The 112,223-nt window shown below is 63.8% G+C and carries 105 protein-coding genes; 63 read left to right on the forward strand and 42 right to left on the reverse strand.

Annotated elements, in window-relative coordinates; translation table 11 throughout:
- Positions 1–305: 305 nt before the first annotated feature.
- The 6 genes from B2Z70_RS08685 (at position 306) to msrA (ending at position 9,836) form a co-directional block, all read left to right on the forward strand.
- Positions 306–707, forward strand: coding sequence for a protease inhibitor I9 family protein (locus B2Z70_RS08685; RefSeq protein WP_292982529.1), 402 nt, complete (start codon positions 306–308; stop codon positions 705–707).
- Between the two features lie 5 nt (positions 708–712).
- Positions 713–4,363: a S8 family peptidase gene (locus tag B2Z70_RS08690; RefSeq protein ID WP_292982531.1), complete on the forward strand. Its 3,651-nt coding sequence runs from the start codon at positions 713–715 to the stop codon at positions 4,361–4,363.
- A 284-nt stretch (positions 4,364–4,647) separates the two neighbouring features.
- Complete coding sequence (locus B2Z70_RS08695) at positions 4,648–8,154, forward strand: S8 family peptidase (protein WP_292982533.1); 3,507 nt, start codon at positions 4,648–4,650, stop codon at positions 8,152–8,154.
- A 131-nt stretch (positions 8,155–8,285) separates the two neighbouring features.
- A complete protein-coding gene (locus tag B2Z70_RS08700) occupies positions 8,286–8,726 on the forward strand; it encodes a phosphoribosyltransferase (protein ID WP_292982535.1) in 441 nt (146 codons plus the stop codon).
- Between the two features lie 109 nt (positions 8,727–8,835).
- The gene (gene msrB, locus B2Z70_RS08705) at positions 8,836–9,309 is read left to right on the forward strand and encodes a peptide-methionine (R)-S-oxide reductase MsrB (protein WP_292982537.1); all 474 of its coding nucleotides are present in this window, start codon (positions 8,836–8,838) and stop codon (positions 9,307–9,309) included.
- Entirely contained in the window at positions 9,306–9,836 is a 531-nt protein-coding gene (gene msrA, locus B2Z70_RS08710) for a peptide-methionine (S)-S-oxide reductase MsrA (RefSeq protein WP_292982539.1), read from the forward strand. The genes msrB and msrA overlap by 4 nt, the downstream gene beginning before the upstream one ends.
- 54 nt (positions 9,837–9,890) lie before the next feature.
- Here the strand turns inward: msrA and B2Z70_RS08715 are convergent, their stop codons facing one another.
- From B2Z70_RS08715 to B2Z70_RS08725, 3 genes are read right to left on the reverse strand one after another with little or no spacing between them, the layout of a single operon-like run.
- The gene (locus tag B2Z70_RS08715; protein WP_009800505.1) at positions 9,891–10,205 is read right to left on the reverse strand and encodes a hypothetical protein; all 315 of its coding nucleotides are present in this window, start codon (positions 10,203–10,205) and stop codon (positions 9,891–9,893) included.
- A gap of 18 nt (positions 10,206–10,223) precedes the next feature.
- Positions 10,224–11,528, reverse strand: a complete 1,305-nt coding sequence (locus tag B2Z70_RS08720) for a pyridoxal phosphate-dependent aminotransferase (protein WP_292982541.1) — start codon at positions 11,526–11,528, stop codon at positions 10,224–10,226.
- Positions 11,525–12,136 (reverse strand): TetR/AcrR family transcriptional regulator, encoded by a 612-nt coding sequence (locus B2Z70_RS08725; RefSeq protein WP_292982543.1) that lies wholly within the window; start codon positions 12,134–12,136, stop codon positions 11,525–11,527. Before B2Z70_RS08725 ends, B2Z70_RS08720 begins: the two co-directional genes overlap by 4 nt.
- A 164-nt stretch (positions 12,137–12,300) precedes the next feature.
- Here B2Z70_RS08725 and B2Z70_RS08730 point away from each other — a divergent pair, with 164 nt between their 5' ends.
- The 3 genes from B2Z70_RS08730 to B2Z70_RS08740 all read left to right on the forward strand — a co-directional run bounded on the left by B2Z70_RS08730 (position 12,301) and on the right by B2Z70_RS08740 (position 15,746).
- A complete protein-coding gene (locus B2Z70_RS08730) occupies positions 12,301–13,074 on the forward strand; it encodes an outer membrane protein (RefSeq protein ID WP_009800502.1) in 774 nt (257 codons plus the stop codon).
- A gap of 170 nt (positions 13,075–13,244) precedes the next feature.
- Positions 13,245–14,219, forward strand: a complete 975-nt coding sequence (locus tag B2Z70_RS08735; RefSeq protein ID WP_292982547.1) for an NADPH:quinone oxidoreductase family protein — start codon at positions 13,245–13,247, stop codon at positions 14,217–14,219.
- Between the two features lie 129 nt (positions 14,220–14,348).
- The gene (locus B2Z70_RS08740) at positions 14,349–15,746 is read left to right on the forward strand and encodes a serine hydrolase domain-containing protein (RefSeq protein WP_292982548.1); all 1,398 of its coding nucleotides are present in this window, start codon (positions 14,349–14,351) and stop codon (positions 15,744–15,746) included.
- Here the strand turns inward: B2Z70_RS08740 and B2Z70_RS08745 are convergent.
- The gene (locus tag B2Z70_RS08745; RefSeq protein ID WP_009800499.1) at positions 15,743–16,732 is read right to left on the reverse strand and encodes a LysR family transcriptional regulator; all 990 of its coding nucleotides are present in this window, start codon (positions 16,730–16,732) and stop codon (positions 15,743–15,745) included. The genes B2Z70_RS08740 and B2Z70_RS08745 overlap by 4 nt on opposite strands.
- Positions 16,733–16,833: 101 nt before the next feature.
- Between B2Z70_RS08745 and B2Z70_RS08750 the strand changes: the two genes are divergently transcribed.
- From B2Z70_RS08750 to B2Z70_RS08785, 8 genes are all read left to right on the forward strand, one after another.
- On the forward strand, positions 16,834–17,418 hold the full coding sequence (locus B2Z70_RS08750) for a hypothetical protein (protein ID WP_009800498.1): 585 nt from the start codon (positions 16,834–16,836) through the stop codon (positions 17,416–17,418).
- A 14-nt stretch (positions 17,419–17,432) separates the two neighbouring features.
- Positions 17,433–18,086, forward strand: coding sequence for a GNAT family N-acetyltransferase (locus B2Z70_RS08755; RefSeq protein WP_292982550.1), 654 nt, complete (start codon positions 17,433–17,435; stop codon positions 18,084–18,086).
- Complete coding sequence (locus tag B2Z70_RS08760) at positions 18,083–18,667, forward strand: isochorismatase family protein (RefSeq protein ID WP_292982552.1); 585 nt, start codon at positions 18,083–18,085, stop codon at positions 18,665–18,667. Before B2Z70_RS08755 ends, B2Z70_RS08760 begins: the two co-directional genes overlap by 4 nt.
- Positions 18,668–18,809: 142 nt before the next feature.
- On the forward strand, positions 18,810–19,859 hold the full coding sequence (locus B2Z70_RS08765; protein ID WP_040612324.1) for an isoaspartyl peptidase/L-asparaginase family protein: 1,050 nt from the start codon (positions 18,810–18,812) through the stop codon (positions 19,857–19,859).
- 5 nt (positions 19,860–19,864) lie between these two features.
- The gene (locus B2Z70_RS08770; protein WP_292982555.1) at positions 19,865–20,266 is read left to right on the forward strand and encodes a hypothetical protein; all 402 of its coding nucleotides are present in this window, start codon (positions 19,865–19,867) and stop codon (positions 20,264–20,266) included.
- Positions 20,267–20,322: 56 nt separating this feature from the next.
- Positions 20,323–21,462 (forward strand): homogentisate 1,2-dioxygenase, encoded by a 1,140-nt coding sequence (locus B2Z70_RS08775; RefSeq protein WP_009800493.1) that lies wholly within the window; start codon positions 20,323–20,325, stop codon positions 21,460–21,462.
- Between the two features lie 82 nt (positions 21,463–21,544).
- On the forward strand, positions 21,545–22,558 hold the full coding sequence (locus B2Z70_RS08780) for a fumarylacetoacetate hydrolase family protein (protein WP_292982558.1): 1,014 nt from the start codon (positions 21,545–21,547) through the stop codon (positions 22,556–22,558).
- A gap of 308 nt (positions 22,559–22,866) precedes the next feature.
- On the forward strand, positions 22,867–26,148 hold the full coding sequence (locus B2Z70_RS08785) for a S41 family peptidase (RefSeq protein WP_292982560.1): 3,282 nt from the start codon (positions 22,867–22,869) through the stop codon (positions 26,146–26,148).
- A gap of 89 nt (positions 26,149–26,237) precedes the next feature.
- Here B2Z70_RS08785 and hspQ read toward each other — a convergent pair whose 3' ends face one another.
- Complete coding sequence (hspQ, locus tag B2Z70_RS08790; protein ID WP_009800490.1) at positions 26,238–26,567, reverse strand: heat shock protein HspQ; 330 nt, start codon at positions 26,565–26,567, stop codon at positions 26,238–26,240.
- A gap of 213 nt (positions 26,568–26,780) precedes the next feature.
- On the opposite strand from hspQ, the gene B2Z70_RS08795 reads away from it, so the two are divergent.
- The 3 genes from B2Z70_RS08795 to B2Z70_RS08805 all read left to right on the forward strand — a co-directional run bounded on the left by B2Z70_RS08795 (position 26,781) and on the right by B2Z70_RS08805 (position 29,536).
- Positions 26,781–27,929, forward strand: a complete 1,149-nt coding sequence (locus B2Z70_RS08795) for a Ppx/GppA phosphatase family protein (RefSeq protein WP_292982562.1) — start codon at positions 26,781–26,783, stop codon at positions 27,927–27,929.
- Complete coding sequence (locus B2Z70_RS08800; RefSeq protein WP_292982564.1) at positions 27,916–28,677, forward strand: RlmE family RNA methyltransferase; 762 nt, start codon at positions 27,916–27,918, stop codon at positions 28,675–28,677. The genes B2Z70_RS08795 and B2Z70_RS08800 overlap by 14 nt, the downstream gene beginning before the upstream one ends.
- Before the next feature lie 88 nt (positions 28,678–28,765).
- A complete protein-coding gene (locus B2Z70_RS08805; RefSeq protein ID WP_292982566.1) occupies positions 28,766–29,536 on the forward strand; it encodes a Coq4 family protein in 771 nt (256 codons plus the stop codon).
- A gap of 1 nt (position 29,537) precedes the next feature.
- On the opposite strand, the gene B2Z70_RS08810 is transcribed toward B2Z70_RS08805, so the two are convergent.
- Entirely contained in the window at positions 29,538–29,915 is a 378-nt protein-coding gene (locus tag B2Z70_RS08810; RefSeq protein WP_009800486.1) for a response regulator, read from the reverse strand.
- 169 nt (positions 29,916–30,084) lie between these two features.
- On the opposite strand from B2Z70_RS08810, the gene guaB reads away from it, so the two are divergent.
- On the forward strand, positions 30,085–31,557 hold the full coding sequence (gene guaB / locus B2Z70_RS08815; protein WP_292982568.1) for an IMP dehydrogenase: 1,473 nt from the start codon (positions 30,085–30,087) through the stop codon (positions 31,555–31,557).
- A gap of 61 nt (positions 31,558–31,618) precedes the next feature.
- Here the strand turns inward: guaB and B2Z70_RS08820 are convergent, their stop codons facing one another.
- Complete coding sequence (locus tag B2Z70_RS08820; protein ID WP_292982570.1) at positions 31,619–32,374, reverse strand: isocitrate lyase/PEP mutase family protein; 756 nt, start codon at positions 32,372–32,374, stop codon at positions 31,619–31,621.
- A 288-nt stretch (positions 32,375–32,662) separates the two neighbouring features.
- Here B2Z70_RS08820 and B2Z70_RS08825 point away from each other — a divergent pair, with 288 nt between their 5' ends.
- On the forward strand, positions 32,663–33,979 hold the full coding sequence (locus B2Z70_RS08825; RefSeq protein ID WP_292982571.1) for an RsmB/NOP family class I SAM-dependent RNA methyltransferase: 1,317 nt from the start codon (positions 32,663–32,665) through the stop codon (positions 33,977–33,979).
- A 51-nt stretch (positions 33,980–34,030) separates the two neighbouring features.
- On the opposite strand, the gene B2Z70_RS08830 is transcribed toward B2Z70_RS08825, so the two are convergent.
- The 3 genes from B2Z70_RS08830 to B2Z70_RS08840 form a co-directional block, all read right to left on the reverse strand.
- Entirely contained in the window at positions 34,031–34,828 is a 798-nt protein-coding gene (locus B2Z70_RS08830; RefSeq protein ID WP_292982573.1) for a copper resistance protein B, read from the reverse strand.
- Entirely contained in the window at positions 34,825–36,813 is a 1,989-nt protein-coding gene (locus B2Z70_RS08835; protein WP_292982575.1) for a copper resistance system multicopper oxidase, read from the reverse strand. Before B2Z70_RS08835 ends, B2Z70_RS08830 begins: the two co-directional genes overlap by 4 nt.
- Before the next feature lie 73 nt (positions 36,814–36,886).
- The gene (locus B2Z70_RS08840) at positions 36,887–37,282 is read right to left on the reverse strand and encodes a hypothetical protein (protein WP_292982577.1); all 396 of its coding nucleotides are present in this window, start codon (positions 37,280–37,282) and stop codon (positions 36,887–36,889) included.
- Positions 37,283–37,442: 160 nt separating this feature from the next.
- On the opposite strand from B2Z70_RS08840, the gene B2Z70_RS08845 reads away from it, so the two are divergent.
- From B2Z70_RS08845 to B2Z70_RS08860, 4 genes are read left to right on the forward strand one after another with little or no spacing between them, the layout of a single operon-like run.
- Positions 37,443–38,195 carry an abortive infection family protein gene (locus tag B2Z70_RS08845; protein ID WP_292982579.1) on the forward strand — a complete coding sequence of 251 codons (753 nt, stop codon included), beginning with the start codon at positions 37,443–37,445 and terminating at the stop codon, positions 38,193–38,195.
- A gap of 59 nt (positions 38,196–38,254) precedes the next feature.
- A complete protein-coding gene (guaA, locus tag B2Z70_RS08850; RefSeq protein WP_292982581.1) occupies positions 38,255–39,823 on the forward strand; it encodes a glutamine-hydrolyzing GMP synthase in 1,569 nt (522 codons plus the stop codon).
- 27 nt (positions 39,824–39,850) lie between these two features.
- Complete coding sequence (locus tag B2Z70_RS08855) at positions 39,851–40,846, forward strand: TIR domain-containing protein (protein ID WP_292982583.1); 996 nt, start codon at positions 39,851–39,853, stop codon at positions 40,844–40,846.
- 42 nt (positions 40,847–40,888) lie between these two features.
- The gene (locus B2Z70_RS08860) at positions 40,889–41,089 is read left to right on the forward strand and encodes a SlyX family protein (protein WP_292982585.1); all 201 of its coding nucleotides are present in this window, start codon (positions 40,889–40,891) and stop codon (positions 41,087–41,089) included.
- Positions 41,090–41,145: 56 nt separating this feature from the next.
- On the opposite strand, the gene B2Z70_RS08865 is transcribed toward B2Z70_RS08860, so the two are convergent.
- The 4 genes from B2Z70_RS08865 to B2Z70_RS08880 form a co-directional block, all read right to left on the reverse strand.
- Entirely contained in the window at positions 41,146–41,649 is a 504-nt protein-coding gene (locus B2Z70_RS08865; RefSeq protein WP_292982587.1) for a hypothetical protein, read from the reverse strand.
- A gap of 108 nt (positions 41,650–41,757) precedes the next feature.
- Positions 41,758–42,441: a type 1 glutamine amidotransferase domain-containing protein gene (locus tag B2Z70_RS08870; protein ID WP_292982589.1), complete on the reverse strand. Its 684-nt coding sequence runs from the start codon at positions 42,439–42,441 to the stop codon at positions 41,758–41,760.
- A gap of 78 nt (positions 42,442–42,519) precedes the next feature.
- A complete protein-coding gene (locus tag B2Z70_RS08875; RefSeq protein ID WP_009800474.1) occupies positions 42,520–42,966 on the reverse strand; it encodes a hypothetical protein in 447 nt (148 codons plus the stop codon).
- A 71-nt stretch (positions 42,967–43,037) separates the two neighbouring features.
- On the reverse strand, positions 43,038–44,582 hold the full coding sequence (locus B2Z70_RS08880; RefSeq protein WP_292982591.1) for a LytTR family DNA-binding domain-containing protein: 1,545 nt from the start codon (positions 44,580–44,582) through the stop codon (positions 43,038–43,040).
- A 137-nt stretch (positions 44,583–44,719) separates the two neighbouring features.
- Here B2Z70_RS08880 and B2Z70_RS08885 point away from each other — a divergent pair, with 137 nt between their 5' ends.
- From B2Z70_RS08885 to B2Z70_RS08900, 4 genes are all read left to right on the forward strand, one after another.
- Positions 44,720–46,156, forward strand: a complete 1,437-nt coding sequence (locus tag B2Z70_RS08885; RefSeq protein WP_009800472.1) for an alpha/beta fold hydrolase — start codon at positions 44,720–44,722, stop codon at positions 46,154–46,156.
- 119 nt (positions 46,157–46,275) lie between these two features.
- Positions 46,276–47,421 carry a helix-turn-helix domain-containing protein gene (locus tag B2Z70_RS08890; protein ID WP_292982594.1) on the forward strand — a complete coding sequence of 382 codons (1,146 nt, stop codon included), beginning with the start codon at positions 46,276–46,278 and terminating at the stop codon, positions 47,419–47,421.
- Between the two features lie 121 nt (positions 47,422–47,542).
- The gene (locus B2Z70_RS08895) at positions 47,543–48,331 is read left to right on the forward strand and encodes a MipA/OmpV family protein (protein WP_009800470.1); all 789 of its coding nucleotides are present in this window, start codon (positions 47,543–47,545) and stop codon (positions 48,329–48,331) included.
- A 2-nt stretch (positions 48,332–48,333) separates the two neighbouring features.
- Positions 48,334–49,155: a CPBP family glutamic-type intramembrane protease gene (locus B2Z70_RS08900; protein ID WP_292982597.1), complete on the forward strand. Its 822-nt coding sequence runs from the start codon at positions 48,334–48,336 to the stop codon at positions 49,153–49,155.
- 65 nt (positions 49,156–49,220) lie between these two features.
- Here the strand turns inward: B2Z70_RS08900 and B2Z70_RS08905 are convergent, their stop codons facing one another.
- On the reverse strand, positions 49,221–51,434 hold the full coding sequence (locus tag B2Z70_RS08905; RefSeq protein WP_292982599.1) for a M3 family metallopeptidase: 2,214 nt from the start codon (positions 51,432–51,434) through the stop codon (positions 49,221–49,223).
- Positions 51,435–51,553: 119 nt separating this feature from the next.
- A complete protein-coding gene (locus B2Z70_RS08910; protein WP_292982601.1) occupies positions 51,554–51,820 on the reverse strand; it encodes a hypothetical protein in 267 nt (88 codons plus the stop codon).
- Between the two features lie 135 nt (positions 51,821–51,955).
- Between B2Z70_RS08910 and B2Z70_RS08915 the strand changes: the two genes are divergently transcribed.
- From B2Z70_RS08915 to der, 8 genes are all read left to right on the forward strand, one after another.
- On the forward strand, positions 51,956–52,540 hold the full coding sequence (locus tag B2Z70_RS08915) for an NnrU family protein (protein WP_292982603.1): 585 nt from the start codon (positions 51,956–51,958) through the stop codon (positions 52,538–52,540).
- A gap of 45 nt (positions 52,541–52,585) precedes the next feature.
- Positions 52,586–52,963, forward strand: coding sequence for a DUF6249 domain-containing protein (locus B2Z70_RS08920; RefSeq protein ID WP_009800465.1), 378 nt, complete (start codon positions 52,586–52,588; stop codon positions 52,961–52,963).
- 27 nt (positions 52,964–52,990) lie between these two features.
- On the forward strand, positions 52,991–53,533 hold the full coding sequence (locus B2Z70_RS08925) for an RNA polymerase sigma factor (protein ID WP_009800464.1): 543 nt from the start codon (positions 52,991–52,993) through the stop codon (positions 53,531–53,533).
- Entirely contained in the window at positions 53,530–53,886 is a 357-nt protein-coding gene (locus B2Z70_RS08930; RefSeq protein WP_009800463.1) for a hypothetical protein, read from the forward strand. Before B2Z70_RS08925 ends, B2Z70_RS08930 begins: the two co-directional genes overlap by 4 nt.
- An 88-nt stretch (positions 53,887–53,974) precedes the next feature.
- Positions 53,975–54,802 carry a 3-methyl-2-oxobutanoate hydroxymethyltransferase gene (gene panB / locus B2Z70_RS08935; protein ID WP_292982608.1) on the forward strand — a complete coding sequence of 276 codons (828 nt, stop codon included), beginning with the start codon at positions 53,975–53,977 and terminating at the stop codon, positions 54,800–54,802.
- A gap of 83 nt (positions 54,803–54,885) precedes the next feature.
- Complete coding sequence (locus B2Z70_RS08940) at positions 54,886–55,647, forward strand: tetratricopeptide repeat protein (protein ID WP_009800461.1); 762 nt, start codon at positions 54,886–54,888, stop codon at positions 55,645–55,647.
- Positions 55,644–57,047, forward strand: coding sequence for an outer membrane protein assembly factor BamB family protein (locus B2Z70_RS08945; protein ID WP_292982610.1), 1,404 nt, complete (start codon positions 55,644–55,646; stop codon positions 57,045–57,047). Before B2Z70_RS08940 ends, B2Z70_RS08945 begins: the two co-directional genes overlap by 4 nt.
- A 26-nt stretch (positions 57,048–57,073) precedes the next feature.
- The gene (der, locus tag B2Z70_RS08950) at positions 57,074–58,453 is read left to right on the forward strand and encodes a ribosome biogenesis GTPase Der (RefSeq protein ID WP_009800459.1); all 1,380 of its coding nucleotides are present in this window, start codon (positions 57,074–57,076) and stop codon (positions 58,451–58,453) included.
- A gap of 46 nt (positions 58,454–58,499) precedes the next feature.
- On the opposite strand, the gene B2Z70_RS08955 is transcribed toward der, so the two are convergent.
- The 8 genes from B2Z70_RS08955 to B2Z70_RS08990 form a co-directional block, all read right to left on the reverse strand.
- Positions 58,500–59,219, reverse strand: coding sequence for an SDR family NAD(P)-dependent oxidoreductase (locus B2Z70_RS08955; protein WP_292982612.1), 720 nt, complete (start codon positions 59,217–59,219; stop codon positions 58,500–58,502).
- Complete coding sequence (gene purF / locus B2Z70_RS08960) at positions 59,216–60,688, reverse strand: amidophosphoribosyltransferase (RefSeq protein ID WP_009800457.1); 1,473 nt, start codon at positions 60,686–60,688, stop codon at positions 59,216–59,218. The genes B2Z70_RS08955 and purF overlap by 4 nt, the downstream gene beginning before the upstream one ends.
- Positions 60,685–61,272 (reverse strand): CvpA family protein, encoded by a 588-nt coding sequence (locus B2Z70_RS08965; RefSeq protein ID WP_009800456.1) that lies wholly within the window; start codon positions 61,270–61,272, stop codon positions 60,685–60,687. Before B2Z70_RS08965 ends, purF begins: the two co-directional genes overlap by 4 nt.
- Before the next feature lie 21 nt (positions 61,273–61,293).
- Positions 61,294–62,664 carry a DNA repair protein RadA gene (gene radA, locus B2Z70_RS08970; RefSeq protein ID WP_292982615.1) on the reverse strand — a complete coding sequence of 457 codons (1,371 nt, stop codon included), beginning with the start codon at positions 62,662–62,664 and terminating at the stop codon, positions 61,294–61,296.
- 78 nt (positions 62,665–62,742) lie between these two features.
- Positions 62,743–63,492, reverse strand: coding sequence for an ABC transporter ATP-binding protein (locus tag B2Z70_RS08975; RefSeq protein WP_292982617.1), 750 nt, complete (start codon positions 63,490–63,492; stop codon positions 62,743–62,745).
- A 5-nt stretch (positions 63,493–63,497) separates the two neighbouring features.
- On the reverse strand, positions 63,498–64,265 hold the full coding sequence (locus B2Z70_RS08980; protein ID WP_009800453.1) for an MlaE family ABC transporter permease: 768 nt from the start codon (positions 64,263–64,265) through the stop codon (positions 63,498–63,500).
- On the reverse strand, positions 64,262–65,353 hold the full coding sequence (gene alr, locus B2Z70_RS08985) for an alanine racemase (protein ID WP_292982620.1): 1,092 nt from the start codon (positions 65,351–65,353) through the stop codon (positions 64,262–64,264). The genes B2Z70_RS08980 and alr overlap by 4 nt, the downstream gene beginning before the upstream one ends.
- 61 nt (positions 65,354–65,414) lie before the next feature.
- Complete coding sequence (locus tag B2Z70_RS08990; RefSeq protein WP_009800451.1) at positions 65,415–66,896, reverse strand: replicative DNA helicase; 1,482 nt, start codon at positions 66,894–66,896, stop codon at positions 65,415–65,417.
- A 229-nt stretch (positions 66,897–67,125) separates the two neighbouring features.
- On the opposite strand from B2Z70_RS08990, the gene B2Z70_RS08995 reads away from it, so the two are divergent.
- The 3 genes from B2Z70_RS08995 to B2Z70_RS09005 are packed head-to-tail and all read left to right on the forward strand — an operon-like array spanning position 67,126 to position 68,489.
- A complete protein-coding gene (locus B2Z70_RS08995; RefSeq protein WP_292982623.1) occupies positions 67,126–67,677 on the forward strand; it encodes an RNA polymerase sigma factor in 552 nt (183 codons plus the stop codon).
- Positions 67,670–68,041 (forward strand): DUF6768 family protein, encoded by a 372-nt coding sequence (locus B2Z70_RS09000; RefSeq protein WP_009800449.1) that lies wholly within the window; start codon positions 67,670–67,672, stop codon positions 68,039–68,041. The genes B2Z70_RS08995 and B2Z70_RS09000 overlap by 8 nt, the downstream gene beginning before the upstream one ends.
- A gap of 16 nt (positions 68,042–68,057) precedes the next feature.
- Positions 68,058–68,489, forward strand: a complete 432-nt coding sequence (locus tag B2Z70_RS09005; RefSeq protein WP_292982626.1) for a hypothetical protein — start codon at positions 68,058–68,060, stop codon at positions 68,487–68,489.
- Between the two features lie 24 nt (positions 68,490–68,513).
- Here B2Z70_RS09005 and B2Z70_RS09010 read toward each other — a convergent pair whose 3' ends face one another.
- The 4 genes from B2Z70_RS09010 to rpsF all read right to left on the reverse strand — a co-directional run bounded on the left by B2Z70_RS09010 (position 68,514) and on the right by rpsF (position 70,328).
- Positions 68,514–68,999, reverse strand: coding sequence for a GNAT family N-acetyltransferase (locus B2Z70_RS09010; protein WP_292982628.1), 486 nt, complete (start codon positions 68,997–68,999; stop codon positions 68,514–68,516).
- 74 nt (positions 69,000–69,073) lie between these two features.
- Entirely contained in the window at positions 69,074–69,694 is a 621-nt protein-coding gene (gene rplI, locus B2Z70_RS09015; RefSeq protein WP_292982630.1) for a 50S ribosomal protein L9, read from the reverse strand.
- 14 nt (positions 69,695–69,708) lie between these two features.
- Positions 69,709–69,963 (reverse strand): 30S ribosomal protein S18, encoded by a 255-nt coding sequence (gene rpsR, locus B2Z70_RS09020; protein ID WP_009800445.1) that lies wholly within the window; start codon positions 69,961–69,963, stop codon positions 69,709–69,711.
- A gap of 14 nt (positions 69,964–69,977) precedes the next feature.
- Positions 69,978–70,328, reverse strand: coding sequence for a 30S ribosomal protein S6 (gene rpsF / locus B2Z70_RS09025; RefSeq protein WP_009800444.1), 351 nt, complete (start codon positions 70,326–70,328; stop codon positions 69,978–69,980).
- A 246-nt stretch (positions 70,329–70,574) separates the two neighbouring features.
- Here rpsF and fabD point away from each other — a divergent pair, with 246 nt between their 5' ends.
- The 9 genes from fabD (at position 70,575) to B2Z70_RS09070 (ending at position 80,005) form a co-directional block, all read left to right on the forward strand.
- The gene (fabD, locus tag B2Z70_RS09030) at positions 70,575–71,516 is read left to right on the forward strand and encodes an ACP S-malonyltransferase (RefSeq protein WP_292982633.1); all 942 of its coding nucleotides are present in this window, start codon (positions 70,575–70,577) and stop codon (positions 71,514–71,516) included.
- A 6-nt stretch (positions 71,517–71,522) separates the two neighbouring features.
- The gene (gene fabG / locus B2Z70_RS09035) at positions 71,523–72,260 is read left to right on the forward strand and encodes a 3-oxoacyl-[acyl-carrier-protein] reductase (protein WP_009800442.1); all 738 of its coding nucleotides are present in this window, start codon (positions 71,523–71,525) and stop codon (positions 72,258–72,260) included.
- Between the two features lie 185 nt (positions 72,261–72,445).
- Entirely contained in the window at positions 72,446–72,682 is a 237-nt protein-coding gene (locus B2Z70_RS09040) for an acyl carrier protein (protein WP_009800441.1), read from the forward strand.
- Between the two features lie 16 nt (positions 72,683–72,698).
- Positions 72,699–73,988 (forward strand): beta-ketoacyl-ACP synthase II, encoded by a 1,290-nt coding sequence (gene fabF, locus B2Z70_RS09045; RefSeq protein ID WP_009800440.1) that lies wholly within the window; start codon positions 72,699–72,701, stop codon positions 73,986–73,988.
- A gap of 14 nt (positions 73,989–74,002) precedes the next feature.
- Positions 74,003–75,055 carry an endolytic transglycosylase MltG gene (gene mltG, locus B2Z70_RS09050; RefSeq protein ID WP_009800439.1) on the forward strand — a complete coding sequence of 351 codons (1,053 nt, stop codon included), beginning with the start codon at positions 74,003–74,005 and terminating at the stop codon, positions 75,053–75,055.
- 15 nt (positions 75,056–75,070) lie between these two features.
- Positions 75,071–75,952 (forward strand): YicC/YloC family endoribonuclease, encoded by an 882-nt coding sequence (locus B2Z70_RS09055; RefSeq protein ID WP_292982637.1) that lies wholly within the window; start codon positions 75,071–75,073, stop codon positions 75,950–75,952.
- A gap of 5 nt (positions 75,953–75,957) precedes the next feature.
- Entirely contained in the window at positions 75,958–76,614 is a 657-nt protein-coding gene (gene gmk / locus B2Z70_RS09060) for a guanylate kinase (protein ID WP_009800437.1), read from the forward strand.
- A gap of 62 nt (positions 76,615–76,676) precedes the next feature.
- A complete protein-coding gene (locus tag B2Z70_RS09065) occupies positions 76,677–77,936 on the forward strand; it encodes a DUF2254 domain-containing protein (protein ID WP_292982638.1) in 1,260 nt (419 codons plus the stop codon).
- A gap of 89 nt (positions 77,937–78,025) precedes the next feature.
- Complete coding sequence (locus B2Z70_RS09070) at positions 78,026–80,005, forward strand: S9 family peptidase (RefSeq protein WP_292982640.1); 1,980 nt, start codon at positions 78,026–78,028, stop codon at positions 80,003–80,005.
- A gap of 19 nt (positions 80,006–80,024) precedes the next feature.
- Here B2Z70_RS09070 and rsmA read toward each other — a convergent pair whose 3' ends face one another.
- The 6 genes from rsmA to B2Z70_RS09100 all read right to left on the reverse strand — a co-directional run bounded on the left by rsmA (position 80,025) and on the right by B2Z70_RS09100 (position 87,654).
- Positions 80,025–80,879: a 16S rRNA (adenine(1518)-N(6)/adenine(1519)-N(6))-dimethyltransferase RsmA gene (gene rsmA / locus B2Z70_RS09075; RefSeq protein WP_009800434.1), complete on the reverse strand. Its 855-nt coding sequence runs from the start codon at positions 80,877–80,879 to the stop codon at positions 80,025–80,027.
- Positions 80,876–81,865 carry a 4-hydroxythreonine-4-phosphate dehydrogenase PdxA gene (pdxA, locus tag B2Z70_RS09080; protein ID WP_292982642.1) on the reverse strand — a complete coding sequence of 330 codons (990 nt, stop codon included), beginning with the start codon at positions 81,863–81,865 and terminating at the stop codon, positions 80,876–80,878. The genes rsmA and pdxA overlap by 4 nt, the downstream gene beginning before the upstream one ends.
- A complete protein-coding gene (locus tag B2Z70_RS09085; RefSeq protein ID WP_292982644.1) occupies positions 81,862–83,097 on the reverse strand; it encodes a peptidylprolyl isomerase in 1,236 nt (411 codons plus the stop codon). Before B2Z70_RS09085 ends, pdxA begins: the two co-directional genes overlap by 4 nt.
- 81 nt (positions 83,098–83,178) lie before the next feature.
- Complete coding sequence (locus B2Z70_RS09090; protein ID WP_292982646.1) at positions 83,179–85,356, reverse strand: LPS-assembly protein LptD; 2,178 nt, start codon at positions 85,354–85,356, stop codon at positions 83,179–83,181.
- A 70-nt stretch (positions 85,357–85,426) separates the two neighbouring features.
- Positions 85,427–86,530 carry an LptF/LptG family permease gene (locus B2Z70_RS09095; RefSeq protein WP_009800430.1) on the reverse strand — a complete coding sequence of 368 codons (1,104 nt, stop codon included), beginning with the start codon at positions 86,528–86,530 and terminating at the stop codon, positions 85,427–85,429.
- The gene (locus B2Z70_RS09100) at positions 86,527–87,654 is read right to left on the reverse strand and encodes an LptF/LptG family permease (RefSeq protein ID WP_292982649.1); all 1,128 of its coding nucleotides are present in this window, start codon (positions 87,652–87,654) and stop codon (positions 86,527–86,529) included. Before B2Z70_RS09100 ends, B2Z70_RS09095 begins: the two co-directional genes overlap by 4 nt.
- Positions 87,655–87,810: 156 nt before the next feature.
- Here B2Z70_RS09100 and B2Z70_RS09105 point away from each other — a divergent pair, with 156 nt between their 5' ends.
- The 3 genes from B2Z70_RS09105 to B2Z70_RS09115 are packed head-to-tail and all read left to right on the forward strand — an operon-like array spanning position 87,811 to position 90,087.
- Entirely contained in the window at positions 87,811–89,280 is a 1,470-nt protein-coding gene (locus B2Z70_RS09105) for a leucyl aminopeptidase (protein ID WP_009800428.1), read from the forward strand.
- A 58-nt stretch (positions 89,281–89,338) separates the two neighbouring features.
- Positions 89,339–89,788 (forward strand): DNA polymerase III subunit chi, encoded by a 450-nt coding sequence (locus B2Z70_RS09110; protein WP_292982651.1) that lies wholly within the window; start codon positions 89,339–89,341, stop codon positions 89,786–89,788.
- Positions 89,785–90,087, forward strand: coding sequence for an I78 family peptidase inhibitor (locus tag B2Z70_RS09115; RefSeq protein WP_292982653.1), 303 nt, complete (start codon positions 89,785–89,787; stop codon positions 90,085–90,087). Before B2Z70_RS09110 ends, B2Z70_RS09115 begins: the two co-directional genes overlap by 4 nt.
- A gap of 823 nt (positions 90,088–90,910) precedes the next feature.
- Here B2Z70_RS09115 and B2Z70_RS09120 read toward each other — a convergent pair.
- Entirely contained in the window at positions 90,911–92,527 is a 1,617-nt protein-coding gene (locus tag B2Z70_RS09120; RefSeq protein ID WP_292982740.1) for an acyl-CoA synthetase, read from the reverse strand.
- Positions 92,528–92,654: 127 nt separating this feature from the next.
- The gene (locus B2Z70_RS09125) at positions 92,655–94,535 is read right to left on the reverse strand and encodes an ABC-F family ATP-binding cassette domain-containing protein (protein WP_009800422.1); all 1,881 of its coding nucleotides are present in this window, start codon (positions 94,533–94,535) and stop codon (positions 92,655–92,657) included.
- Positions 94,536–94,691: 156 nt separating this feature from the next.
- Here B2Z70_RS09125 and B2Z70_RS09130 point away from each other — a divergent pair, with 156 nt between their 5' ends.
- The 3 genes from B2Z70_RS09130 to B2Z70_RS09140 all read left to right on the forward strand — a co-directional run bounded on the left by B2Z70_RS09130 (position 94,692) and on the right by B2Z70_RS09140 (position 98,060).
- Positions 94,692–95,447: a DUF2268 domain-containing putative Zn-dependent protease gene (locus B2Z70_RS09130; RefSeq protein ID WP_292982655.1), complete on the forward strand. Its 756-nt coding sequence runs from the start codon at positions 94,692–94,694 to the stop codon at positions 95,445–95,447.
- Positions 95,448–95,566: 119 nt separating this feature from the next.
- Positions 95,567–95,989, forward strand: a complete 423-nt coding sequence (gene ndk, locus B2Z70_RS09135; protein ID WP_009800610.1) for a nucleoside-diphosphate kinase — start codon at positions 95,567–95,569, stop codon at positions 95,987–95,989.
- Positions 95,990–96,215: 226 nt separating this feature from the next.
- Positions 96,216–98,060 carry a Gfo/Idh/MocA family oxidoreductase gene (locus B2Z70_RS09140; protein WP_292982658.1) on the forward strand — a complete coding sequence of 615 codons (1,845 nt, stop codon included), beginning with the start codon at positions 96,216–96,218 and terminating at the stop codon, positions 98,058–98,060.
- A gap of 71 nt (positions 98,061–98,131) precedes the next feature.
- On the opposite strand, the gene B2Z70_RS09145 is transcribed toward B2Z70_RS09140, so the two are convergent.
- Positions 98,132–99,580 carry a S41 family peptidase gene (locus B2Z70_RS09145; RefSeq protein WP_292982660.1) on the reverse strand — a complete coding sequence of 483 codons (1,449 nt, stop codon included), beginning with the start codon at positions 99,578–99,580 and terminating at the stop codon, positions 98,132–98,134.
- Between the two features lie 133 nt (positions 99,581–99,713).
- On the opposite strand from B2Z70_RS09145, the gene B2Z70_RS09150 reads away from it, so the two are divergent.
- Positions 99,714–100,964, forward strand: a complete 1,251-nt coding sequence (locus tag B2Z70_RS09150) for a winged helix-turn-helix domain-containing protein (protein ID WP_292982662.1) — start codon at positions 99,714–99,716, stop codon at positions 100,962–100,964.
- Here the strand turns inward: B2Z70_RS09150 and B2Z70_RS09155 are convergent.
- The 5 genes from B2Z70_RS09155 to purM all read right to left on the reverse strand — a co-directional run bounded on the left by B2Z70_RS09155 (position 100,946) and on the right by purM (position 105,108).
- Positions 100,946–101,566 (reverse strand): hypothetical protein, encoded by a 621-nt coding sequence (locus B2Z70_RS09155; RefSeq protein WP_292982664.1) that lies wholly within the window; start codon positions 101,564–101,566, stop codon positions 100,946–100,948. The genes B2Z70_RS09150 and B2Z70_RS09155 overlap by 19 nt on opposite strands.
- A gap of 78 nt (positions 101,567–101,644) precedes the next feature.
- On the reverse strand, positions 101,645–102,058 hold the full coding sequence (gene arfB / locus B2Z70_RS09160; protein ID WP_009800615.1) for an alternative ribosome rescue aminoacyl-tRNA hydrolase ArfB: 414 nt from the start codon (positions 102,056–102,058) through the stop codon (positions 101,645–101,647).
- 1 nt (position 102,059) lies between these two features.
- Positions 102,060–103,376 (reverse strand): MFS transporter, encoded by a 1,317-nt coding sequence (locus tag B2Z70_RS09165; protein WP_292982667.1) that lies wholly within the window; start codon positions 103,374–103,376, stop codon positions 102,060–102,062.
- Between the two features lie 35 nt (positions 103,377–103,411).
- Positions 103,412–104,068: a phosphoribosylglycinamide formyltransferase gene (purN, locus tag B2Z70_RS09170; RefSeq protein ID WP_009800617.1), complete on the reverse strand. Its 657-nt coding sequence runs from the start codon at positions 104,066–104,068 to the stop codon at positions 103,412–103,414.
- Positions 104,069–104,070: 2 nt separating this feature from the next.
- A complete protein-coding gene (gene purM / locus B2Z70_RS09175; RefSeq protein ID WP_292982669.1) occupies positions 104,071–105,108 on the reverse strand; it encodes a phosphoribosylformylglycinamidine cyclo-ligase in 1,038 nt (345 codons plus the stop codon).
- A gap of 146 nt (positions 105,109–105,254) precedes the next feature.
- Between purM and B2Z70_RS09180 the strand changes: the two genes are divergently transcribed.
- The 6 genes from B2Z70_RS09180 to B2Z70_RS09205 form a co-directional block, all read left to right on the forward strand.
- Complete coding sequence (locus B2Z70_RS09180) at positions 105,255–106,307, forward strand: DUF2066 domain-containing protein (RefSeq protein WP_009800619.1); 1,053 nt, start codon at positions 105,255–105,257, stop codon at positions 106,305–106,307.
- The gene (locus B2Z70_RS09185) at positions 106,307–106,975 is read left to right on the forward strand and encodes a P-loop NTPase family protein (RefSeq protein WP_292982671.1); all 669 of its coding nucleotides are present in this window, start codon (positions 106,307–106,309) and stop codon (positions 106,973–106,975) included. Before B2Z70_RS09180 ends, B2Z70_RS09185 begins: the two co-directional genes overlap by 1 nt.
- Before the next feature lie 34 nt (positions 106,976–107,009).
- Entirely contained in the window at positions 107,010–109,202 is a 2,193-nt protein-coding gene (locus tag B2Z70_RS09190; RefSeq protein WP_083783157.1) for an RNA degradosome polyphosphate kinase, read from the forward strand.
- Between the two features lie 5 nt (positions 109,203–109,207).
- Complete coding sequence (locus B2Z70_RS09195; RefSeq protein WP_292982674.1) at positions 109,208–110,725, forward strand: Ppx/GppA family phosphatase; 1,518 nt, start codon at positions 109,208–109,210, stop codon at positions 110,723–110,725.
- Between the two features lie 33 nt (positions 110,726–110,758).
- Positions 110,759–111,265, forward strand: a complete 507-nt coding sequence (locus B2Z70_RS09200) for a potassium channel family protein (RefSeq protein ID WP_009800623.1) — start codon at positions 110,759–110,761, stop codon at positions 111,263–111,265.
- A gap of 85 nt (positions 111,266–111,350) precedes the next feature.
- Positions 111,351–112,223, forward strand: an 873-nt coding sequence (locus B2Z70_RS09205; RefSeq protein ID WP_292982676.1) for an acetyl-CoA carboxylase biotin carboxylase subunit, incomplete at its 3' end; no start/stop codon positions are given.

Below are 112,223 nucleotides of genomic sequence, written 5' to 3' on the forward strand. Positions count from 1 at the left end.
AAAATCCGCGTGTCGGTGGTTCGAATCCGCCCCCGGGCACCATTTTCCCCGTTCTTGCTGGTTCGCTCGCGCTCAACTTGGTCGATCCTCGCTGATGCTGCGTGTCCATCCTTGCGACCTCTTCGGGGGCGGGGGTGAAGGGCGAAAACGGTGTCGCCGAGGCTTTCTGCATGCGCCCCGAATTCACAGTGCTCCGGACATGACCGGGCCCGGGAGTCACTCGCCTTTTGAGGGCGTTTAAGGAATACTCCATCTGACGCGGCGAGACTGCAGACCGGGTTCCGATCGCCTTTCGAGGAGCGCATATGACTGGCTGGACATCGTATCCGGGACTGCGGCCCCTTCTGGGGCTTCTGGCGCTGGTCCTGGCGGCGTGCGCGCCCGCGCAAACCCTCAACGGTCTGGACCGATCGAACTATATCGTATCCCTGGTTTGTGTGGACGCGACGGATGATGCGCGCAACCGACTGGAGTCGCAGCGTGATCGCGTGCTGGCGGACGTCTTTGGCCGTAATGGGTTTGGCGCCCTGTCCGACGGGACGTCGGCGCGGCCTGTCTACGGCGCGAGTTTCGTCATGACCCATGCGTTTGAAATCCGGCTGACCGCAGAGGAAGCGACGCGCCTGGCGCGCCATCCCGAGGTGGTCAGCGTCAGTGCGGACACGCTGCACCGACCGACCCGCGCCGCCGCCGAGAGCCGAGGCTGAGCATGATGACCCTGAAACCTTTCCTGATCGCCGCAGCGGCCCTGAGCCTGACGGTGGGACACGCTGCACCGGTGCTGGCCCAGTCCCGCCCCGGCCCGGAGATGGCCTCCGGCCTCGCAGGGCTTCAGGGCCCTGTATCGGGGCGCGTGCAGCAACAGCTTGATTCGGGCGAACGGGTTCCGGTCATCGTCACGCTGGACATTCCCGTGGACCTGGCGGTGCAGAGAGCCGATCACGGCCCGGCCGGAGACGCCATGCGGCGCCGGATCGCGGACCTGCAGAATGCGCTCCTGACCGAGGTCTACGGAGCAAGCGCGCGCGCATCTGAACAGTCCCGACAGGGCCTGGGCTATCAGCCCTTCCGGGTGACGCCGGGTTTCGCCATTCTCGCCAATCAGGCGGAGATCGTCCGTCTGGCGTCCGATCCTCGGGTGCTCAGAGTGCGTGAGGACCGCATTATGCGCCCGGCCACGGACACTTCGATGGGCCAGATTGGCGCGGATAACGTCTGGGCGCGGGGCGTGGAGGGCGCCAATGTCTCCGTCGCCATCCTCGATACCGGCATTGAGAGCCGTCACACCATGGTGCGCGACAACATCGCCGCCAGCGCCTGTTTCAACAGCACTCTGAGCACGGCGAACCTGACGGCCACAACGACATGTCCGAACGGGCTGGATCAACAGCTGGCGGAGAGCTCGGCGGACGCTGCGACGGCGTGTCTGGACGCTGATTACTTTGATGTCGCCTCCGCGGTTGACGGCTGCGTACACGGCACGCACGTCGCCTCGACCGCCGCCGGCAGCACCGTCACGCTCAAGAGCGGCGCTGGCGTGTCGGGCGTGGCCCCGTCGAGCGAGATCATCGCAGTCAATGTCTTCAGCCGGTTTGACCGGGACACCTGTACCGTGGATGGCGAGCCGCGTGCAGAGCATGAATGCGTGCAATCGTTCAGCTCGGACCAGATCGCCGCGCTGGAATGGCTCCTGGACAACCGCGATCGCTATAATCTGGCGGCCGTGAACATGAGCCTGGGCAGCGATGGCTTTACGGAGCCATGCCTTGGCACCGACTATGAAGTCATCATGCAGGAGCTCACCGATGCAGGCGTGGCGGTGGTCGTCGCCGCCGGCAATGACGGGTTCGCCAACAAGATCAGTGAACCCGCCTGCGTCCCGTCCGCCATTTCTGTCGGCGCCGTGAATGACAATGACGTCGTGGCCGGCTTTTCCAATGATGCAGACTTCCTGGATCTTCTGGCGCCGGGTGTCGACATTCTCGCGGCCCTTCTGACCGAGGAGCCGCCGCAGAACCAGAATTGCCAGCTGGTGCCTGATACCGAGCCCAATGAGGACGGGGTGTGCCACTGGTATGGCGAGCTGCAGGGCACCTCCATGGCGGCGCCCCATGTGGCGGGCGCCTTCGCCCTCTTGTATCAGGGCTTTCCCTCAACCAGCGTCGCGCAAAGGCTGACGGCCCTGCAGGTGACGGGCGAGCCGGTCATGGACGGGTATACGCAGCGCGTGCACGCCCGCATCCAGGTTGACGCCGCCTATGACTTCCTGGCGAACGGCGCGGGGGTGGTGCGGTCAGTCTCGCTCGACAGTCTGACCCGGTTTGACGCCCGCAACACTTCCAGCGATGTGGCGTCCTTCAATTCGACGACGCGCGCGATCCGCAATGCCAGCGGCCAGTCCAGAACGGTGCGCGTGGTCAGCAAGCCCGACTGGTTGACGACAGAGTTCTATGAAGGCGACGGCGCGCCCAGCGGAGCGCCTGTGTCCCAGACCGCACTGACGCTGATCTCTGATGGACAGCTGCGCCTGCGGGTGAACGGGATCGGCCTGTCTGACGGTTTCAACAAGGGTGAGCTGGTGCTCTCCGTGGACGGGTCCTCCACCCGTATCCGGCTCAAGGTCACGGCTCTCGTCACCACGCCGGTCGAGCTCGACTATGAGACCGTCCGGTTCGGCCCGTTTGAATGGGTGGGCGACGCGGATGAGAGTGTGGGCAGCATCTTCCGTCTCGTGGGTCTGGATTCAGGCCTGCCAGTGGCTCTGAGCGCGGACATCGAGCGCTGGGGCGCACGGGACGGCCGCACGGTGACGGATGCGTCCATCCAGTGTGACTTCGTGGTTCGTCCCGAGCGTTTTTCAGGAAACGAGTACATTATCGGCGCCGCGGATTTCACCGATTGCCCGCGCTTTGACCGCGCCGATGTGTTCATCGATGCGCGCGTGGCCCGGGCCGACGCCGCCGGTTTGCGCATGCGCCGTTTCCTGTTCAACCGGTCTGGCGGCATCACCGACGCGGCCTATGACCCGTCGGGCGGCGCCGGCATGGCGCAAAGCCTGATGGCACGCGCGCCCGTTCGCGAAGCGGATGCGGGGAGACCGGCGCTTTACGCCGAGATGGGGCCGGGTTCCGTGTTGGCCCCCGAGGCGCTGACGCAGGCCGAGTTCGGTGTTTTTGAATGGACCCATGACGGAACAGGCGCCTTGCTCAGCGAATTCCGGCTGGGCCCTGTGATCAGCGGCGATGACATCACGATCGATGTGGCGCTCATCAACGCCTCTTCATCCGGATATGACGGCGCCTTCACCGATTGCCGCCTGACCATCCGCCCGGCGCGACGCGGTGAGAATGACCTTTTGATCACCTCCCAGGACCTGACCGAGGATTGCGGCGCGTTCGGCCGCGCTGATGTGCTCTTCCGGGTGACCGCGGATTCCTCCCGGGTCAATTATGCACTGGGCGATATCGACAATATGCGCATGCAGCGCCAGATCCGTCAGGACACAGGCGCGCTCACCGACTTTCATCTGGATGGCGCGGTGTCCACGGGCGTGACGGCCACCAATCTTGGCAATGGCTCGGGGCAGGTGATTGCGGGACCGTTCGAGTGGACCGGCGACAGCTCGGCGCCCACCTCCAACCAGTTCCGCATCGCCGGCGTGACGAATGGCGCGGTCAGCCGCATCGACGTCTCCATCGCGAACGCGACGGCGAGCGGATATGCGGGCGATTTCAACGATTGCTCGCTGACCATCCGCCCGCAGCGGGCAGGCGCGCGCGATTACATCATCCTGCGTGAGGACCTTGCCGATTGCGGGGCCTTCGGGCGCGGCGATCTGAGTTTCCGCATCCAGGCGCCGCTCAGCGCGTTTCCTGCCGCAGTGAAGGTGCGTCGTCTGGCGTTTGGCGCGGACGGCGACATCACCGATTTCGGCTTTGACGCCGAGGCCGGCGCAGGACAGACCCCGACCGCCATTTCGGGGGGGCGCGAGGAGGTTGTCTTCGGGCCGTTCGAATGGGTTGGCGACGCTCAGGCCGGCACGCGGGGCGTATTCCGCATAACCGGTATCGTCGGCGGACTTCCCGATTCCATCGACATCGCCATCGCCAACGCCACAGCCGGCAATGGACAGTTTACAGGCGCCTACAGCGATTGTTCCCTGACCTTGCGCCCTGGCCGGGCCGGGCTGAACGAGTTTGTCATCGGAGCGGCCGACTTCATCGATTGCGGCGGTTTCGGGCGCGGGGATCTGAGTTTCCGAATCCGAGCAGACGCGGCCGTGCTTGCCGATACAGTCCGCATGCGCCGCTTCGCCGTCACCACTGCGGGCGGGCTGACCGACTTCGGGTTTGACAACGACTAGGCCTGGCTCTCTCTCCCTTTCCCGGGACAATCAGAGCGCCCTTCGCAGATCTGCGGAGTGCGCTTTCATGTTGTAATACTATATTAACTCTTCGAGTTTCCCCCAGAACGGGTATTGTGAGGCCGTTAGTCGTCTTCCGGGGGGAAGGAATGCGCACATCATTCCTGATTGCAGGTCTCTGTTTTCTTCTGTCTGGCCTCCTGGAGGATGCGGCGCAAGCGCAGTCCGAACGACCGTCTGCGGGGCTAGTGCGGGACATATCCGGACCTGTCTCAGAGCGGTCCGTGGACCGTCTAGCCGAAGGCGAGCGCATCGGCGTCATCATCATGCTGCGCGATGACCCGCACCAAAGGGCCTTGCGGGAATCAGGGGACGTGCGCGGCGCGGCCGCGCGCGCCAGCTTTGAAGACCGCATGCGCGAGGTCATCCGCGACGTGAGGAGTCGTGAGGGCCAGTTGCGCGCCAGCGCCGGGACTTTGGCGGAGCTCTCACAGCCCTATGCCCGGTTTCCGTTGAGCGCCGGCTTCGCCCTGCGCGCCACAGCTGAGGAGATCGGGAGATTCGCCAGTCACCCCGAGGTCGAGCGGGTTTTCGAGGATGCCCTGAGTGCGCCGCAACTGGACCAGTCCACGCACCGCATTGGCGCGTGGAGCGCCTGGGCGCAGGGCTTTGAAGGACAAGGCAGCACAGTCGCGGTGCTCGATACCGGCGTCGACGCTTTCCACGTCATGTTCCAGGATGTGATTAAGGCCAGCGCCTGCTTCAGCTCGAGTGTCGAGGGTGAAAGTTCGTCCCTGTGCGAGAACGGCGTGTCCCGTCAAACCTCCCTGACATCGGCGACCCTGGCCCTGCCGTGCCTGGATGCGAAAGCGGATGCCGAGAACGGGACGGAGGGCTGCCTTCACGGGACTCACGTGGCCAGCATTGCAGCCGGGCGCAGGTTTCATGACCGCTCCTTCATTCGGGGCGTCGCGCCCTCAGCGAAGCTGGTGGCCGTGCAGGTCTTCTCCCGGTTCAATTCAGAGGCGTGCGAGGACTTCTATCCCGGACGGGACGCGGAGTGTGTGTTGAGCCCGACCAGCCGCCAGATCGAGGCTCTGGAATGGCTGTATTCGGTGAAGGACGAGCTCGGTCTCACGGTTATCAATATGAGCCTGGGCGGCGGTGAGTTCAGCCAGCCCTGCACGACTGATCCCCGGCGCAGCATCATCCAGTCACTCACGCAGGTCGGCGTGTTCACGGTAGCGGCAAGCGGGAATGATGGCTTCAGAAATGCGCTGTCAGCGCCGGCCTGCATTCCGGAGGTCGTCTCTGTGGGCTCGACCGGCACAGGCACGACTCCGAATGGTTTCTCCAATCAATCACAGGATCTGGACTTCTTTGCTCCGGGTGAGGCGATCGAGGCCGCTGCCTTCACGGAGGCGCCCTCTGAAACGGGAGACTGTGTGTCTTCGGCTGTCGGAGCCTATGTCGGAACCTATCCGGATATCCGCTTCCTCTGCTCGCGACTGACCTATCTGAGCGGCACATCCATGGCCGCTCCGCACGTGACCGGGGCGTTGGCGATCATTCGGGACGCCCTGCCTGAGGCCTCGTTTGACGAGATTCTGGACGCCTTGCGGTTTACCGCTCGGCGACCGCCTCAAGCCCTCGACCATGTCCCGGCGGGGGAGATTTCCATCAACAAGGCGATTTCCTATCTGCAGGAGGGCGGCGTGATTGTCGGCGGGGTGATCTTGATCCGCCCGCGGACCTATGTCGCGCGCAATGCATCGCGCGACAGAGACAGCTTCAACACCGAAACGTACAGATTCTACGAGAACTCGATAACAAGCCGAAGGCTGCAGGTGCTGAGCCGCCCTGACTGGGTGAGTATATCTGAAGCATCGAGGCCTCTGGCCGGGCCTTCCGATTCATTCCTCCTGGATATCGAGAGACCGCTGGACCTCCTGTTTTCAGTCAACATCCAGGAAGAGCTGGCGGATGGCCTGACCGGCGTGGTGCGTCTGAGGCCGGAGCATTCCGATGCGGTGATCGAGATTCCGGTGTCTCTGCATATCGAGGGTGAGCTGGATCAGATCCGCAAGGTGGTGACGGCAGGCCCCTGGTCCATGGTGGGTGATTCCGCCAACCCCGAGGCCAGCATCTTCCGGATTGTGGGTCTGGACCGATCAATGCCCCATCGGATCAATGTTGCGATCTCGGGCGCGGCCTCAGGCGACTACCAGAACGCCTTTACCGATTGCTCGCTGCCTGTCCGGCCCGAGCGGTATTCCGGGTCAGAGTACCTGATTGTCCGTGGCGATCTCGCAGCGTGCGGGGCGTTTGACCGAGCGTCATTGCGATTCCAGATCCTGGCCGACCCAACAGATGTCGACGCCGGACTGAGAATGCGCCGCTTCTTCCTGGATCGGGAAGGGGCGCTGACGGATGCAGGCTATGACCGGTTCCGCAATATCGAGGTCAGCGAGAGTGCAGCTGGTGAGGCTGTGCCAGCCTTCCTGGAGGATCTGATCGATCAACCGCAGGGCCTGGAAGACAATTTGATTCTGGAATGGATCGGAAGTTCGTCGGTCGGCGCGATCTCGGAGTATTTCGTCGTTCAGGGACTGGAGGAGGATGCGCGGGTTCATGGCGTCTGGGCCGATTTCTACTTCGAATCCCAGCCTGGCAGATCGCCAAGCGGCTACAGACGGTGCGAGTTGCCCGCCATTCCGGAGCGGCGGCGGGGCGGGGAGTATGTCGTTCTCGTTTCGGATCTCGAGACGCATTGCGGTTTTCGCGGACGGGCCGATATCTTGCTCCAGCTTCTGTATGAGGGGGAGCTGGGGCCCGTGCACTCAAACCTCCGGTTCAGCCGGATGGTCCAGTCACCCGATGGCGGCATCACGGATTTTTACAACTATCGGTACTCCGGGATGGACAACCCCTCTCGTCCCAGCGTGAAAACCGATAGCGAAACCGGGCAAAGCTATCTGCAATCCACATGGGGGGCGTTCGGCTGGACAGGCGACGCCGATGCACCGACGCAAAGCGTGTTTCGGATCGCCGGTATACGAGGCGGCGCGCCAAGGACGATCGATGTGAGCATCGCAGGCAGTCTCAGAGGGAATTACCAGGGCGACTACTCGGACTGCAGCCTGGAGATCAATCCGGCCCGCGCCTCGGACTGGGATTATCTCATCTTCGCTGAAGACCTGGAGGTCTGCGGGGATTTCGGGCGTGCAGACCTGACCTTCCGCTTCACGATGGGGCGAAGCCAGGTCAGCCAGTCTGCCGGGAATGGAGTTGCTCCGGGCCAGGTCTCCATGCGGCGTGTCGCAGTTGGCGCGGAGGGCGATCTGACCAACTTTTCCTTCGACGTGTATCGCTATGCTGGGGTATCCAGGTCCACGCGAGCGGATGGCCGCATCGAGGCGACCAGCGAGGTGTTCGAGTGGGTCGGAGATGTGAATCAGGGAACCCGGAGCATCTTCCGGCTCTCGGGCGTGACCGATCTTCCCGATGAAATTCATGTCGCCCTCGATCATGCGAGTTCGCAGAGCGGACGCTATGTCGGAGAGTTCTCCGATTGCGTTCTGGAGCCGCGGCCCGAGCGAATGGACGGGGATGCCTATCTCATCCTGCCCCAGGACATGGCGGAATGCGGCGCCTTCGTGCGCGCGGACCTGCGCATCCGGTTCATCCTGTCGAGCGAAAGTCTCCGGGGCCGCCTCGGACTGAGGAGATTCGCCGTCACCAATACCGGTGGACTCACGGACTTTGTGTCGGATACCTACCGGCATAAATAAGGCGGCATCCGCATCCTGGAGCTTTGGCGGCTCACAAGGGGAGTGCTGGCGAGAACCCTCAAGTCGGACAGGACCTTGTCGTGCTCGAGGTTCTGGCGGATGGTGTCGGAAAGCGACCCAAAGGCTCTCACATGCTCAAACTCAGCTGGACGGATATCGAAACCCTCTCCGCCTCGATCGCGGACCAGGTCGCGCAGCGGCATGGGCCGATTGATCCGGATACGGTGCTGGTGGGCGTGGCGCGAGGCGGGCTGATCCCGGCGGCCCTGGTGGCGCACCGGCTGGGCCTGCGCAAGATGACCTCGCTGGGGCTGATGTCCTATGCTGACGGCGTGGAAGGCGCGCAGGGACGGATGCAGGCCTATGGCGCGGCGCCGGAGGCTGCTGCGATCGTCATTGATGACATCATCGATTCAGGGCGCACGCTGGAAGAGGTGCGCGCCCGTTATCCCGACGCCATTGTCGCTGCGCTGATCGACAAGACCGGCGGCGTCTCGGGCGTCATCGCCGGCAAACAGACGCCGGCCGGCGAGTGGGTGGAGTTCCCGTGGGAAGCCATCGGCGCGCTCTGAGCCCCGCCTTCAGCCCTTGTCTCAGCGCCTAGTCGCCTCACATTGAGGAGAGCGGACTGGCGCATATCGCTTGACGGCCCATATGGATGTGACAGGCAAGGAGGCCGAGATGAGCACCGATCCCAAATGGGCGCGTACGCCCGAGGCGCTGGCCCGGCTCAGCCCCGAAGAGCGCTATGTCACCCAGGAGAACGGCACCGAACGTCCGTTTACGGGCGCGCTTCTCGAGGAAAAGCGCGACGGCATCTTCGTTGACGTGGTGTCCGGCGAGCCCTTGTTCGCTTCGGCGGACAAGTATGAATCCGGCTGCGGCTGGCCCAGCTTTACCCGCCCGATCACGAAAGAGGCGCTGGCCGAACTGCGCGATGACAGCCATGGCATGGTGCGCACCGAGGTCCGCTCCTCTCATGCCGACAGTCATCTGGGTCATGTCTTTCCGGACGGGCCGCCCGATCAGGGCGGTTTGCGCTACTGCATCAACTCCGCCGCCTTGCGGTTCATTCCGCTGGAAGAGATGGAGGCGGAAGGCTATGGCGACTATATCGACTTCGTGAAGGCAGGCCGTAAGGAGGCCGTAAAATGAGTGAGACGACCGAACGCGCCCTTCTGGCGGGCGGCTGTTTCTGGGGCATGCAGGATTTGATCCGGCGCCGTCCCGGCGTCATCTCCACCCGTGTGGGCTATAGCGGCGGGACGACCGAGAACCCGACCTATGAGCAGGTGAAGACCGGCAAGACCGGCCATGCGGAATCCATCGAGATCGTCTTCGATCCGTCCGTGACGAGCTATCGCGAGATGCTGGAGCTGTTCTTCCAGATCCACGATCCCACGACCCTGGACCGTCAGGGCAATGATATCGGCACGCAATACCGCTCGGCGATCTTTTATTTGGACGATACCCAGAAGGCCGTCGCTGAAGACACCATCCAGGATGTGGATGCGTCGGGCCTGTGGCCGGGCAAGGTGGTCACCGAGGTGACCCCGGCGGGTGAGTTCTGGGACGCCGAGGACTTCCATCAGGATTATCTCGAGCGCTATCCCAACGGCTATACTTGCCATTTCCCGCGCCCCGACTGGGTGCTGCCCAAGCGCAATGCCGGCGCAGCGTAAGCGCGGACCCCAATCAGGCTGATGAAACCCCGTCTCCTAGAGGCGGGGTTTTGTCTAGCCGCCTGTCGCCTGTCGCCAGAGGAACAGTACGACCGCGCCCTGAAGGAATAGCGGGATGGCGAAACTCACAGCGCCGAACAGCGCCGCGACCACCAGCAGAAGAAAGCGCGTGGGCAGACGCATCATCATGCGTCCGCGCTCGCCGGCCGTGGCGTAGGGCGAGCGGATCACGTCGAGCATGTCGTCAAAGCCGCCGCGCAACAGCATGGCGAAAACCCAGAAGGCGCAGGCCACTCCAACCCAGACCATGATCCGGATCCAGGTGGAGAACCCTTCCGCGGCCATCACCGCATTCCAGTCGAGATCCATAGACCGCCCAGCGCAGGATCAGCCGCGCGCCCATTGCGCCATGGCCCTGATCCCCTCCATTACCCGGTAACAATGCCGGTTCAGGAAGGCTTCGTCGAGCGTTTCGCCCTCTGACAGGGCGCGCAGGGCCAGCTCGCCATCAAAGTCAACGAAGGCGAGGCGCAGAGACAATTCGCTCTCCGGGCGCCCGAAAGCGGAGCCGGGCAGGGTGGCGACGCCCGTGTCTTCCAGCAGGCGCTCGCACAATTCGCTGCTGGTGGTGATGCCGCGAGCATGAAGGGCGTCTGCGATCGGGTCGAAATTGGGAAAGGCGTAGAAGCCGCCCCGGATCGGATTGACCCGGGCGCCGGCGTCGGTCAGCTGCTCCGTGACGAAGTTCGCCAGCGCTTCGAGCACCTGACGCGAGCGGTGCAGATACAGCTCCATCTCCGGCCCGCCCTCGAACGCGACCTTGGCGGCGTGCTGGATGGGCGCGGACACGGAGGTGTAGGTCTCGCTCGCGGCCGCCGCCATGGCGTCCTTGAGCCAGCTCAGGGATTTGGGGAAGGCGAAGAAGCCCAGCCGCCAGCCCCCGGCGCCCGCCCATTTGGAGATGCCGTCGGAGATGATGGTGCCGCCCCGGTAATAGCGGGCCGCGGACTGGTGTCGGCCATCAAACTGCACCCCGCCATAGATTTCGTCCGACAGAAGCAAAAGGCGATGCGCGCGCGCGGCTTCAGCGATGGCCAGCATCTGGTCGGGCGTGTAGGCGGTGCCCGTGGGATTGCCCGGCGAGTTCAGGATCAGAAGGCGCGGGCGGTCGGGATCGTGTTGGCAGGCCTTGTGCAGCACCTCGGGCGTGACCCCCAGCCCGGTTTCGGGCGCGGTGGGCAGCCAGCGAATGGGTCGGCCGATGATCTGGGCCTGCGGCGCATAGCTGACCCAGGACGGGGTCGGGATCAGCAGGTCGCCGTAATAGACAAGCTGCAGCAGGAACATCAGCTCCTTGCTGCCCGGACCGATGAGGATGTCCTCGGGATCGAAATCGAGGCCCTGGGTGCGCTTGAGATAGCCGCAGATCTTTTCGCGCAGCCCGTAAAGGCCCTGAACCGGCAGGTAGTCCTTCTGGAAAGCGTTGTCGCGCAGCGCTTTCTGCATCACGTCCGGAACAGGGAAAGGAGACTGGCCCAGCCCCAGTTTCGAGACCTTGCGCCCCTGCTTCATGAGGGCGGCGGAGCGTTCATTGATGGCCAGCGTGGCCGACAGGCCCAGCCCCCGGATATTGAGATTGAGCTGGACGGAGGGGGCGAAGATCTCGGGCGCCTGGATGTCTCTGGGGCTCATGGCTTGGCCTCTGGTTTCATGCCGTCAGTGAAAAGGGCTGTCAGGTCTGCGACAAAGGCCGACATGTCGAGCGGCCGGATCTCATCCCCTTTGAGCAGCTGCTGGTGCAGGATCGCAATCAGGGTCGGTCCGTACAGGGCCAGAGCGGCGTGGCGGACGTGGTCGGGATTGGAGCCTTCAGGGTCGACGCTGGGAGCGAGACGGTGCTCCAGGGCCTGCAGGGACGGTTCGATGATCGTCTGCAGATAGGTGCGCGCCACCTCCGGATCATGGATGGATTCCACAAGGGCGAAGCCATGGGCCTGGGCGAACAGGCGGCTTTGCGCGCCGGCCAGCGCCAGATGGCCATAGCCGGACACGGCCTCGTGCAGGGAGGCTTCAGGCTGGCTGCTCTGTTCCAGAAAGTGTTTCGCGCCCTCGGCGAAAAATCCGATCAACGCTGTCACCACGCCCTGACGATCGGTGAAGAAATGGCGCAGGGTCGGTTCGGATACGCCCGCCTTGATGGCGAACTGGCGCAGACTCACAGGGGCCGAACGCTCGGCGATGGCTGTGGGCGCCAGCAGGCTTAGCAATTCGTGGCGGCGGTCTTTCACGGCGGCAGGCATAGGCAGGTCTCACTCAGGGCGTCCGCGCCCAGAAGACGCGAGTCAGGTTGCGGAAACCTTAGACCGCCGTGTGATCCAATCCCAAGCGATATCGTATATAGTATATGCGATACTAAAGCTCATTGCGGGTATCGCATCGGCACTCGCAACACAGGATATGACCCATGACCAAATCTCTGCTTCTGTCATTCGCCGCCCTGGCTGCGCTCTCCGCGCCTGCCGCAGCCCAGCAATACGTGTCTGGCTCTGTTGGTCTGAACATGCAGACCGACAGCGATAATGAAGGCGCGTTCTCGCGTGACTTCGTCACGGGCGACGGCGTTGCGGTTCCGCCCGGCGCGGTGCTGCCCGCCGGGACGGGCGTCGGCTGGACGACCGAGTTTGATTCCGGCCTGTTCGTCTCCGCCGCATACGGCTATCGCCTGAACGAGATGTTCCGCGTGGAGGCCGAGCTGTCCTATCAGGGCGCGGATGTGGACACGCACACGGACGTCCAGGCCGGCGGTTCCGCGCTGGGCGCGGCTGACGCCGCCGTGCTGATCACGGGCTCGTCCCCGCTGGGCGTGACCGTCTCCGATCTGGTGGCGGACGGCCAGGGCGACCTGACCTCCACCGGTCTGGCCATCAACGGCTATTATGATCTGCCGATCGAGAACTCGCCCTTCGCGCTTTATGCGGGCGCCGGCGTCGGCATTGCTGAAGTGAAAGTGGATTATTCGCCGTCTGGCGTCGCCATTGTCGATGACAAGGAAATGTCCGCCTTCTTCCAGGCCATGGCGGGCGGCTCCTACGCCATCAGCGATACGACCGCTTTCTACGCCGGGTACCGCTATCGCGCCTACAAGGATGCCGAGACGGATTCTGTGCTGATCCCGGCCTCTCTGGATGTCGAGAATTCCAGCCATATCCTCGAGCTGGGCGTGCGGTACAGCTTCTAGACAGACCTCAGCGCGCAAGAGGGGGTGTGTCTGAGGCCGGTGTGCGGGCCGCTGCATGGGGCGGTCCGCACATGTCTCAGTCGCTTTAGCGGTTAAGGAGTTGCTTGCGCCTCACGCTTGCTGCTCTATCGTGCCCTCGAACAGACAGACGAGTCAGGGAGGAGCCGTTCATGCGCGCATTGGTCTGCAAGGATTTCGCACCTTACAAGAACCTCACGGTGGAAGAGGCGCCCGAACCGCCTCTGGGCGAGGGCATGGTGATGCTCGACGTGAAGGCGGCCGGGGTGAACTTCCCCGATATCCTGCTGGTCGAGGGCAATTACCAGATGAAGCCGCCGACGCCTTTCGTGCCGGGCATGGAAGCGGCCGGCGTGATTTCCGACCTCGGCGAGAAGGTGCAGGGCGTCAAGGAGGGCGATCGCGTCATCGCCGCCACCATGATGGGCGCCTTCGCCGAAAAAGTGCCGGTGCATTTCAGCCAGGTGGTGCCCATGCCCGAAAGCATGAGCTTTGAGGAAGGCGCGGCGCTGACCACCATCTATGGCACCAGCTATCACGCGCTCAAGGACCGCGCCCGTCTGAAGGAAGGCGATACCGTTCTGGTGCTGGGCGCCGCCGGTGGCGTGGGCATCGCCACCGTGCAGCTTGCCAAGGCCATGGGCGCCAAGGTGATCGCTGCGGCGAGCTCGGACGAGAAGCTTCAGTTCTGTCGCGACAATGGCGCGGACGAGACGATCAACTACACGACCGAAGACCTCAAGGCGCGCGTCAAGGAGCTGACCGGCGGCAAGGGCGTGGACGTGGTGTATGACCCGGTGGGCGGTGATTACGCCGAACCCGCGCTGCGGGCGACGGGTTGGGATGGCCGCTATCTCGTGATCGGCTTCGCCTCCGGCCCCATCCCGAAAATCCCGCTCAATCTCGCGCTGCTGAACAGCCGCAACATCCAGGGCGTCTTCTGGGGCGCCTGGGCGGGACAAAATCCGCGCGACAATGCCAAGAACCTCAAGGAAATCTTTGACTTCTACGAGGCGGGCAAGATCAAGCCGCAAGTGTCCGCCAGCTACAAGCTGGAAGATTACGCCAAGGCGTTCGAGGATCTTCTCGAGCGCCGGGTGAAGGGCAAGGTCGTCCTGACGCCGTAAGGCGACATCGTCTGACTCAGATCCTGAAACCCCCGGCAGAGACCCTGGCCGGGGGTTTTTCATGATCGGCGCTCGGATATTGGCCATTGGGGCGACGCGGTGCAGTATGACGCCGGACAGGGGGACGTAATGCGGCATATTCTGACGGCGGTTCTGGCGGTTCTGGCGGTTCTGACGCTGGGCATGACAGCGCATGCGCAAACTTCCGATGCGCTGGACAGCTTCATTATGCGACAGATGGAGCGTTCGAACGCGCCGGGGCTCGCCTATGCTGTTGTGGACGGTGCGGAAAGCCGCGCCGAGGGCGCCGGAATGACGCGCAGCGGGGGCGAGACGCCTGTCACCGCGCAGACCCTGTTCCGCATTGGCTCTGTCTCGAAAAGCTTCACGGCCCTCGCGATCGTGCAGCTGGGAGAACGAGGCGCGCTGGACCTTGATGACCCGGTGTCCGTGCATCTGTCTGCGTTTGAGGGTCAGGCGCCGATCTCGCTGCGCCAGCTGCTCAGCCATACCAGCGGATACTCCACCGTTCAGGGCAATTCGGCCGCCCATGGCCTGACGCTGGCGCAGCGCGCAGCCCGGCTGGCCGCCGACGGCCCGGCGCAGACGCCCGGATCAGGCTGGGCCTACTCCAATGCGAACTATCAGATCCTCGGCGCGGTGATCGAGGCGGTCAGCGGGGAGGCGTATGCCGACTATGTCACCACGTCCATCCTGTCCCCGCTCGGAATGACCAGCACCCGTGTCCAGACCGACGCGCCGGTGGAAGGGCTGGCGACCGGACATCAGCCTTTCTTCTTCGGACGTCGCGCCGTGCAGACAAGCGGCGGCGAGGCGGCGAGCGCCCCCTCTGGCGGCGTGATCTCAAGCGCCGGGGACATGGCGCTTTACCTGTCGATGATGCTGAACGGTCAGGACGATGTAATCTCGGCGGCTGCGAAGGCCGACATGCTGCGCCCGGCCAGCGACGCTTCGCCCTATTACGGGCTGGGCTGGGCGCTGGATCTCGAGGGCGGCTATGCGCTGCATACGGGGCTCACGCCGGGATTTGAGGCGATTGCGGTTCTGGAGCCTGCGCAACAACGCGGCGTTGTCGTGCTCGTCAATGCGTCGGGCGGAATGGGGTTCAGCGAAGTCTATCCGCTGCTCTATGGCGTCACCAATCTGGCCCTGGGCGAGCCTTATGAGGGGGCTGGCGCGGACTGGGGCGCGAAATCGCTCTATCTGCTCTTCCTGCTCATGCCGGCGGCCTATCTCGCGGCCAGCATTGGCGCCTTTGTCCAGCGCGACGGTTTGCGGGCCAAATCCGGGCTTTTCGGCCAGATCAGCCTGTGGCTGCCGCTGGCCATGTCCGGCGTGCTGGCGCTGGTGCTGCTGTGGGTCGTGCCCGGCCTGTTCGGCACGACGCTGGGCGGTCTGGCGCTCTACCAGCCCGATCTGGTGATCCTGCTCTACGCCAGCGTGATCACCAGCGCGATCTGGGCGTTGCTCCGCCTGCTGATCGCGCATACAGGGCCAAGACTCTAGTCCAGCGCCTTGGGCCGCGGACGTTCGCCACGCACATGCACGACGTCCACATCGGAGAAGGTGCTGGGCGGCAGATAGTCCTTGCGGAACCAGGGATAACGCGTGCCGTCGAAAATCTCGCGCAGCCAGTCGAGCACCTTGCGCACCCGCGTCACCCGACGCTGGTCGGGATGGTAAACCATCCACAGGGTGATCGGGACCTCGAGCCCCAGATCCACATGCACCAGCTCCGGCTGCACCTTGGCGGCATAGGTCGGGATCATCGAGATCGCGGTGCCGGCGCGCACGGCCTCCACCAGCGCCAGTGAGTTGTCCGTCGTCAGGGACGGATTCATCATCTGCTTGATGGCGCTGGCTTCCTTGGGCCAGTGCGTTTGCTGAGCGCTATAGCTGACCAGATCGGCGATGCGGTGATTGAGCACGTCCGCCACGCTCTTGGGCGCGCCATAGGTGTCCAGATACGCCCGCGCCGCGAACGGCACATAGTGCAGCGTGCCCAGCTCGGTTGCCACATGGCTCATGCGCTTGGATTCGGTCATCTGCAGGCAGATGTCGCTCTGGTCGAGCGCCAGCTCGCCATCCACCCGCGTGTTGATCTCCAGATTGATGGCCGGGTTCGCCTCGACAAAGCTGGGCAGTTGCCGTGCGATCCAGTAGCCCGCCACCCCCTCGGGCGCGGCCAGGTGAACGGTGCCAGCGTCTGCGCGGTCGGCCTGGTGGGCGATGCGTTCGATGTCGCCGGCGGTGGATTGCATGATCTGGACCTGGGCCCAGATGCGCTCGCCGATGGCGGTCAGCTCCACGCCTTCCGCGCCACGGGTCACAAGGCGGGCGCCGATCCGGGTTTCAAGCTGCTCCAGACGCCGACTCACGGTTGGCTGTCCGATGCCGAGCTTGCGAGCGGCGCTGCTCATGGACCCCGAGGAGACCAGCGCATGGAAAATACGCAGATCGTCCCAGTCAAACAGTTGCGGCTTAGTGCTCATGAACGCGTCCGCTTTGCGGATGAATAGGGGGCATGTCGTCTTCGCTGAAGCGCAGGAGGGAGGGGAACCGGTAACATTCCTGACATTGGATGAGGGGCTTCATGCGCGATCAGGATAAGCAACACCGGCTGGAAGGGCCAGATGCGCCAGCGACCGCTGAACTCATGCGCATCTTCGCCCGGCATGGCTTTACATCTTCTGAAGAGCCCTCGGATGTAGCAGACGCCTCTGCAGTCGCCGTCACCGCACTGGGCGGGGCTCTGGCCTCGGCCGAAATCGTGCTGGGATGTCAGGCGCGCACCGGGCGCTGTTTCTTCATCCGCCGTAATGAAGCGGGTGAAGCCAGCGGCTTCATCGCCCTGCTGTTCCTGAACGCTCTGGGCTTTGAGGCGCTGATGTACGGGCGCCTGTCGCCCGACAATCCCGACCTTGATCAGCTGACCGCTCCCGATGAGCGCGCGTCGGCGATTTACGTGTGGTGCCTGGCCGGCGTCAGCGAAGCGGACAAGCGCGCCGTCGTGCGTGCGGTGACCGAAGCGCGACGCCGGGCCTTCCCGCACGTGGCCTTGTTCGCCCGGCCCATGAGCCGGGAGGGACGCATGATGACCGCGGCGCTCGATGCGCCGTCGTCAGGCGCAGCCTGGCTGGGGTGGGTGCCCCAGGCTGCCGATAGCAACAAGTCTTAGGGTCGGAGGGGGCTATGGACGGAACACGCGTAGAGGAATTCGAACCGCCCGTGATCATTCGCGTGGCGCGTAACCTGGAAGACATGCAGCGGATCGCTGTGGTTCGCGCCCTGGTCTACATGGCGGAACAGGACTGCCCGTATGACGAGGAGTTTGACGGCAACGATCTCGCCGGCGCCACCCATCTTCTGGGCGAGGCGGGCGGAGAGCCGCTGGGCTGCCTGCGTATTCGCTGGTTTGCGGATTTCGCCAAGATTGAACGCGTCTGCGTGCGCAAGGGGCACCGCTCGGGCCGGGTCGCGCGACAGATGATGACCGAGGCCATGGAGATCATCCGGCGCAAGGGCTACCGCAAATTCGTGGGCCATGTGCAGGAGCACCTGATCCCGTACTGGAAGCGCTACGGCTTCATCCATCGCGAGCACCGCGGGGTCTTCGTATTTTCAGATAGGGCGTATGCGGAAATGGAGGGGCGCCCGGCGCCTCACCCCCAAGCGCTGCACATTGATACCGATCCGCTGATCCTGGATCGGCCGGAAGGGGATTGGGATCGTCCCGGTCCGCTCGACAAATCGGTGAAACGCGGCGCGTCGCCGCTACAGGGGAGGGAGCCGGCACGCGGCGCCAAGGCTGCGGCTGCGCTCAAGGAGACGGAGAAAGCAAAATGAGCCTGGGTGTTCCCGTACTGGTCTGCCTGGATTTGCAAATGGAGTTCGTGGCCGAGGGCCGTCCCTGGACGGATCCGCAGGGTGAACGCATTGCCCAGGTCAGCGCATCCATCCTGTCTGAAGCCCGCTCTGCGAACTGGTCGATCGTGCATGTCCAGCTTCATCCGGGCGGACCGATCATGTCCGATAACGGCTTGCACCAGCCGGCGCCGGGCTGTGAACCGCGTCCGGGCGAGATTCTGCTGCGACGTGCGGGCGTGTCCGCCTACGCGCATCCCGATCTCGCAGGCATTCTCGAGGGCGCCATGGGCGCGCCCGCCTATCTGATGGGCTTCTCTGCGCCGACCTCGCTGACCGCCACGATGTATGACGCCGAAGAGCGCATGCATCCGCTCAATCTGATCGAGGAAGCCGTCGGGTCGGCTGAAGTCGGCGAATGGTCCGCCGATCACGCCCGCGCCCTGTGCATGGATACGGCGGCCAAGCTCAATCGCCTTGTCTCGCGCAGCGCGCTCTTCGGTGAAAAATCCCAGTATGCGCTTGGCCGCATCAACATGCTGACCCAGCCACGACTAAGCTAGACTGCAGCAGCTTGATCGTGCGGAGAAAGGCGAGGTCGGGGGACCTCGCCTTTCGTATTTTGAGCCCGGCTTGCGCGCAGAATGCTTGCCATCGGTCAGACAAGCTGGTCCTCTCAGCGTCAAACAGACCGGGGAGAGACTGATGCGGCGTCTTTTGATGAGCGTATGTGCTGGGGTTCTGGCGAGCGGAGCGGCGATGGCGCAGGACCAGGCGGAAGACTGGGCGATCGTGCTGCATGGCGGCGCTGGCGTCATTGAACGCGGCGACATGGATGCAGAGACCGAAGCCGCCTATCGCGAAGCGCTGGATGCGGCCATCCGGCTGGGCGGAGAGATGCTGGCTGACGGCGCCAGCGCCATGGATGCGGTCGAGGCGGTCATCCACACCCTTGAGGATGACCCGAAATTCAATGCCGGGCGCGGCGCTGTGTTCACATCCGGCGGTCGCAACGAACTTGATTCCTCCATCATGCGCGGCTCGGACATGCAGGCTGGCGCGGTGGCTGGCGTCACCAATGTGCGCCACCCGATCTCGCTGGCCCGTGCGGTGCTCGAGAACAGCCCGCATGTGATGCTGCAGAGCGAGGGCGCAGAGGCCTTCGCCGCGGACCAGGATCTCGAACTGGTCGACAATTCCTATTTCTTCACCGAGCGCCGCTGGGCCTCGATGGTGCGCGCAGTGCGTCAGCTGGGCCTGCCTGTTCCGCCCCGCCCCGAAGGCGCCCCGGATCCCGAACCCATTCGGGAAGGCGCGCTTGATCTGATGGAGCGTGAGCATGCTTTCGGCACTGTGGGCGTTGTCGCGCGCGATGCGACCGGCGAGATCGTGGCGGGCACGTCCACGGGCGGCACGACCGCCAAGCGCTGGGGCCGGGTGGGCGACAGCCCGATCATTGGCGCCGGCACCTACGCCACGCCCCAGTGCGGCGTTTCGGCCACCGGTACGGGCGAATACTTCATCCGCCTGAATGTGGCGGCCCGCATCTGCACCTATATCGAGAGCGGGCAGGATGCGGACGACGCCCTCGATTCGGTCATCATGCAGGACCTGACCGCCATGGGGGGTGATGGCGGGGTGGTGATCCTGGCCAATGACGGCCCGCATTGGGCCTTCAACACGTCCGGCATGTATCGCGCCAGCTGGACCCCCGGGTCTGATCCCGTGGTCTCGGTCTATGGGGATGAGGACTAGGCGCGATGAGACAGGCCGTCCGTGCCGGTCTTGTTTATTTTGTGATCGTCTTTGCGATCGGGTTCGGTCTGGGCAGTCTCCGCGTTCTTCTGGTCTCCCCCGTTCTGGGTGAGCTGGGCGCGGTGCTGCTCGAGCTTCCGGTCATGCTTGGCGCGTGCTGGCTGACTTCACATGCCCTGACCCGGCGCATGCCTGCCGCCACTCCGGCGGCAGGTCTTGTCATGGGCGCGGTGGCCTTCACCTGTCTCATGATCGCGGAGTTGGCTCTGGGCAAGCTGGCGTTCGACCGCAGCCTGACCGACCAGGTGATCCGTTGGACAAGCCTGGCCGGAGCGCTCGGACTGTTCGGGCAAATCCTGTTTGCACTGTTTCCATGGATTCAGCTCCGCCGAACGCCTTCCATTTAGTTTCAAATGTAACTATCTTGTCGGAGATACGGTTTTCGCCAGTCAGGGAGCGCCTCATGGCTCGCAAATGGATTTACGCATCCCGTGTGGAAGGGAACGCCTCGCGTCAGGCTCACGCCGACATGCCCGAAGGCACCTATGAGCGGGAGATGAGCAAGGAGGGGTTCTTCGGCCCCGCCGCCTTCCTGCACCACAAGCGTCCGCCCACCGGTTGGGTCAATTTCGAGGGCCCGCTGCAGCCGCGCGCCTTTGACCTGAACAAGCTGGGCGCGGCGCAGAACACGCCGTGGGAGTCCGCCTCCGTGCTGTTCAACAACGCTACGGACATCCGGTTCTGGTCGCTTGCCGAGCCGATGACCACGCTGGCGCGCAACGCCGATGGCGACCAGCTTCTGTTCATCCATCGCGGCGCGGGCTCGCTGTTCTGCGATTTCGGTCATCTCGAGTATGAGGCGGGCGATTACATCGTGCTGCCGCGCGGCACGCTGTGGCGCCTGTCCCCGTCAGAGCCGACCCTGGTGCTGATGGTGGAAGCCACCAACACCCACTACACCCTGCCGGACAAGGGCCTTGTCGGTCCGCACGCCGTGTTCGACCCGGCCATGTTCGACGTGCCCGCCATGGATGACGCCTTCAAGGCGCAACAGTCCGATGAGGACCATGAGTGGAAGGTGCTGATCAAGAAACGCGGTCAGGTCTCCACCATCACCTATCCCTACAATCCGCTTGATGCGGTGGGCTGGCATGGCGAATTGCATCCGGTGCGCCTGAATGTGCGTCATATCCGGCCGCTGATGAGCCATCGCTACCATCTGCCGCCGAGCGCGCACACCACCTTCCTGTCCGATCGCTTCGTGGTCTGCACCTTCGCCCCGCGTCCGTTCGAGACCGATCCGGGCGCGCTGAAAGTGCCGTTCTTCCACAATAATGACGATTATGATGAAGTGCTGTTCTACCATGCCGGCGACTTCTTCAGCCGCGACAATATCGATGCAGGCATGATGACCTTCCACCCGGCGGGCTTTACCCATGGCCCGCACCCCAAGGCGCTGGCCAACATGCTCGAGCAGAAGAAGCCGGCGACCGACGAATACGCCGTGATGATCGACACTCGCGACCCGCTGGATGTGGGCGAGGGCGCATCGCGTGTCGAGAATCTGGACTATGTGAACAGCTGGAAGCCGAAGGCGAAATAGGCTTCGCGCACCGGCCTGACCTGAATGACTGCATCCGGTGGCGCTGTGGCGTCGCCGGCAACACTAGCGGAGAGCTCCCCTCATGAAACTCGCCACGCTGAACAATGGAAAACGCGACGGCCGCCTGGTGGTCGTTTCCAAGGACCTCGCTTGGTGCGCGGACGCCAGCCATATCGCGCCGACCCTGCAGGCCGCGCTCGATGCGTGGGAGACCAAGGAGCCGGCCCTGCGCTCGCTGGCCGATGAGCTCGAACGCGAATCCATCCCGCGCGAGCGCTTCCATGAGCGCGAAGCTCTGTCGCCCCTGCCGCGGGCGTTCCAGTGGGCGGACGGCTCGGCCTACGTCAATCACGTGGAACTCGTGCGCAAGGCGCGCGGCGCGGAGCTGCCCGACAGCTTCTGGACCGATCCGCTGATGTATCAGGGCGGCTCGGACAAGTTCCTGGCGCCGCGTCAGGACATTCCGCTGGGCGATGACAGCTGGGGCTGTGACTTTGAAGCCGAAGTCGCGGTCATCACCGGTGACGGCCCGGCGGGGCTGAGCGCGGACGACGCCGCCAAGCAGATCCGTCTGATCATGCTGGTCAATGACGTCTCCCTGCGCGGGCTGATCCCGGGCGAGCTCGCCAAGGGCTTTGGTTTCTTCCAGTCCAAGCCGCCGAGCGCCTTCTCACCGGTCGCGGTGACGCCGGACGAGCTGGGCGACGCCTGGGATGGCCGCAAGGTGCACCTGCCGCTTCATTCCTGGCTGAACGGGAACAAGTTCGGTGAACCCGAATGCGCGGTCGACATGACCTTCGACTTCGCCCAGCTGGTCGCACACGCCGCGAAAACTCGTCCGCTGTCGGCGGGCTCCATCGTCGGGTCGGGCACCATCTCCAACAAGCTGGACGACGGTCCCGGCAAGCCGGTCGCGGAAGGCGGCAAGGGCTATTCCTGCATTGCCGAGATCCGCATGATCGAGACGATCTATGACGGCGCCGCGAAGACCCCGTTCATGACCCCGGGCGACACCGTGCGCATCGAGATGCTGGACAAGGACGGCAAGTCCATCTTCGGCGCGATCGAGCAGAAAGTGGTCCGTTACGAGGGCTAGAAGCGACGGGCGCGAGTCTGAACGCCGTGAGGATCAGGGCCGCCGCGAACGCTCGCGCGCGGCCCTTCTTGCATGGGCTTGCGGCAGCGGGCCTTGGCGGTCTTCACCGGATTCACAGCGGTTGAGGGGCGGGTTTGCAGCGTCCGCGATCCTGAAAGACAGCACCTTGTACGGACTTTTTTCCTTTCTGTTTGGTCATCTTTCTTTCCTTGCGTCCCCCATTGGCGTGGGCAAACTTGCCGCATAAGGCTGCCTTAAGAGGGCGGCGCATCGCGTGCATCCAACGATATGCGCTAGGGGAGACCACCATGAAACATCTTATCGGCGGGGTTGCCGCCGCTGCTCTGGGCCTTGCGGCGTCCGCCGCCTCGGCCCAGGACGATCAGACCTTGATGCTGCGCATGCCAGCTGTTCACGGAGACACGCTGGTCTTCGTCTACGCCGGCGATCTGTGGCGATCCGGGCTGGACGGACGTGATCCGGTTCGTCTGACCTCCCATGCGGCCGACGAGCGCTCGCCGCACATCTCCCCCGACGGGACGATGGTGGCGTTCACCGCCGATTATGAGAACAATCAGGACGTCTATGTGATGCCGATCACGGGCGGTCAGCCCCAGCGGCTCACCTGGCATCCGGGCAATGATCAGGTCACGGGCTGGTCGCCTGACGGACGCGTCCTGTTCGCCTCCCATCGCGAGGTCAATCACGGACGCTCCGACCAGCTCTGGTCGATCGCGCCGGGCGAAGGCTATCCGCGCAAGGAAATGGACGCCCGTTTCGTGATCGGCGACATGAGCGCAGATGGCCGCCTGGCCTATCACCCGACGCGTCTGGCCCATTCCTTCTTCACAGATGGCGGCTCGGGCTGGCGGATCCACCGCGGCGGCTCCACCGGCACCATCCGCATCCTCTCCGCCGACCGGGAAAGCTCGACGCTTCTGGAGAGCGACCGGATCAATGAATTCTACCCGATCTGGGTCGGCGACCTGGTCTATTATCTCTCGGATGTGGATGGCGAACAGCTCGCCCTCTACAGCTATGATCCCGAAACCGGTGAGCGCACCCGTCTGCATGACGAGGCGCCCTGGGACATCCGCTGGATGGATTCTGACGGCCAGACCCTGGTCTTTGAGGCGGGCGGCCGTCTCAAGCGCTATGATGTCGCCACCGGTCAGGTCAGCGAGATTCGCGTATCCCTGAACGCCGATCTGCCCCAGCTGGCGCCGCGTTGGGAAAACGCCGCCAGCACCATCCAGTCCGCAGCCCTGTCGCCGACCGGTCAGCGTGCGCTGATCACGGCGCGCGGCGAGGTGTTCTCGGTGCCGCTGGACGAAGGCTCCACCCGCAATGTGTCAAGCACGTCCGGCGTACGCGAATACACCGCCATCTGGTCTCCGGACGGCAATCGCGTAGCCTATATCACGGATGCCGGCGGCGCCCAGCAGCTCACGGTTGTCGATCAGCGGGGCTTTGAGAGCCCGCGAACGCTCTCGCTCGGCGGTGCAGAGGATTCCTTCTACTTCCTGCAGTCATGGACGCCGGAGACGAACCGGATCGTCTACACCGACCATCTGCTCAACCTCTATGTCCTGAGCCTTGAGACCGGTCGCTCGACGCGAGTGGCCACCGAGGTGCGCCGGTCCGGTTTCGAGACGGCCGTCAGCCCGGACGGGCGCTGGCTCGCCTACACGCTCGAGCAGGCCAACTTCCTGCGCGACCTCGTGCTGTACAATCTGGAGGACGGAACCCGGATCACCGTGTCTGACGGCATGGCGGATGTCGGCGCGCCGGCCTTCTCCCGCGATGGGGCCTATCTGTACTTCGCGGCCTCCACGAATGTGGGCCCGCAACAGGTCGGGCTGAACATGCAAACCCGCGAACGCCCGGTGCGTTACGGCCTCTACGCGGCGGTCCTTGCAGCGAACGGCGACTCGCCGCTCCTGCCGGGCACGGGCGATGAAAACGCCGATGACGGCTCGAACGGGTCTGATGACGACGATTCGGACGTCGCCGCCGCAACGCGCGTGGATGCGGCCGGCCTGTCGGACCGGATCGTGGCGCTGCCGGTGGCCGAGCGCAATTACGCCAATCTCGGCGTCGCCAAGGATGGCTCGCTGCTGTTCCTAGATCTGGCCCAGCCGGGTGCGGAATACACGCCGCCCGGAGAAAGCCCGAACGCGCAGAACCGCCTGATGCGGTTTGATTTCGAGGAAAAGGAAGCCTCCGAACTGGCAAGCGGCGTCAACCAGTTCATTCTCAGCCAGGATGGCTCCACGATTCTGGTTGACCGCAATGAGGGCGGCTGGGCGCATTCTGAAACCGGAGCGAGCCTCGAGCTGAAGGGGCTGAACACCTCGGGCATGCGTCTTCGCATCGATCCGCGCGCGGAATGGGCGCACATCTTCGATGAAGTCTGGCGCATGGAAGCGGCCTATTTCTACGATCCGGACCTGCACGGTCTTGACTGGCAGGGCGTGCGCGAACGCTATGAGCCGCTCCTGGCCCATGTGGGCCGTCGTGAGGACCTGAACGCGCTGATGGTCGACATGATCGGCGAATTCCAGGTTGGCCATAACCGGACCGGCGGCGGCGACGTCCATCGTGAGCAGGGCGTTCCCGGCGGACTTCTCGGCGCTGATTTCACGTTGGAAGGCGGACGGTATCGCATTGCGCGGATCTATTCCGGCGAATCCTGGAATCCGTTCCTGACCGCGCCTCTGGCGTCTCCGGGTCTGGATGTCTCGGCCGGTGATTTCATCCTGGCCATCAACGGACAGGATCTGACCGCGTCGGACAACATCCACGCCCTGCTGCAAGGCACGGTGGATAACCAGATCACCCTTACCGTTGCGGATACGGCGAATGGTCGGAATGCGCGCGACATCATTGTCGAACCGGTGGGCAACGAGAACGCCCTGCGTCTGTGGGGCTGGATCGAGGCCAACCGCCAGGCCGTGGACGAAGCGACCGATGGTCGTGTCGGCTACATCTACCTGCCCAATACGGCAGGCGCCGGCTATGACTTCTTCAACCGCATGTACTACGCCCAGGCCAACAAGCAGGCGCTGATCTTTGATGAGCGCTCCAATGGCGGCGGCCAGGCGGCGGATTACATCACCGACGTGCTGTCACCCTTCCATCTGGCGGGCTGGCTCAGCCGGGGCGATCAACTGCCCTACAACACGCCGTTCGGCGCTCACTATGGCCCGAAGGTCATGATGATCGACCAGGACGCGGGTTCGGGCGGGGATTTCTTGCCGTATTCCTTCCGCCGTCGCGAGATCGGGCCGCTCATCGGCACCCGGACCTGGGGCGGCCTGATCGGCATCTCCACCAATCCAGGCCTTGTGGATGGCGGCTCGCTGGTGGTGCCTTACTTCCGCTTCTACACGCCTGACGGCGAGTGGCGCGTGGAGAATGAAGGCGTTGCCCCGGATATCGAGATTCATCTCGACCCGGTGGCGACCAATGCCGGACGGGACAACCAGCTGGAGCGCGCGCTGGCCGAGCTGGAGCGCATGATGGCGGCCCAGACCACGCCGTCGGTCCCGCTGACTGCGCCGGCCGCGCCCGAGACCGTCGGGCAGTAGGTCCCGACCTCGACGCAAGAAGGGGCGCCTGAGCTGTCAGGCGCCCCTTTTTCTTGAGCGGCGCGCGCCTTCGATGGGCCGCGGCGTGATCAGTTGGGCGCGAAGCCGCCGGTTTTCAGCGTGTAGCGCTGGCCGTCGAACCCTTCAAAGATCTCTACCGTGTCAGGATGGCCCACTGCGCCGTTCTCGGCGTCGGGCAGCAGATTGCCTTCAGAGACATAGGCCTCGTAATGGCCGTCCTCGTTTTCCGCCAGCAGGTGATAGAAGGGCTGGTCCTTGTCCGGTCGCAGCGATTCAGGGATCGACAGCCACCAGTCCTCGGTGTTCGCAAACACCGGGTCGACGTCAAATATCACGCCCCGGAACGGGAACAGACGGTGGCGCACCACATCGCCGATTGTGAACTTGGCCTCACGCAAGCCGGACCTCCTGAATTCGGGACCGTCAATGTAGTAGCCAGCACATGCAATTCCAGTGCCTGACGCTGTCAGAGCCGGGTTCTGCGCTTTCACAAGCGTGAAAGGCGAGCTATCCTTAACGTCAAACTGAAGTATCGCCCGCCTCAGGCCTGTCAGCCGGCGCCCATACCGGCGCGCTGCAGGATCGCCGCGGGCGCGATGAGGACGAAAACCATGGCGAAGGACGCGGCCGGCTCGGAGCCAGCGCGCCAGCGCCCGAATCGAGGCCGGAAATCCGCCCGCCAGGACCCGATCTACGGGGCCATCGATCTGGGCACGAATAATTGCCGCATGTTGTTGGCGCGGCGGACGCGGGGCGGGTTCCGCGTCGTTGACGCCTATTCCCGCATTGTCCGTCTGGGCGAGGGGATCACGGCGTCAGGCGAGCTTTCGGAAGCGGCGATGGATCGCGCCGTGGAGGCGCTGGGCGTCTGCGCCGAACGCATCAAGCGGCGCAATGTCACCAAGATGCGAGCCATCGCCACCGAGGCCTGTCGACAGGCCAAGAATGGCGAGCTTTTTCTGGAGCGCGTGAAGTCCCAGACCGGTCTTGATATGGAGATCATCGGGCCGGAGGAAGAGGCGCGTCTTGCGGTCCAGGGCAGTCTGGACCTGCTTGATGAAAGCATGGATGCGGCTGTCGTCGTCGATATTGGCGGCGGATCCACCGAGCTGTGCTGGGTGGATCTGGCGGAGTGGCGCAATCGAGGCGGCTATGACAGCGGCGGACGTCCGCCGCTGCGCGGCTGGTCCTCCATGCCGCTGGGCGTGGTGACGCTGTCTGAACGCTTCCCCGAACCCAGGAAGGCCGATGACGCCGCCCGGGCTGAATGGTACGGCCAGATGAAGGCGTATGCGCACAAGCATCTCAAGCCGCCCAAGGGCGCGCGGCGCTTGCGACCGGTCTTCGAGGCGGGGCGCGCCCACATGGTGGGCACGTCCGGCACGGTCACGTCGGTGGCGGGGGTGCATCTGAACCTGACGCGCTATATGCGCGACAGGGTCGACGGGATGTGGATGACCACTGAAGAGGCCCACGCCGCCTGTCAGCGCCTCGCCACGCAGGATCGCGCCGGCCGGTCGCGGGAGGGCTGCATCGGGCATGACCGCGCTGATCTGGTGCTTGCAGGCTGCGCCATCTATGAAGCGGTGATGGAAGCCTGGCCCACAGAGCGCGTCCGGGTGGGCGACAGGGGGCTGCGCGAAGGCATGCTGCTGAACCTGATGCGTCCCAAGCGTCGCCGCGGACGCCGGGGCGCCGGCAAACGGGCGGACGCCGCCACATCTGAAACCGGGAAGAGAGACGGCCATGAGCAAGGATGACGAAAACGGCGAGGGCGAACCCGAACGTCGCCGCCGCCGGTCCGGCCCTGTCACAAAGGGCGGGGACGCCCGCTCGGCCAAGCAGTTCCGAACGCGCGTAAAAACCGCGCGGGGCCGCAAATACTCCTCCAAGCTCTGGCTAGAGCGACAGCTCAATGACCCCTATGTGGCCCGCGCCAAGCAGGAGGGGTATCGCTCTCGTGCGGCCTACAAGCTGATCGAGCTCGATGACAAGTTCGGCCTCATCAAGCCCGGCATGCGGGTGGCGGATCTGGGCGCGGCCCCGGGCGGCTGGACTCAGGTCGCGCTCAAGCGCGGCGCCGAACATGTCGCCGGCGTTGACCTTCTGGAGATCGAACCGATCGCGGGCGCCATCCTGATGCAGCTCGATTTCACCGAAGAGGGCGCCGAGGACAAGCTGAAGGCCGCGCTGGGCGGGCCGGCCGATCTGGTGATCTCCGACCTTGCGCCCTGGACGACCGGGCACAAGTCCACGGACCATTTGCGCATTGTCGCGCTGGTGGAGACGGCGGCGTATTTCGCCCTGGATGTGCTCAAGCCCGGCGGCGGGTTCATCGCCAAGGTCTTTCAGGGCGGCGCGACGGGTGAATTGCTGGACCTTCTCAAGCACCGGTTCGAGAAGGTGCGCCATTACAAGCCGCCGGCCAGCCGGTCGGAAAGTGCGGAAACCTTCCTGCTCGCCACCGGTTTCAGACCGGAGACCAAGGGCGCGCCCGAACAAAAGTAAACGCCGTTCACTTTTGGCTTGGCGTTTTCATTCATATGTGGATACTCCCATGCAGGGCGGTATGGAAAAGACCGCCGGGAGGATCGACATGACAGACCAGCAGACGGCATGCCCGCCCTATCCGTGGGAGCCCTTCAACCCGATCCGCGCCTGGAAGGCCTTCTGGGGGCTGGTCGGGGACCGGGATGACACGCGCTATGTCTTCGCCTTTTTCCGGGCGGTGAACGGGCGCTCCATGGGCCATATCGTCAACCGGTTCGCCAATTCCGATTTCGGTCGCAGCCAGATCGAGGACCGGACCCGGTTCGCCGATGTGATGCTGGATCGCAAGACGCTGGAATCCTACGGGCGCGGCACCTTCGCCGCCGCCTATCTGCATTATCTGGACAGTGAGAATCTCAATCCGCTCGGCGTGCACGAGGCGGCGGTCGAGAATGCGCCGGAGCTCTATGCCCAGCTTGAGGCGGAGTATCCCGAGTTTGCGTCGATGACCTACACGCTGCATCTGGCGCATGACCTGCACCATGTCCTCACAGGCTATGGTCGGGACCCGCTGGGCGAAGCGCTCTTGCTGACCTTCAACGGCAATCAGAACGGCACACGCGGTTCCCGCCTTCTGGGCATGTTCGCGGGGTTGCGAATCCGCTCGGAGATCTGGCAATGGCCCGTGGGGCGCATGATGGCGAACGCCAGGCGCATGGCGCGGGAAAGCCGGGACCTGGTGACCACGGACCTGACCCAGTATCTGCATCTGCCGCTGGAAGAGGCGCGGGCGCGTCTGAACCTTGTGCCGGACCCGCTCTATCGCGAGGTGCGCGATACGTGGACCGGGCCGGAACCGGTCAGCGCGAAAGCCTAGTCTACAGACCTGGCGCCGGACGACCGTTCAGAAGGTATTCCATGACCTCGGGGTCCTGGATGTCGAGCTTCTCATAGGGGCCCAGAAGGCGCAGCCGACTTTTGGGCTTTCCCGGGCCGAGGCGACGGGCGGTGAGCATCACCACGATGCCTTCAAAGCCGCACCCTTCCAGAACCGGCAGGCTTTCCACATAGTCGCTATGGGGCGGAACCCGTCGGTCCAGGAAGACAAGGTCGTATCCGGAGGCCTTGCTGTCTTCGCAGAAGGCGTTGACTGAACTGTAATGGTCAAACTCGAAAGAACCGGGGACGTGCTCGGCGAGACCTGACAGAATTGTCATCTCGACCGGGTCATCGTCAATCACCGCAACGCGTCGCATGCAAAATTCCTTATACCTGACAGGGGAATGCGCGAATTTCGCGCTCAGGTTGGTTTACCATAACGCCGTGCGCGATATGGAGCAATCCATGGTGGGATGCGGCTAAACAGCCTTGCGCTCAGGCTCAAACCTGCTAAAGCGGCCCCGCAAGAGACAAGGAGGCCTCCCCATGCAGATTCGCGAGGGGCTTACCTTTGACGACGTGCTCTTGCAGCCCGGTTCGTCTGAGGTTTTGCCCGCTGACGCTTTGGTGCAGACCCGGCTGACGCCGTCCATCACCCTGAACATTCCCATCCTCTCGGCCGCCATGGATACGGTGACCGAAGCCGGTCTGGCGATCGCCATGGCCCAGGATGGCGGTATCGGCGTGATCCACCGCAATCTGACCAATGAAGAGCAGGCCGAAGAAGTCCGCCGGGTCAAACGGTATGAAAGCGGCATGGTGGTCAATCCGATCACCATCTCGCCCAAGGCGACCCTGGCCGAGCTTCAGGCGCTGATGAACCATCACAAGATTTCCGGCATCCCGGTCGTCGAGGGCGGCGAGGGCGTGAACGGCAAGCTGGTGGGCATCATCACCAACCGCGATGTCCGCTTCGCCGATGACATGAACCAGCCGGTCTCCTCTTTGATGACCCATGAGGGTCTGGTGACGGTGAAGCCGGGCGTGGATCAGGGCGAAGCCCGTCGTCTCCTGCACAAGCACCGCATCGAGCGCCTGCTGGTTGTGGACGATGAGGGCCATTGCGTCGGTCTGATGACCGTCAAGGACATGGTCAAGGCCGAAGCCTATCCCAACGCCGCCAAGGACGAGCACGGCCGTCTGCGCGTCGCGGCGGCCACCACGGTGGGCGACGCCGGCTTTGAACGCGCCCAGGCGCTGATCGATGCGGGCGTGGACGCGGTCGTCATCGACACCGCGCATGGCATGTCCGCCTCGGTGCTCGAGCAGGTTCGGCGCATCAAGGCCGCGTCGAACTCGACCCAGGTCGTGGCGGGCAATGTGGCCACCTATGACGGCGCGCGCGCCCTGTTTGATGTGGGTGCGGACACGGTGAAAGTGGGCATCGGCCCGGGCTCGATCTGCACCACCCGCATTGTCGCGGGCGTGGGCGTGCCCCAGCTGACCGCGATCATGGAATGCCGCCGCGCAGCCGACGGGTTTGACGGCTCGATCATCGCGGATGGCGGGATCAAGTATTCCGGCGACCTGGCCAAGGCCATCGCGGCGGGCGCCGATTGCGTGATGATGGGCTCGATGCTCGCGGGCACCGAGGAAGCGCCCGGCGAGACGTTCCTCTACAAGGGGCGGGCCTACAAATCCTATCGTGGCATGGGCTCTGTCGGCGCCATGGCGCGCGGCTCGGCGGACCGGTATTTCCAGAAGGAAGTCACCGACCGCATGAAACTTGTGCCAGAGGGCATTGAAGGCCAGGTGCCGTACAAGGGCCCGGTCGCGCCGATCCTGCACCAGATGGTGGGCGGTCTGCGTGCGGCCATGGGCTATACCGGCGCCAGGACGATCAAGGACTTCCAGCAGAAGGCCGAGTTCGTGCGCATCACCAATGCGGGTCTGAAGGAAAGCCACGTGCATGACGTGACGATTACTCGCGAAGCGCCGAACTATCCCACGCCGTCCTAGGCATGGGACTGGTCCTGAACGAAAAAGCCCGGCGCGTTCGCCGGGCTTTTTTGTATCGGGCTCAGAGCGCCAGCGCCGCGCGAGAGCGCTCGGTCAGCATCTCCATGGCCGCGATATAGGGGGCGGGGCCGAAGCTCAGGCGCCGCGCGCCGGCCTCTTTCATGATCCGGAGCTGATCCATATCGCCCACCATGACATTGATGGGCGCGCCGATCCGCTCGACCAGTTTCGCGACGAGGTCGGGATCCTTGAGACCGGGGAAGAAAACCCCGTCCGCGCCCGCATCCACATACGCGTGGGCGCGCTCCACCGCATGATGGATCCGTTCGCTGTGATGGCTGGGGTCTTCTGGATCAAAGAAGACTTCGCTGCGGGCGTTGATGAAGAGCGGTTCGCCTTCTGAGGCCTGGGCGCTGACAATGGCGCGCAGCTTGGCGGTGAATTTCTCGATCAGAACCGGGCTGGCGGTCTTGCGATCCCGGTCCTCGATATTGATGCCGACAGCCCCGGTATTGCGCACGCGCAAGGCGTGGTCGGCGACCTCGGCAGGGTTTTCCGAATAGCCGGTCTCGATATCGACGGTCAGCGGCACGGAGATGGTCTTGGCCATGCGGCGGGTGATCCGTTCCAGCCATTCGAGCGGCAGGGATTCCCCGTCCTCGAAACCAAGCGCGGCGGCGACCGCCCAGCTCGATGTGGCGATGGCCTTGGCGCCGGAGCGCTCGATGGCGAGGGCGCTGCCTGCATCCCAGGCATTGAACAGCACAAGGGGAGAGCCGGGGGCGTGGAGGGCGGCGAAGGCGGCGTATTTGGGCATTGTCTCGTCTCCGTCCTGAGCGCGTTCGCCAGGTGGAGGGGCGGGCACGCTCGATTATGTGTCTTTCAGGTCTGAATTTGAACAGGTTCAGCGTTAAAGCTTCCCTTGGGATCATGCCGGGCCTTGCCGCCGGGCTTTTGACGTGATGAGGGAAGCGCGTGAAACTTGCGCCGCGCCTGTGTATCAGGGCGCTCCCCCGGAGCTTTGCTCCGCAAGCGCGACCGCGCGCCGGCCGACGAGGCCGAACTGACAACGGCCCGCAGGGCCAAAGAAAAGAGAGACTACCCCATGCGTGACGCAGGACGGATCGCCGGCGCCATTGAAGTGCTCGACGCGGTCATGAACCGGCACCAGCCGGTGAAGGACGCCCTGCGTGACTGGGGCAAGGCGCACCGCTTTGCGGGGTCGGGCGATCGCGCCTGGATGTCGGGCCTGGTGCTGGACGCGCTGCGCCGCCGGGGCTTTCTGCGCCATGTGATGGGCGAGGATACGCCGCGCGCGCTGGTGCTGGGCGCGCTCAGCTATGCCTGGGGCATGGATGCAACTGCCATCTCTGCGACTTTTGAGGGCGATGAGCATGCGCCCGATCCGCTGACCGAGGCCGAGATTGCGGGCCTGTCAAACGGCGCGCCTGAGGATACGCCGCTTCACATCCTCGCCGATGTGCCTGAATGGCTGGGGCCGAGTTTTGAGCGCGCCTATGGCGCGGATGCCGCCGCCGAAGGTCAGGCCATGGCGGGTCGGGCGCCGGTGGATCTCAGGGTCAACCGTCTGAAAGCCGAGCCGGACAAGGCCTTCGGCGCGGTGTCCTCCAAGATCAAAACCATTGAAGTCTCGGACCTGACGCTTGATGGCTTGCGCATCCCCGAAACCGATCCGCGCGCCAAGGCGCCGGGGGCGGAAAGCATCCCCGCTTTCGGCAAGGGCTGGGTCGAGGTGCAGGATATCGGCTCCCAACTCGCCGCGCTGGCGGCGGGCGATATCAAGGGCGCGCAGGTGCTTGACTATTGCGCCGGCGCGGGCGGCAAGACTTTGGCTCTTTCGGCGCTGATGGAAAACACCGGCCAGCTCTACGCCTGGGATTATGACGGACGCCGCCTGCGCGCGATCTGGCCGCGTCTGCAACGCTCGGGCGCGCGCAATGTACAGGTGCGCGACGGCAAGGAAGCCGAAACGCTGGGCGATCTCGAAGGCAAGCTTGATTGCGTGTTCATGGATGCGCCGTGCTCGGGTTCGGGCACCTGGCGGCGTCGCCCCGACAGCAAATGGCGTCTCAAGCAAGAGGCGTTCAAACGCCGTCAGTCCGAACAGGACGAGGTTCTGTCCAAGGCCTGGCGCTTCGTCAAACCGGGCGGGCGGCTTGTCTATGTGACCTGCTCGGTCCTGCCCGAAGAGAACGAAGACCGCGTCGCGGCCTTCCTTGAGTCGCACCCCGAATTCACGCCCGTGCCCGCGAGCGACGCCATAGCCCAGTCCGGTCGCCTCGCCGAAGGCGCGCAAGAGCGCCTCAAAGTCCTCGAGGGCCGCTTCGGCGCGATCCAGCTCACCCCGCACCGCACCGGCACGGACGGCTTTTATGTCTGCGTGATGGAGCGGGCGAAGTAGGCTCAGGCCTCACGACATGAAAAGGCCCCGGCATTGCCGGGGCCTTTCTCGTTAGAACCAGATGCGCACACCGGCGAGGAGGGCGGTTTCCTCCACCTCATCGCCCATGGAGCGGGCGAGGCTGGCGGTTTCGCCCAGCTTGCGCTCCCAGCTGACGCCCACATAGGGGGCGAACTGGCGGCGGATTTCATAGCGCAGGCGTAGCCCCGCCTCGACATCGGTAAATCCCGTGCCCTGATCGAGCGTTGGCGCGTCACCGAAGGCAAAGCGTGTCTCGACGACTGGCTGCAGGATCAGGCGCTGGGTGAAGAGGATTTCGTACTCCACCTCCGCCTCGATGGCGGCGCCCGCCTCTCCGCCCAGATAGGCGTGGGCGTTCACCTCGAACCAGTAGGGCGCAAGCCCCTCGATCCCGATCACACCCTGGGTCTCATCCGGGCCGAATTCATGGCGTAGGCCGGTCTGGACGTTGAAATAGCGGGTCGCGGCGCGGCTGTAGAGAAGCTCGACCTCGCCGCCGTCAAAGCTGTCCTCGTCGGGCAGATACGCGCCCTTGAAGTTCATGACGAGGCGGTTGATATCGCCGCCGGTCCAGACGCCGCCCTCCCATTTCAGGCTGGTCTCGCCATCCGCGTCCTGCCATTCAAAGCGATCTAGCATCAGCATGGAATGCTTCGTGGCGCCCGAATGATGCAGCACGTCATGACGCGCCTGCGCCATCACATCGGCGTCGAAATACCGGTCCGCGGCGTTCCAGAGCGGTTCGTCATGGCCGCTGTCGTGAGACTGAGCGAAGACCGGGGCGGCGATAAGAGCGCAGGCTGCGCCCAGAAGGAATGAGCGGATCATTGGGCGCCTCCGCCATGGTGACCGGAGTGGTGGTTATGGTGCGCGGGCGCCGGTTCAGGCTCTGACGCGGGGGCGTGATGGCCCTGATGACCGCCGCCATGTCCGGAATGGCTGGAATGATCCATTGGCGCGGCTTCCGTCTGGTGATGCCCGGAATGGCTCTGATGGGCCGAGTGACCCTGATGGCTTGAATGATCCATCGGACCCGGGCGCACCGAGACGACCTGCATCATGCCTGCATGCATGTGGTACAGGAGGTGGCAGTGGAAGGCCCAGTCGCCCGGCTCGTCTGCCGTGACGTCAAAGGCCAGACGCTCGCCCGGTTTGACGATCACGGTGTGCTTGCGCGGTTTGTGATCGCCGCCACCGTTGACCAGCTCGAAGAACATGCCGTGAAGGTGGATCGGGTGGGGCATCATGGTGTCGTTCACCAGAGAGACCCGCAGGCGCTCGCCTTCATGGAAGATGATGGGCGCGTCGATCTCGGTGAAGCGCACGCCGTCAAACGACCACATATATCGTTCCATGTTGGAGGTGAGATGGATCTGCATCTCACGCCCCGGCGCGCGGAGGTCGGGATTGGTGTCCAGGCTGCGCAGCTGGGAATAGGTGAGGACGCGATGGTCCACATCTTCCAGCCCGATCCCCGGCTCATCGAGGCGACTGATCGGCGCCATGTTGAGATTGGCGACGCCCGGCCCCTCAGTATGGTTGTGGGTGACAGGCGCGCTGTCCTCCATCGCCATGGCGGAATGACCGGAATGCGCGGAATGATCCATCTGGCCGTGATCCATAGACCCGTGGTTCATGCCGTCATGACCCATGGCGCTGTGGTCCATGCCGTCTCCGCTCATTGAACCATGCCCCATAGACCCGTGATCCATGCCCATGTCGCGCATGGTCAGAAGCGGGGTGGGACGCAGCTCGGGAACCTCAGCCGTCATGCCTTCGCGCGGGGCCAGAGTGGCGCGGGCGTAGCCCAGTCGCTCAATGCTTTCAGCCATGATCGTGAAGGCGCGGTCCTCACGCGGGGTGACCACCACGTCATAGGTTTCCGCCACGCCGATCTGAAGTTCGTCGGTTTCGACGGGCTGGACATTCTGGCCATCGGCCTGAACCACGCTCATCGCGAGGCCCGGGATGCGCAGATTGAAGATCGTCATGGCCGAGGCGTTGATGATGCGCAGGCGCACCCGCTCGCCCGGCTCGAACAGGCCCGTCCAGTTGCTGTCCGGTCCCTTGCCGTTGACGAGATAGGTATAGGTCTCCCCGCCCACATCGGAGATGTCGGTGGGCTTCATGCGCATCTGGCCCCACATGGCGCGATCAGACAGGGCGGCGCGTGCGCCATCCTCGCTCATGTCGCGGACCAGATCACCGACCGTGCGGTGATTATAGTTCAGGCTTTCGGGATTGGTCTTGAGCCGGTTGAACAGCGCCTCGGGCGACAGGAAGGTCCAGTCGCTCAGCACCAGCACATGCTCGCGGTCATAGCCGACCGGATCATGATGGGCCGGATCGACGATGATCGGGCCGTAAAGCCCTTCCTGCTCCTGCAGCCCGGAATGGCTGTGATACCAATAGGTGCCCGACTGACGCAGGCGGAAGCGATAGGTGAAGGTCTCGCCGGGGCGGATGCCGGGAAAGCTCACGCCCGGAACGCCATCCATGTGGAACGGCAGGAGAATGCCGTGCCAGTGAATGGAGCTGTCCACATCGAGATGGTTGGTGACATTGAGCGTCACCTCATCGCCTTCGCGCCAGCGCAAGAGTGGGGCGGGCACGCCGCCATTGACCGTGATCGCTTCATCGCGGCGGCCATCCACGCGGAAGGGCGTGCGGGCGATATCCAGATTGAAGACCGTACCGGTCAGGGCGTCGGGGGCGCGCTGGGTCAGCGCGCGGCTGGCCTGCGCCCAGCCGGGCGTCAGGCTTGCGGCTGTCAGCGCGCCGGCGCCGGTCAGCCAGGATCGTCTCGTAATCATCAGTCAGCTCGTTCAGCTCATCAAACAGACAGGGTTCATTGTCCGCCAAGGGGGGCGGGGCGCCTGTCCGGGCCTAGTTGAGCTGAACGGTGAAGAGCTGGATCGGGGTCGGCCAGGGCGGCGGTCGTGGCCGGTTCGGATCAAAGACCGGAGCCTTTGTCGCCACCAGACGCAGCGCCTTGAGGTCAGGCTTCGGCGCTTCGGGCAGGATGACCGGCAGATCGAACTGGGGCGCGTCATTGAGCACCAGCGGCGCTCCGCACAGGGCGTTCTCCTCGCACTCGGGATCGGCTTGCTGGCTCGGAGCGCCGTGATGGGCGTGGGCGCTCGTCTGATGATGCGCATGAGCATCGGCATGATCCGCCGCAGCGGGCGTCATTGGCTGCGCACACACCTGCATTGTCCAGCACGCGATGAAGATCATCGCGGTCAGGATCTGGGGCAGGGGCGTGTCGAAGCGTCGAGTCATGGCGCCAACATAGCGCTCCTGCGGGCTCAGGAAAACCGCGCGCGCAAACATGTCGCGCGTGTTCCTCATCAACTGAGGTGCAGATAGAATACCGAACAATCGAAATTAAAATCTGAATTCATCAGTCTACAGAAGAAGTTCCTTCGTTTGGGTGAAAGCTATGGACCAACCCGATATTCCCGATTCTCTCCTTGAAAAAGCGCAGCTTTTGGAAAATTTGCTGGTCGATGTGGCTACGGGAGGTGGCGGAGACCAATTGCTGTACCAACAGCTTCGTCGGGACTTCATGGAAGATGAACTACTAAAAGATTTGCTTCCAGATTTTGTGAGAACGCACAGAGCTTTTGGCTCGTTCTGGCCATTCATCAAAAAGCGGGCAGGCACTTATGCTGAGAGGCGCGAAATTATTGGCTCAGCCTTTACGCCATTGATTGACCACCTCGAGTCGCAGGTCATTTCGCCAACAGAGCCTTTGGTGTCAGAACAGCTTGGAAAGTTTGATAAACAAGCTGTTCAGCGAATTTGGTTCAAAGCATTGAGTCGACGAAAAAGTGATCCTGAAGGGGCCATCACTGCTGCCCGAGCACTCATGGAAACGGTCATCAAGCACATCCTTGATGCGCGTATGATTGAGTACACCAAGGGTGATGACCTTCCGGCGCTTTATAAGAAACTCTCGGGTGAGTTGAAGCTGGCTCCTTCGGAGCACAGCGAAAGAGTCTTCAAGCAAATTTTAGGCAGTCTAACCAACGTGGTGAACAATTTAGGCACATTGCGGAATCAGCTCTCAGACTCACATGGTCACGGAAAAAAGGCTCCCGCTCGGCCGACAGCACGGCATGCTGAGTTTGCAGTTAACTTAGCCGGTTCATACGCGGTCTTTCTCATCCAAACTCACGAGGATCGGCAATGACAAGTTTTGCGCAGCTTCAGCCCTCTTCCGCATAGCTTCGATCTGCGCTATGCGCAGCCATGACCGAGATTCAGGCCCACCATGAAAAAGCGCTGGTGATCGACTTTGGCAGTCAGGTCACCCAGCTGATTGCTCGCCGACTCCGCGAAAGTGGCGTCTATTGCGAGGTTCACCCCTTCAACCGCGTGGACGACGCCTTCCTGGACGCCTTTGCGCCCAAGGCGATCATCCTGTCGGGCGGTCCCAATTCCGTCCATGGCGAAGGCACCCCGCGCGCGACCCAGAGCGTGTTCGAGCGCGGCCTGCCGGTGCTGGGCATCTGCTATGGCGAGCAGACCATGTGCGCCCAGCTGGGCGGCAGCGTGGAAGCGGCGGAGGAACGCGAGTTCGGCCGCGCCGATATCGAGATCGTCGCGGACAGCCCCCTGTTTGACGGCATTGGCGAGGTGGGCCATCTCGAACGCGTGTGGATGAGCCATGGCGACCGTGTGAACGCGATCCCGCAGGGCTTCCATCCCATCGCCGCCACAACCCATGCGCCCTTCGCCGCCATTGCGGATGAGGGGCGTCGCTTTTACGGCGTGCAGTTCCACCCCGAAGTGGTGAACACGCCGCGCGGCGCGCTGATCCTGCGCAACTTCACCCACAAGATTGCGGGCATGAAGGGCGACTGGACCATGGCCGCCTTCAAGGAAGAGGCCATCGCCAAGATCCGCGAACAGGTCGGCTCGGGCCGGGTGATCTGTGGTCTGTCGGGCGGCGTGGACAGCTCGGTCGCTGCCGTCCTGATCCACGAAGCCATTGGCGACCAGCTCACCTGCGTCTTCGTCGATACCGGCCTGATGCGCTCGGGCGAGGCCGATCAGGTCGTGACCCTGTTCCGCGAGCACTACAACATCCCGCTCGTGGCTGCGGATGAGGAAGAACGCTTCCTCTCGGCGCTGGCGGGCGAAAGCGATCCGGAAAAGAAGCGCAAGACCATCGGCAAGCTCTTCATCGACGTCTTTGAAGACAAGGCCAAGGGCGTGGGCGGCGCGGATTTCCTCGCGCAAGGCACGCTCTATCCGGATGTGATCGAAAGCGTCAGCTTTGACGGCGGCCCGTCGGTCACCATCAAGTCGCACCACAATGTGGGCGGTCTGCCAGAGCGCATGAACATGAAGCTCGTCGAACCGCTGCGCGAACTGTTCAAGGACGAGGTCCGCGCGCTGGGGCGCGAGCTGGGCCTGCCCGAAAGCTTCATCGGTCGTCACCCCTTCCCGGGTCCGGGCCTCGCCATCCGTATTCCGGGCGAGGTGACAAAGGAAAAGGCCGACGTGCTGCGCAAGGCGGACTCGATCTATATCGAGGAAATCAAGAAGGCCGGGCTTTACGACAGCATCTGGCAGGCGTTCGCCGTGCTGTTGCCGGTCCAGACGGTCGGCGTGATGGGCGATGCCCGCACCTATGACAATGTGCTGGCCCTCCGGGCGGTGACCTCCACCGATGGCATGACGGCGGATTATTTCCCGTTCGATCATGACTTCCTGGGCCGCACCGCCACCCGCATCATCAACGAAGTGCGCGGCGTGAACCGGGTCGTCTACGACGTCACCTCCAAACCGCCGGGAACCATTGAGTGGGAATAGGGGATAAATAGTTCAAGGTTGTAAAAAGTGAGCACGAGCCCAGATTTCGATATCGCTTTCTCATTCGCTGGTGAGGAAAGGCCTTACGTTGATCAGGTCGCGAGAGCATTACGGGATCTAGGAGTTAAGGTTTTTTACGACCAGTTTGAACAGGTCGATCTTTGGGGGAAAGATTTATATACTCACTTAAGTGAGGTATACTTTAAGCGTGCTAAATTCACAATCATGTTCATTTCTGCGGCTTATAAAAGTAAGCTATGGACAAACCATGAGCGTGAATCTGCTCAAGCGCGGGCTTTTCAGGAGGCGCAGGAATACATATTACCTGTGCGATTTGATGAAACTGAAATTCCTGGAGTTCTGCCCACTGTAGGGTATCTGTCTGCTAATGATTATAGTCCAGATGAACTTGCCTCTCTAATTGTGAAGAAGCTTGTGAGTGTTGGTGGGTCTGTCCCATCGGAATTAGTTCGGTCAGATTTTAGCTTGGCAGCTTTTGTGCCTAGTCCGACGCCAAATGAATTTGTTGTATCTGTGGTTGATGACGAGGATGCTCCCATAGCTAATGCAGCTGTGACTGCCCAAGCTGACAATGGGACTGCTCTCAGAGGCGTCTCAGGTGTTGATGGTAAGTGCGCTCTAACCGTCCCAACCCGTAGATTTTATCGACTATTGGTCTCTCATGAGAGCTACCCAGCGGCGATAGTTGAGGTTCGGGATGTGGATCAAGATTTAAAGGTTGTTTTGCCGCGATCTGAAAACATTGGTTCAGTCACTATGTTTAGCACCGGATACATACCAAGTCTGACAGGAAGGTTGAATCCTATAAAGGACACTTCTAATCGAACTTATATGTATGCTGATAATATAGCTATTGATGGCGGCAAGCCTCAGCCAGCTCCGTTTGTGGTGGATCAGGCGATACGGCTAGAAGATGCCAATGGGCGTATTGTTTTTGCTACTGTAAAACATATTCATGCTAGGGTGGCATTGCTGCAATTTACGATAAAGCCATCCAGCTGAAGTGGCTCAATCTTCTTTATTTTGCTGAGTGTAGGCTTTGCAATGACTACCGACCGTCTCGACCGTCTTGAAATCCATGTCGCCGAGCAGCAGCAGATGCTCGATGACCTCTCTGAGGTTCTGACCCGTCAGACCAAAGAGATCGAGGCGCTGAAGGCGCGGCTTTCTGCTTCCGACAACCGCATTGCGGAGCTGGAGGCGGGCCTGCCTGCGCCGGGCAATGAAAAGCCGCCGCACTATTGAGCGCACTCTCTCGATCCTGACAGAAACGGGCGGCCCATCGGGCCGCCCGTTTTGCGTCAGTTATACGGATTGGGCATGCGGCCCATATACATCCACTCGCCGTCGCGCATGAAGAAGAGGCCGGTGGCCGTCTCGTTCATGCGCGGGCCGGGCGGCGGGCCCGAGCGCTGGAAATAGAGGGTGAAGGCGCACTCATAGGCCGCCTCCGGCAAGGTCTGCACCCGGTCCCGCGCCCAGTCGGGCAGGTCCTCACGGGTCAGCCGTCGCCAGCCGCAATTCTCCACATCGACCCGGCGCAGGGCCTCCAGCGCCACCAGCGTGTCCTCCCGGGTGCGTTCGCGGCGCGCCTCCTGCACCTCCAGCTGATAGCGGAAGGCGGACATGCGCTCGGCGCGGGTCTCACTGGCCAGATTGTCATGACCGTCGAACTGGAGCGCCGCCATATAGGCGCGACGGGCGATCTGGTGGTTGGGGGCGGGATAGTCCGGCGGCGGGGGCGGAGCAGAGGCGTCCTGACAGGCGGTGAGTACGAACAGGAACGCCAGGGTCAGGGCGCGCATCATTTCCCCCATGGGTCAGTGCCGGGCGGCGCCCAGTATCGCCTGAGGGGATTTAACCAGACCTCAAAAAAAGCCCCGGGCGGCGACCCGGGGCTTTCACTGGAAGGCCTAGCCGATCTTGAGCTGGGCCATCAGCGCTTCGGCGACCGGTTTGGAGGAGGCCGGGTTCTGGCCGGTGATCAGGCGGTGATCGGACACGGCGAAGGGCGCCCAGTCATCGCCTTTGTGATAGTCTCCGCCCAACTCCTTCAGGGCGTCCTCGAGCAGGTGCGGCACGACCTGGGTCAGACCCACGGCCTCTTCTTCGGAATTGGTGAAGCCGGTGACCTTGCGGCCCTTCACCAGCGCGTGGCCATGCTCATCCTTGACGTTCAGCAAAACGGTCGGGGCGTGACAGACAGCGCCGATAGGCTTGTCGGCTTTCCAGAAGGACTCGATCAGCGCCACGGAATGTTCGTCATTGGTCAGGTCCCAAAGCGGACCGTGCCCGCCGGGATAGAACACGGCGTCAAAGTCTTCGGAATTGACCGTGTCGAGCTTGACGGTGTTGGCGAGGGCTTTCTGGGCGTCCCCGTCGCTCTTGAACCGGCGGGTGTCCTCGGTCTGGGCGCTCTCGTCATCGCTCTTGGGGTCGAGCGGCGGCTGGCCGCCCTTGGGCGAGGCGAGGGTCAGCTTCGCGCCGCCATCCTTGAACGCGTAATAGGGGGCCGCGAATTCCTCGAGCCAGAAACCGGTCTTCTCACCGGTTTCACCGAGTTCGTCATGCGATGTCAGGACCATCAGAATATTCATGGGGAGCTCCTTTGGGGGACAGGGAGACTAGACGTAAGGGGCGGTGGTCGCGCTTCAACCGTCGGACGGCGGCGGGCCTCAGACGAGCCACACCAGAACGGCCAGCGAGCCGCAGATGGCGAGCGCGTCCTCGGCAAGCGCGGCCCTGAAATCGGAGTCCAGGCGCGCCGCCAGCCAGGCCCTCAGGAAAGCGCAGCCATAGGTTCCGGCCGCAGCGCCCAGAATGCCGGCGACGGCAGGCAGCAGGCCTCCCAGCGCCGCACCCGCGACAGCCGCCGCGATCAGTCGGGCCAGAACCCCGCCAGTTTCGGTGCGTGAGGGGGTGCGCGGCTGCTTGTCGCCCCAGAGCTCCAGCCCGGCCAGGGCGGCGAGCGGGACGAAGGCCCACCATTCACTGAGCCAGCCAAAGGCGGGGATCAGGGGCTGGGGCGCGATGACGAGCGCATACCCGCTGACCAGGGCGAGCGCCATGAAGGTGCGTGCGCCTGTCAGAATCCCCAGCAACAGGGCTGCGAGAATGATCATGTCCGCCTGTCCCACTCAGCTTGCGTCACAGAGGCTAACGCCGGTCTGACGTGATCGTTCCCGGCGAGGCGTCAGACCGGTCTGGCCGGGTCGGCCTCAGAGAGCGCAGTCCGCACGCGGGGCAGGATGCGTCGGCTGACTGGAACTTCGCCCCCCGACCGCAGCAGCAAGCGCCCGCCGCCGCCCGGCTCGCGTTCCAGCGCCCTGACGAAAGCGGTGTTGACGATATGGGAGCGATGCACGCGAAGGAAGGTGGGCGGCAGCTGGTCTTCCAGCCGGGCGAGCGTGAGCGTGTAGAGGACGCATCGACCATCCTCGTAATGCAGCTCCACATAATCGCCTGCGGCCTGAATTCGGCTGATCTCCTGGGTGCGGACAAAGTCGGTGCGCCCGCCGCTTTCCAGCGGCAGAAGGGCAGGCTCGCTGGCCTGACGTGCAAGGGCGAGCGCGGCGTCCAGCGCTTCGGCGCGACGGGTTTCCAGGGCTCGGATGCGCTGTTCACGCAACAGGGTCAGCGCTTGCTGGACAAACAGGGCGATCAGGAACACGCTGGCCAGCCAGAACAGGTGCAGGTCGATGAAGGCGCTCTGGGTCGTGATCGCGATGAGCGCGGCAAGGCTATAGCCTGACGCATGGACGAGCGCCTCGCGTCGCCCTTTCAAACCCTGATAGCCGCTCAGCAGCGCACACAAGGCGAGCGCCAGCGCCAGCACGCCCCATGTCTTGCCGTCAAAGCCGCGCATCAGCAGGATCGGAAAGGCCAGGATTGCAGCATATCCGCCAAGCGCGAGGCTGCGGCGTCCGAAGCTGAGCGAGGTGAAGCGCTTGAGGGTGAGCGCCATGAGGCTGAGCGAAACGCCGAACGCGCTGGCCACGATGCCGATCAATCGCGCGTCATGCAGCGGATAGGGATAGCTGATCAGTCCGCGTGCGGCCTCGATCAACAATTGGGCGCCCAGCGCGGCGCTGAGGCCGACCAGAATGATCGGTTCTTCGCGGCGCTCGGCCCGGACCGCCATCGCCGCGAACACCAGGGCGCCAAGCGCAAACACGCCGAACATGATCAGGCTGGGCCAGTAATACTGGAGGATCCGGTCTGTCGGCGAACCGTACTCGGCCAGGAAGAAGGACTGCATCGGCGAGGTCAGGGTCAGGAAGCCATGATGGGAGGACAGCCGGATGGCCAGGGTATTCTCTCCGGCGACAAACAGGTCCCTGGGGGCATGGGCGGCGAAGTCGATCCGTCCGGCGCGCTCCTGGCCGGCATTGTCGCCCGGCAAGCCATTGGCGCCGATCCGTACGCCATTGAGATAGATCTCGCTGGCGGCGAGCCCGGAGAGATAGACCCCCTTGGGGCCAGGCGAGGCGATCCACTCGGCCTCGAGGCTGACCCGGGTCTGCGCCCACAGATGACGGCCCTGCGGGTCGAGCTCAAAGACCTGCATCTCCTGGCAATCGGGCGCCGTGAAGTCCGGCAGGGCGTCCGCTGCGCCGTCCGCCGGACACACGATGAGCGGCGCGGCGCGCAGGCTGATGGCCTGACGGGCCTCAGCGGGGCCGGTCGCTGCGGACAGGAGGAGCGCCAGCGCGCCGAGAATGAAAGGCAATCGGGTCATCAGTCTCTGTCAGCAAGGGGCGCCGTTCGTCGATCCGGCTTCGCCGCTCACCGATGAGCGCCTGACCGGGCGGGGTTTTGGAACAACCATGCTCTTCGTCCCGCCGCAAGAGCGGGAGACCCACAAAGGAGACAAACATGCGGTCAGGACTTTTCTCCCTTCTTCCCGCCCTCGCGCTGACCGGCGCCGCCTTGGCGGAAGAGCCGATCAGTTTCACGAGCAATGACGGCGTCAGCGTCGAGGCGTTTCAGGGCGCGTTCACCGTGCCCGAGAACCGCGGCAACCCCGACAGCCGGATGATCGAGATCGGCTATGTGCGCTTTCCAGCGCTCGAGGGGGCGACAGGCGCGCCTATCGTGTATCTCGCCGGAGGACCGGGCGGGTCGGGAACCGGGACGGCGCGCGGCCGCCGGTTTGATCTGTTCATGCAGATGCGCCGTCATGGTGATGTGATCGCCTTCGACCAGCGCGGCACAGGCCTGTCGCGCAATGATCTGCCGACATGTGTTTCAAGCGTCAGCGTGTCTGAAACAGAGCCGGGCACGGACGCCGAGTATGCCGGCGCCTATCGCCAGGCGGCCCGTGAATGCCGCGTCTTCTGGCGTGAGCAAGGCGTCGGGATCGAGGGCTATACGACGGCCGAAAGCGTTGCGGACATTTCCGACCTGCGCGCGCATCTGGGCGCGGAGCGCGTGACGCTCTGGGGCATCTCCTATGGCACGCACCTCGCGATGGCGGCGCTCAAAGCCATCCCCGACGAGATTGATCGCGCCATTCTGGCCAGTGCGGAAGGTCTGGATCAGACAGTGAAACTGCCGTCCCGGACCGAAGCCTATATCGAAAGACTGCAGGCGGCTGTAAACGCCCAGCCGGGGGCCGCGGCGGCCTATCCCGATATCGCGGGCATGATGGCGCGGGTGCATGGGCGGCTGGAAGCGGAGCCGATGCCGCTCATGATCCCCGGTGCGGACGGCGCGCGCCCCTTCCTGCTTCAACGCCGCGATCTGCAGCAGATGACCTCCGGTCTGATCGCGGATCCGGCCTCCGCCGCGATTGCCCTGGCGATGTACGCCGAGATTGATCAGGCCGGCAGCGCCAACATCGCCTCGGCCATCATCGCCCGGTTTTACGAGCTGGGAGCGCCGATCAGCCTGCAACCCATGTCCACAGCCATGGATCTGGCGTCCGGGATCAGTGCAGAGCGTCTGGCGCAGGTGGAGCATGAGGCGCAGACCGCCCTGCTTGGCGCGTATCTCAACTTTCCCATGCCGCAGCTGAATGGCGTTTGGGACGGGTTCGGGCTGGACGACGATTTCCGGGCAGCACCCACGGGCGAGACGCCGATCCTTCTCCTGTCCGGGACGCTGGATGGCCGCACCTATCCTGACAGCCAGCGCGCGGCGCTTTCGCGCATGGCGCATGTGGACTGGGTGATCGTTGAAAACGCCGGGCACAATCTCTTCATGACGACGCCCGAGGTGCCGGCCGTGATGCACCGCTTCATGGTGGGGGCTGATGTGGACGGAGAGCGCATCATTGCGCCCCTTCCTGATCTGACCGAACTGCCGTTCTAGGCGCGTGCAGGCCGGGCGGCGCTCCCGGCCTGCATCCTCGCCCGGGTGCGAGTGAGCGATTGTCAGTCCCGCCGTTCGCCGTCAGTCTTGCTCCAGGACGAACGGGGAGCGGCGTTGGGATGATCGAGCTCTGGGTGCAGTTCATTTCAGCGGGGGCGGCGGGCGTGGCCCTGTTCGCTGCGCTTCAGCTCTGGCTGCTGGACCGTCGCGAGGCGGGCGCGCATCCGCGTCATGCCAGGAAGGCGCTCGCCGCCTTTCTCGTCCTGAGCGCGCTCTCGGGGTTTGAGCTGTTGTTCGAGCAATCGGGCGTTTACGAGACAGCCCCCGCCCTGATCGGCGCCCTCTGGCCGTTCAGACTGTTCTATGGCCCTGTTCTGCTGGTCTACGTGCTCGACATGACGCGGGCGCCGGATGCGGCCTGGCCGGTCCGGCTGAGGCTGCTGATCTGGGCGCCGGCGCTGGCGGCTGTTCTGGTCAGTCTGAGCTTTTTCACCCTGCCGACCTCCATTCGTCAGGGCGTTTATGGTCTGAGCGAAGCGGAAGGCTCGACCGCCTTTCTCGTGGTGACGGCCTTCAGCGGATTGTTCCTGGTTCTGACGCTCGCCTATCTGGGCGTGGCGGTCTGGGTGCTGACGCGGAACCTGCAGACCGTGCGACAGATCTTCTCCAATATCGAGAACCGCACCCTGTCCTGGCTCCGGGCGGTCTTGCTGCTGATGCTGGTCGCCTGGAGCTGGGGCGCCATCAAGACGTTCTTCCCGGTCAGCCTGATCTCCAATCCGCTCATCGATCTCAGTGATGCGCTGGTGGAATGCGTCTGGATCGTCGTGGTGGGGCTTTACGGGATCTGGCAGGCCCCGGTGTATCGTGATCGGGCGGATGCGCCTCCGACGCTGGAGACGGCGGAAAAATACGCACGGTCTTCCCTGTCCGACGCGCGTCTGGCCCAGATTGCGGCGCGGCTGGACAGTGTGATGCTCAAGGACAGGCTCTATCGCGATCCGCTGCTCTCGCTCAGCACGCTCGCCTCGCGTCTGGCCGTCAGCCCCAACCATCTCTCCCAGTGTCTGAACGGGCATCTTGGCGTGAGCTTCTTTGACTATGTGAACCGCCTGAGGGTCGAAGAGGCGGTGAGCCGCATACGCGAGACGTCCGATCCGCTGCTGACCATCGCCTATGAGGTGGGCTTCAATTCCCGCTCCACCTTCAATCTCGCCGTGAAGAAACAGACCGGGCAGGCCCCGAGCGCGTTCCGGGACGGCTAGCCCTCTGTCCGACCCGTCCCGTTCGGACAGGATTGAAGTCTGATCGGACCCGTTCGGACGCGGGCCCTGAAACGGGCTGCTAGAGCCGACATGTCATCTCCCCAAACAGAAGAGACATGTCATGACCAGATACCTGACGGGCGCCGCCCTGATCGCGGCTGCGTTCGCTCTGCCGGTTTCCGCCTTCGCACAATACGAAGAGCCCGATACGGGCCGTGTGCTGATGCTGGGCGCCGGCGCCTATGCCGTCACCAATCCCTATGAAAGCGCGAAGGACGATCTGGAGCTGGGCGCGCTGCCGCTCTTCCTGTTCCAGCAAGGCCGTCTCACCGTTGACCTCAGCGGCGTGAGCTGGCGAGCGCTGGAGCTCGGCCCGCTGCAGCTGGACGCGCGACTGAGCCCGCGTATTCCGCTGGTCGATCCGGACGACACCGAATTGTATGACGGGCTCGATCGGGATGTGGGCGTGGACGCGGGCCTGCGGGTCGGCGCCCAACGGGGCGCCTTCAGCGCCAGTGCGGAATATCTCATCGACATCAGTGACCAGTCCGGCGGCCAGTCCGTCGATCTGAACATCGCCTGGAGCGTGGCGCCCATCGAGCGTCTGGAGCTCGAGATCTCCGCCGGCGCGGTCTGGAGCGATGAAGACCTCTCGACCTGGCTGTACGGCATTTCCACCGATGAGATGATCCAGGCGCGCGCCTATGAGTTCGGCGTCTCGCCGGGCGCCCCGTCCGGCGGCGTATGGACGCCGCATCTGGGCGTTCAGGCGCGCTATCGGCTGACGGACCGCACGCTTCTGATCGGCGGGCTGGAGGCGGATTTCTACAGCTCCGATATCACCGACAGTCCGCTGATGGCGGATGACAGCTCAACGGGGCTGTTTGTCGGCGTGATGCGTCGGTTCTGATCATGGACGCTCCACGGTTCATGATGGCGGGGCAGGGCGACGTCGTGACGCCGCCCCTGTCCGGCACCGCGCGCCTTGTACAGACGGGGCGCATTCTGGCGATCTGGTTGGCCGCCAGCGCGCCCATGCCGGTGCTGGCCTGGATCATTGCGCCGTTCTGGATGCAACACAGCGATCAATTGCCCGGCCTGATCTTCTGGCGCTGCATCATTCTGGGCATGGTCTGGCAAACCGTCGTGGCGGTTCTGGTCCTCAGACTGGAAGGCGTCCGGTTTCACTGGACGGCGATCAAGGCCCGGCTCTGGCTCAACCCGCCGCTCTGGCCGGGAACGTCAAGAGCGGCGCCGCCGGCCTTCTTCCTCATTCCCTTCATTTTTGCGGCGGGATGGTTTGCCGATTACGCCGTGGGCGCCGGGTTCAGTTCAACGCCGCTTGGTCACAGACTGGAAGGCCTGGCGCCGGCGTTTGCCTTTATCGAAACCTTGGCCGTGCCCGAGCTGGAGGGGCGCTGGGATGTGGTCGCCTTGGCGCTCGTCTCCTGCCTGTTCAACTATGTGCTGGGAGAGGCGCTGTTGTTTCATGGCGTCTTGCTGCCGCGCATGGTGACGGCCTGGGGGCGCTGGGCGTTTGTGGGCAATGGGGTGCTCTTCGCGCTCTATCACGCGCACAAGTTCTGGATGCTTCCGGCGCTGATCCCCAGCTGCATCGCCTACGCCCTCCCAGCCCAGATCTTCAGATCAAACTGGATGTCCCTGATCCTTCATGGGCTTGAGGGCGTGATCCTGATGTGGGTGGTGATCAGCGTGGTGACGGGAACAGCCTGACCCTGAATGCAGAACGGGCGGCTCGTCGAGCCGCCCGCCTTGTCATTCGTCGAAGTGGAAGAGGCTTATTCGCCCTCTTCCTCTTCGCCCGGAACTGGGAAGCCACGGTCGCGCATCAGCGGCTCGACGGTGGCGTCACGGCCGCGGAATTCACGATAGGCGTCTGCCGGATCGACCGAATTGCGCGGCGCGAACAGGTACTGGACCATACGCTCGGCCAGTTCGGCGTCATAGAAGCCGCCCGGCGCTTCGGCGAAGGCTTCGGCGGCATCCGAGGTCAGCACGTCGGCCCACATATAGCCGTAATAGCCGGCCGAATAGCCTTCACCCGAGAAGATGTGCCCGAAGTGCGGGGTGCGGTGACGCATCGGCAGCTCTTCGGGCATGCCCAGACGCTCCAGCGTTTCACGCTCGAAGGCATCAGGATCCAGACCTTCGGGATCGGCGGTGTGCAGATACATGTCCACCAGTGCGGAGGCGAGATATTCGGTAGTCGCGAAGCCCTGGTTGAAGGTCGAGGCGGCGCGGATGCGGGCCACCAGATCATCCGGCATCGGCTCGCCCGTCTCGGCGTGACGCAGATAGTTCTCGATGACCGGCTCGGTCAGCACCCAACGCTCCAGCAGCTGGGACTGGAACTCGGTATAGTCGCGCACGCCGCCGTTCAGGGTCGGGTAGGCGACATTCGAGGACAAGGCGTGCAGCGCGTGACCCATTTCGTGGAAGAAGGTCGTCGCGTCATCAAAGCTGATCAGCACCGGCTCGCCGGGCGCGCCCTTGATGAAGTTGGAGTTGTTGGACGACAGCACGGTCTCTTCACCGTCAAAGGTGGTGTGGCCGCGATAGCTGGTCGCCCAGGCGCCCGAGCGCTTGCCCTGGCGGGCGTAGGGATCGAGATACCACAGGCCGATATGGTCGCCGGAATCGCGATCGGTCACTTCCCAGACGCGGACATCGGGGTGGAAGACCGGCACGGAGCCGTCGGTGATCTCTTCAAACTCGAAGCCGAAGAGCTCGCCGGACACATAGAACATCGCTTCGCGCAGGTTCTCGATGTTGAAGTACTGCTTCACTTCCTCGGAGTTCAGGTCGTATTCGGCCTGACGCACCTTTTCCATGTAGTAGCGGTAATCCCACGGCTCGATCGTGATGTCGTCGCCACGCTCGTCTGCGAGCGCCTGCATCTGTGCGACTTCCTCTTCGACGCGGGCGATGGCGGCCGGCCAGACCGTCTCCATCAGCTCCAGCGCGCGCTCGGGCGTGCCGGCCATGCGGTTCTCGAGGCGCCACTGGGCGTAATTGTCGTAGCCCAGCAGTTCAACGCGCTCGTCACGCAGCTGCAGGATTTCGGCGATGATGGCGTTGTTGTCGTACTCGTCGCCATTGTCGCCGCGATTGTAATAGGTGCGCCAGACTTCCTCGCGCAGATCACGCTCGTCGGAATAGGTCAGGAACGGGTCCATGGAGGAGCGGGTGTTGAGCACCGCATATTCGCCCTCATGGCCGCGCTCGGCGGCGAGGTTGGCGGCGGCGGTGATGAAGCTGTCCGGCAGGCCCGACAGCTCGTCCTCGCTCAGATAGGTGACGTAGTTCTCTTCGTCGGCCAGCACATTGTTGGCGAATTGCGTGTGCAGCTCGGCCAGACGCGACTGGATCTCGGCGTAGCGCTCGGCTTCCGCGCCCTCAAGGGTCGCGCCGTTGCGGGCGAAGCCGTCATAGGTCAGCTGAACAAGACGCTGCTGGTCCGGGCGCAGCGTCGCCATTTCCTCACCGTCATGGACGGCCTGGATGCGGGCGAACAGGTCCTTGTTCTGGGTGATTTCGGATGAGAAGGCGGACAGTACAGGCGCCATCTCACGCTGGATCTCACGGAATTCCGGAGAGCTCAGGTTCGACGACCAGATGCCGTAATAGACGAAGACGCGGTTCAGGGTCTCGCCAGCCCGCTCCATGGCGACGATGGTGTTCTCGAACGTCGGCGGTTCGGGATTGTTGGCGATCTGCTCGATCTCGGCGCGGTTGCGTTCCATGCCGATTTCCAGCGCTTCACGCAGATAGCTCAGGTCCATCTGGTCAAAGGCCGGCACGCCGCCATACGGGCCGGTCCATTCGGCCGTCAGCGGATTGGAGGCTTCCGCCTCATCGGACATGGCGGCGTCACTGGCCTGGCTGTCGGTGGTTTGCGGAGCGGTGGTCTGAGTGTCCGCAGCCGTGTCAGCCGGCTGGCTGCAGGCGGCGAGCGCAAGGCCGCTGACGGCGGCGAGAAGCAGAGAACGCATGAAATCCCCTCCCAAAGGATACAGAGTCGATTGGCGCGCACCTTAGGCTATCCGCCCCGGCTGGCGAAACAGTCCGCACAGCCTGTACGCATTACGATATGTTCAGATGGGGCAGGGGATCAGTCTTCGCCAGACCCGTGGCGATCCTCATCCTCACCTTCGCCTCCGGGCGGCGCATGCATCACCGCAATCCCCATCTGAAGGCTGGCGAAGGTGGAGCCGATGAAGAAGGCGAGAAGAAGGCGTACGCCCATGCCCGCCGGATCGCTCGCGGTCAGGGTGCGGATCTGACCAATGTCCAGCACCAGGATGAGAGCGGTGAACGCGATGCCGATCACCATGCCCAGCACGGCGTGACGCAGCAGAAATCGCAACAGATCGGTCATCAGGCCTCCACAATGGTGAGACTAGACCAGTCCGATGCAGCTTCAATCGGGCCAGACGCCGCAGATGGCCAAGCCCACTCGCCTTTGCGAGGAGAGTCGGTCTAAGCTTCTCGCGCTCAAGGGGAGGGCGTGTCTATGGGCGTTTTGATCACAGGCCTCGTGATCTTTATCGGGGTGCATCTGACGCGGGTCCTGGGGATCAAGGCGCTTATGGTCAGGGTGACCGGCGAAGCGCTGTTCGCGATCTTCTATTCCGTGCTCAGCACGATCGGCCTGACCCTGATCGTCTACGGCCAGATCCTGGCGCATCCCTCGGTGACGCTCTGGCAGCCGCCCGCCTGGACGCGCACAGTGGCGCTGGTGGCGGTGCCGGTGTCTCTTGTGCTGATTTTCGCCACCTATCTGCCCAGCCATATCCGGTCGCTCACACGGCACCCCATGACGCTGGGCGTGTTCCTGTGGTCAGGCTCGCACCTGCTGGCCAATGGCGAGCTCGCCTCGATCCTCCTGTTCGGCGCCTTCGCCGGCTGGTCGCTGATCCTGCTGGTCGAGGGGTACTGGACGGGCGGACACTTCGCCCGGCCCGGCGTTTTGTGGGCGGATCTGACGGCGCTGTTGATCGGCGTTCTCGCGTCTGCGGTTATTGCGTATTTCCACATGCAGCTTTTTGGCGTTGCTGTCGTCGAGTTTGCATCCAATCGGGCCGCACCCGGCATCTAAGCGGTACAGGACGCACAGACAGCGTCCCCAATCTGGAGGTTGATCATGGAAGACATTCTGGTTCCGCTGGGCCTGTTCGGGATGGTCGTGGCGATCGTCGCCATCAATGTGGCCGGTTCGGCTTCGCGCCGGAAAGCGGTTCTGGCGACAGTGCAGGAGGCGATCCGCTCCGGTCAGCAATTGTCGCCCGAGACCATCAAGGCGCTGGGCGTTCAGGAAAAACCCAAGGGTGGTGATCTGAAAGCCGGCTCGATCCTGCTGGCGGTTGCGGCGGCGCTGATCGTTCTGGGCTTCGCGGTAAGCGGACTGGATGCGGATCAGGAGGTCCTGTCGATCATGACCGCGATCGCCGCGTTCCCGGGCTTTATCGGCGTGGTGCTGATCCTGTTCGGTCTGTTCTCGAAGAAAAAGGACCAGGACTGATCGGGTCCTCAGGCGTGGAGTTGGGGCATGACGCCGAGTGACGGCGAACTCATAGCGATGGTGATCGCGGGCAGGGATCAGCGGGCGTTTTCGTCCCTGGTCGCCCGCCACCAGTCCGCCGTGCGCGCCGTGCTGATGCGCTTGTGCCGCAACGCCGCCCTGGCCGACGATCTGGCGCAGGAGACCTTCATCAAGGCCTACAACAAGATCTCCGCCTATACCGGGGCGGGCTCGTTCAAGGCCTGGCTGTGCCGGATCGCCTACACCGAATTCCTGATGAGCGCGCGCAAGCGCAAGGCGATCGACAAGACGATGGAAAAGCTCAAGGCCCAACCCATGGAGACCCATCAGGCGCCCGCCGATGGCGGCGCCCGGGTGGATCTCGACCGGGCCCTCGCCACGCTGGGCGAGGAAGAGCGGGTCTGTGTGGTGTTGTGTTATGCGTCAGGACTGTCGCATTCTGACGCGGCGGAGGTCACGGGCCTTCCGCTGGGCACGGTGAAGAGCCATGTCAATCGCGGCAAGGCCAAACTCAAGGCCTGGTTCGAACGCAAGGAGGCGGCGGCATGACGGACGATCTTGATCCCATGAACGATGACGCCTTCGACGCGGAGCTGACGGCGATGTTCGCCGATGCGGCGCCGCCCGCGGAGGACCCGGTCTTTGTGGAGCACGTCGCCAAAAGGCTCAACAATCCGGACCGCATGCGCTTTCTGGCGCTGGGCGGGGCGGGGGCAACAGGCTCGGCCGTTGCGGGCAGCCAGCTTGAAAACCTCGTGGGCCTGATTCCGGCCGATCAGGCGCATGGCGTGCTGGCCCAGGCGCTGGGCTTCTTCGGACCCGAAGCCATCGTCACCGCTGTGTTCGGCCTCATGGCGCTCGGCTTCGCCTGGGTTCTGCCGGGCGTGCGCAGCTATATCTGAGGCGGATGCGCGGGCGTGAGACCGGGTGACTTGTGCGCCTGCGAAAGCGCGATAGGCTGCGGGGCCAAACTCCAAGGGAGACCCCGTCATGTCCGCTCAAACCCAGTCTCCGGTCAAACGCCTGACCCCCCCGGACATTCGCGCCCGCAAGGGCGGCGCTCCGATTGTCTCCCTGACAGCGTACGACGCGCCGATGGCGGCGGTCATGGATCCGCATACCGACCTGATTCTCGTCGGCGATTCGGTGGGCATGGTGGTTCACGGACTGCCCAACACCATCTCCGTGACGCTGGAGATGATGATTCTGCACGGCCAGGCGGTGATGCGCGGCTCGAAACAGGCGCTGGTGGTCGTGGACATGCCGTTCGGCAGCTATGAGCAATCCAAGGAACAGGCCTTCGCCAATTGCGTGCGGGTGCTGCAGGAAACAGGCGCAGGCGCGGTCAAGCTCGAGACCAGCGTGCAGATGGCCGAGACCGTGCGCTATCTGGTGGAGCGTGCGGTTCCGGTCGTCGCCCATGTGGGGCTGCGTCCCCAGGCGGCGCTGGCGGATGGCGGCTTCAAGGCCAAGGGGCGGGATGAAGACAGCCGCGCCAAGGTGCTGGCTGAAGCGCGCGCCATGGATGAGGCGGGCGCCTTCGCCATCGTGGTGGAAGGCGTGGCTGAGGATGTGGCGCGCGAGGTCACCGAACAGGTGTCCGCGCCCACGATCGGGATCGGCGCATCTGCGGCGTGCGATGGTCAGGTCCTCGTTATGCAGGACATGCTCGGCCTGTTCGACTGGACTCCGAAATTTGTGAAGAAATACGGCAGTTTGCGCGAAATCGCAGATGCTGCGTTCCAGGCCTATGCCGAGGATGTGCGCGCGCGGGTCTTTCCGGGGCCCGAGCATGTCTACAGCGCGAAGAAGCGCTGATACCGCAAGCGCGTATTGCCCGGCGCGATGCACGCGGCTAGGGTCCGGCGCACGGAAATTTTTGAACAAGTGGAGCGCCCCCAGTGGTCGACGTTTTCGACGAAGTCGAAGAAGAGCTGCGCCAGGAACGGTACAACGCCCTTCTCAGGAAATGGGGCCCGTGGGTCGGCGGCGCGGCAGCGGCGATCGTGCTCGGCGTGGGCGCATATCAGTTCATGGAATGGTCTTCCAAGCAGCGTGCGGACGCCGCTTCCGAGCAGTACCAGGCCGCCGCCGAACTCTATGAGGCCGGCAATCTGCTTCAGGCCGACAGCCAGTTTCAGGCGCTCGTCGAATCCGGCCCGCGCGGGTATGAAACGCTGGCTCTGATGCGCCGGGCGGAGATCGCCCTGTCGCAGGGCGACGCCGAGGAAGCCGCGCGACTGTTCAACCGGGCGGGCGAGATCAGCCCGGAACCGCTGATCCGGGACCTGGCGCGCTATCAGGCGGCGCTGGCCCAGTTCGACCAGCTGTCCTATGACGACCTGGCCAACCGGCTTGAGCCGCTGACCGAGGGCGCCGCCCCGGTCGGCTTGCTGGCGCGTGAGTTGATGGCCGCTGCGGCGCTTCGCGATCAGCGCTGGGATGAGGCGCGTCAGCGCTATCAGCTCTTGTCGGTGGCGCTCGATCTGCCGCAGGCCATGAGCCAGCGCGTCATGCAGGCGCAGTCCTATCTCGATCAGCGTGCGCCCGCCGCCGAGCCTGTGGACATGGAGGCCGCACCAGCTGAGGCTTCCGAAGCCGTTGAACCCGCCCCGTCCGAAGCGGCGCCCCAAACCGCCGAGCAAGAGGAGGACGGGCAGTGACCCTGTCTCGCACCCTGCCGCTTTATGCGTGTCTCGCCGCCAGCCTGCTTCTGACCGGCTGCGGCGCCGGTGAGCGCCTGAGCAATCTCAATCCCTTCTCCGCGCCTGAATCCGATGATCCGAATGCGCCGCCGGATTCCGAACGCCGTTCGGTGCTGGAGCTGGGCGATACGCTGCGCGTGCAGGAGGCGGGCGTCGCGACCCTGCCGCGCGCCTATGTGAACACGGCCTGGCCCCAGGCGGACGGATATCCGACCCACGCCATGCAGCACACGGCGGCCAGCGGGGATCTGAACGTTGTCTGGCGCACGCGCGTCGGCGCCGGCTCCAGCCGCAATGCCCGCATCAACGCCCGCCCGGTGATTTCCGACGGCGTGGCCTATGTGATTGACGCCGAGGGCCGGGTGTCCGCCCTGAGCCTGTCCGATGGCGACGAGATCTGGCGCACGCGTCTGGATGATCCCTCCCTGCATGAAGCGCAGGGCGACGGGTTCCTGCCCTTCTTCCGCGGCGGCGACCGGGTGCTGACCTTTGGCGGCGGTCTGTCTTTCGACAATGGGCGGATCTACGCCCATTCGGGCGGCGGCTTCTTTGTCGCCCTTGATGCGGCGACGGGCGAGGAAGTCTGGCGCGCGCATTCGCTGACGCCGTTCCATTCCGCGCCGACGGTCGCGGACGGTCGTGTCTTCGTCTCGACCGATGACAACGAGCTTCTGGCGCTCGACGCCAGCAATGGCGATGTGCTGTGGAGCCACCGCTCCATTGCCGAAACCGCCCGCATCCTGACGGCGCCGAGCCCGGCTGTGCTGGGTGATGTGGTCATCGCGCCTTACTCATCCGGCGAGATCGTGGCGCTGCGCGTTCAGAACGGCACCGTGCTGTGGTCTGACTCCCTGACCCGCGCAGGCGGCCTGACGCCGCTCTCCACCATCAATGACATTGCCGCAAGCCCGGTCATTCTGGGCGATGCGGCATATGCCATGAGCCATTCAGGCTCCATGGCCGCCTTTGATCTGCGCACTGGCGAGCGCATGTGGGAGCAACCGGCAGGCGGACTGAATGCGCCGGCGATTGCAGGCGATTACCTGTTCCTGGTGTCGGTGAATGCCGAGCTGGTGGCGATTGATCGCACCACCGGAGAGGTCCGTTGGCTGACCCAGCTTCAGCAGTTCCGCAATGAGCGCAAACGCAAGAATCGCGTCTCCTGGGCCGGGCCGATCCTGGCGGGTGACCGACTGGTTCTGGCGTCGTCCGAAGGCGATCTCGCCTTCTTCGACCCGACCACGGGTGACCCGATGGGTGATCGCGATCTGGGAGATTCGGTTTACATTGCGCCTGTGATCGCAGATGAAACGGTGCTTGTGCTGACCGATGAAGGCCGCCTGATCGCGCTACGCTGATTTCAGGGGGCTCTGGAGCCCGGTAATTGAAATCGACCCTGCCTGCCCTCGCCATCGTGGGACGGCCCAATGTGGGCAAGTCCACGCTCTTCAACCGTCTCGCCGGCAAGCCGCTGGCGATCGTGGACGATCGCCCGGGCGTGACGCGCGACCGGCGTGAAGCGCGCGGCCGTATTGGCGACCTTGAACTGCGTCTTGTGGACACCGCCGGTTATGAAGATGACAAGGCGGGCATCGAGGCGCGCATGCGCGCCCAGACCGAAGCCGCCCTGGATGAAGCCGATGTCTGCGTCTTCCTGATTGATGGCCGCGAAGGCATCACCGCCATGGATGAGCGCTTCGCTGAAGTGCTGCGCAAATCTCACAAGCCGGTGATCCTGGCCGTCAACAAGTGCGAAGGCGCCAAGGGCGAATACGGCGCCATGGAAGCGTGGAAGCTGGGCATGGGTGAACCCGTGCCGGTCTCCGCCGCCCATGGCGAAGGCATGGGCGATCTCTATGCGCGCCTGACCGACGCCATCGAGGCCGCTCAGGATCGCATCCGCGCCGAGATGGAGGCGGATGGATACGGCGAGGGTGATGATGAAGAGGATCCGCCTCTGCGCCTTGCTGTCGCCGGTCGTCCGAATGTGGGCAAGTCCACTCTGATCAACGCCCTGATCGGTGAAGACCGTCTGATCACGGGCCCCGAAGCCGGCCTGACCCGGGACGCCATTGCGGTGGAATGGGAATGGGACGGTCAGCGCGTGCGACTGCACGACACCGCCGGTTTGCGAAAGCGCGGCAAGGTGGATGACCGGCTGGAGCGCATGAGCGCAGCCGATACGCTGCGCGCCATCAAGTTCGCCGAGATCGTGCTCTTGCTGGTGGATGCCGAGCGCCCGTTCGAGAAGCAGGACCTGACCATTGCGGACCGCGTGGTCACCGAGGGGCGGGGCCTGGTGGTGCTGATCACCAAATGGGATCTGATCGAGGACAAGCAGGCCAAGCTCGCCGAGCTGCGCGAGGAGTTCGAGCGTCTTCTGCCGCAGATCAAGGGCGCGCCGCTGATCCCGATCTCCTCGATCTCGGGCCGTGGCCTTGAGAAAATCATGCCGGCCGTGTCCGCGCTGCACAAGAACTGGGACGTGAAGGTGAAGACCCGCGATCTCAATGACTGGCTCGCCGAGATGGTCCAGCGTCACCCGCCGCCTGCCGTGGACGGCCGCCGTGTGAAACCGCGCTATCTGAGCCAGACGAAGGCGCGTCCGCCGACTTTCGTTCTGATGGCCAGCCGCGCTGCGCATCTGCCCGACAGCTACAAGCGCTATCTGATCAACGGATTGCGCGAGGCGTTTGATCTGCCGGGCGTACCGATCCGCCTGATCGTGAAAGGGCAGAAAAACCCCTACGCCAAGGACAAATAAAAAAGGCGGCCAGCGGGCCGCCTTTTTCATACCGGGTTTGCTGGGCTCAGCCCTGCGCGCTGACGATCTCGCCATTGCGGGTTTCGGACGGCAGGCACAGCTCCACCACTTTCGGCGCGATTTCGGCGGGCGTGGGCAGGGTGTCGGGATCTTCGCCCGGCACGGCCTTGGCCCGCATGCGGGTGCGCGTCGCGCCCGGATCAAGCAGGTTCGCGCGCAAGGGCGTATCGGTCAGCTCCTGGGCCCAGGACTGCACCAGATTGTCGAGGCCGGCCTTGGAGGCGCCGTAAGCGCCCCAATAGGCCTTGGCGCGGCGGCTGCCGACGCCGGAGGTCATGAAGACGGCGCGGCCGGCATCTGAGGCTTTCAGAAGGCTTTCAAAGGCCCGGATCATCCGCGCGGGCGCGATCAGATTGGTGGCGAGAACTTCGTTCCAGACCTTTGACGTCAGCTGAGCGGCGGGCGTCAGCACGCCCAGAGCGCCCGCGTTCGCCACCATGATGTCGAGTTTTTTCCACCGGCCCGCGACCGCTTCGGCCAGCTTTTCAATGCCATCCTGGGAGTTGAGATCGAGCGGGACGAGGGTGGCTTTGCCACCGATGGCCTTGATGGCGTCATCGAGGTCTTCAAGCCCGGCCTGGGTGCGCGCGGTGGCGATCACCTCGGCGCCGGCTTCAGCCAGTTTGAGAGCGATGGCATAGCCCAGCCCGCGCGAAGCGCCGGTCACCAGCGCCACGCGGCCTGCAAGCGGTTTAGTATCGGTCATGCGTCAACCAGAAGTGAGAGTTGCTCTTCCTTGGAGGACGCAGCACGATCGTGGTCCACAAGGCGAGTGGGGTAATCCCCAGTGAAATAATGGTCGGCGAGCTGCGGGCGCTCGGGATTGCGCGCCTCGCCATGCACGGCCCAGTAAAGGCCTTCGACGGACAGGAAGCCCAGCGAGTCGCATTCCAGCATTTCGCCCATTTTTTCAGGGTTCAGGCTGGCCGCCATCAGCTCTTCGCGCATCGGCATGTCGATGCCGTAGAAATCGGGATGAGTGATCGGCGGGCAGGCGGAGCGGAAATGCACTTCCGTGGCGCCGGCCTCGCGCACCATGCGCACGATCTTCTTCGAGGTGGTGCCGCGGACGATGGAGTCGTCAACGAGCAGCACTTTCTTGCCGCGCAGCACCGAAGCGTTGGCGGAGTGCTTGCGTCTCACGCCCAGATCGCGCTTGGCCTGGGTGGGCTGAATGAAGGTGCGGCCGGCGAAGTGCGCCCGGATGATCCCCAGGTCGAAGGGTTTGCCGATCTCTTCGGCGAATCCGAGCGCGGCGGCCATGCCAGAATCGGGCACCGGGACCACAACGTCGATATCGGCAGGGCATTCCTGGGCCAGTCGGATGCCCATGCGCTTGCGCGCTTCGTAGACCGAAATGCCGTCGATGACGGAATCCGGACGCGCGAAATAGATGTACTCGAATGCGCAGGTGCGCGCCGGGCGCGCCGGAGCATAGCGGCGGGTCTCGATGCCTTCGTCAGACACGATCACCACTTCGCCGGGCTCGATATCCCGGATATAGCGCGCGCCGATCATGTCGAGCGCGCAGGTTTCCGACGCGAAGATCGTCGCGCCGTCGAGCTCGCCCATCACAAGCGGACGAATGCCCAGCGGGTCGCGTGCGCCGATCAGAAGATCATTGGTCATCGCGACCAGCGCGAACGCGCCTTCGATCTGGGTGAAGGCGGAAATCAGGCGCTCTACGGAATCAGGCTGCTTGGAGCGGGCGGCGAGCTGCAGGATCACTTCGGAGTCCGAGGTGGACTGGAAGATGGCGCCGCCGGCGACGAGTTCCTCGCGCAGCAGCCGGGCATTGGTCAGGTTGCCGTTATGGGCGAGGGCGATGCCGCCGCCGCGCACATCGGCGTAGAGCGGTTGCACATTGCGCATGCTCGACCCGCCCGAGGTGGAATAGCGCACATGGCCGATGGCCATGTCGCCCGTCAGGCGCTCAAGACGCTTGGGCTCGGTGAAGTGCTCGCCCACCAGACCCAGATGGCGTTCGGTGGTGAACCGGCCCTTGTTTCGGTCATAGCTGGTGATGCCGCAGGCTTCCTGTCCGCGATGCTGCAGGGCATGCAGACCAAAAGCGGCCAGGACCGACGCATCGGCCACGCGACGCACGCCGAACACGCCGCATTCTTCCTGCGGGCGGTCGGTGGCGGGATCATAGGTCAGGCTGGGGAAGCTCATCCGTCCTCGTCCTCGTTTGTGCGTTCGATAAGCCGACCGATCGGGTCTTCGTCAACGCTCTCTTGCGGTTGGTCTGCAGGCGTCTTGCCCTTGACCCAGCTGGTCTCGGGGGCCAGCGATTGAAGAAGGTTCGCACTGGCCTCGGCCAGCGGGTAAACGCGTGAGCCCGTCAGCCAGTTCGGCGTGGCGCCGGGCAGGGTGTTCTTGAACACCAGAACCAGAAGGCCCAGCAGCACCAGACCGCGCGCCAGACCGAAGACAAAGCCGAGGGCGCGATCCAGAACCGGCACGTCCTCGCCCTGCTTCACATTATGGGTCAGCGGGCCAGTGACGAAGCTGACGGCCAGATAGACCAACAGGAACACCACACCCATTGCGATCAGGTTGGCGAAGAGCGCCGAACCGATCACCGACTGCATCAGCGGCGCGAAGACCGGGCGCGTCCAGAGCGCGGCGAGGGCCGCCGCCACCAGCGCCGTCACCGTCAGCGCCTCGCGCACAAAGCCGCGCGTCAGCGCCATGATCCCGGACGCAAAGAGGATGAGAAGGGCGAGGATGTCAAAACCGGCTAGCGCTGCGTTCATCGTCGTCCCTCGTTCATGCGCCTAGACGGCGTCCTGGCCCAATCGACGCACCAGCGCCTGTACGGTGGAGACCGCGTCCACGGTCACGCCCGCGCCATCAACGCCTTCCGGCGCGAGGGCGCGGTTAAATCCGAGCTTTGCGGCTTCTTTCAGGCGCGCATCGGCGCGGCCCACCGGGCGCACGTCCCCGGACAGCGAAATCTCGCCAAACGCCACGCCCTCTTTGGGCAGGGGGGTATCCAGGAACGAAGAGATCAAGGCTGCCGCCACCGCCAAATCCGCTGCGGGTTCGTTGATTTTCAACCCGCCTGCGACGTTCAAATAAACGTCACGTCCGCCGAATCCAAGACCGCATCTCGCTTCAAGCACCGCCAGCACCATGGCGAGGCGTCCTGAATCCCAGCCCACAACCGCACGTCGCGGCGTTCCGAAGGCGGCGGGCGCCACAAGGGCTTGAATTTCCGTGAGAACCGGACGCGTGCCTTCCATGCCGGCAAACACAGCGGCGCCCGAGGCGGCTTCACCGCGTCCATCAAGAAAAAGTGCGGAGGGGTTAGCGACTTCCTGCAGACCGGCGTCGGCCATCTCGAACACGCCGATCTCGTCGGTCGGGCCGAAGCGGTTCTTCACCGCGCGCAGGATGCGGAACTGGTGGCTGCGTTCACCCTCGAAATAGAGCACCGCGTCCACCATGTGCTCGACCACGCGCGGGCCGGCGATCTGGCCGTCCTTGGTGACGTGACCCACGAGGATGATGATGGTGTTCTTCTTCTTGGCGAACCGCACCAGTTCCTGGGCGCAGGCGCGGACCTGCGCCACCGTCCCGGGCGCGGCGGCCAGCTGGTCCGACCACAGGGTCTGGACCGAGTCGATCACCGCAATGTCCGGCGTTTCCTTCTTCAGGCCATCAAGAATGACCTCAAGGCTGGTCTCGGCGGCCAACGCCACGGGCGCATCCGCCAGCCCCAGACGTCGCGCGCGACGGCGAACCTGATCAGCCGCTTCCTCGCCGGAGACATAGACCGATTTCGCGCCCCCCTTGGCGAGCTGGGCGACCGCCTGCAGCAGCAGAGTGGATTTGCCGATCCCCGGATCACCGCCCACCAGAATGGCCGAGCCGGGCACCAACCCGCCGCCCGCCACGCGGTCGAGCTCGCGCAGGCCGGTTTCAAAGCGTTTGGGATCTTCGGTGGCGCTGCCCAGGTCCACCAGCTCAAGTCGCGAACGGCGGGTGGAGCGGCTGGGCGCCTTGGCGTTCGAGCCCAGAGGCGCGCTTGCGCCGCTTTCCTCCACCAGCGTGTTCCACGATCCACAGGCGTCGCACCGTCCCGCCCATTTGGCGTGCACCCCGCCACAGGACTGGCAGACATAAACGGTGTCGGAACGGGCCATGGGGGCTCCTTGCGGCAGGCGAGGGCGGACTATAGCGCAAAGCGCCCGATTCGGCTTCGCACGGCGTCAGCTTGCAGCCTAGTCTTCGGAGCTTTCACCCCGGACGAAACGGCAAACCTCGTCATGGGCGCAGCTTTCCACACCATCAAGGCTGCCGCGCCACAGGGTCTGGCCGTCCTTGATCATGGCCACATCGTCCGCGATATGGCGCATCGACACCATGTCATGGGTGATGGAGACGGCGGTGGCGCCAAGATTTTTCACCTGGCGCACGATCAGCTTGTTGATGACGTCCGCGGTCACCGGATCAAGGCCGGTGGTGGGTTCGTCAAAGAACAGGATCTTCGGTCGGGCGACGATGGCGCGCGCCAGGGCGGCGCGCTTGAGCATGCCGCCGGACAGCGAGCCGGGCCGCTGGTCGGCCACATGCGCGTCGAGATCGACCTGATCCAGCGCCTCGAGGGCGCGGGTGCGGGCCTCGTCCTCGCTCACATGCTCGGCATGCAGCAGGCGGAAGGCGACGTTCTTCCACACAGGCAGGGAGTCAAACAGGGCGCCGGACTGGAACAGCATGCCGATCTGGGCGACGCCGGGATCGTTTCCATGGCCGGGGCGCACGGCCTCGCCATCAATCTCGACCGAGCCTGATTGCGGCCGGATCAGACCGAGCGCGGTTTTCAGGGTCACCGACTTGCCGGTGCCGGACCCGCCGATCACCACCAGCGAGCGGCCTTCATGGGCTTCGAGATTGAGGCCCTTGAGCACGGGTTTGCGGCCGTCAAAGCCCACCGTGACGTTCTTCCAGGCGATTTTGACGCGCTCGGTCATGACGATCACACAAACAAGGAGGTGAGCAGGAAGTTGGCGGCGAAGATCAGAACCGCGGCCGCGACGACGGCGTTGGTGGCGGCCCGGCCCACGCCCTGGGCGCCGCCCTGGGCGTAATAGCCGTGATAACAGCCCATCAGCGTCAGGATGAAGCCGAACACCGCCGCCTTGATCAGGCCCGAGATGATGTCCCAGTCCGACAGGAAGTCCCAGGTGTTGCGCACATAGATGGTCGGGTTGAAATCAAGCGTATGCACGCTGACCAGATAGCCGCCATAGATGCCGATGATGTCGGCGGTCGCCACCAGGATGGGCAGAACCAGAACGCCCGCCAGCACGCGCGGCGCGATCAGGTAGCGCATGGGGTCTGTCGCGAGGGTGTGCAGCGCGTCGATCTGTTCGGTGGCGCGCATGGCGCCGATTTCGGCGGCGATCCCCGAGGACACCCGGCCCGCCAGCATCAGGGCCGCGATCACCGGGCCCAGCTCGCGCACAATGCCCATGGCGACGATATTGGGCACGAAGCTCTCGGCGTTGAAGCGAGAGCCGCCCGTATAGATGTTCAACGCCAGCGCGGCGCCTGTGAAGAGCGCCGTCAGCCCGACCACCGGCAGGGAGAGAAAGCCGATCTTGAAGATCTGCTGGACCAGCTGTCCGCCGAAATAGGGCGGGCGCACCAGCGCCGCGAGCGCTTGGCCTGCAAACAGGGCGACAGCCCCGGCCGAGCGCAGCAGCGCGAGGAGGCCGGCTCCGATGGCGCGAAACGGGTTCATGACGCTCCCTTGTAGATACGCTCGGCCCGGGCGCCGAGCCCGGTCAGGATTTCATACGGCAAGGTGCCGTCCAGCGCCGCCGCCTGATACAGGTCAGGCCCGAAAAATTCCGGTACAGCGCCTTGGGCGATCTCATGTTCCAGGCCCGTCACGTCAATCGTGGTCAGATCCATGCTGATCCGTCCCAGGATGGGCGCGCGCAGGCCTGCAATACGGGCGCATCCTGCCCCTGACAGCGCGCGCGGCAAGCCATCGGCATAGCCTGCGCCCACAGTCGCGACGAGGCGTGGCGAATGGGCCACATAGGTTGCGCCATAGCCGACCGTGTCTCCGGCATCGATCTCTCGCAATTGCAGGATCGGCGCTTCCAGTTTCACCACAGGTTCGAACGGAGTGTCGGCATCGAGGTCCGCAGTTGCGCCATAAAGCCCGATGCCGGGCCGGGTCACGTCAAACTGATAGCGTTCGCCCAACAGGACGCCGCCCGTATTGGCCAGACTCAGTCGGGTTTCGGGCAGGGCGTTGGTCAGGGCGGTGAAGCGTTCGAGCTGACGCAGATTCTGCGTGGACGCGGCGTCTTCGGAGCAGGCCAGATGGCTCATGATCATGGAGACGTCGAGATTCTGAAGGGCGTTCAGAAGGCCGCTGATATCGCCGGCGCCGTAGCCAAGCCGCGCCATTCCGGTGTCGATATGGATGGCGCAGGGCCCGGTCGGGGCGGCGCGGAACTGGGCGGTTTCCCCGGGCTGGTTCAGGATGGCGCCCAGCCGATGCTTGACGTAAAGCGGACGGTCCTTGGCGCGATACCCCGCAAACACCCAGATATCGGGCAGGGGATCGCCCAGTGCTTCACGCACTGCGGCGCCTTCCTCGACGGTCGCCACAAAGAAGGTCCGAGCGCCTTGCTTGGCCAGGCGGCGGGCGACGGGGCCCGCGCCGAGCCCATAGGCGTTCGCCTTGACCACGGCGCTGGTTTCCGCCTTCGGCGTCAAGGCCTGCAGCGCTGCGTAGTTGCGCGCGATTGCGTCCAGGTCGATGACCAGACGGGACCGCGTGTTGTCTACGGAAGGGGTCGCGAGAACAGACATATGCGCTTCTATGTGGCCGTCCTCGCCCCGTGCTGCAAGCGCTAAGGCGCAGCTTGCGCCCCTAGTCGAAATCCTGACGCCCGGATATGTCGAGATCGGAGAATTTGGTGCGATCCGGATCGAACGCCACCTTCACCGAGCCAATGGGACCGTGACGCTGTTTGCCGATGATGACGTCGGCCTGATTGCGGATCTCGCGCATCTCGTCTTCCCAGGCGAGGTGCTGCTCCGTGCCTTCCTTGGGTTCAAGGCGTTCGAGATAATAGCTTTCGCGATACACAAACAGCACCACGTCGGCGTCCTGCTCGATCGAGCCCGATTCGCGCAGGTCCGAGAGCTGGGGCTTCTTGTCCTCGCGGTTCTCCACCTGACGCGACAGCTGGGAGAGCGCGATCACCGGCACCGCCAGTTCCTTGGCGAGGGCTTTGAGGGCCTGGGTGACTTCGGAGATTTCCTGCACCCGGTTCTCGCCCGAGCTTTTCGAGCCGGTGACGAGCTGGAGGTAGTCGACCACCACCAGATCGAGGCCGACCGTGCGCTTGAGGCGGCGACAGCGCGCCATCAGCGAGCCGATGGGCAGACCGCCGGTATCGTCGATATAGAGCGGGATGCCGGCGATCTCGTGCACGCCGTCGCGAATGTCCTCGAACTGGGCGGCGTCGATCTTGCCCTGACGGATCAGATACCCCGAAATGCCCGTGTAGTCGGCCACCAGACGGGTGGCGAGCTGGTCGGACGACATCTCGAGAGAGAAGAATGCGACAATGCCGCCATTGGTGGTCTTGCGCGTGCCGTCGGGCTGTTCCTCGGCCTGATAATTGCGCGCTACCGAGAAGGCGATGTTGGTGGCCAGCGCGGTTTTGCCCATGGAGGGACGACCGGCGAGGATGATGAGGTCGGACGGGTGCAGGCCGCCCATCTTGGCGTCGAGCGATTTCAGGCCCGAGGAGATGCCCGACAGGCCGCCGCCGCGCTTGTAGGCGGCCGAGGCGATCTCGAGCGATTTGTGGACCGCGAGGTGAAAGGGTTCGAGCGCCTTGGAGGTGCCGCCCTGTTCGGCCAGAGCGAACAGCCGCCGCTCGGCGCTTTGCAGAATGTCTTCAGCGCTGTCATCGGGCTCGGGCGCGTTGGCCGCGTAGGACACCTCGTCGCCAAACCGGATCAGCTCGCGCCGCATGGCGAGATCATAGATCAGACGACCATATTCGCCCGCCGACGCCGGCTCGGGCGCCTCGCGCATCAGATCGGCGAGATAGACCGCGCCGCCCACTTCCTTCATGCCCGGATCGCGCTCGAACCGGGTTTTCAGCACCACCGCATCCGCCAGCGCGCCGGAGATGATCAGCTGGCTCGCCGCCTCATAGATGCGGCCATGCAGCGGATCATAGAAATGGTCCGGCTTCAGCCAGTCGCCGACGCGGTGATACACCTCGTTGTCAAACAGCAAGGCGCCCAGAAGCGCCTGCTCCGCCTCGATGTTGTGGGGCGGGGCGGAACTGGTTTCGAGCGGGGCGGGTGCGTGATCGTAGGATTCTGCGGTCATGGTTCCCTTTGCTTAGACCCATCGTCCGTGAAGTGCACGTCTTGACCTTTTTAGGCGCCGTTTTCCGGCACTCCACAGGCGCCTGTGGACAAACCTGAAAGGACAGGCGGGACAGCGTTGAAGCCTGTGGACAGTTTGGGGGAGGGCGATGTGCGGTGAAAAAATGTCTGAGTCAATGAACCCGAAGCGCTCAAGACTGCACCTTCTGTCCTGAATGGAAGGACGAGGGATGAGCCAGGATCTTGAACGCGCGCTGGACGGTTATCTGGCCGCCTCCGCCCGCGCCGGCGACCGTCGGGCGTTCGGCGCGCTGGCGGGCCGCTGGACGCCGCGCCTCTCCGCCTTCGCCTGGCGCTTGATGGGTGATGCGGACGGGGTGGAGGAAGCGGTGCAAGACGCCTGGGTTGAAATCCTGCGTGATCTGCCGCGCCTGCGGGATGTGGACGCTTTTCCCGCCTTCGCCTTTCGCATTGTCCAGCGCCGCTGCGCGCGCCTGATCCGTGAGCGCCAGTCCGGGCGCCGCCTGAAAGCGGGTGTTGAAGCCGAACCGCCGCCCGAAGCGCCGGACATGGACCGTTCCTTGGATGCGCAGCGCATCCGGACGGCCATGCGCGACCTGCCGCCTGAACAGCATGCGGCGCTCTGGCTCTATCACATACAAGGTCTGACCGTGGCGGAGATCGCCGCCGCGCTCGACGTCCCGACGGGCACGATCAAGACCCGTCTCATGCATGCGCGGCGCAAGATCGCCGCGCAACTCCAAGGAGGATCCGATGAGTGATCTTGACCGCATGATTGAAGACAGCCTGCGAGAGGCGGACGGCCATTCGCCCCAGCTTGATCTCGAACCGGGTTATTTCGCCCAGGCTCTGAGCCTGTTCACCGGACGCACCGCCTGGGTGCATTGGACGATCATGATCGCCCAGTCGCTGATGTTCATCGCGGGCGTGGTCTGCGCGGTGAAATTCTACCAGGCCGGCACCGTAATGACCGCGCTCCATTGGGGGCTGCCCGCGGTGGTGCTGTTGGTCTTTGCGGCCATCTTCAAGAGCACGCTGGCGCCCAAGATGGAGACCAATCGCCTCCTGATGGAGATCCGCCGGGTGGAATTGCGCATCGAACGGATGCGGGCTGAACGGGGCTGAGGAGACGCTTGCACACATGAGCGCGCTTGAGCCTTTGCTGGACGGACTTGTAAGCCTGGAGCCCTTTTCGGGATTTTATCTGAGTGTCCTGAGATTGGCCGCCGTTTTCCTGATGGCTCTCGCGCTTTCGGTGCTCATCATTCCTGAGCAGGCGAAACACTTCCTCTCAGGATATGCGAGCACGCTCCTCGTGAACTCGGTTGAGGGCGTGTTGCGCGCGCTGGTGGGTCTCTCATTGGCGGGCTATGCCCATCAGCAAGGCTTGAGTGCCATTCTTGTCCTTGTCGGGGTGTTTCTTGTCGTCTCGGCGCTGGTGATCCTTTTACTGCCGGGCCTCCACAAGCGTTTTGCCCGGTGGGCCATACCATTCGCATTGCGCATCCTGCCTCTTTATGGCGCCGGCGCGGCAGTGCTCGGAATCGGTCTGTTTATGATCACGCAACGGTAAGCGCGTTGATGGGCGCCGCGATCTTCAAGGGCCGTGCTGGCGCTGCAGATGCAGGATCATGTGATGGTTCTGCATCTCCACGCCATTGGGGCGCACGGTCTGGGTCTGCACCAGCGTCCAACCGTGTTTTTCAAAGAATTTCCGCGCGATATGGCTCGCCTGTACGGTGAGGCTTGCTAAACCACGCTGGCGTGCCTCATCAAGGATCGCCTGATGCAGTCGGGACGCCAGCCCGTCGCCTTTGCGGTCGGGACGCACATAGGCCATGTCGAGCTCGCCTCCAGGCGTCAGGGTGAAGAACCCCGCGAGCCCCTCATCATCTTCACCAACCAGTATGATCTGGCCGGACAGGCGCTCGGTCATGAACGCCGCGCTCTTTGGGGCCGGGGACCAGGCCTTGCGCTGCGCCGCGTCATAGGCGCCGACCGCGCCGGTGTGGACCGCGTCGTGCCAGAGACGGCCCAGGCCTGCCATGTCGCCGCAATGGGCGAGGCGGATGCGATCGGTCATGGCGGTGCTCCTTCAAACGAAAACGGGCGGCTCCTTGTGGGAGCCGCCCGTCATCTGATCGGAAGATCGAAGCCTTAGTCTTCGGTTTCTTCAGTCTCTTCAGAGGCCTCGGAAGAGGACTCGTAATCATCGTCGTCGCCTTCGACGCCGGACTCAGCGAGTTCGACGGCCTGGGCTTCGGCCAGCGCGCGGTCTTCATCGGCGGCCGCCTGGATGACGTCTTCGCCTTGCGCCTGGCGCTCGGCTTCGTCCTCGGTGCGGGCGACGTTGATGGTGACGGTGACGTCCACATCCGCGTGCAGGACCAGGCGCACTTCGTGCAGACCCAGGGTCTTGATGGCGGTGTTCAGATCCACCATGCCGCGAGACACGTTGAATTCCGGGGTGGACGCGGCGTCGGCGATGTCGCGGGTGGACACCGAACCGTACAGCTGGCCGGATTCAGACGCCTGACGGATCAGCACGAAGGTCGCGCCGTCCAGGTGAGAGCCTTCCTCGCGGGCCTTTTCGGCGCGCTCGGCGTTCAGCTTCTCGATCACTTCACGCTCGCGTTCGAAGCGCTCCATGTTGGCCTGAGTGGCGCGCAGCGCTTTGGATTGCGGCAGCAGGAAGTTGCGGGCATAACCCGGCTTCACGGTCACCACGTCGCCGATGGCGCCGAGCTTTTCGACGCGTTCAAGCAGAACAACTTGCATGGTCCTGAGCTCCCTTAATCGACGGCGTACGGCAGAAGAGCCAGAACGCGGGCGCGCTTGATGGCGCGAGCGAGTTCACGCTGCTTCTTGGCCGACACGGCGGTGATGCGAGACGGCACGATCTTGCCGCGCTCGGACATGTAGCGCTGAAGCAGCTTGATGTCCTTGTAATCGATCTTCGGCGCGTTTTCGCCGGAGAACGGGCAAACCTTGCGGCGACGCTGGAAAGCGCGGCGAGCAGGCACGTTGGAGATGGAAAGTTCAGCCATTGGTCCGGACTCCTCTAGCGACGTTCGCGACGCTTGCGATCTTCGCCCTTGCGAAGCACAGCGCTCGGCTCTTCGTTCAGCTCGTCGACGCGGCAGGTCATGTAACGCATGACGTCGTCGGCGAAGCGCTGACGATAATCGAGGGCTTCAAGCACCTCGTTGCCCGCTTCCATGTCGAGATAGCCGTAATGGCCCTTACGGTTCTTGTTCATGCGGTAGGCGAGCGTGCGCAGACCCCAGTATTCGGTCTTGTGCACCTTGCCGCCCTTTTCCTCGATCAGAGCCTTGAGCTCTTCGATCGCGGATTCCACCTGCGCCGGAGACACATCCGGACGCGCGATGAACACGTGCTCGTACTTGTTCATTAGACGTTTTCGTCCCTTCTTGAGGGCTGCGGCGCGAGCACCTTCCGAAGGGCCGGAGGGTCTCACGTCGGCTCCTCAGGTCCCGCCTGTCAACCAACGACAGACGGACCGCGACCAGAGGACCGCAGCCGGTGAAGCCGCGGCTTATAAGCGATGGGGCGAGCGGGCGCAAGCGGCGCTGGCGCTTGCCTCCAATCCCATGCCCGGTTATCCCGCGTGCAAACAGATTTGCAGGGAGGACGCTTGATGGCGCTTGCATTCACATTCCCCGGACAGGGCAGCCAGGCGGTCAGCATGGGCAAGCCGCTTGCAGAAAGCTTCGCCTCGGCGCGCGCGGTCTTTGATGAGGTTGACGACGCCCTGGGCCAGAAGCTGTCCCAGCTGATGTGGGATGGGCCCATTGAAGAGCTGACTCTGACCGAGAACGCCCAGCCCGCAATCATGGCGGTGTCGCTGGCGGCCATGGCGGCGCTCAAATCCGATTTCGACGTGGATGTGACCGCCGCCAAATTCGTGGCGGGTCACTCTCTAGGCGAATATTCCGCCCTGTGCGCCGCGGGCGCCTTGTCGGTGTCTGACGCGGCGAAGCTTCTGAAGCTGCGCGGCCAGTCCATGCAAAAGGCTGTTCCGGTGGGGCAGGGCGCCATGGCGGCGCTGCTTGGCGCGGAGATGGAGCAGGCCGAAAAGGCGATCGAGCTGGCGGGCTCTGAAGGCATCGTCACCATCGCCAATGACAACGCGCCGGGTCAGATCGTGATCTCGGGCGACAAGGCGGCCGTCGACGCCGCCGTCGCCGCGATCAAGGATCTGGGCGTGCGCAAGGCCATGCTGCTGCCTGTGTCCGCGCCCTTCCATTGCCCGCTGATGGAGCCGGCGGCTGACGCCATGGCCGACGCACTCAAGAGCGCTGCCATCTCCAATCCCTCCGTGCCGGTCGTGACCAATGTCAGCGCCGGGGCGGTGTCGGACGCAGAAACCCTGCGCACCCAGCTCGTGGAACAGGTCACCGGCAAGGTGCGCTGGCGTGAAAGCGTGGACTGGATGCATGGTCAGGGCGTCGAGCAGTTCGTGGAAGCGGGCGCCAAGGTGCTCACCACCATGCTCAAGCGTCATATCAAAGAGGCCCAGGGCACGGCCCTTGTGACTGCAGACGATCTGGAAGCCTTCGCCGCTTCGCTCAAAGGATAAGCCGACATGTTTGATCTTTCTGGTAAAAAAGCGCTCGTCACTGGCGCGACCGGCGGTCTGGGCTCTGAAATCGCTCGCGCGCTGCACAAGGCGGGCGCGTCCGTGGCCTTGTCGGGCACGCGCGAAGCCGTGCTCAACGAGCTGGCCTCGGAGCTGGGCGACCGCGTCGCTGTTTGTCCGGCGAACCTGTCGGACGCCGACAGCGTGGACGCCCTGCCCAAGCAGGCCTCTGAAGCGCTCGACGGTCTCGACATCCTCATCTCCAATGCCGGCGTCACGCGAGATCAGCTGCTGATGCGGATGAAGGACGAGGACTGGGAGACCGTCATCAAGGTCAATCTCGAAGCCCATTACCGTCTGTCGAAAGCGGCGATGCGCGGGATGATGAAGCAGCGCTTCGGCCGCATCATCGGCATCACCTCGATCGTCGGCGTGACTGGCAATGCCGGCCAGACCAACTACGCCGCCTCCAAAGCGGGCATGATCGGCTTCACGAAGGCGTTGGCCCAGGAAGTCGCTTCACGCGGCGTGACGGCCAACTGCGTGGCGCCGGGATTCATCGAATCGCCGATGACCGATGCTCTGACCGATGACCAGAAAGCGGCGATTCTCTCCACGATTCCGGCCGGCAAGCTGGGTCACGGAAGCGATATTGCAGCTGCGTGCGTTTATCTCGCCAGTGCGGAAGCCGGATATGTGACGGGTCAGACCTTGCACGTGAACGGCGGTATGGCGATGATCTAGGCTCGTTCGGCCTGGGCGCCCGGGCCGACTTGCCAGACAGTGTGCGGCTGGCGTACGAGTTTTCGGCGTGTTATCAGCCCGCACGCTTCACGGGGAGGACTTGAACCCTCCTTGCGTAAACAACACCTACGGAAGCGCGACGCCCGCCGGGATGTCCGCAAAACAGATTTTGAAAAGGGACCGACATGTCCGACGTTCTTGAGCGCGTTAAAAAGATCGTTGTCGAGCATCTCGACGTTGAAGCTGAAAAAGTCACCGAGAAGGCCTCCTTCATCGACGATCTGGGCGCTGACTCCCTCGACAATGTCGAGCTGGTCATGGCGTTCGAAGAAGAATTCGATATCGAAATCCCCGACGATGCTGCCGAGCACATCCAGACCGTCGGCGATGCGGTGAAATTCATCTCCGAAAAGCTCGGCTAAGCCGGAGCGAGATCTCATGTCGAAGCGTCGCGTCGTCGTGACCGGGCTGGGTCTTGTGACCCCGCTCGGCTGCGGAACTGAACATGTCTGGTCCCGGATCATTGCCGGTGAGTCAGGCTTGGCGAAGATCGAGCACTTTGATGTGTCCGATCTATCCAGTCACGTTGCGGGGATCATCCCGCGCGTCGACGGGCGCAACGGCGGGGGCGAAGACGTCCCCGGATCGTTCGACCCCGAAGCGGTCATGCCCGCCCGGGATCGCAAACGCATCGATGAGTTCATCCTGTATGGCATCGCGGCGGCGGATGAAGCGCTCGCCCATTCCGGCTGGAAAGCCGAGAGTGAAGAGGCCAAGGAACGCGCTGGCGTTCTGATCGGGTCCGGCATTGGCGGTCTTCAGACCATCTATGACGCCTCGATCACCCTGCATGAACGCGGCCCCCGCAAGCTGAGCCCGTTCGTCATTCCCGCCATGCTGATCAACCTCGTCTCCGGCCAGGTCTCGATCCGTCATGGCCTCAAAGGTCCCAACCACGCTGTGGTGACGGCCTGCTCCACCGGCGCGCACGCCATTGGCGATGCGGCCCGTCTGATCGCTTACGGCGATGCGGACATGATGGTGGCCGGGGGTGCGGAAAGCGCCATTACCCGTCTGGGGTATGGCGGCTTCGGCGCAGCGCGGGCGCTGTCCACCGGTTTCAATGACAATCCCAAAGCCGCCTCCCGTCCCTGGGACAAGGACCGTGACGGCTTCGTCATGGGCGAGGGCGCGGGCGTTGTCATTCTTGAAGAATATGAAGCGGCGAAGGCTCGCGGCGCGACGATTTACGCTGAAGTGCGCGGCTATGGCCTGTCCGGCGACGCCCACCACATCACGGCGCCCGCCGATGATGGCGATGGCGGTTTCCGGGCCATGAAGGCGGCGCTGAAAAGCGCGGGCCTGACACCGGCCGATATCGGCTATGTCAACGCGCACGGCACCTCCACGCCCAAGGGTGACGAGATCGAGCTGGGCGCGGTCGAGCGCCTGTTTGGCGATGCGGCGTCTGATCTCGTGATGAGCTCGACGAAATCGTCGATCGGCCACCTTCTGGGCGCTGCGGGCGCCGTGGAAGCGGTGTTCTCGATCCTCGCCATGCGCGATGGCGTGTGCCCGCCGACCCTCAACCTTGATAATCCGTCTGTTGAATCGGCGATCAATCTCGCGCCGAACGTTGCGGTGAAGAAAGAGCTCTCGGCGGTCCTGTCGAACTCGTTCGGCTTTGGCGGCACCAACGCCTCGGTCGTCTTCGCCAAGGCCGACTAACGTCCGGATCCCCCATGGGTGAGACGCAGACCCCCGCCTCCGAACCGGACCAGAAGCGCGGGGGATTTGCGCGCGTCCTGATATGGCTGACCGGGATCCTTGTGGTTCTGGCGCTGATCGCCGCCGGCGCGGCCTATGGCGGCTGGGTCTGGATCAATCAGCAATTCGTCGCTCCCGGCCCGGCCGGGGCAGAGGAAACCGTGCTGCTGCCCCGTGGCGCAGGCCTCATCTCCATCGCCAACCAGCTTGAACGCGAAGGGCTTGTCACCGATGCGCGCCTGTTCCGCGCCATGGTGATGATCGATGGCGGCGACCGCGATCTGCGCGCGGGCGAGTTCGCCATCCCCGAAGCCGCCTCCATGGCGGAGATCTACGACATTCTGCGCTCGGGCCAGACCATCCAGTACCCGGTGACGGCGGCGGAAGGCCTGACCACCGCCATGATCATCCGCATCGTCGAGGCGAGCGAGGTGATGACCGGGGAGATCACGCGCATCCCCGCAGAAGGCGCGCTCCTGCCTGAAACCTATCTCGTGAGCCGCGGCGATGACCGTCAGGCGCTGATCGACCGGATGGAAGCGGCCCAGGATGCGCTGCTTGACGAGCTGTGGTCGAACCGGGCTGAAAACCTCCCCTTCGACACCCCTGAAGAAGCGATCATCCTCGCCTCGGTGGTGGAGAAGGAGACCGGAATCGCCCATGAGCGCCCGATGGTGGCGTCGGTGTTCGTCAACCGTCTGCGTCGCGGCATGCGCCTTCAGAGCGATCCGACCATCATCTATGGCATCACCCAGGGTGAGCCGCTGGGCCGCGGCATTCGCCGGTCCGAGCTCGACAGCACAGCCAATCGCTATAATACCTACCAGATCGACGGCCTGCCGCCGACGCCGATTTCCAATCCGGGGCGGGATGCGATTGCGGCGGTTCTGAACCCGCCGGAAGGACAGTATCTGTATTTTGTGGCGGACGGCACGGGCGGGCATGCTTTCGCAACCAGCCTGGCCGAACATAATCGCAACGTGGCGCAATGGCGCCGGATCGAACGCGAACGCGCCCAAGGGGGCTAGCGGGAGACTATCGCAATGACGCTGTCTGGCATGACAGGTTTCGCCCGTAGCGAACGCTCGGGCGTTTACGGCTCCATTTCCGTCGAGGCCCGCTCGGTCAACGGCAAGGGTCTGGATGTGCGCCTGCGCTTGCCGCAAGGGCTCGATGCGGTGGAGAATCCGATCCGGGAGCTGGCCAAGCAGCGCTTCAATCGTGGCTCGGTGTCCATCACCGTCACGCTGACAGCGCCTGAAGGCGCCAGCGCGGCCAGCGTCGACATGGCCCAGCTCGAAGCCTATCTGCACGCCACCCGCAACCTCGTGGACAAGGGCGGGGTGCGCGCCGCTTCCATTGGCGAGTTGCTGGCGCTCAAGGGCGTGATCATTTCTGAAGAGACGGGTCTGGACGAAGACCAGGCCGCAGAGCGCGATGCTGAAGTGGTCAACGCAGTCGAAGCGGCGCTGGACGGGCTGAAGACCGCCCGGCTGGAGGAGGGAGCGGCGCTCAGAACCGTGCTCGAAGGCCATCTGGACGAGATTACCGATCTGCGCGAGCAGGCCGCCAATTGCGCCGCCGCCATGCCCGACGCCATCAAGGCGCGCTTGCAGGTCAAGCTTGATGAGCTGATTTCGGGCGGCGTTGATCCGGATCGTCTCGCTCAGGAAGCGGCGATGATGGCGGTCAAGGCGGATGTGCGCGAGGAGCTCGACCGTCTCAAGGCCCATATCGACAGCGCACATGCCTTGCTGGGCGCGGGCTCGCCCTGTGGCCGCAAGCTCGATTTCCTGTCCCAGGAATTCAATCGGGAAGCCAATACGCTGTGTTCGAAATCGGCGGACACCCAGCTGACCAATATCGGACTGGCGCTCAAGGCGACGGTCGATCGCCTGCGCGAGCAGGTCCAGAATGTGGAGTAGGCGCCATGCATGGTGATCATCTGAGCGGCCCTGTTTATCGCGGCCAGCGCCGCGGCTTCATGCTGGTGCTCTCGAGCCCCTCGGGCGCGGGCAAGACCACGCTGTCCAAACGCCTCCTGACCATGAACCCGGACCTTGTCCTGTCGGTCTCGGCCACAACGCGCGATCCGCGTCCGGGCGAGAAGCATGGTGAGGACTATTACTTCATGGAGCAGGACGAGTTCGTCGCGAAGACGAAGACAAACGAGTTCTATGAATGGGCGAAGGTGTTCGACAATTATTACGGCACGCCCAAGGGCCCGGTTGAAGAGGCGCTTGATGAAGGCCGGGACGTGGTCTTTGACATTGACTGGCAGGGCGCTCAGGCGCTGGCCGAGAGCGCGCCGGATGACGTGGTGCGTGTCTTCATTCTGCCTCCCTCGCTCAAGCTTCTGCGCGACCGTCTGCACAAGCGCGCCCAGGACAGTCACGAGATCATCGAGGGCCGGATGAACCGCGCCAAGGCCGAAATCGAGCACTGGGACGAGTACGACTATGTCGTCATCAATGACGATTTCTCCCGCGCCCTCGAAAAGCTCAGCCTGATTCTGCACGCCGAGCGCCTCAAGCGCTCTCGTCACCCCTGGCTTGAGGGCTTTGTCGACGCGCTGATGGAGGAATAGGGAACCTTGGCTGCCCCCGCGCGTTTATCCGGATCAGGGTAATCAGAGGGGCGTCCGCAAACATGCTGTCCAGGGCCGAGTTTCTCGTCAATCGCGTGCTCCGGTCCATCTGGTTCCGTCCGGCCGCCTATGCCGCCGGCGCCGCCTTCACCGTCTTTCTGACCCCGATCCTTGATCCGTTCATGCCCTTTGAATGGGAAGAGCTGATCTCGGCGCAAACCAATGAAGCGGTGCTCACCATTCTCGCCTCCAGCCTGCTGGCGGTGGCGATCTTCTCGCTCTCGACCATGGTGTCCGCGCTGCAATCAGCGTCCAGCTCGGCGACGCCGCGCGCCCGGCCGCTTCTGGTCGAGGACGCGGCGGCCCAGAACGCCATCTCCACCTTTATCGGGGCTTTCCTGTTCAGCCTTCTGGGCGTCATCGGAACACGGCTCGATTTGTATTCGCCCGCCGGGCGGGTGATCCTGTTCGGCCTGACCGTGCTCCTGGTGGTGCTCGTGGTGGCGACCCTGATACGCTGGCTGCAGCGTCTGTCGCGCCTTGGCGACGTCACGGAGGCGATCCGGCGGGTGGAGGATGCGGCTCAGCTCGCCTTTGATCATGCCCCTGTCGCGGAGCGCGTTCCCGATCTGCCGGCGTTCGAGGAGGGGGTGGATCTTTATCCCAAGGCCCCGGGATTTGTTCAGAATGTCGCGCTCGAGGATCTCAGGGCTCTCGCTGACAAGCTTGAGATCAAGGTGGCGGTGAAGGCGCCGCCAGGTCATTTCGCAGATGCAGGCGCGCCACTGGCGCGTCTGTCAGAAGACGTGGACGCAGACTGCCGCGATGCGTTGTGCGCCTGCTTCAATCTGGGCTCGGACCGGGATTTTCATTCCGATCCCTGTTTTGGCCTGACCGTGCTGTCGGAAATCGCCTCCAAGGCGTTGTCGCCGGGCGTGAATGATCCGGGCACCGCCATCCATGTCATTCGCGCGATCGAGCGCGTGCTGCACAAATGGTCGCTGACGCTGGAAAAGCGCCAACAGGAGTCTGATCCCGAACCCGACGCTGAGACGCGGGTCTTCCTGCCGGGGATCCGGGTTTCCCATGCCTTGTCCTGCGGCTTCAGTCCCATCGCCTTCGATGGCGCTGACAGGCCCGTGATCACCCGGACGCTTCTGAGCGCTCTGTCCGGCCTCAGAGCGAGCGATGAGGCCCTGTATGGCGAGGCTGTGCAGGCGCTTGGCGCCGACGTGCTGGCGCGGGCCAAGGCCTCCGTCACTTATGAAGGGGATCGCGAGATCCTGGATCAGGCGGCGCGCCGGATGGGCTTTGGCGAGTAGAGCGCCATGCGGTCTTGCGAATGACCGCTCGACACCTTCGGCCCCCGTGCTAGCGTATGCGCAGTTTGTTTTTCCGGGGAGGGGGCGTGATGACCTTCAAATCCAGCCTGCTGATTGTCGCCAGCGTATTCGCCTTGTCTGCATGTGACGAGGGCGTGATCACCGCGACGTCCGGCGGAGTCGCCGAAACCGCCGCCATGAGCCAGACCGAAACCGCAGAGCCCCGCATGGGCTATTCGGCGGATGTGTTCTTCAACACCACGTCCTATTCGCTGGCGGGCGGAGGCGGACACGCCTTCTCCCACCAGAGTGGCGACATCCTGATCTCCTCTGACGAGACTGGCGTGTTCAACGCCTACGCGCTGAACCCGGAAACCGGCGAGAAGCGCGCGCTGACGACCTCGGACTCCAACGCCACTTTCGCGCTGACCTGGTTCCCGACGGACGAGCGCATCCTGGTCACCGCCGACAATGGCGGAGACGAGCTCAACCATGTCTTCGTCCGCCATGCCGATGGAGAACTGGTGGACCTCACGCCGGGCGAGAACGTGAAGGCGGGCTTCGCCGGCTGGTCGGCGGATGGTTCGTATTTCTGGCTCACCACCAATGAGCGGGATCCGAGCGCGTTCGATCTGTATGCCTATGACGCCGAGACCTATGAACGCACCATGCTGTTCGAGAACACGGACGCGCTGGATATCAGCGCGGTCAGTCCGGATGGCCGCTGGCTTGCGCTCAACAGGTCGCGGACCTCTGCGGACAGCGACATCCTGCTGGCGGATCTCACCACGGACGCGGCGCCTGTCCTGATCACCGAGCATGAGGGCAATATCGCCTACGGCGCGTATGACTTCACAGCGGATTCCTCGGCGCTGATCTATGCGACCAACGAATACGGCGAATGGAACCAGGCCTGGTCCTATGATCTCGAGACGGGCGAGCGCGCTCCGCTGATCGAGGCGGACTGGGATGTGATGTATGTGGGCTTCTCGCCCAGCGGCCGGTATCGGATCAGCGCCATCAACAATGATGGCTTCACCGATGTGACGGTGCTCGACACCGAGTCCGGCGAAACGGTCAGCCTGCCCGACAGCGTGCCTTCAGGCGATCTCGCGGGCGTGCGTTTCAACGCGGACGAGACCGAGATGACGTTTGGCGTCACCTCCTCGATCGCCCCCAACAATATCCACTGGGTGAATCTGGAGACCGGCGAGCATCGGCAGCTGACCGAAGCGCTCAATCCGGTTCTAGAGCCCTATGACCTCGTGGAAGCGGAAGTCGTCCGCTTTGAGAGCTTTGACGGGGTCACCATTCCCGGGATCATGTACCGTCCGCACAACGCCAGCGCGGACAATCCCGTGCCGGCGCTCGTCTGGGTGCATGGCGGGCCGGGCGGACAGACCCGCGCCGGGTACAGCGCTGCGATCCAGCATCTGGTGAACAACGGCTATGCGGTCTACGCCGCCAACAATCGCGGCTCATCAGGCTATGGGAAGACGTTCTACCACATGGATGATCGTCGCCATGGCGAGGAGGATTTGCAGGACATCGTGGCGGCGGGCGACTATCTGCGCTCGCTCGACTGGGTGCGCGATGACGCCGTCGGCGTGATTGGCGGCTCCTATGGCGGTTACATCGCGGCTGCGGCCCTGACCTTCCATCCCGAAGCATTTGATGTCGGCATCAACATCTTCGGAGTCACCAACTGGGTCCGGACGCTGCAATCCATCCCGCCCTGGTGGGCGAGCTTCCGTGAAGCGCTCTACGATGAAATGGGCGACCCGGCGACGGACGCCGAACGCCATCGCGCGATCTCTCCGCTGTTCCATGCCGACCAGATCGTCCGTCCGATGCTGGTGGTCCAGGGCGCGAATGATCCGCGCGTGCTTCAGGTGGAAAGCGATGAGCTGGTTGCGGCCGCTCGTGAAAATGGCGCCATCGTGGAGTACGTCCTGTTCCCGGATGAAGGCCATGGCTTCCGCCGTCGCGAGAACCGCATCACGGCCTCAGACGCCTATCTGAGCTTCCTGGACGAACATCTGGCACCGGAAGGCGCCGACGAGGAATAGTCTGTCGGCGCGGTCCGGGTCAGTCCCGGGCCGCGCGCCAGGCGCGGGCAAGGGTGAAAAAGCCTTCCGGCGCAATCGTTTCCGCGCGCGCGCCCGGATCAATACCGGCTTCTTCCAGCAAAGCTTCCGGACTGACGCGGGTCTGGCTCGCTGCTGGGCCCAGGGATTTGCGCAACGTCTTGCGGCGCTGGCCGAAAGCGCTTTCGGTCACAATCGAAAGCGCCTTGAGATCCGTGAAACGCTGGGCCTCGGGCAGGGGTTCGATCACCACGACGGCGCTGTCCACCTTGGGCGGCGGGGTGAAGGCGCGCGCCGGGACCGTGAAGGCGTAGCGTGATTTCGCCACGGCTGCAGCCAGGATCGCCAGACGGCCGTATTGCTTGTCGCCTGCCCTGGCGACGACGCGCTCGGCCACTTCCTTCTGGAACATCAGCACCAGCCGCGTCCACCAGATCGGGTCGGCTTCAAGCCATTTGATCAACAAGGCCGTGCCCACATTATACGGCAGGTTGGAGGCCAGAATGCGCGACCCCTCAAAGGGCAGCGTGCTTTCATCGACCTTCAGGGCATCGGCCTCGATGATCGAGAACCGGCCGGGAACCGCGTCTGAAATCTGTGCAAGCGCCGGGATGAAACGCCGGTCCTTCTCGATCACCGTGACCCGAGCCGCGCCCTCGCTGAGCAGGCCGCGCGTCAGGCCGCCGGGGCCGGGGCCGACTTCAAAGACCGTGGCCTCTGACATGTCGCCGCACAGGCGGGCGATCTTGGCGGTGAGATTGAGGTCGAGCAGGTAATGCTGGCCGAACCGCTTGTCTGCGCCCAGCCCGTGTTCGGCGATCACCTCGCGTAGCGGCGGCAACTGATCCAGACTCATGCGGCGGTCTCTCGGCTCTGCACCATGGCGTCGGCCTGACGGATCGCCGCGATCAGGCTGTCGGGCCGGGCGACGCCCTGGCCGGCAATATCAAAGGCGGTCCCATGGTCCGGGCTGGTGCGGATGATCGGAAGGCCCAGCGTGATGTTCACGCCGCCGTGGAAATCGAGCGTCTTGACCGGGATCAGGCCCTGATCGTGATACAGGCAGATCGCGGCGTCATAGGCCGCGCGCGCGTCCTCATGGAACATGGTGTCGGGGGGCAGGGGACCGGAGATCGTCATCCCCTCGGATCTCAGCTGCTCCAGCGCCGGCTCCAGAATATCGAGCTCTTCATGGCCCAGGGCGCCATTCTCGCCGGCATGCGGGTTCAGACCCGCCATCGCAAGTCTCGGGCGGGCAAGGCCGAAATCGCGTTTCAACGCGTCGGAAACAACACGCGCCGTGTGCGCCACGCCTTCTGGCGTCAGAGACTGGATCGCAGCCATCAGCGGCGTGTGAATGGTGACGAGCGCGGTGCGCAGACCGCCACCCGAGAGCATCATCACAGGCCCGCGTGCGCCGTTCATCGGCAGGTCTGCGGTCAGGTGCGCCACGAATTCGGTATGACCGGGAAAGGCGAAGCCGATCTCGTAAAGTCTGGATTTGGACACGGGATTGGTGACGACCGCGCTCGCTGCGCCGGACTTCGCAGCGTCCACCGCCGCTTCGATGGAGCGGACGGCGTTTTCAGCCTCGCGCTCACAGGCCTCGAGGGCGATGACAGGCAGGAAGTTGGAGAAGACGCGCTGCGCCTCGTCGGGCCCTGAGACGAGTTCCGGGCGCGGCAAGTCCAGAAGCTGGGCTGCAGCCATCAGCGGCGCGGGATCGCAATGAACGACGAAGCACAGATCTTCATCGCGCAGGGCGCGCCAGGCTTTCAGGCTGAGTTCAGGGCCGACCCCTGCAGGATCGCCAAGGGTCAGGGCCAGCGGCGCGCGGCTCACCGGATCTCGATGGTGGCGTCGCGGCGCAGATCGCGCAGCCAGCGGCGGGACAGAAGAGAGAGCTGCTGATTGATCAGCTGGTTCTCGATCTGGTCGGCGCTCGGCACGCCGGGACCCGTCAGCGCCTTGTCGCAGAGCACGAAAACCTGTGCGCCTGCGGCGGTGTCCAGCACCGGGGTCGCGGCCACTGGCTCCAGCCCGCCAAGGGCGTCGCGAATGGTGGGAACCAGCGCATTGGCGCCGACATCGCCCAGATTGGTCACGAACGCGCCTTCAACATCACTCATCGCCTCATCCAGACCCTCGCAGCTGTTGATGCGAGCCGCGGCGCGGCCGAGAGCCGCCCGGTTCTCGTCGGTCACGCGCGAGCTGGGAATGGTGATCTGGGACAAAGTCAGCTGTTCGATGACCTGGCCGTCGCGACGGTCGATCAGGGCGACGATCTGGAAGCCGCCGGGGACGCGGATCGGGTTTGAAATCTGGCCCGGCTCCATCTGCGTCACGGCTTCAGCCACCTGCGCGTTGATTCCGGACAGGGGCAGATAGCCGGTGTCGCCGCCTGCGCTGGCGCTCGCCGCATCAGAGAATTGCTGCGCCACAGCCTGGAAGGGGGCGCCCTGGCGCAACTGGTCGTAGATCGTCTGGATGATGCCGACGGCGCGTTCTTCGCCGCCCTGCGGGGTGATCTCGACGAAAATCTCGCCCAGACGATATTGGGGCTGGGAGGCGGACTGGATGTAACGATCCAGAGCCGTCTCGATCTGCTGGTCGGAAATGCGGATGCGCGAGCGATAGCGGCCGCTGACCAGGATCTGCCAGGCGATTTCCGCTTTCACCTGCTGGCGCAGCGTGTTGATGTCGATGCCGCTCGCAGCCAGATCGTCCTCGACTTCCTGGACCGTGGCGCCGGAGCGCGTGGCGATGTCGGCGATGGCGTCATCCACCTCGGCTTCCTCGACCTCAAGGTCGAATTCCGCAGCCTGCTGAAGTTGCAGCGTTTCATCCACCAGGCCGCGAATGGCCTGGTCCTGGATCCGCGCCAGCATTTCCTCGGTCGGCTGAACGCCGGCTGAGGAAATGATCAGCCGCATGCGGTCACGCACATCCAGCGTCGTGATCGGCTGGTCGTTGACGACCGCTGCGATGCCTTCGACCTGCTGGGCGGAGGCCGTGGGCGCGGCGGACATCAGTGCGATGCCGGCGAGGATAGTCAGCGCGAGTCGGAACGCCATGTAAGAACCATAGGGTTAGAGGTGTTCAGGCAAGATACCGATACACGGCGCCGACGCAATCGCCGGACTGCGTGTAAGGCGTTAATCATCACTCAGCCCGCCCAGGGTGAAGAGAACGATCTCCAGTTTCACGGAATCGCTCGGGCCCAGATTGGCGACGTCGATATTGTCGCGCTCCCACAGGATGCGCAGGTTCGTGCACTCGTCCCGATACTGAAGACCCGCGCGCTGGCGACGCACTTCGTTTTCTTCCAGATCGATCACGCCGTCATAGACGACGGACCATTCATCCGTCAGCGCGAAGCCGGCCCGGGCCGTCACTTCCTCAAGCTGGCGGGTGGAGGCGGCGTCGGTGCGGCGGGTGTAGCGGGCATTCATCGAGACGCGCCAGGCTTCAAAGCCTGTGGTGAGGTCCAGACGGTTGATTTCCTGGGTTTCAGAATCAATCCGGGCGCGGGCGTCCAGGTCGAACCGGCCGATATCCACCTGGATCTGACTGATCCAGTCAGAATCATCATCGGACAGTCCACTCGACGCCGGGAATCGCTGTTCGCCATCCAGTCGGAAACTGCGGCCGGCGAACACCTCGACCTCACCAGGCAGGGCGCCATCCCAGTTCGCGGCGACGGTCAGGCCGACATCCACGCGCGCGCCATCTTCCCACAGGTCATAGCCATTCGCGCGGGCCGCATCGAACAGCTGGCTTTGCTGGAACTCGATCGAGGCGCTGTCCACATTGACGGGCGTCTGGTCGGCATTGTCGCTGCTGGCGAAAATGGCGGCGGCGCGGGGCGCGATCAGCCAGTTCACCGACTGGCCGGGGCGCACGAAGGGCAGGCTCAGATCAAGACCGGCGGCGCCGAGGGCGCGGGTCAGATTGGTCTGGTCGATCTCGTCGCCATTGGAGTCTGTCTCGTTGAACGCATAGGCGTCCGCGCGCGCCATGGCGAAGGCTTCCGCCCTCAGTCCGCCCGGCAGGATGGTCGGACGGGTCCAGTCCAGGCCCAGGCTGGCGCGGGTGTAATCATCGCCGGCATTGCGATGCAGATTGACCGTGTTGAAACTGAAATCGAGATCGCCCGCCCAGTTCGGCATCGGCAATTGGGCGCCAAAGCGGATCAGCGGTGAAATGAAGGGCAGGGTGTCGTCATCGACATTCTGCTGGAGCTTGTTGAAATGGATGACGGTCGCGTCGCCATGGAAATGCTCGCCATCGCCAATGAAGAAGAGCTGATTGAGCAGCATGCGCTGGTCGGCGATCGTGAACAGCCCATCCGCGCGATCCGGCGATTCCTCATAGCCATAGCGGCGCAGGTAGAGATCCTCGCTGACCGCCTCGACCCCGAAACCCCAACGCAGGTTCGGAGTGAAGTTGAACAGGCCGTCCGCAAAAACGTGTCCGCGCAGCTCTTCCTCGCCGAACTTTCCGTCCTGATCGAACTCCTGATCATAGGTGAAGCTGGTCTGGATGCTCATCTCGCCGGAATAGAAACGCCGGGTCCAGTCCAGCTGGATCAGCGGGTTCACCTTGCTCATGTAGCGCGGTGAGACGATCAGCTCCTGGGACGGACCGATCGCCCACAGATAGGGCTGCTGATAGGTGAAGCCGAGCCGGCTAGAATTGTTCAGCACCGGGAAGAGAAAGCCCGACTGGCGCGCCGCGGACGGATCGGCATGGGCAAAGACCGGCGAGTAGAGAATCGGTCGGCCCAGGATCTCAAGCCGCACATTGCGGTAATAGATGACCTTGTTCTGGGTGTCGCGCACCACCCGGCTCGCCCGGAGGCGCCAGGTCGGTTCGCCTTCGCCATCCGCACACAGCTCGCAGGCGGTGTAATAGGCGTTCGACAGTTCGACCGAACCGTCCGGACGGCGCAGGGCGGCGCCCGCCGCAGCGCGGCCATTGTTTTCAAGAAGCGTGGTGAATCCGCGCGCCACACCCTCGCGCAGGTCATCGCTGAGTTCGACCTCTTGAGCGAATTGCGCAGGTTCGGCGCCGTCAAAGATCTGCACGCCGCCGCTGGCGATCACGCGATTGATGGCGGGGTTGTAGGTGAGTTCCTCGGCGAACAGGACGCGATCGCCGGTCTGAACGCGGACATTGCCGCGCGCGATATACAGGCCCTGCTCGCGGTCCTGGATCAGCTCGTCCGCATCCAGATAGACCCGATCATTGCTGACGGACTGGGCCATCGCCGCCGGCGCTGCAGTCGCCGCAAGAAGGGCGGCCGCCGCCGCAGATCGGTACAACGCTTTCATGATCGGTGTTCAGTCCCTTGGCCAAGCCCCAGTAAGCCATGTATCGGATTGGGGCGCCATCGTCCACGCATCAGCCGTCTTCTGTGGCGGCGATAAAGAACAAACCGGCGAGTGAAAACAGCGCCGGCGTGGTCCAGGCGGCGGTCAGGGGCGTGATGGCGCCCGAGGCGCCCAGGCCCAGCATGAGCTCCTGGCTGAAATAGAGGATGAAGCCCGCTGTCGCGCCGGCGGCGGCGAATCCGGCCGCGCCCCCCAGGCGATGCAGGCGCAAGGTTGCGGCGATCCCCATCAGGGCGGCGGCCACCAGCATCAGGGGCTGAGCGAGCAAACCATGCCAGCGCAGCTCATAGGCCAGCGAAGACAGGCCGGCGTCCCGCGCCGAAGCGATGACGGCGGGCAATTGCCAGAAGGACACCGCGCCGGGCGACCTTGCGCGCTCAAACAGCGCCTGGCGTCCCACATTGGTGGGCAGGGCCACGTCTCCCAGCTCCGTTGCCTGTCCGCCGGGCGCGTATTCAATGGCGTTCGTCAGGCTCCAGAAACCGCCATTGAGTTCGGCCCGCTCCGCCGTGATCCGTCGATCAAGCAGGGGCGCGCCGCTCTCAGACAGCACATACTGGCGAAAGACGGGCTCGGTCAGCGTAGCGTCATCGCCGCCCTGTTGCTGGGCCGTGATCATGATGTAGCCGGTCGCGGTGGTCTCGCGCAGCCAGATGGGGCCGGACTGGTTGGCGCCGCTGGACTGGCCTTCGCCCTCAAACAGCGCCTCCCGGGTGGCTTCGAACCGCGCGTTGGAGGCGGCCCCCAGCGGGTTCAGCGCCAGCGTGCTGATCGCGCCGGTGAGGGCGGCGAGGATCGCTACCGGCGCCAGGATGCGCCAGGCGGAATAGCCGGACGCCCGCATCACGATCAGCTCGGACCGGCGGTTCAGGCGGAAGAAGGTGAACAGCACGCCGAAAAGCACGATGAAGGGCAGGGTGTCCTGCACCAGCAAGGGCGCCTTCAACAGCGACAGATGCAGGGCCTGGAAGGCGGAAATGCCCACGCGCGTGCCGATATCGCGAGAGGTCTCCACAAAGTCGATCAGCAGGATGACGGCGGTGATGATCACCGCCGCGCCAATAAGGCCGATCAGGGTCTGGATGAAGAGGTAACGCCACAGACGACCGATCATGCCGTCGCCTCCGACGTGAGGGGGGTCGCCTCGGCCCGGGGCGCGCGGCGGCGGGGGCGCCCGATGATGGCGATGGCGACGGCGATTCCGATCAGCGGAACAAGGTACTGGACGGCGTTCATGGCGTCATCGGATTCCGCTGCGGCCTGGATGGCGAAACCGGTCAGACGCAACACGACCGCGCTGGCGCCGGCGATGATCAGATTGCGGCCATAACCGATGCGGCGGTGTTCTCCGGACATGTAGGCCGCCAGCGCGATCAGCGCGAAGGCGAGATTGTAGAGCGGCGCCGACAGACGATAATGGCCTTCGGCGTAGAGCCGCCCCTTGCCGCCGGCCCGGGCGATGTCGGCGGGAGTGGGGCGCAGGAGCTCAGGCAGATACTTGTCGCTTTCCTTGAAGAAGAGCGAGGCTGTGTTGTCCACAAACAGGGTGAGCTCGACCTTGGTGCTGTCAAAGCTGAGATTGGTCAGCACCCCCGACTGGTCCACCTGGGTGCGCACGCCGTCTTCAAGCAGCATGACCGGTCCGCGATCGGTTGCGGCGATGCGGCCGCGCCGTGCAGCGTAAGCAGCGGACTGACCCGTGCGGTCATCCATGATGAACACGTCATTGAGCACGGAATCATCGCTGATCTCGCGCACATAGAAGGTCACCTGGTCGCCCAGCGGCACGAACTCGCCCTCGCGCATGAAGCTGGCGGCGAGGTCAGTGCGAATCTCGAACAATTGCTGGCGCATCAGACGGAAGCTGGCGGGCTGAACGAACAGATTGATGACCAGATTGGCCAGCACGACATAGATCGCGAGGCGCAGGAAGGGGCTGACGCGCTGGAAGCGGCTCATCCCGGCGGCGGCCGCGACGGTGAGTTCGGAATCGCTCGTCAGCCGGTTCAGCGCGATGGCGACGGCCAGGAAGACGGCGATCGGCAGCAGGAGCGCGATGACCTGCGGCATGGCCAGCACGGTGATGGTGATCAGGACGAGCGCCGTTTCCCCGCGCTCGGCCATCAGATCGAGATTGGACAGCGACTGCGTCAGGACCGCCAGCCCGGTCAGCGCCGCCATGGCGCCGAGAAAGGGCCACAGCGCCTGTCTGAATGTATAGCGTTGAAACAGGGTCATTCGGCGCCAATGTGTGGTCAGTCGAGCAGTCTGCATTCATGAAGACCGCATCTTCTAACGCGGGTTGGGATGCGATACCACTGCTCGCATGGAGTTCTCCATCAGGCCGCGCGGGTCTCGCGCGCCGAAATCTTGCAGATACTGGAAAGGTTTGCCATGAAAATCTCGTTTGCCGCCTCCGCATCGGGTGATGCAATTGCAGCGCCGGTCTTCGCTGATCGCGCCCTGTCTGACGCTGCGAAGGCGCTTGATTCGGCAACGTCCGGCGCGGTGACCCGCGCCATCGAGGCCTCCCGTTTCAAGGGCGGCGCAGGCGACCTTCTGGAAATCACCGCGCCGGCGGGCGTGGATGCGACGCGCATCGTGCTCTTCGGTCTGGGCGACAAGGCCAAGCTCGACGGCAATGGCGCCGAAAAGGCGGTTGCAGGCGTGATCAAGTCGATCCTGATCTCGGGGGCGAAATCCGTCTCAGTGCATCTGGATGGCGACGCCGAGCTGCTGTGCCGCGGCGCGCTGGGCGCCAGCCTCGCCGCCTATCGCTTCGACACCTACCGCACCAAGCTCAGCGACGACAAGAAACCGTCCGTGCAGAGCGTCGAGATCGTGTCCTCTGACGCGGCGGCGGCTGAAAAGCTGTGGGCCGACTGGGCGCCGGTGGCCGAGGGCGTGACCCTGGCGCGGAATCTCGTGAACGAGACCCCGAACGTTCTCTACCCGGAAAGCTATGCCGAAAAAGTCAAGGAACTTAGCAAGCTGGGCCTTGAGGTTGAGGTTCTTGGCGAAGCCGAAATGGAAAAGCTGGGCATGCACGCGCTTCTGGGCGTCGGCCAGGGCTCGGTGCGCGAATCCAAGATGGTCGTCATCAAGTGGAATGGCGGCAAGTCGGGCGATAAGCCGCTCGCCTTCATCGGCAAGGGCGTCACCTTTGACTCTGGCGGCATCTCGCTGAAGCCGGGTCAGGGCATGGACGAAATGAAGGGCGATATGGGCGGTTCCGCCGCCGTGGTCGGCCTGATGGCCGCGCTTGCCGGTCGCAAGGCCAAGGCGAACGTCATCGGCGTCATCGGTCTTGTCGAGAACATGCCTGACGGCAATGCCCAGCGTCCGGGCGACATCGTCAAATCCATGTCCGGTCAGACCATCGAGATCCACAACACCGACGCCGAGGGCCGTCTCGTGCTGGGTGATGTGCTCTGGTACACGCAGGACCGCTTCGATCCGAAATTCATGATCAACCTCGCCACCCTGACCGGCGCCATCCTGATCGCGCTGGGCCATGAGCATGCAGGCGTGTTCTCCAATGACGACGATCTGGTCGGCAAGCTGGAGAAGGCGGGCAAGGCGTCGGACGAGACCGTGTGGCGTCTGCCGATCGGTCCGGAATACGACCGCCAGATCGACACCCCGAATGCGGATATGAAGAATGTGGGCGAGGGCCGTCTGGCCGGCTCGATCACCGCGGCGCAATTCCTCAAGCGTCACGTGAACGAGAAGCCCTGGATCCATATCGACATCGCCGGCACCGGCATGAACGCCGGCTCCAAGGATCCGCGCATCCCGACCTTCGGCACCGGCTATGGCGTGCGTCTGCTGGACCGTCTGGTGCGCGACAACTTCGAGGGCTAACGCCCTTGCCGCAGCGCCCCCGGCCATGCGCCGGGGGCGTCGCCTTTCAGGACGCAACATGGCCGAGCTGTGGTTCTATCATCTGGAAAACGCCAGTGTTGACGAGGCGTTGCCGGAACTTCTGACCAAGCTGATGGAGCGGGGCGGCCGCGCCGTGGTGTGCAGTCAGGAAGAGACGCGGCTCGATCATCTCGACAGCCATTTGTGGACCTTCCGCGAGGAGAGCTTCCTGCCCCATGGTCGCGCCGACGCCGAGCATGTGGAGCATCAGCCGATCGTGTTGTCAGATCGCACCGATAATCTCAATTCCGCCAGCATGCTGTTCTGCCTCGATGGCGCCGATCCGGGGGATGTGTCCGCCTGGGACCGGGTGGTGGTGATGTTTGAAGCCAGCGACGAGACAAGCCTGGCGCGGGCCCGCGCCCTCTGGGCTGCCCAGAAAAAGTCCGATATTGCGATTAGCTATTGGCGTCAGAACGAAATGGGCCGCTGGGAGCGCAAGGCATGATCCGTACACTCGTTATCCTCGTCGCCGGTTTGACGCTGACCGCCTGCGCGACGACCGCCTCGACGACGAACCCGAATGCGGGGGGCCAGCCAGACCCCATGCCGGAGCCCCAGCCCTGCGCCGCCGAGGCCTATCAGGTGCTGGTCGGCCAGCCCGTGGGCGGGGTGCACACGGACAGCCTGCCGCGCCCGCATCGCGTCTATGGTATCGATGATCCGGTGACCATGGATTACCGCCCGAACCGGCTCAACATCGTGGTCGGTGAAGACGGCGCGATCCTTGAGGTGAAGTGCGGGTAAGTTGAGGCTTTCTTCTTCACGGAAAGCCCTTAGGCGGGGAGCGAGAGGCTCTCTGCTATCTCGGGGACGCTGACACTGACTATTTCCAAGCAATTGTTCTCAGTCGCTATTATATAGGACCAACCCTCAGTTTGAATGAATTCTAGGCTGCTTTCCTTCGTCCAAGCATGATTGCGAACTTTAAAAGTCGTTTGGCCAGGCCTACCTCCTAATTGAGCCGATGCTTGCCAGATTTCAGTAAGGCCAGCTTCATCCAAGAGCCGCATCGCGACAATTTTCTCGAAAATGATCGTGTAGAATCGGCCGTTCTGGTCTTCAATCAGGCTAATCAGATCTGCATTGAAACCAGATTTTATTATCGATTTGCCCCGGTATACGGGCTCAGATTTTTTGGACCAATGTAATTTGGGTGCGAAGGCGACCTCTATGATCTCGCACCCCATATTTTCAAATGGGGTTTTCCAACGGTAAAACTCAACTGATCCGTTCCCGAATTGAGAAGAGTTTGATTGATTTGGGTTCTCTCGCATAGGATAAATATATCAAGGTCGCTCTATAAGGGAAAGAATTGGAGCTAATTCTCATCAAGGAGCAACAGCCCAATCCATCAGGAGGCCGCAATGAACCGTTCGGAGCACGGGACAGAGAACTGGCTCGACGCCTTTTCACACATGCTCGCCAAGCCTTGTGAAGACGAGAAGGCATTCTTTGATCTCCGTCGAAAGCTGGGATTAGGCGTAGGCCTCGATGAAGCAGGCAATCTTATTCGCGAGTCACGTGGCCTTGCTCCACAACTTCTACGCCCCTGACCTGACCCTGACCCCTAATGCATCTCTCGCGCACGTTCGCGGAGCATGAATTTCTGGATCTTGCCGGTGGCGGTCTTGGGCAATTCGCCGAACACGACGAGGCGCGGCGCCTTGAAGTGGGCCAGATGCTCGCGGGCGAAGGCGATGATGTCCTTGTCCGTCACAATCGCGCCGGTTTTCAGCTCGATGAAAGCGCAGGGCGTCTCGCCCCATTTGGCGTCGGGCTTGGCGACCACGGCGGCGGCGGCCACATCGGGATGGCTGTAGAGCACATCCTCCACCTCGACCGAGGAGATGTTCTCCCCGCCCGAAATGATGATGTCCTTTGAGCGGTCCTTGATCTCCACATGGCCATCCGGATGGGTGACGGCCAGGTCGCCGGTGTGGAACCAGCCACCCTTGAAGCTCTTCTCGGTGGTGGCGGGGTTCTTGAGATATCCCTTCATCACCGCATTGCCGCGGATCATGATCTCCCCGAGGCTTTTGCCATCCCAGGGCAGGGGCTCCATGGTTTCAGGATTCGCCACCATCAGGTCTTCCTGGGTGATGTAGGGCAGGCCCTGACGCGCCTTCAGGCGCGCGCGGTCCTTCAGTGGCAGCTCATCCCATTCGGGTTTCCATGCGCAGGCGATGGAGGGGCCGTAGACCTCGGTCAGGCCATAGGTGTGGGTGACATTGACGCCCATGGCTTCCATGCCCGCAATCACCGTGGCGGGCGGGGAGGCGCCGGCGGTCATCATCGCGACAGGATGGTCAAAGTCCGGCCGTTCCTTTTCGGGCAGCTGGATCATCATGCTCATCACGATGGGTGCGCCGCAGAGATGCGTGACCTTGTGCTCGGCGATGGCGGACAGGATGGCGAAGGGTTCGACCCGACGCAGGCAGACATTGACGCCCGCCTTGGCCGCGAGGGTCCAGGGAAAGCACCAGCCATTGCAGTGGAACATGGGCAGGGTCCACAGATAGACCGGGAAATGGGGCATATCCCATTCCATCGCATTGCCCACGGCGTTCAGATACGCGCCCCGGTGATGGGTGACGACGCCCTTGGGGTCGCCCGTCGTGCCCGAGGTGTAGTTGAGCGCAATCGCATCCCATTCATCCTCGGCGCGATGGAAGTCGAAACCGGGATCGCCCTCTTTCAGGAAGGCCTCGTATTCGATCTCGCCGATCAGCTCGCCATGTTCGGCCAGAGAGTCGTCGATATCGACGATCAGCGGCTTTGCATCGATCTCCTGCACGGCGCGGGCGATGACGGACGAAAACTCGCGATCCACCAGGATCACCTTCGCCTCGCCATGCTTGAGGATGAAGGCGATGGCTTCCGCGTCGAGCCGGATATTGAGCGCGTTGAGCACGGCGCCCGACATGGGCACGCCGAAATGGGCGTCCACGAAGGCGGGGATGTTCGGGGCCATCACCGCGACCGTATCGCCCTTTTTGATCCCGCGCTTTGACAGCGCCGAGGCGAGCCGGACCGAGCGCTCATACACCTCGCCCCAATTGCGGCGGATATCGCCATGGATCACGGCGAGCTTTTCAGGATAGGCGCGGGCGGTGCGCGTCAGAAAGCTGATCGGGCTTAGCGGCACATGGTTGGCGGCGTTACGGTCCAAATCCGTGTCGTACATCTGGCTCAACTGAAAACTCCCCGGGGTCGCGTTTTGACAAACGTCTTGATCGGACCATTCCGACACCGGAAAGCTACAGAGGCAATGTGGCCCAAGGTCACGCGACTTTAGGCGTATTCAGCAGTGATCAGAGCGCGCTCTGCGCCGCCTCGATGGCTTCTTCCGCGTCCAGCCAGGCCATCTCCGCCTCGTCGATGAGGTCGACGCATCTGGAGCGCTTCTTGGTCAGCTCGGTCGCGAGATTGGGGTCTTTCTCCCACAGGCCATCGACGGCGAGACCCGCGTCAATCTTGGAAAGTACGCCCTTGAGGCGTTCAATCTCTTTCTCCCATTTCGCCGCTTGCGCCTTGAGAGGTTTGATCTTTTCGCGCGCGGCCGCGGCATCGCGCCGGTCCTGGGTCTTTTGTCCGCCCGTAGGTTTGGACTTGTCGCGGGGCTTGGTTTCTCCCGCCAGCAGCTCGCGGCGGTAATCGTCCATATCCCCGTCATAGGGCTTGATCGTACCGTCCGCCGCCAGCCACAGCCGATCCACGCAGCTTTCGATCAGGTCGCGGTCGTGAGAGATGATGATCACCGCGCCCGCAAACTCGTTGATCGCGGCCTTCAGCGCCTCTCGGCTGTCGATATCAAGGTGGTTGGTCGGCTCGTCGAGGATCAGAAGATGGGCGCCGTCAAACGTGATGAGGTTCATCAGGAGCCGCGCCTTCTCACCCCCTGAGAGGTTCTTGGCGGCGGTTTCCTGACGGTTGGCCGGCAGACCGAAGCGGGCCAGACGCGCGCGGCGCTCGGCCTCGGTCGCGTCCTCCATACGCTCCAGCACATGGGTGTAGGCCGAATGGTTGGGCGACAGCGCGTCAATCTGGTGCTGGGCGAAATGGGCCACCACCGCCTTCTTATGCATGCGCATGGCGCCCGCGGTGACGGGCAGGGCGCCGGTCAGCAGTTTGGCGAAGGTGGACTTGCCCGCGCCATTGCGGCCCAGAAGCCCGATACGGTCATCAATGTCGATGCGCATGCCGAGATTTTTCAGGATCGGCTTGTCTTCGGTATAGCCGGTCTCACACTCGTCAAAACGCACCAGCGGATTGGCCATGCGGCGCTCGGCATGGGGGAACTCGAACGGCGCGACCGGGTCTTCCACCATGGTGGCAATGGGCTGCATCTTCTCGATGCGCTTGACGCGGGACTGGGCCTGTTTGGCCTTGCTGGCCTTGGCCTTGAACCGGTCCACAAACGCTTGCAGGCGGCGTTTCTCGTCTTCCTGACGCTCCACCATCTTCATCTGAAGGCGTTGACGTTCCGCCAGCTGACGCTGGAACTGGTCATAGCCGCCTTCCCAGACGGACAGCTTGAGATCCTTGAGGTGGACGATGGAGTGCACCGAGGCGTTCAGAAGATCGCGGTCGTGCGAGATGATCAGTGCGGCGCCGGGGAATTTCTGTAGGTGGGTTTCCAGCCAGACTGCGCCCTCAAGGTCGAGATAGTTGGTCGGCTCATCGAGCAGCAGCAGGTCGGGCTTGGCGAACAGGGTCGCCGCCATCGCCACCCGCATGCGCCAACCGCCGGAAAATTCCGCGCAGGCCCGGGCCTGGTCCTGGGTGTTGAAGCCCAGACCATTGAGGATCGCGCCCGCGCGCGCTTCGGCTGAATGGGCGTCGATATCGGCGAGCCGGGTCTGGATGTCGGCGATGCGATGCGGATCGGTCGCGGTTTCCGCTTCGGCCAGCAGGGCCGTCCGTTCAAGGTCGGCGGCCAGCACGAAATCCATCACCGAGGTCTGACCCGCCGGGGCTTCCTGAGCCACGGTGCCGATGCGGGCGCCGGGCTGCACGCTGACCGAGCCGTCATCCGGGCTCTGATCGCCCAGGATCAGCCGGAACAGGGTCGATTTGCCCGTGCCGTTGCGGCCCACCAGCCCCATGCGGGTCTTGGCGGGCAGGAACAGCGTCGCCTGATCAAACAACAGGCGCCCGTCGATGCGGTGAGAGAGGTCATTGATGTGCAACATGAGGCGTGCCGGTTAGCGCGCTCTCTCGCGCCGGGCAAGTCGATTGCGCGGAGGACGGCGGGCTGAAAGCTTTCCGATTTGTCAGCTTTTGGTAATCCAGAGCCAAATGAGCAGGGTTTAGGCAGAGGGCATAACCATAAAACAAGCAGGTTGGTCATGTTCAAAGCACTCTCACTCGCCCTGGTGCTGGGCGCGACAGGGACAACGACGGTCGCGCTCGCCGGTCAACAGGTCGCCGGAGCCCAGTCCGCCGTGGCGGTCTCCTTCCAGGCCAGCGAGACGCACGACTACACCGCGTCGGAGCGCGCCCTCATCTCGGATATTCTCAATCAGGCGTATCAGACCACGAAAGCGGACTTTCCCCAGCTCGCGGATGCGATTTCCGTGGAGCTTCACCCGATCAACCGTCCCGGCGTGGATGCGCTGGGCGGGGTGACGGGCCGGGCGCAACGCCCTGGCGTGCTGGTCCTGGAAATGTCGGTCACCTATCCGGGCGGTCCCGAAGCAGCGGCGCGCGCCGGACTTCTGCGCACAGGCCTGCATGAGATGCATCATCTCGCGCGGGGCTGGACCATCGAGAACAACGCCTATGGTCCCGGTATCGTGATAGCCGCGGCCAATGAAGGTCTCGCCGATGTCTATGCCGAGCACTATGAAGGTCGCGAGACGGCCTATCCGCCGCTGGATGACGCGACCTTCAACGCCTGGGCGGAGGAAATCCGCGCCTTGCCGCAGAACGCCAACTATGGCGAATGGATGTTTGCGCATTCTGATGGCCGTGAAGCGATCGGCTATCGCACCGGCGCCGAGCTGGTGCGTCGCGCCATGGCGAACTCCGGGCTCGGGATTGTCGAGCTCAGTGCGTACAGCCCTGACGAAATCTGGCGCATGGCGGGATTTGAGGGGCTTTAGGGCCATGACATCAGCCGCAATGGCGGACACGGGTTTTCATACTCGTCCGGCATGGCTATAAGCCGCGGCAAATCCATTCACCCCTCGAGGACAGAGGGGCCAGTCAGGGACCATCATTCATGGCGATCCAGCGCACCTTCTCCATCATCAAACCCGACGCAACCGCGCGGAACCTCACCGGCGCCATCAACGCCAAGATCGAGGAAGCCGGTCTGCGCATCATCGCCCAGAAGCGCATCCGCCTGAGCAAAGAGCAGGCTGAAGGCTTCTACGCCGTGCACAAGGAGCGTCCTTTCTTTGGCGATCTCGTGAGCTTCATGATCTCCGGCCCGGTCGTCGTTCAGGTTCTCGAAGGTGAAGACGCCATCGCGAAATACCGCGACGTCATGGGCGCGACCAACCCGGAGAACGCCGAGCCGGGCACCATCCGCAAGGAGTTCGCTGAATCCATCGAAGCCAACTCCGTGCACGGTTCCGACGCGCCGGAAACCGCCGCTCAGGAAATCCCGTTCTTCTTCTCCGAAGACGAGATCGTCGGCTAATCTGCCTCTCGCAGAGCTGAACAAGACCCCGGCGGAGCCATCCGCCGGGGTTTTTTGCATGCAGGCGCTTGGACACCGGTCGTGGCTCGGCCGGACTTGTCGTTGCCTGCGGAAGCCTGTTTGATCACGGCCCTTGAGGACGCAGGGCGAACCTGCGTCATTGTACTTCCGGCAAGGATGCAGACCCTGGCGGGATTTCAGTGATCCGCATCACGATGATGGCCCCATGACTCTTCCCGAGACGATCAGAGAGAAGCTCGAAGTCCTGCTGGGATGGTTGCTCAGAACCCTGGGCGGGGTCTGGCGTTTCATCGGAACGATCACGACCTTCCCTCCGCGGTCGAGCTGGTATTGGGGTGATCGCAACTCGATGCTGGCCTGGGCGCTGTTCAATACGGTCGCCCTGGTCCGGTTCATCAGCCCTTTGCAGTGGTGGAAGCGCCTGTACAGAAAGGACTGGTCCAACCGCTCTTCCAGCAAGCGGCCGAATTTTCACGCGCTCCATACCGAGCGCTATTTCGTCTCGGTCATGATTGTGGCGGTTGCGGCGGCGAACCTGTTTCCCGACGCGCTGAAATACAGCCCGTTCGTCATGCCCGTCGTCATTCTGCTGACCATCGAGACGATCGGATGGATATTCTATTATCTGTTCGTCCGGAATTTTGTTGAGCCCGATTATACGCTGTACCACCGAGCGGAGTACTTTGTGCTTCTGCCTGTCGTTGTGGTCGCGCAGATCGCCTTGCTCTCGATCCTCTATGAAAGCCCGATGGTGAATGTGTTCTTCGCCATTTTTGGCGGTGGGGCGGGGGAAGATGCGAGCCCTCAGGGCGCCTGGGAATTGCGCCTGCTCGGATTGTGTTACCTGGCTCTGATCATTGGCAATTTACGGATGATGTATCCGGAGACGCGCTTCAAGCAGACCACGGTCTTCTCGATCATCGGCTATGGCGATGTGACGCGGAACCGCATTCTGCCGGCCTTGAAGGCTCTGGAGGTTCCTGGCCGACGTTATGATGTGATGACGGACGAGCTGTCCAACGCCGAGCTGGGCGAGGCGGCGCTTGCCGGGCTCCGGGTTCAGGGCGCCCCGCCCGCCCAGATCGAGAAACAGATCAAGGCGCAACGTCATCCTGTCTATATTGCGACGCCTACGCCGTCTCACATGGATTATATCCAGTTGCTGGCGGATGAGGGGATACGCTTTGTCGTCGAAAAGCCGATATCAGCCCATACGTCCGAGATCGCGCAGCTGAAACGACGGGCGGCGGTCCTGTTCAAGGATGGTTTTGCAGCCAGTTACTACACGCTCGAGAAGTCGCTGCCGCTGACCTATCTGTACAATCCTCACAGATCGTATCTGAAGTATCTGGAATTCTCGGAGGGGCTGCCCAAGGAATATGCCTCCATAACCCGCGAGCTGGGCGCGCTTGAGGCCGCGCGCATCGAGATCCTCGAAGGCCCCGACCGGTCCCCCAGCCATGATCGGCGGTTGTGGACGCTGGATCCAACCAAGAGCGGCGAGCTGTATGAGACGTTCATCCATACGGTGACGGTGGCCCTGAGCGCCGAGGTGGATCTGCAGCGTTCAAACCTCCTCTCACTCAATGTCGGAACCTTCCGGAACTCGCCCAAGAAAGGCTGCCCGACGCTCTACTCGGCGGTTCTCGAGACCCCTGGCCAGGCCCGGATCGTTCTCAGCAGCGGCAAGTACATGCCCGAGGCGTCTTGCCGACGCTCAGCGGAGTTCGTCTTTTCCGGAGGCCGGCTGACGATGGACTTCAACGCCAAGCGGCTCGACATCAAAACCCCCACGGTAGAGGGCCATATCCGCGTGCGTGACGAGTATCAGTGCAACTATGCGGTTTCGATGTCGCTCGCGATGGACTTCATGCAGAACGGGTGGAGCGCCTCACGCTTTGACGATCTGGATAATCAGCTTGAAGCGTTGAGCTGGCTGGTCAGCTCCAGCCCGTTCCACACTCAGCCGCCCACGCTCTATGATGACGAAGATGTGGAAAGGCTCGTTCAGCCCATGGATCCGGCCTCGCAGACTGGCGTTCTGCTCTAGGCGGCCTGAACTGAATGGCATGCAGAGCGCGCAGGAGACATCCCGGCGGAAGGCTCCGCCGGGATAACCATCTAGCGCAAAACGCCTTCAACATGAGTAATGGCTGCGTCTAGGACGCGGTCGCCCTCATCGCCGAGTCGGGGCGAGGGCAGACGCACATCCGGAATGAGCGGCGTCGAGCTTTCATCCCCATTGGGACGGATGATCAGGGCCTTGGGATAGCCGACCACAAGCCCGGTGCGGGGCAAGGGGAAATGCTCCATCGCGCCATAGGTGGTGGCCATGTCCGTGGTCGCTTCGCCCATCACTACGCCAAAGCCGTAATCCTGAATGATCGCGCCGACCGAGACGGCGTTCGAATAGCTCTGCCGGTTCACAAGGGCGTAGACCCGGCCTTCAAAGCGCCGCCCGTCGCGCGGATGGACATAGTCGATCTCGAAGCTCACCGTCTCTCCCACGGGAACGCCGTCATAAAGATCGGCCAGGGTCCGAGATAAGCCGGTATCTCCCGCATCGATCCGGGCCTGGTTCGAAGCGATGCTCTGCTCGCTGATGCGGATGCGGAAGTCGGACGCAAAGCGGAAGGGACGGTCCGCGATCCAGCTCAGAACCAGATCGGAGAACGCATTGCTGCCGCCCGGATTGTTTCGCAGATCGAGGATGAGCGCCTCTGCGCCGGAGGCGAGGAAGGTCTCAAAGCTGGCGTCCACGAAGTCGGAGAATCGCGAGACCGCTTCGGGCAGATACGCGGTCTCCGCCGATTGCGCCTCAAGATCATAAAAGGGGCCAGGGCGCAGATAGGCGATCTCATCGGTCAGCATGCGCGCCTCACGCCCGTTCAGATCCAGCCGGGACAGACCTTCCCGGTCCATCAGCGCGTCATAGGAGATTGCGGGCAGTTCAAGTGTGCGCCGCGCGCCGTCTTGGCTCTCGATCTCAAGCGTGAAGCGCTCTCGCGCGCCGTATTCGAGCCAGACGAAATAGGCTTCGCTGCCTTCCATCTGGGCATAGGCGAAGGGGGCTGTTTCGGCGGGGACATTCCGCGTCAGTCGCGCCAGCCAGTCAGAGTTCGCTGCGCCTTCAAGCGAGATGATACGGTCGCCGGGGCGGGCCGGGAAATTCGCTGGCGCCTGGGTGATGATCACTTCGCCGTCGCGCACCTCAAAACTCACGGGGAAAAGCCGGGCGTCGTCGTCTGACAGATACTCCAGAAAGCCCGGGTTGAGGCCCTCGATACGGGTATGGGCGAAATGGGCGTGCGCTGCGAAGCGCTGGAAGGCGCGATGCAGCTGCGGCAGGCTTCGGGGTTCGGAGGCCAGCTCCTCGCGGAGCTCCCGAAAGTAGTGATCGTAGAGTGGTTCGGGTGTCGTGGCGAACAGGTCATAATGCGCCTCTTGCAAGCCGTCATACAGGATTTGCGCATCGGCCAGGGCGTCTTGAGGCGGGACAAGGTCCTGCGCATGACAGGCGGGGAGCAGAAGGCTGGCGACAAGGCCGGCGAACAGGGATCGCGATAGCATGGCGTACTCTCATCATGGTGTTTCAGCGCCTCTTGCGGGCGCCTTGAACAGAGAGGCTGGCCGGGGCGAGATTGCCATGACCGACGCTTCCTGATTGTCTGACCATTCCTCCTTTTACCGGATTAAAGCTGACATGAGCGCTGATACGCCCTTCCAGATGGGCCCGGTCCGGGTCGAACCGGCGATGAACCGCATCACCAGCGAAGAGGGGCCGGTCGAGCTGGAGCCGCAGGTGATGGACCTTCTGGTCTATCTGGCTCAGGCGAAGGGTGAGGTGCGCTCCAAGGACGACATCGCCCGTGCGCTCTGGCCTGACGCCAGCGTCAATGACGACGCCCTCTCGCGCACCATCTGGAAGCTGCGTCAGGCGCTGGGCGATGACGCGAAATCGCCGCGCTTCGTGCAGACCGTGTCACGGCGCGGCTATCGTCTGATCATGCCGGTGGCGCCCTTGGGCGCGGCTATGGAAGCGCAGACTGAGACGGGCCCGAGGGTGAGCGCAACGGTCTTGCTGGCCTCTGCGGCGGTGCTGGTGGTTCTTCTGGTCGGGGCCAGCGTGATCCTGCGCCAGCCTGCGGACATCGCGCCGCCCATGGCCTCCCAAACGGACGAGGCCGGTGCGCTGCTCAGTCGCGCGGACGGATTTTATGCCCAGTACACACGCGCTGACAATGAAGCAGCCTTGCGCCTTTATGAGCGGATACTGGCGGGCGATCCACAGAACGCAGCGGCCTTGGCCGGGCAGGCGAACGCGCTCACCCAACGGGTCATCCGCTGGGGTCTGGAGGGGCAAGCGAACCGCACCACCCTGACCGAGGCGCTGCAATCGGGGGAGTTGGAGACACCCCGGTCTCAGGCGGCTCTTGAGCGCGCCGAGGCCCTGGCGCAAGAGGCGACCCGGCTGGATCCCGGGCATGCGCGAGCCTGGAGGGCGCTGGGGCTTATCAAGGCGGCGCAGTCGGATTTTGACGCCGCGCGCCGGGCCTATGACCGGGCGCTGGTGATCGATCCTGAGAACTGGGGGGCGATGATCAACCTGTCAGAGCTTGAGGAGCTGTCGGGTCATCCCGAGCGGCAGGCGGACCTGCTGGCGCGCAGTTTTGAAGCCATGTCGCGCGACTACGCCGCCAACCCTGTCGCGATCCGGCCCTGGCAGTCGGAAGTCGGGCTGACGGTGGCGCGCTTGCGCGCCGAGGCAGGTGAGCCGCAACAGGCCGAGCTCTGGTATCGCCGTGTGCTGGCGCTGGACCCTTTGAACGTCGAGGCCGTGAACGGGTTGGCGTCGGTGCTGCGAGACGGCGGGGATGAGCAGGGCGCCGTGGCGCTGTGCCGTGAGCTGGAAGTGGCGGGCGGCGGGCTGTGTGATCAGCCTGCGCAGCCATAGCGGTCCGGCAGATAGTCTGACAGCACGCCGCAGCCGTCACCGCCCGGTCCTGTGCCGTCGGCGAAGATGATTGCGGTGAAGGCGATGCTGATCACCCCATAGCTGAGCACATGAGTCAGGATGGACGCGCGGGTGGCGCGGGCGGCGATGACCACGCCTGCAAACAGGACCAGCGACACGATCACCGGCAGCACCCAGAAGGGCAGGCCCATCATCAGACTGACGCGCGCCTCGTCATTGTGGACCCCGGCGACCGTCCCCACGGTCAGCGCCAGGAAACGCTGTGCGAACGCCACGACGATCAGCTCATAGCCCAGAAAGCTCTTCCGGCTCACCGCCAGCCAGACGCCCAGCGCGCCCAGCAGCCAGGTGAAGACCGGGCCGGAGATCGAGACGAGCGCTGTCTCCAGCAGGGTCGGGTTGGCGTCATCATGCACGAAACCGGCGCGGGTGAGCTGCATGAACATGTCATGGCCCAACGCCTGACCGGTCAGCCAGTGCACGGCTTCATGGGTGATCATGGTCAGCCAGATCAGCACCAGCATGGATGCAAAGAACAGCACGCCGGGCGTGCGGCGTTTCGTGTTCATCGTCAGACTCATGATGTTCCCCCAAATAGCTTCCAGAAGCCTATGGGAGGTATACGGACTTGTCCCGGAGAAACGCCAATATGTCGGTCTTCAATCCAGACGGGGCTTCTGACGCAGGCTCTTGGTCTGGCTCTTCTTCGCCTTCTTGTCCTTCTGGCGCTTGATCGAGCTGAGGGATGGGCGGGACTTGATGCGCGGCTTGGGCTTGCGGCTCGCCTGTTCGATCAGGCGCTTGAGTCGGGTGCGGGCTTCGGCGCGATTGCGGTCCTGGGAGCGGTGGTCTTCCACATGCAGGATCAGCACGCCGTCCTGGGTCATCCGCGTGCCCGCAATCCGTTTCAGGCGCTGCTTGATCGCGTCGGGCAGGGCGCTAGCGCTGACATCAAAGCGGAGCTGCACCGCGCTCTCGGTCTTGTTCACATGCTGGCCGCCCGGCCCGGACGAGCGGACGAAGCGTTCGGTGATCAGGCTTTCATCAATGCTGAGATCATCAGTAATGCGCATGTCAGCCAGAGACGGGTTTGAGCGAGACGGCGAGCCCGGCGCCTGCGAGAGCGCTCAGGGCGAGGCCGATCATGACCCAGGGGCCGGCCAGTTGATAGAGCCCGCCCATGACAAGACCATAGACCAGCAAAAGCACCCCGATCACCGTGTTGGAGACGGCGGTGTAGCTGGCGCGGGTGTCCTCGTCCGCGAGATCCACCAGATAGGTGGAGCGGCCCAGCCGGACGCCCTGATGGCCGAAGGCGAGGATGAAGAGGATGGCGGCGTGAAACACCATCAGCTCCGCCCAGGGCGCCTGCATCAGAAGGCTTGCCCCGCTTGCCAGACAGGCGACAGCGCCCGCAAGCCCGCCCGCCGCCAGCACCCAGCGGCTCGATCTGTCGGCCAGTCGTCCCCAGGCCCAGCCACTGACAAAGCCCGCCCCCGCGGACGCCATCAGGAAGCCGCCCAGACCCGCAAGCTCGGCCCCCGTGCGCGCCTGTGCTGCGGAGACGAGGAAGGGCGGGGCGATGGATGTGGCGATCATCAGCGTGCGCGCAGCGACGAACTTGCCGAAATCGGGATCGGTCCAGAGAAGCCGGAGTTGCCTGATCGCTTCGGGAAAGGCGTTGGCGCCGCCCTCGGTCGAGCCCGGCGCCTCGGCGAGCTGGAGATAGACGAGCGCCGCGATCACCCACAGGGCCGCCCCCAGAAACAGCAGGCCGGCGATGATCGGAGCGCTGGTGTCAGGCGAGACCACCAGCACGCCGCCAAGAAGCAGCGCCACAAGTCCCGAGACCGTGGTGGCGTAACCGCTGACCGCGCCGCGGCGGGTTTTGGACACGGTCTTTCCCAGCACATCCTTGTGGCTCACCGAGCAGAGCGAGCGGGAAACGGCGAACACGGCCACCATCCCCACCAGCAGCCAGCCCGCCAGCGCGCCTTCAAGGCTCAGAGCGATGACGCCCATGATCACCAGCGCCAGGGCCTGACCCAGCGAGCCGAAAGCCCAGACATATTTGCGTTTCTCGCGTTGGCGAATGCCAGCAGCGATAAAGAGCTGGGGCAGCAGCGCCCCCGCTTCGCGAACCGGCGCCAGAAGACCGATGAGAAAGGCCGGCGCGCCCAGAGCGCCCAAGAGCCAGGTCAGGGTCAGTTTGGGATCAACCAGTGCGTCGCCGGTCTTGGTCAGGCTGAGAGACAGGGTCGAAAACACCCAGTTGCGCGGCTGGTGCTGGCAGGCGCTTTCGGGAACATCCTTGCAGACCCGCGCTTCATCATCATCGTACAGCGCGGAATAGACGGTTTCAGACACCGTATCTGCAGGTGTTTCGCTCATGCTTTCAGTCCTCTCACGGCGATCGTGAGACTGAGCTAGACCGACGGATTGATCAGAACAGTCTCGGCGTCCGGTTCGCTGCCTTCGGCAATGCGCACGCATTCGGCCGAGACGCGCGCCTTGCCTTCAGCGACGAGCTTGAGACAGGCGGGGTAAAGCTTGTGTTCGGCTTCAAGCACGCGGGCAGAGAGGGTTTCAGGCGTGTCGCCCGCCATGACGGGCACTGCGGCCTGGCCGATGATCGGGCCGTCATCCATTTCCGCGCGCACGAAATGCACGCTGCAGCCATGGACGCGCACGCCCTGTTCCAGCGCCCGCTCATGGGTATGCACGCCCTTGAAGGCGGGCAGGAGCGAGGGGTGAATGTTGATGAGGCGGTCCCGCCATTTCTCGACAAACCAGGGCGTCAGGATGCGCATGAATCCGGCGAGGCAGACAATCTGAACGCCAGCTTCGCGCAATTTCGCGTCCAGATCCTTTTCAAAGTCCTCGCGGTCTTCGTAGAGCGTATGGTCGATGAAGCCTGTGGGCACATCCACCTTGCGCGCCCGTTCGAGCCCTTGCGCGCCTGCCTTGTTGGACAGGACCAGAACGATCTCGGCCGGATAGTCGTCATGCTGGGCCGCGTCGAGCAAGGCCTGAAGGTTTGATCCCCGACCGGAGATCAAAACGCCGACTTTGGTTTTCGCCATGCTTAGCTCGCCTTCAAAACGCCAATGACACTCGCGGTTTCACCCGCGGCGTTTAACGTGTCGCAAATCGAGTGCGCCTCAGACGCCTCGACCGCGAGGATCATGCCGACGCCGCAATTGAACGTCCGACGCATTTCGCTTTCGGCGACATTGCCCGCCTTTGCCAGCCATTTGAAGACGGCGGGGCGCTCGAAGCTCTCATAATCCACCTCGAAGGTCAGGTGGTCGGGCAGCATTCGCGGCGTGTTCTCGGTGATCCCGCCGCCCGTGATATGGGCGAGGCCCTTGATGCGGCCCTCGCGGATCAGCGGCATCAGCGCTTTGACATAGATCCGGGTCGGTTCCAGCAGCGCTTCGGCCAGCTTGCGGCCCGACGCGAAGGGCGCATCGCTGTCAAAGTCCAGACCGGCATGGTCGATGATGCGGCGGATCAGGGAATAGCCGTTAGAGTGCGGACCGGAGGAAGCGAGACCGATCAGCGCATCGCCTTCTTTCATCAGGTCATGACGCGGCAGCAGCGCGCCGCGCTCGGCGGCGCCGACGACAAAGCCCGCCAGATCAAAATCCTCACCCGTATACATGCCCGGCATTTCCGCGGTCTCGCCGCCGATCAGCGCACAGCCGGACTGACGACAGCCTTCGGCGATGCCTTCAACGACCGCCGCGCCACGGGCCGGGTCGAGCTTGCCGGTGGCGAAGTAATCGAGGAAGAACAGCGGTTCGGCGCCCTGGGCCAGAATGTCGTTCACGCACATGGCCACAAGGTCGATGCCGACCGTGTTCACGATGCCCGAGCTGATGGCGAGCTTGAGCTTGGTGCCCACGCCATCGGTGCCGGACACCAGAACCGGATCGTTGAAGCCGGCGGCCTTGAGATCAAAGGCGCCGCCAAAGCCGCCCAGACCCGTATCCGCGCCCGGACGGGCCGTGGATTTCGCCAGCGGCTTGATGGCCTGGACCAGCGCATCGCCGGCATCAATGCTCACGCCGGCTTCCGCGTAGGTCAGTCCGGTTTTGTTGGTCGCGTCGGATTGGGACACGGGCGGCTCCCTTGGCCAAGTCGTCAGTTTCCGCGTGCATAGCGCGCAATTGTCAAAAGCGCGAGGGGGCGGGGCGCCGCAACAGGGTTCACCGCAGCGCCCAAGCGCGTATAGTCGCCGTCGAACTGGCGCATTAGGGGATGACCATGCAAGCGATCAGGCAGGCGATGCAATGGGCTTTGGCGGGTTTGGCGGCGGGCGCGATGAGCGCTGCAGCGCTGGCGGACAATCCCTTCGTGGTGGATGGCGTGGCCATTGATGCGCGCGCGGACAATGCGACCGAAGCCCAGCGCACCGCTCTGCAACAGGGCCAGACAGAGGGCGCCGTGCGACTGATCGAGCGTCTGACGCTGCCGGAAGACCGGATGGAATCAGACCTGCCCGTGGTGAGCGCCGATGAGGCCGCCAGCCTGCTCGCCGGGTTGCAGATCTCGGACGAACAACGCTCGTCCACCCGCTATCGCGGCGTGCTCAGCCTCGAGTTCGATCCGCGGGCCGTTCGGCGCTATCTGACGGGGCTGGGCGTGCCGTTTGTGGAATCCCAGGCGGCGCCGATCGCGCTGATCGCCGTGACCGAGCGCCCGACCGGAGAGCGTGTGCTGGGCGGAGACTGGCAGGAGGCCTGGGCCAGGGGCGGATTTGAACATGCCCTGACCCCGGTCCGGCTCGTGCCGGCTGACAGCGTTGTGCTCGAAGAGATCGTCTCGCTTGATCCGATCGCCCTGCAGACCGTCATGGAAACGACGGGCCTGGATCAGGTTATGGTGCTGGTTGCGCGCCAGGACGCGGGGAATACCCGGGCGGCGGGCGTGATCGTCAGCTTTGATGCGGAGGGCGCGCTGCAGCGAGAAACGGTCGATCGGGTCAGCGTCGCGGGGGGTTATGTGGATGCGGCGCGCGCCATCATCGAACCGCGCGAGCAGGCCTGGAAACGCGCCAGCGTCGTGCGCGACATGAGCGTGGCCGAGCTGGACGTGAGCATTCTTTTTGACAATCTCGCCGAATGGCGTGAGCTGCAGCAGGCGGTGACGGGCGCGTCGCTGATTCAGAATGCGCGCCTGGACGCCGTGTCGCGCAGTGGCGCAGCGATGACGATCACCCATCGCGGCGCACGCGAACAGGTCATGGCCGAATTGCGCGCCCGTGGCGCGGTTCTGGCCGAGGATGAAACGCTCGGGTGGACAGTACGCAGTCGCTGATGAAGCCAGGACAACTCGCGCTCGATCTGGTTCTGGAGCCCGATTACCGGGCGGAAGCCTTTGCGGTGAGCGAAGCGAACGCCGCCGCCCTGGCTCTGGTCAATCGCTGGCCGCGTTGGCGGCAGGGCCATCTTCTGCTGGTCGGACCGGCAGGCAGCGGAAAGACCCATCTGTCGCATATGTGGACAGCGCGCACCCGCGCCACCCGACTGGACCCGGCCAGCCTGTCCAACGGGCTCAAGACCGTCGGGCGCGGCGCAGCGGTTCTGGTGGAGGACTGCGACAGGGACGTGGATGAGGACGCGCTCTTTCATCTGCTTAACCGGGCGGCCGGCGATGCCGGCGTCACCGTGCTGATGACCGCCGGCAAGGCGCCCGCGGAATGGCCGGTCCGCCTGCCCGATCTCGCCTCACGCCTGATCGCGACCGAGACCGCGGTGTTGCATGAACCTGATGATGCGTTGCTGCGGCAGGTCATGGAGAAGCTGTTCCGGGACAAGCGTACGCCGCTGTCACCAGGTGTTCTTGAATATCTGCTTGATCGCATGGAGCGTTCGGTTGATTACGCGAGGCGGCTGACAGCCTGGCTCGATCGTGAGGCGCTGGCCCGCAAGGGGCCGGTCACTCGCACCCTTGCGCGCGAGGCGTTGTCAGTCCTATCCAGTTGACGCAACGCGCCCTTCGCCTGTTTGGAGTCCCGGTATGACCGACGCAGCGCCTTCATCCTCCGGATCCCCGACTGATGTGGAGGCTCTGATGGCGTCTCCGGACCGGTTCATCAATCGCGAGCTGTCCTGGCTGCAATTCAACTGGCGGGTCATCGAGGAGGCGCGGAATCCGCGCCATCCGGTGCTGGAGCGCCTGCGCTTCCTGTCGATCTCGGCGAGCAATCTGGACGAGTTCTACATGGTCCGCGTGGCCGGCCTGCGCGCCCAGGTGCGCAACGGCATGGACCGGCCCGGCATGGATGGCTGCACGCCCGGCCAGCAGCTCGACCAGATCAACGCCGCCGCCACCGACCTGATGAACGCCCAGCAGGAGACCTGGCGCGAGCTGCAGGACCTGCTGGCCGCTGAAGGGGTGGAGCTGGTCGATCAGGACACGCTGACCGCCAAGGAACGCGAATGGCTGCGCGATGACTTTCTCGCGCACACCCTGCCGGTGATCACGCCGCTGGCGATCGATCCGGCGCACCCGTTCCCGTTCATTCCCAATCTGGGCTTCGCCCTGATGCTCAAGCTCAAGCGCCAGCGCGATGGGCGCATCATGAACGCGCTTTTGCCCATGCCGGCAGGGGTGAAGCGCTTCATCGAGATCCCGACAGAGCGGGTGGATGAGCAGGGCCGGCCCGTCAAACGCTTCATCGCGCTCGAGACGATCCTGATCCTGTTCATGGATGCGCTGTTCCCCGGCTTCGATCTCGTCGGCAAGGGCGCCTTCCGGATCATTCGCGACAGCGATATCGAGATCGAGGAAGAGGCCGAGGATCTGGTGCGCGAGTTCGAGGCGCTGCTCAAGCAACGCCGCCGCGGGGTGCTGGTGCGCCTGAAGATCGAGGCGGGCATGCCCGAAGAGCTGCGCCGCTTTATCACCCAGCAGCTGCATGCGGAGAAACAGGACGTGCAGCTGGTGGACGGGCTGCTGGGCATGGCGCAGCTGGGACAGATGATCCCCGATGAGCGGCCCGAGCTGAAGTTCGATCCCTATGAGCCGCGCTTTCCAGAGCGGATCAAGGATCATGGGGGCGATGTCTTTGCGGCGGTGCGCGCCAAGGACCTGATCGTTCACCATCCCTATGAGAGCTTTGACGTGGTGGTGGAATTCCTGCGTCAGGCGGCGCGGGACCCGGACGTCATCACCATCAAGCAGACGCTGTACCGGACCTCGAAGGACTCGCCCATCATCGCGGCCCTGATCGAGGCGGCGGAAGCAGGCAAGAACGTCACGGCGCTGGTGGAATTGAAGGCGCGCTTTGATGAAGAGGCCAATCTGCGCTGGGCGCGGGACCTTGAGCGCGCGGGCGTGCAGGTCGTCTATGGCTTCATCGAGTACAAGACCCACGCCAAGATCTCGCTGGTGGTGCGGCGCGAGGGCTCGGAGCTTCGCACCTACGCCCATTTCGGCACCGGCAATTATCACCCGATCACAGCGCGCATTTACACCGATCTGTCGCTGTTCACCGCCGATCCGGCCTTTGGCCGCGATGCCGGGCGCATCTTCAACTATGTGACCGGATATGCCCGTCCTCAGGAGCTGGAAAAGCTGGTGATCAGCCCGATCAACATGCTCGAATTCATCTGCGAGAAGATCGATCGCGAGATCGCCAACGCCCGGGCCGGCAAGCCGGCGGGAGTCTGGGCGAAGATGAACTCGCTGGTTCATCCGCGCGTGATCGACAAGCTGTATGAAGCCAGTCAGGCAGGGGTGCGGGTCGAGCTCATCATGCGCGGCATCTGCTGCCTGAAGCCGGGCGTTCCGGGATTGTCAGAGAACATTCGGGTGAAGTCCATTGTCGGACGGTTCCTCGAGCATTCCCGCATCGCCTGCTTCGCCAACGGAGCGCCCATGCCCAGTCCGCAGGCGGAGATTTACATTTCCTCCGCAGACTGGATGCCGCGCAATCTGGATCGCCGGATCGAGACCCTGTGCCCGATCGAGAATCCGACCGTGCATCGTCAGGTGCTCGATCAGATCATGGTCGCCAACCTCAATGACGAGACCCAGAGCTGGTACATGAACCCGGACGGCACCTACACCCGCTTTGATACTGATGGAGTTGAGGACCCGTTCTCCGCACACGCTTATTTCATGACCAATCCGTCCCTGTCCGGACGCGGTGAAGCGCTCAAGCAGGACCAGCCGCCCGCCTTTCCCCATGTAGGTCCGCGCGACTGATGGGCATGCGGGACATTTTCGGCTTTGGCGGGGCCGAGCCCCGGCTGAAGGGCCGCGATGTGGCGGTCATCGATGTCGGCTCGAACTCGGTGCGTCTGGTGCAGTTCCGCGTGGAGGGGCGCGTGCTCTGGCCGGTCTTCAACGAGAAGACCATGGCCGGTCTGGGCAAGGGCGCGCCAGAAACCGGGCGGCTCAATCCCGAAGGCGTGGAAGCGGCCCTGCGCACCCTTCGACGCTTTACCCGTTTGCTCGACGCCAAGGGCGTGAGCACTCGCGGCGCGGTGGCGACCGCCGCAGTGCGCGAGTGCGAGGACGGCCCTGACTTTGTCGAGCGCGTGCGTCAGGAGACTGGCCTCGTCATTGACGTGCTCAGTGGTGAGGAAGAAGGGCGCTATTCCGCGCTGGGCGTGCTTGCAGGGGTGGGCGACGCCTGGGGCGTGGCGGGCGATCTGGGCGGCTCCAGTCTGGAGCTGACCGGGCTTGAGGGCCGCAGCGCCCAGCAAGCCATCACCTTGCCATTGGGGCCGCTGGCGGTGAACGCCGCCGGGGCCAAGGCCGAAGAGTTGCGCGATCGCGTCGACGCCCATCTGGAGCGCGCAGCCGAAGTGCTGAGCCAGACGGGGGACACGTTTTACGCCGTCGGCGGCGCCTGGCGCTCCTTCGCCAACCTGTCCATGAGCATGCGTAGTTACCCGCTGCGCCTGCTGCACGAATACGAGATGAGTCTCGATCAGGTGCGCAAGACCGCCCAGTTCGCCATGAGCCAGAGCGAAAGCTCGCTGGCGTCAGTGCCGGGCGTATCTTCCAAGCGCGCCGCAACCCTGCCTTACGCCGCCCTGCTGCTCGAGCGGATCATGAAGTCGGGCCGCTTCAAGCGTGTGGTCTTCTCAGCCTATGGCCTGCGAGAAGGCGTCGTCTGCGTTAGCGATCCGTCTCTGGTGGAGGAGGGCGACCCGCTGTTGAGCGGCACGGAGATCATGGCGTTGTCTGCGTCCCCAGAGCCTGGATTCGGGCCAGCTTTGGCGGAGTGGCTTGAACCGGCCTTCAGGGGAGAGCCGTCCGTGTTCGGAGAGCTGCAGGACAAACGGTTGCGAGGGGCTGCCGCGCGGTTGAGCGATATCGGCGCGCGTCTTCACCCTGATCATCGCGGCGATCTGGCCTTTACCCAGGTGCTCTATGCGCCGATTGGCGGTCTCAGCCATGCCGAACGCGCCTTCCTGGCGCTGACCCTGCATCACCGGTATGAAGGCAAGTCTTCCCGCGGCGAGGATTGCGTCTCCACGCATTTGCTCGACGAGGCGCAGCGCACCGCAGCCTTGCGGCTGGGGCTGGGCATGCGGTTCGGCGCTGCGCTTTCGGGACGGACCGGCAAGCTTTTGTCCTCGTTCACATTGGCGCGGACCGAAGACGCGCTTGTGATTTCACCGGCGTCTGACGCCGGCGATCTGATCGTGGAGCGCGCCCTGCGCCGGTTCGAGCAATTCTGTGCGGCCATGGAGCTCAAGGCGGCGCCCGAGGTCTAGGCGTTTGAGCTGTCGCGAAACGGAGGGTCGGCGATGAATCTGGCGTCTTCTCTGCTGCTCTCCACTGTCATGGTGGTGCTGACGACCGCCATTCACATGGCGGGGCTGGCCGGATTGATCGCCGTGATGCGCTGGCGGGAAGGGCGGTCGAGCTATGTGTCCACCGCCTGGTGGCAGATGGCCCTGATCCTGGGCGTGATGCTGACCCTGTTCTTCCTGCATGCGATAGAGATCTGGGTTTATGCGGCGCTCTATCGGATTGGGGGCGTGATCGACACGTTCGAAGCCGCGCTCTATTTCTCGACCTCCACCTTCACCACAGTGGGGTATGGCGACATCGTGCTGGGGCCGGGCTGGCGGGTGCTGGCCGCCATCGAGAGCGCCAACGGCTTTCTGCTGCTGGGCTGGTCCACGGCCTTCCTGCTTCAGGTGGTCAGTCGTTTGCGCTCTGTCGAATTTCGCTGGCTGGACCGCCGTGAGGATGAGGCGGAGCTGTTTGAAGCGCGAAAGGCGGCGCGCAAGGAGGAGGACGCGGACTAGTTCGCGCTTGCAGCGCGACTTGCCCACCGCATCCGCACCGCGCTAAACCGGCGTCACATAAATCAGAAGTTCCACAGGACCGGACATGTTCAACAAGATCCTCATCGCCAACCGCGGCGAAATTGCTGTGCGCGTCATCAAGACCTGCAAGCGGTTGGGCATTCCCACCGTGGCGGTCTATTCCGAAGCTGATGCCGATACGCTGGCGGTGGAAATGGCCGATGAGGCGGTGTTCATCGGACCGCCCGCGCCGGGCGAATCCTATCTGAAGATGGACACGATCATTCAGGCCTGCCTCGACACGGGCGCCGATGCGGTTCACCCCGGTTTTGGCTTCCTGTCTGAAAACGCGGCCTTTCCCAAGGCGCTGGCGGAAAAGAACATCGCCTGGATCGGTCCGAACCCGCACGCCATCTCGGCCATGGGCGACAAGCTGGAATCCAAGAAGCTCGCCGCCGAAGCGGGCGTGAACACGGTTCCGGGCTTCAAGGGCGAAATCGAGGATGACCAGCAGGCCGTCGAGGTGGCCAACGACATTGGCTATCCGGTGATGATCAAGGCCTCCGCCGGTGGCGGCGGCAAGGGCATGCGCATCGCCCGCTCTGACGACGAAGTGCGCGAAGGCTTCAAGGCGGCGCGCAACGAGGCGAAATCCTCGTTCGGCGATGACCGCATCCTGATCGAGAAATTCGTCGAGAAGCCCCGCCATATCGAAATACAGGTTCTGGGCGACAAGCACGGCAATGTGGTTCATCTCAATGAGCGCGAATGCTCCGTGCAGCGCCGGAACCAGAAGGTTCTGGAAGAGGCTCCGTCGCCCTTCCTGGATGACGCGACCCGCAAGAAGATGGGTGATCAGGCGGTCGCGCTGGCCAAGGCCGTGGACTATGACAGCGCCGGAACCGTCGAATTCATCGTCGACCCGGATCGTAATTTCTACTTTCTGGAAATGAACACC

This window comes from Oceanicaulis sp. UBA6590 (genome assembly GCF_002433705.1).
Lineage (GTDB): Bacteria > Pseudomonadota > Alphaproteobacteria > Caulobacterales > Maricaulaceae > Oceanicaulis.

Excerpts from the sequence above, each read along its gene's own strand:
- B2Z70_RS08920 (WP_009800465.1), top strand. The coding sequence starts at position 52,586 with ATGGAAGACATTCTGGTTCCGCTGGGCCTGTTCGGGATGGTCGTGGCG.
- B2Z70_RS08965 (WP_009800456.1), bottom strand. The coding sequence starts at position 61,272 with ATGAACGCAGCGCTAGCCGGTTTTGACATCCTCGCCCTTCTCATCCTC.
- panB (WP_292982608.1), top strand. The coding sequence starts at position 53,975 with ATGTCCGCTCAAACCCAGTCTCCGGTCAAACGCCTGACCCCCCCGGAC.
- B2Z70_RS09115 (WP_292982653.1), top strand. The coding sequence starts at position 89,785 with ATGATCCGTACACTCGTTATCCTCGTCGCCGGTTTGACGCTGACCGCC.
- B2Z70_RS08780 (WP_292982558.1), top strand. The coding sequence starts at position 21,545 with ATGAAACTCGCCACGCTGAACAATGGAAAACGCGACGGCCGCCTGGTG.
- B2Z70_RS09110 (WP_292982651.1), top strand. The coding sequence starts at position 89,339 with ATGGCCGAGCTGTGGTTCTATCATCTGGAAAACGCCAGTGTTGACGAG.
- B2Z70_RS09200 (WP_009800623.1), top strand. The coding sequence starts at position 110,759 with ATGAATCTGGCGTCTTCTCTGCTGCTCTCCACTGTCATGGTGGTGCTG.
- rplI (WP_292982630.1), bottom strand. The coding sequence starts at position 69,694 with ATGCAAGTTGTTCTGCTTGAACGCGTCGAAAAGCTCGGCGCCATCGGC.
- msrB (WP_292982537.1), top strand. The coding sequence starts at position 8,836 with ATGAGCACCGATCCCAAATGGGCGCGTACGCCCGAGGCGCTGGCCCGG.
- B2Z70_RS08870 (WP_292982589.1), bottom strand. The coding sequence starts at position 42,441 with ATGAATATTCTGATGGTCCTGACATCGCATGACGAACTCGGTGAAACC.
- B2Z70_RS08755 (WP_292982550.1), top strand. The coding sequence starts at position 17,433 with ATGGACGGAACACGCGTAGAGGAATTCGAACCGCCCGTGATCATTCGC.
- B2Z70_RS09195 (WP_292982674.1), top strand. The coding sequence starts at position 109,208 with ATGCGGGACATTTTCGGCTTTGGCGGGGCCGAGCCCCGGCTGAAGGGC.
- purF (WP_009800457.1), bottom strand. The coding sequence starts at position 60,688 with ATGAGCTTCCCCAGCCTGACCTATGATCCCGCCACCGACCGCCCGCAG.
- rpsF (WP_009800444.1), bottom strand. The coding sequence starts at position 70,328 with ATGAACAAGTACGAGCACGTGTTCATCGCGCGTCCGGATGTGTCTCCG.
- B2Z70_RS08905 (WP_292982599.1), bottom strand. The coding sequence starts at position 51,434 with ATGCGTTCTCTGCTTCTCGCCGCCGTCAGCGGCCTTGCGCTCGCCGCC.
- B2Z70_RS09010 (WP_292982628.1), bottom strand. The coding sequence starts at position 68,999 with ATGACCGATCGCATCCGCCTCGCCCATTGCGGCGACATGGCAGGCCTG.
- radA (WP_292982615.1), bottom strand. The coding sequence starts at position 62,664 with ATGGCCCGTTCCGACACCGTTTATGTCTGCCAGTCCTGTGGCGGGGTG.
- B2Z70_RS08730 (WP_009800502.1), top strand. The coding sequence starts at position 12,301 with ATGACCAAATCTCTGCTTCTGTCATTCGCCGCCCTGGCTGCGCTCTCC.
- fabG (WP_009800442.1), top strand. The coding sequence starts at position 71,523 with ATGTTTGATCTTTCTGGTAAAAAAGCGCTCGTCACTGGCGCGACCGGC.
- B2Z70_RS09095 (WP_009800430.1), bottom strand. The coding sequence starts at position 86,530 with ATGATCGGTCGTCTGTGGCGTTACCTCTTCATCCAGACCCTGATCGGC.
- mltG (WP_009800439.1), top strand. The coding sequence starts at position 74,003 with ATGGGTGAGACGCAGACCCCCGCCTCCGAACCGGACCAGAAGCGCGGG.
- rsmA (WP_009800434.1), bottom strand. The coding sequence starts at position 80,879 with ATGAGTCTGGATCAGTTGCCGCCGCTACGCGAGGTGATCGCCGAACAC.
- B2Z70_RS08990 (WP_009800451.1), bottom strand. The coding sequence starts at position 66,896 with ATGACCGCAGAATCCTACGATCACGCACCCGCCCCGCTCGAAACCAGT.
- purN (WP_009800617.1), bottom strand. The coding sequence starts at position 104,068 with ATGGCGAAAACCAAAGTCGGCGTTTTGATCTCCGGTCGGGGATCAAAC.
- B2Z70_RS08975 (WP_292982617.1), bottom strand. The coding sequence starts at position 63,492 with ATGACCGAGCGCGTCAAAATCGCCTGGAAGAACGTCACGGTGGGCTTT.
- gmk (WP_009800437.1), top strand. The coding sequence starts at position 75,958 with ATGCATGGTGATCATCTGAGCGGCCCTGTTTATCGCGGCCAGCGCCGC.
- B2Z70_RS09165 (WP_292982667.1), bottom strand. The coding sequence starts at position 103,376 with ATGAGCGAAACACCTGCAGATACGGTGTCTGAAACCGTCTATTCCGCG.
- B2Z70_RS08720 (WP_292982541.1), bottom strand. The coding sequence starts at position 11,528 with ATGAGCCCCAGAGACATCCAGGCGCCCGAGATCTTCGCCCCCTCCGTC.
- B2Z70_RS08860 (WP_292982585.1), top strand. The coding sequence starts at position 40,889 with ATGACTACCGACCGTCTCGACCGTCTTGAAATCCATGTCGCCGAGCAG.
- B2Z70_RS08835 (WP_292982575.1), bottom strand. The coding sequence starts at position 36,813 with ATGATTACGAGACGATCCTGGCTGACCGGCGCCGGCGCGCTGACAGCC.
- B2Z70_RS08725 (WP_292982543.1), bottom strand. The coding sequence starts at position 12,136 with ATGCCTGCCGCCGTGAAAGACCGCCGCCACGAATTGCTAAGCCTGCTG.
- rpsR (WP_009800445.1), bottom strand. The coding sequence starts at position 69,963 with ATGGCTGAACTTTCCATCTCCAACGTGCCTGCTCGCCGCGCTTTCCAG.
- B2Z70_RS08875 (WP_009800474.1), bottom strand. The coding sequence starts at position 42,966 with ATGATCATTCTCGCAGCCCTGTTGCTGGGGATTCTGACAGGCGCACGC.
- B2Z70_RS08910 (WP_292982601.1), bottom strand. The coding sequence starts at position 51,820 with ATGACCGATCTGTTGCGATTTCTGCTGCGTCACGCCGTGCTGGGCATG.
- B2Z70_RS08715 (WP_009800505.1), bottom strand. The coding sequence starts at position 10,205 with ATGGATCTCGACTGGAATGCGGTGATGGCCGCGGAAGGGTTCTCCACC.
- B2Z70_RS09145 (WP_292982660.1), bottom strand. The coding sequence starts at position 99,580 with ATGCTATCGCGATCCCTGTTCGCCGGCCTTGTCGCCAGCCTTCTGCTC.
- B2Z70_RS08760 (WP_292982552.1), top strand. The coding sequence starts at position 18,083 with ATGAGCCTGGGTGTTCCCGTACTGGTCTGCCTGGATTTGCAAATGGAG.
- B2Z70_RS08955 (WP_292982612.1), bottom strand. The coding sequence starts at position 59,219 with ATGACCGATACTAAACCGCTTGCAGGCCGCGTGGCGCTGGTGACCGGC.
- B2Z70_RS08800 (WP_292982564.1), top strand. The coding sequence starts at position 27,916 with ATGAGCAAGGATGACGAAAACGGCGAGGGCGAACCCGAACGTCGCCGC.
- B2Z70_RS08775 (WP_009800493.1), top strand. The coding sequence starts at position 20,323 with ATGGCTCGCAAATGGATTTACGCATCCCGTGTGGAAGGGAACGCCTCG.
- B2Z70_RS09155 (WP_292982664.1), bottom strand. The coding sequence starts at position 101,566 with ATGAGTCTGACGATGAACACGAAACGCCGCACGCCCGGCGTGCTGTTC.
- B2Z70_RS08735 (WP_292982547.1), top strand. The coding sequence starts at position 13,245 with ATGCGCGCATTGGTCTGCAAGGATTTCGCACCTTACAAGAACCTCACG.
- B2Z70_RS09070 (WP_292982640.1), top strand. The coding sequence starts at position 78,026 with ATGACCTTCAAATCCAGCCTGCTGATTGTCGCCAGCGTATTCGCCTTG.
- B2Z70_RS08820 (WP_292982570.1), bottom strand. The coding sequence starts at position 32,374 with ATGCCCAAATACGCCGCCTTCGCCGCCCTCCACGCCCCCGGCTCTCCC.
- B2Z70_RS08885 (WP_009800472.1), top strand. The coding sequence starts at position 44,720 with ATGCGGTCAGGACTTTTCTCCCTTCTTCCCGCCCTCGCGCTGACCGGC.
- B2Z70_RS08785 (WP_292982560.1), top strand. The coding sequence starts at position 22,867 with ATGAAACATCTTATCGGCGGGGTTGCCGCCGCTGCTCTGGGCCTTGCG.
- B2Z70_RS09150 (WP_292982662.1), top strand. The coding sequence starts at position 99,714 with ATGAGCGCTGATACGCCCTTCCAGATGGGCCCGGTCCGGGTCGAACCG.
- B2Z70_RS08810 (WP_009800486.1), bottom strand. The coding sequence starts at position 29,915 with ATGCGACGCGTTGCGGTGATTGACGATGACCCGGTCGAGATGACAATT.
- B2Z70_RS08830 (WP_292982573.1), bottom strand. The coding sequence starts at position 34,828 with ATGATCCGCTCATTCCTTCTGGGCGCAGCCTGCGCTCTTATCGCCGCC.
- B2Z70_RS09185 (WP_292982671.1), top strand. The coding sequence starts at position 106,307 with ATGAAGCCAGGACAACTCGCGCTCGATCTGGTTCTGGAGCCCGATTAC.
- B2Z70_RS09180 (WP_009800619.1), top strand. The coding sequence starts at position 105,255 with ATGCAAGCGATCAGGCAGGCGATGCAATGGGCTTTGGCGGGTTTGGCG.
- fabD (WP_292982633.1), top strand. The coding sequence starts at position 70,575 with ATGGCGCTTGCATTCACATTCCCCGGACAGGGCAGCCAGGCGGTCAGC.
- B2Z70_RS08930 (WP_009800463.1), top strand. The coding sequence starts at position 53,530 with ATGACGGACGATCTTGATCCCATGAACGATGACGCCTTCGACGCGGAG.
- B2Z70_RS08900 (WP_292982597.1), top strand. The coding sequence starts at position 48,334 with ATGGACGCTCCACGGTTCATGATGGCGGGGCAGGGCGACGTCGTGACG.
- B2Z70_RS08915 (WP_292982603.1), top strand. The coding sequence starts at position 51,956 with ATGGGCGTTTTGATCACAGGCCTCGTGATCTTTATCGGGGTGCATCTG.
- B2Z70_RS09120 (WP_292982740.1), bottom strand. The coding sequence starts at position 92,527 with ATGTACGACACGGATTTGGACCGTAACGCCGCCAACCATGTGCCGCTA.
- ndk (WP_009800610.1), top strand. The coding sequence starts at position 95,567 with ATGGCGATCCAGCGCACCTTCTCCATCATCAAACCCGACGCAACCGCG.
- B2Z70_RS09000 (WP_009800449.1), top strand. The coding sequence starts at position 67,670 with ATGAGTGATCTTGACCGCATGATTGAAGACAGCCTGCGAGAGGCGGAC.
- B2Z70_RS08700 (WP_292982535.1), top strand. The coding sequence starts at position 8,286 with ATGCTCAAACTCAGCTGGACGGATATCGAAACCCTCTCCGCCTCGATC.
- fabF (WP_009800440.1), top strand. The coding sequence starts at position 72,699 with ATGTCGAAGCGTCGCGTCGTCGTGACCGGGCTGGGTCTTGTGACCCCG.
- B2Z70_RS09040 (WP_009800441.1), top strand. The coding sequence starts at position 72,446 with ATGTCCGACGTTCTTGAGCGCGTTAAAAAGATCGTTGTCGAGCATCTC.
- B2Z70_RS08750 (WP_009800498.1), top strand. The coding sequence starts at position 16,834 with ATGCGCGATCAGGATAAGCAACACCGGCTGGAAGGGCCAGATGCGCCA.
- B2Z70_RS09085 (WP_292982644.1), bottom strand. The coding sequence starts at position 83,097 with ATGGCGTTCCGACTCGCGCTGACTATCCTCGCCGGCATCGCACTGATG.
- B2Z70_RS09125 (WP_009800422.1), bottom strand. The coding sequence starts at position 94,535 with ATGTTGCACATCAATGACCTCTCTCACCGCATCGACGGGCGCCTGTTG.
- B2Z70_RS08980 (WP_009800453.1), bottom strand. The coding sequence starts at position 64,265 with ATGAACCCGTTTCGCGCCATCGGAGCCGGCCTCCTCGCGCTGCTGCGC.
- B2Z70_RS08840 (WP_292982577.1), bottom strand. The coding sequence starts at position 37,282 with ATGACTCGACGCTTCGACACGCCCCTGCCCCAGATCCTGACCGCGATG.
- B2Z70_RS08685 (WP_292982529.1), top strand. The coding sequence starts at position 306 with ATGACTGGCTGGACATCGTATCCGGGACTGCGGCCCCTTCTGGGGCTT.
- B2Z70_RS08805 (WP_292982566.1), top strand. The coding sequence starts at position 28,766 with ATGACAGACCAGCAGACGGCATGCCCGCCCTATCCGTGGGAGCCCTTC.
- B2Z70_RS08795 (WP_292982562.1), top strand. The coding sequence starts at position 26,781 with ATGGCGAAGGACGCGGCCGGCTCGGAGCCAGCGCGCCAGCGCCCGAAT.
- B2Z70_RS08765 (WP_040612324.1), top strand. The coding sequence starts at position 18,810 with ATGCGGCGTCTTTTGATGAGCGTATGTGCTGGGGTTCTGGCGAGCGGA.
- B2Z70_RS08690 (WP_292982531.1), top strand. The coding sequence starts at position 713 with ATGACCCTGAAACCTTTCCTGATCGCCGCAGCGGCCCTGAGCCTGACG.
- B2Z70_RS09090 (WP_292982646.1), bottom strand. The coding sequence starts at position 85,356 with ATGAAAGCGTTGTACCGATCTGCGGCGGCGGCCGCCCTTCTTGCGGCG.
- B2Z70_RS08925 (WP_009800464.1), top strand. The coding sequence starts at position 52,991 with ATGACGCCGAGTGACGGCGAACTCATAGCGATGGTGATCGCGGGCAGG.
- msrA (WP_292982539.1), top strand. The coding sequence starts at position 9,306 with ATGAGTGAGACGACCGAACGCGCCCTTCTGGCGGGCGGCTGTTTCTGG.
- B2Z70_RS08895 (WP_009800470.1), top strand. The coding sequence starts at position 47,543 with ATGACCAGATACCTGACGGGCGCCGCCCTGATCGCGGCTGCGTTCGCT.
- guaA (WP_292982581.1), top strand. The coding sequence starts at position 38,255 with ATGACCGAGATTCAGGCCCACCATGAAAAAGCGCTGGTGATCGACTTT.
- B2Z70_RS09140 (WP_292982658.1), top strand. The coding sequence starts at position 96,216 with ATGACTCTTCCCGAGACGATCAGAGAGAAGCTCGAAGTCCTGCTGGGA.
- B2Z70_RS09105 (WP_009800428.1), top strand. The coding sequence starts at position 87,811 with ATGAAAATCTCGTTTGCCGCCTCCGCATCGGGTGATGCAATTGCAGCG.
- B2Z70_RS09055 (WP_292982637.1), top strand. The coding sequence starts at position 75,071 with ATGACGCTGTCTGGCATGACAGGTTTCGCCCGTAGCGAACGCTCGGGC.
- B2Z70_RS09130 (WP_292982655.1), top strand. The coding sequence starts at position 94,692 with ATGTTCAAAGCACTCTCACTCGCCCTGGTGCTGGGCGCGACAGGGACA.
- B2Z70_RS09005 (WP_292982626.1), top strand. The coding sequence starts at position 68,058 with ATGAGCGCGCTTGAGCCTTTGCTGGACGGACTTGTAAGCCTGGAGCCC.
- alr (WP_292982620.1), bottom strand. The coding sequence starts at position 65,353 with ATGTCTGTTCTCGCGACCCCTTCCGTAGACAACACGCGGTCCCGTCTG.
- B2Z70_RS08745 (WP_009800499.1), bottom strand. The coding sequence starts at position 16,732 with ATGAGCACTAAGCCGCAACTGTTTGACTGGGACGATCTGCGTATTTTC.
- B2Z70_RS08740 (WP_292982548.1), top strand. The coding sequence starts at position 14,349 with ATGCGGCATATTCTGACGGCGGTTCTGGCGGTTCTGGCGGTTCTGACG.
- B2Z70_RS08880 (WP_292982591.1), bottom strand. The coding sequence starts at position 44,582 with ATGACCCGATTGCCTTTCATTCTCGGCGCGCTGGCGCTCCTCCTGTCC.
- B2Z70_RS09190 (WP_083783157.1), top strand. The coding sequence starts at position 107,010 with ATGACCGACGCAGCGCCTTCATCCTCCGGATCCCCGACTGATGTGGAG.
- B2Z70_RS08890 (WP_292982594.1), top strand. The coding sequence starts at position 46,276 with ATGATCGAGCTCTGGGTGCAGTTCATTTCAGCGGGGGCGGCGGGCGTG.
- B2Z70_RS08845 (WP_292982579.1), top strand. The coding sequence starts at position 37,443 with ATGGACCAACCCGATATTCCCGATTCTCTCCTTGAAAAAGCGCAGCTT.
- B2Z70_RS08995 (WP_292982623.1), top strand. The coding sequence starts at position 67,126 with ATGAGCCAGGATCTTGAACGCGCGCTGGACGGTTATCTGGCCGCCTCC.
- B2Z70_RS09100 (WP_292982649.1), bottom strand. The coding sequence starts at position 87,654 with ATGACCCTGTTTCAACGCTATACATTCAGACAGGCGCTGTGGCCCTTT.
- B2Z70_RS08770 (WP_292982555.1), top strand. The coding sequence starts at position 19,865 with ATGAGACAGGCCGTCCGTGCCGGTCTTGTTTATTTTGTGATCGTCTTT.
- B2Z70_RS09065 (WP_292982638.1), top strand. The coding sequence starts at position 76,677 with ATGCTGTCCAGGGCCGAGTTTCTCGTCAATCGCGTGCTCCGGTCCATC.
- B2Z70_RS08825 (WP_292982571.1), top strand. The coding sequence starts at position 32,663 with ATGCGTGACGCAGGACGGATCGCCGGCGCCATTGAAGTGCTCGACGCG.
- B2Z70_RS08865 (WP_292982587.1), bottom strand. The coding sequence starts at position 41,649 with ATGCGCGCCCTGACCCTGGCGTTCCTGTTCGTACTCACCGCCTGTCAG.
- arfB (WP_009800615.1), bottom strand. The coding sequence starts at position 102,058 with ATGCGCATTACTGATGATCTCAGCATTGATGAAAGCCTGATCACCGAA.
- guaB (WP_292982568.1), top strand. The coding sequence starts at position 30,085 with ATGCAGATTCGCGAGGGGCTTACCTTTGACGACGTGCTCTTGCAGCCC.